This window comes from Bradyrhizobium sp. JHI2711 (assembly GCF_056156565.1).
In genome coordinates this window covers 555,394-670,036 of sequence record NZ_JBPZPT010000001.1, presented here as the reverse complement: position 1 = coordinate 670,036, position 114,643 = coordinate 555,394, and the positions used below count along the sequence as shown (strand labels likewise).

The window sequence follows — 114,643 nt, the reverse complement described above, 5'->3', positions numbered from 1 at the left end:
CGATATCATCGACATCAACATGGGCTGTCCCGCCCGACACGTCACCGGCGGCCAGTCCGGCTCGGCCTTGATGCGCGACCTCGACCATGCCGTCAGCCTGATCGAAGCGACGATCGCGGCGGTGAAGGTGCCGGTGACGCTGAAGATGCGCCTCGGTTGGGACGACCGCAGCCGCAACGCGCCGGAGCTGGCGCGACGTGCCGAGGCCGCCGGAATCAAGCTCGTCACCGTGCACGGCCGCACCCGCTGCCAGTTCTACAAGGGCGAGGCCGATTGGGATGCGATCCGCGCCGTGCGCGAGGCCACCTCCCTTCCGCTCGTCGTCAACGGCGACATCACCTCTTACGAAAAGGCGCTGGCGGCATTGGACGCCTCGGGCGCCGACGCCGTGATGATCGGCCGCGGCGCGCAGGGCCAGCCCTGGCTGCCGGGCCAGATCGGCCGCCGTCTGAACGGCGGGGCCGAGGAAGCCGTGCCCTCGCTCCAGACGCAGCTGCATTATGTCCGCACGCTCTATGACGGCGTTTGTGCGCTCTATGGCCTGCGCATCGGACTGAGGCACGCCCGCAAGCATCTGGGCTGGGCGCTCGACGTCGCAGCGCAGGCGAGCCGTGCGCCGGCCGAGAAGCTGAAATCCTGGCGGCAGAAGATCCTGGTCTCGGAGGATCCGCGCCTCGTTCACGATGCACTGCAAGACGCCTTCGACGACTTCGCATGGAGCGCTGCTGCATGAGTTCAGCCGCTGAACATCGTCGGCCGCTTCAGTCCGACAGCGACGCAATCCTGGATGCTTTGCCCAACCCCGTGCTCATGATCGGGCCCGACGGCAAGATCGTCGCCGCCAACATCGCCACCGAGGCCTTCTTCGAGATCTCCACGCAATTCCTGAAGCGGCAGTCGCTAAAGGAGCTGGTGCCGTTCGGCAGCCCGTTGCTGGCGCTGATCGACCAAGTGCGCTCCTCGAACGCGCCGGTCAACGAATACAAGGTCGATCTCGGCACGCCGCGCATGGGCGGCGACCGCCAGGTCGACCTGCACGTGGCTCCACTCACCGAGCGGCCCGGCCATATCGTCGTGATGCTGCAGGAGCGCACCATCGCCGACAAGATGGATCGGCAGCTCACCCATCGCAGCGCAGCGCGCTCGGTGATAGCGCTAGCAGCAATGCTCGCGCATGAAATCAAGAATCCGCTTTCGGGCATTCGCGGCGCAGCGCAGCTGCTCGAGCAGCAGGCCTCGTCCGAGGACCGCATGCTGACGCGGCTGATCTGCGACGAGGCCGACCGCATCGTGACGCTGGTCGACCGCATGGAGGTGTTCGGCGACGAGCGCCCCGTGGTGCGCGGCCCCGTCAACATCCATTCGGTGCTCGATCACGTCAAGCGGCTGGCGCAGTCGGGCTTTGCCCGCAACATCCGCTTCGTCGAGGATTACGATCCCTCGCTGCCGCCGGTGCTGGCGAACCAGGACCAGCTGATCCAGGTGTTCCTCAATCTCGTGAAGAACGCCGCCGAAGCGCTGATCGACGTGCCCGATGCCGAGATCCAGCTCACCACCGCGTTCCGACCCGGTGTGCGCCTGTCAGTCCCCGGTCAAAAATCGCGGGTATCCCTTCCGCTCGAATTCTGTGTGAAGGACAACGGACCCGGCGTGCCCGACGATCTTCTGCCCAACCTGTTCGATCCCTTCGTGACCACCAAGCAGACCGGCTCGGGTCTCGGCCTTGCGCTGGTCGCCAAGATCGTCGGCGATCACGGGGGCATCATCGAATGCGAATCTCAGCCGCGCAAGACCACCTTCCGCGTGCTGATGCCGATGTATTCCACATCGGTCAAACACGCCGATCAAAGCAGTCGCGACGGCTCTGCCGGGAAGTCGTCGCCTGCGTCACAGGGGGCAAAATGAGGATCAACGATGCCCGCAGGTAGCATTCTCGTAGCCGATGACGATACCGCCATCCGCACCGTTCTTAATCAGGCACTGTCCCGCGCCGGTTACGAAGTGCGGCTGACCGGCAATGCCGCAACGCTGTGGCGTTGGGTCAGCCAGGGCGAGGGCGATCTCGTCATCACCGATGTGGTGATGCCGGACGAAAACGCCTTCGACCTGTTGCCGCGGATCAAGAAGATGCGGCCGAACCTGCCCGTCATCGTCATGAGCGCGCAGAACACCTTCATGACGGCGATCCGCGCCTCCGAGCGCGGGGCTTACGAATATCTGCCAAAGCCCTTCGACCTGAAGGAACTGATCGCCATCGTCGGCCGCGCGCTCGCCGAGCCGAAGGAGCGGACCTCGTCGCCGGACGAGGACGCCGAGATGGAGGCGATCCCGCTGGTCGGCCGCTCGCCGGCGATGCAGGAAATCTACCGCGTGCTGGCGCGCCTGATGCAGACCGATCTCACCGTGATGATCACGGGTGAGTCCGGAACCGGCAAGGAACTGGTGGCGCGAGCGCTGCACGATTACGGCAAGCGCCGCAACGGCCCCTTTGTCGCGGTCAACATGGCGGCGATCCCGCGCGATCTCATCGAGTCCGAATTGTTCGGCCACGAGCGCGGTGCCTTTACCGGCGCCAACACCCGCGCCTCCGGCCGGTTCGAGCAGGCCGAGGGCGGCACGCTGTTCCTCGACGAGATCGGCGACATGCCGATGGAGGCGCAGACCCGCCTGCTGCGCGTGCTGCAGCAGGGCGAATACACCACCGTCGGCGGCCGTACCCCCATCAAGACCGACGTGCGCATCGTCGCGGCGTCCAACAAGGACCTGCGCGTGCTGATCCAGCAGGGCCTGTTCCGCGAAGACCTGTTCTTCCGCCTCAACGTCGTCCCGCTGCGGCTGCCGCCCTTGCGCGAGCGCATCGAGGACCTGCCGGATCTCGTGCGGCACTTCTTCACGCTGGCCGAGAAGGACGGTCTGCCGCCGAAGAAGCTCGACACGCTGGCGCTGGAGCGGCTGAAGCAGCACCGCTGGCCCGGCAACGTGCGCGAGTTGGAAAATCTCGCCCGGCGGCTCGCCGCGCTCTATCCCCAGGACGTGATCACGTCCTCCGTCATCGACGGCGAGCTCGCGCCGCCCTCGGTCAGCCCGGGGGCTGCGGTCCAGCAGGGGGTCGACAATCTCGGCGGCGCCGTGGAGGCGTATCTGTCCTCGCACTTCCAGGGCTTCCCGAACGGCGTGCCGCCGCCAGGCCTCTATCACCGCATCCTCAAGGAGATCGAGGTGCCGCTGCTCACGGCCGCGCTCGCCGCCACCCGTGGCAACCAGATCCGCGCTGCGGACCTGCTCGGCCTCAACCGCAACACGCTGCGGAAGAAGATCCGGGATCTCGACATCCAGGTGTATCGGAGCGGGGGCTGACTTTCTTGCGACGAACGCCAAACGCGCTAGCGCGGACCGGTGGCTCAGCTCCCCCTACCAAGGCAGAGCTGAGCCTGTCCGGATCGCGCTGGCCGTTGTGGCTGACGCGGTGAGCACAAGTCCTGACGGGACTCTAATGTTCCGCCCGCACATTCAAATTGGTCGTCGGCCGCAGCGCGGCCATTGCGCCTATCTGACCAGTCCGCCGGAGGCTGGCACCACGCTCGCGACATTCAGCGGCGGCTGCTGAAGGCCGAGGCCGTTGACCAGGAGGTCGGCGGCCACGATCAGCAGCAGAACGGCCGAAACCATCGTCGCGAGAAAGATCCTATCCATGCGGATTAAGCCGGGACGGCGGGAATCCGTTCCGCCCAGGCGGCATGTGCCTGTGGATTGCGCGGGTCCGCCAGGGAGAACACGCCGCGGAATTGTCGCAATTCGGCAACAATGTGGTACGAATACATCAGTATCCGCGCGTCCGCGGACCCGTTTTCAGCATCATTGCCGGAATGACCAGCGCAGATACCTCGGCCGCACACTTTGACACGGCCCCAGCGGAAGAGCCCCGGCGCTGGTCGGTGCGACGCTGGCTGGCGCCCTTTGCCGTCGCGCTGGCGCTGCTGTCGGCCTTCCTGACCTTCCTGGTCCTGACGGGTCTGAGCACGATCGAGCCGACGCCCGCGGTGGTCCGCACATTCTATCTGATCAATGCCGCCACGATCCTGCTGCTGGTCGGGATCATTGTCCGGGAACTCTGGCAGCTGATCCTGGCGCGGCGGCGGGGCAGGGCGGCGGCGCGTCTTCACGTCCAGATCGTCAGCCTGTTCTCGATCGTGGCGGTGCTGCCGGCGGTGCTGGTCGCCGTCGTCGCCAACGTCACCATCGAGCGCGGCCTCGACCGGCTGTTCTCCGGGCCGACCAAGGAGGTGATCCAGAACTCGCTGACGATCGCGCGGGCCTACATGCAGGACCATGCGCAGCTGATCCGCGGCGACATTCTCGGCATGGCCAACGACATCGCCCATGCCCGGCCGCTCTACGACCAGGACCGCCGCTCGTTCCGCGAGATGCTGACGGCGAGCGCCGCGTCGCGCAACCTGCCGGGCGCGATGATCATCGACAAGAACACCAACATCCTGGAATCCGCCGACACCGGCATGCGGCTCGCTTATTCGCCGCCCGCGCCGGACTTTCTCAGCAACGTCAACGAGAACGAGCCCGAGATCGCGGTCCTTCCCGATGCGAGCTTCGTTGCCGCGGTGATCCGCCTGCGCGCCTTCAACGACACCTTCCTCTATGTCGCCAGGCCGCTTGATCCGAATGTCGTCAATCAGCTCAAGCAGACCGAGGTCAGCGTCGCCGAATACGCCCAGATCGAATCGCGCAGGCTCGGCATCCAGGTCGCCTTCGCGCTGATGTTCGCGGTGATCGCGCTGACCATTCTCATGGCTTCGGTGCTGATCGGTCTCAACTTCGCCAACTCGCTGGTCTCGCCGATCCGGCGGCTGATGAACGCGGCACATACAGTTTCGACCGGCGACCTGCACGTCCAGGTGCCCGTGCACCAGTCGGAGGGCGATCTCGCCCAGCTGGGCGAGACCTTCAACAAGATGACGCAGGAATTGCGCAGCCAGCGCGACGAGCTGGTCAACGCCAGCGACCTCATCGACAGCCGCCGCCGCTTCATCGAGGCGGTGCTGTCATCCGCGAGCGCCGGCATCATCGGCGTCGACGCGTCCGGCAGCGTCGGCATCCTCAACCGCTCCGCAGAGAAACTGATCGGGCACTCCGAAGCCGAGACGCTCGGCCATCCGCTCTCCGACGTGCTGCCCGAGCTCGACGAGATGATGAAGACGGCGCGGGAAGGCACCCAGCGCCTGGTGCAGGGCCAGATCACGATCACCCGCGACGGCACCGAGCGCAACCTGTCGGTCCGCGTCAGCGCCGAGAAGAACCAGCCGCATGACAGCTACATCATCACGCTCGACGACATCACCGAGCTGGTCTCGGCGCAGCGTACCTCGGCCTGGGGCGACGTGGCGCGCCGCATCGCGCATGAGATCAAGAACCCGCTGACGCCGATCCAGCTCTCGGCCGAGCGCATCCGCCGCAAGTTCGGCAAGGACATCACCGAGACCAAGGACAAGCAGATCTTCGACCAGTGCACCGATACCATCGTCCGCCAGGTCGACGACATCAGGCGCATGGTCGACGAGTTCTCGCGCTTTGCGCGGATGCCGAAGCCCGTGATGGAAGGCGAGGACGTCGCCGACACGGTGCGCCAGGCCGTGTTCCTGATGAAGGTCGCCCATCCCGAAATCGACATCGAGGCCGAGTTCAGGCAGGATCCGCTGCGCGCCCAGTTCGATCGGCGCCTGATCTCGCAGGCGGTCACCAACATCGTCAAGAACGCCACCGAGGCGATCGAGCAGGTCCCGCCCGAGGAGCTCGGCAAGGGGCGTATCGACGTCGTGGTGTCGCGCGAGGGCGACGACGTGCTGATCGACGTCATCGACAACGGCATCGGCCTGCCCAAGGTCGCGCGCTCGCGCCTGCTCGAGCCCTACGTCACCACGCGCGCCAAGGGCACCGGGCTGGGCCTTGCCATCGTCGGCCGCGTGCTGGAAGACCATGGCGGGCGGATCGAGCTGAAGGACGCCTCCGACTTCCGTCCAGGCCAGCGCGGTGCCTGGATGCGCATGCGCTTTGCCGTGTCAGGACAACCCGCGAAATCCGCGACAACGGAGCAAGGGCCGGCGGTCAACGGTGCGAATGGGATAACCTCCAAGCCCGACATCACGCAAACGGCGACGGAATCCGTCGCGACCCAGGCAACAAAAGAGCCGGCCGCCGGAACCAAAGAGCCGGCTGAAAAGACCAATGATTCAACCAAAATCGAAGCCTCAACAGGCAGCTGACAAGACAGGCGCGATCCATGGCAAGTGAAATTCTGATTGTCGATGACGAAGCCGATATTCGCGATCTCGTTGCAGGCATTCTCGAAGACGAGGGGTTCGTCACCAGGACCGCGCGTGACAGCGACACGGCGCTCGCCGAGATTGCCAATCGTCGGCCGCATCTGGTGTTTCTCGACATCTGGCTGCAAGGCTCCAAGCTCGACGGCCTGCAGCTCCTGGAGCAGGTCAAGAAGGACAATGCCGACCTGCCCGTCGTGATGATCTCCGGCCACGGCAACATCGAGACCGCGGTCGCCGCGATCAAGCGCGGCGCCTACGACTTCATCGAGAAGCCGTTCAAGGCCGACCGCCTCATCCTGGTCGCGACCAGAGCGCTGGAGAACTCGCGGCTGAAGCGCGAGGTCAAGGAGCTGAAGCAGCTCGCCCCGAGCGCCAGCCAGCTCGTCGGCCGCTCGCCCAGCATGAACCAGCTGCGCCAGACCATCGAGCGGGCGGCCAAGGCCAACAGCCGCATCCTGATCGTCGGCCCCGCCGGCGCCGGCAAGGAGCTGACCGCGCGCACGCTGCATACCGCTTCGGGCCGCGCCGACGGTCCGTTCGTCGTCATCAACGCCGCCGCGATCACGCCCGAGCGAATGGAGCATGAGCTGTTTGGCGTCGAGCAGTCCAATGGCGAGCAGCCGCGCAAGCCCGGCGCGCTCGAAGAGGCGCATGGCGGCACGCTGTTCATCGACGAGATCGCGGACATGCCGCGCGAGACCCAGAACAAGATCCTGCGCGTGCTGGTGGAGCAGTCGTTCCAGCGCGTCGGCGGCACCGCCAAGGTGCAGGTCGACGTGCGCATCATCTCATCGACCGCCCGCAATCTCGAGGAGGAGATCGCGGCCGGCCGTTTCCGCGAGGACCTCTACCACCGGCTCTCGGTGGTGCCGATCCGCGTGCCCGCACTGTCGGAGCGGCGCGAGGACATTCCGGAACTGATCGATTATTTCATGGAGCAGATCTCGGCCGGCAGCGGCCTGCCCAAGCGCCAGATCGGTCAGGACGCAATGGCGGTGCTGCAATCGCATGTCTGGCCCGGCAATGTGCGCCAGCTCCGCAACAACGTTGAAAGAGTCATGATTCTGGCCGCCGGCGGGCCGGAAGTCATCATCACCGCCGACATGCTGCCGCAGGATGTCGGCTCGATGGTGCCGGCGATGCCGACCAGCAACAATGGCGAGCACATCATGGGCCTGCCGCTGCGCGAAGCACGCGAGGTGTTCGAGCGCGACTATTTGATTGCACAGATCAGCCGTTTCTCAGGAAATATTTCTCGAACGGCCGAGTTCGTTGGCATGGAACGCTCGGCCTTGCACCGGAAGTTGAAAGCGCTCGGCGTCGGCTAATGCTGCGACGCTGCGGCGGCATCTCGGGAATAGGCAAAGAAAATCATCGATTTCCGTAATTTTTCGGGGCAATAGGGCCACGCCTGCCGCTTCAAGCGGCTTGCCTAATACCCCGACCTGTCCTCTAATCGAACCGCTGTTCCTTCCGAGGGGGATCTCATGAGGGACGGCAACCGGAGGAGGCCCCGAACTCCACAAAGAGGGCCGCATTCGGCGCAATAAAAAGAAACTCAAAGCGAGAAAAAAACAATGGCGGCAGACCGCGCACAAAACCTACAGGACACCTTCCTTAATCACGTTCGCAAAACCAAGACGCCACTGACGATCTTTCTGGTCAACGGAGTGAAGCTCCAGGGCATCGTGACCTGGTTCGACAATTTCTGTTTGCTGCTTCGGCGCGACGGTCATTCGCAGCTGGTCTACAAGCATGCGATCTCGACCATCATGCCGGGCGCTCCGATTCAGTTGTTCGAAGGCGGCGAGGACCAGCCGGCTTGAGAGTGACCTGATTGGAACCCCGGAATTTCGACGGGGATGCCGACCGTCCGCGGTCGGCAGGGGCTACGCAGACGGGGCGAGTGCTTGTCATCGGCCCCTACTTGCGCGTGCGCGCGGGCAGCGCCGACGCGCAATCGGAGACTCATGCCTTGCGCGATACCGAGGCCCGGCTCGATGAAGCCGCGGGCCTCGCACGTGCGATCGATCTCGTCATTGCCGATGCCATCGTCGCGCCGGTCAGCCAGATCCGCCCCGCGACCTATATCGGCAAAGGCAAGGTCGAGGAGATCGCCGGGCTGATCAAGACCCTCGAGGTCGAGCTCGTGGTGATGGATTGCGCATTGTCGCCGATCCAGCAGCGCAATCTCGAAAAGGAATGGCATGCCAAGGTGCTCGACCGCACCGGGCTCATTCTCGAAATCTTCGGCCGCCGCGCCAAGACCCGGGAAGGCTCGCTGCAGGTCGAGCTTGCGCATCTCAACTACCAGCGTTCGCGCTTGGTGCGCTCCTGGACCCATCTCGAACGCCAGCGCGGTGGCTTCGGCTTCATGGGCGGCCCCGGCGAGACGCAGATCGAGGCTGACCGCCGCCTGATCCAGGAGCGCATCTCCAAGCTCGAGAGCGAGCTGAAGAAGGTGCAGGCGACGCGGCGCCTGCACCGTGCGGGACGTCAGCGCGTGCCGTATCGTGTCGTCGCGCTGGTCGGCTACACCAATGCCGGCAAGTCGACGCTGTTCAATCGCCTGACCCGCGCCGACGTGCAGGCGGCCGACATGCTGTTCGCGACGCTCGATCCCACCTTGCGGGCGCTCAACCTGCCGCATGGCGGCAAGGCGATGCTGTCGGACACCGTCGGCTTCATCTCCAACCTGCCGACGCAGCTCGTCGCCGCCTTCCGCGCCACGCTGGAGGAGGTGCTGGAGGCGGACGTCATCCTGCATATCCGCGACATCTCGCATGAGGACGCCGAGGCGCAGCAGAGCGACGTCGATGCGGTGCTGCGCCAGCTCGACATCAATCCGGACGATTCCGGCCGCATCATCGAGGTCTGGAACAAGATCGACCGTTTCGACCCCGAGCAACGCGAAGAGCTGCTCAACATCGCCGCGCGCAGGCCGGAGGATCATCCGGCGATGCTGGTCTCAGCCGTGTCGGGCGAGGGCGTCGACGCTCTGCTCGCCGCGATCGAGCAGCGGCTCGCGGCGAAACGGACCACGCTCGATCTCTCCATCGACGCCGCCGACGGCGCCGGCATCAGCTGGCTGCACCGCAATGCCGAGGTGCTGTCGAAGGAGCTGCACGAGGGCCGCTTCGACATGACCGTGCGGGTGGACGAGACCAAGCGGGATATCGTGGTGTCGAGGTTTGATGCGGTGCCGCGCGTGGCGTGACGGACGCAATGCTCGCGCGGAAATCTCAATGCATTCGATCTATCTGTAGTTGCGTTAGCCGCTAGAACCTCTACTCTGGGCGTTCCGTATCGGAGGCTTCCGATCTCGGTCTACCATCTTTTGCATCCCATAGATTTATTTGCGAGGTTTTCCATGGCCGCTCAGTTGAATCTCGGAGATCGTGTCCGTCTTCGTGGCGGCGGACCTTTGATGACCGTTCATTCGATCAATGGCGACAACATCGATTGCCAGTGGTTCACCGTTCAGGGTGAGCTTCAGGCCGCCACCTTTCCGCTCTACATGCTGACAATCATCGAGGGCGCTGCGGACGACGCGCAAGGGAAGGCCAAGGGAAAGAAGAGCGCTGTCGACTGAGACAACCGGCGTTGCCCTTGTTGTTGAGGCGCAGGCAAGGGGCGAGCATTATCGCTCGTCTCCGCGCCCCTCCTTGCGCTTCGCCGCATTCCATAGCGCGTCCATCTCCGCCAGCGACGCCTGCTCAAGCGTCCGACCCTGCGCCTCCAGTGCCCGCTCGATATAGGCAAAGCGCCGCTCGAATTTTGCATTCGTCGCGCGGAGCGCAGCCTCCGGATCGGCATCGACATGGCGGGCGAGGTTGACGAGGGCGAACATGAGGTCGCCGGTCTCCTCCGCAATCTCCTGCTTGTCGTTGCGGTCCAATGCCGCCTCGATCTCGTCGACCTCCTCGCGGATCTTGTGCAGCACCGCGCGCGGGTCGTTCCAGTCGAAGCCGACGGTGGAGGCCTTGCGCTGCAGCTCCATCGCGCGGGTCAAAGCGGGCTGGCCGGCCTTCACGCCCGAGAGCAGCGACTTGTGCGTCGGCGCCTCCTCCGGCGGCCGGCGCGCGGCGCGTTCGGCTTTCTCCTCCGCTTTGATGCGGTCCCAGACTTCCTTGACGTGGGAGGAGGCGAGATTGCCGTCCTTGTCGGCGAAGACGTGGGGATGGCGGCGGATCATCTTGCGGGTGATGGCCAGGACCACGTCACCGAAATCGAACGCGTTCTGCTCCGAGCCCATCTGGGCGTGGAACACGACCTGGAGCAGGAGATCGCCAAGCTCCTCTCTGAGATCGTCGAGATCGCCGCGGGTGATGGCGTCGACCACCTCATAGGCTTCCTCGATCGTGTAGGGCGCGATCGTCGAAAAATCCTGCTCGAGGTCCCAGGGGCAGCCGGTCACCGGCGTGCGCAGCGCCGCCATGATCTCGATCAGGCGGGAAATGTCGCGGGAAGGGGTCATTGCCGGGCAGTCTCCTGGGATACAGAGCCTTATGCCAAAAGCGGGCCCCCGATCCCAGCGCAAGGCGGCGGAACTGGCCGATTTCCACCGATTGGCGGGCAAGTCGTGCGATGCTAAAGCGCGGGCCATGAGTGATGCATTTTCCTCACAAATCGTGCTGGTGCTGTTCTCCGGCGGCCAGGATTCCACCACCTGCCTCGCCTGGGCGCTGAGCCGCTTCGCGCGTGTGGAGACGCTGGGGTTCGACTACGGCCAGCGCCACGCCATCGAGCTTGCCTGCCGCGACCGCCTGCTCGACGGCATCAAGGGCCTGCGCGCCGATTGGGCCGCAAGGCTCGGCGAGAGCCACACGCTGTCGATCCCGACGCTGGCGGCGGTGTCCGAGACGGCGCTGACCCGCGACGTCGCGATCGCGATGGGCGCGGACGGTCTGCCGAACACCTTCGTGCCGGGCCGCAACCTGGTGTTCCTGACCTTTGCGGCGGCGCTGGCCTACCGGCGCGGCATCAGCCACATCGTCGGCGGCATGTGCGAGACCGACTATTCCGGCTATCCCGATTGCCGCGACGAGACCATCCGCGCCATGCAGGCCGCGCTCTCGCTCGGCATGGCCAAGCAGTTCGAGCTGCACACGCCACTGATGTGGATCGACAAGGCCGCGACCTGGCGGCTCGCGCATGACCTCGGCGGCGACGGCCTCGTCGATCTCATCCGCGAGCACTCCCACACCTGCTATCTCGGCGAACGCGGCGCACGGCACGATTGGGGCTACGGCTGCGGCGAGTGCCCGGCCTGCAGTTTGCGGGCGAAGGGGTGGAACGAGTACGTGGCGGGACGGTAGGCTCGCTCTGTCGTCATTGCCAGCAGCCCTTGCGACGAAGCAATCGAGACTGCCACCGCGGAGGGATTCTGGATTGCTTCGCTGCGCTCGCAATGACGACGGAGCAATCAGCTAGCCAAAATCCTCTGGCCTGAGCTCGATCGGCTTGCCGTGTGGCGTGCGATCCGCGGCGTGGTCCCACGCATTCCGATAGCGGTGCAGCGTCTCCATCGACGCGACGCCCTTGCGGGCGACGAGGCCCTCCAGCGTGGCGAGCCAGTGCAGATAGTAGGTCTCGCCGGTATCAGGGTCGCCGGCGGCCTGGGCGCGCTTGATCTCGTCTGCGAGTGCTGCGGCCCATTCCGGCCAGGTGAATACGCCGCGTTCGTGCAGGCTCAAGGCCATCGCGAAGGCATGCGCCTCCCAGGGCGCTCGGAACACCGGGCCGTCGTCGTCGCACGGAATGCTCGGGATCGCCGCCGTCGCGGCGGCCGCAAGCGCGCCGCTCATCACGCCGGCTCCAGATAGGGCTCGAAAGCGTCGATCGAGACCTTCAGCGTGGGATCGCCGTCCTCACCCCAGAGGTCGCGGCCCTCGAACACCACGGTATAGAGCCATTGCGGGTTCTCGCCGCGCTCCATCGCCGCCGTGTCAGGAAACACGTGGCAGCCATGGTTCAGCTCGACCACGCCGACATGGCCACGGACATAGCGCGGCAGCCGCGTGTGCGTGGCTGGATGAATATTCCTGGCGCGGACGCGATCGCCGATGTTGAATTTCGCCGGAGCCGGGGCAGGGCGGCCGAACTTGCCGCGCACCATCACGCGCTCGACATTGGCGCGGTCGAACTTGCCGTGCTTGAGCGCCTTTGCAGGCTGCATCGCATGGCCGGCGGCGACCTCCTCGCGGGTGAGATAGCCTTTGTCGATCAGCATCTCCTCGAGCCCCAGAAACCACTTCTTGTAATAGGAGCTCGAGAGATAGACGTGCGGCGGCAAGGTCTCGCGATAGAAGCGCGAGGTGTCGATGTTGAAGGCGCCGGCCGCGCCCATCGCGCGCACCATGGCCAGCACGCGCGACTCCCATTCCTCGTGAAACATCGGCTCGTTCTGCTCAGGCTCGACCTTGCCGAACCCGTCCATGCCGCCCATGTCGTGCACGCCGTTCACGAGGGTGCTCCCGGCGTCCTTGGGAAACCGGTGCCGATCATGGAGTCGCGCGTCACGAGCTCGGCGAGCTGCTCCTCGCTCCAGCCTTCCGTGCCCGCGGGGCGCATCGGCAGCACCAGGAAGCGCGTCTCGGCGGTGGAATCCCACACCCGGATCTCGGTGTCCTTCGGCAGCGCGACGCCGAAATCGGCGAGCACGCCGCGCGGGTCCTTCACCGCACGCGAGCGGTAGGGCGCGGCCTTGTACCAGACCGGCGGCAGCCCGAGCATTTCCCAGGGGTAGCAGGAGCACAGTGTGCACACGACCATGTTGTGCCGCTCGGGCGTGTTCTCGACCACGACGAGATGATCGCCGACGCGGCTGACATGGCCGAGCGTGCCGATCGCCTTGGAGCCGTCCTGCAGCAGCGCCGTCTTGAACGCCGGATCGGTCCAGGCTTTGGCGACCACGCGCGCGCCATTGTGCGGGCCGATCTTGGTCTCATAGGCCTGGATGATAGCGTCGAGCGCAGCCGGCTCGACATAGCCTTTTTCGGTCAGGATCGTCTCGAGCGCGCGCACGCGCAGCTCGGTCTCGGACAGCTCGGAATGATCGTGATCGTGGTGATGATGGTCGTGATCTTGGCTCATGCCGCGGAAGATAGGCGCAATGGCTAGGGGCTGTCGAGGGCTCGTTGCAGCGCAGTCCTGGCACGTATGCGTGAGGGCATTTGTACGCTAGCATCCCGCAAACAGCGTGGAGATGATGGTGACCGATTACGTGAAGATCGAGAAGGGTCTCGGGCCGGAGGGGCGGATCGCGGTCGTGCGCTTCGACCGCGGCGACGGCATCAACGCGCTCTCGCCGGAGGCGCTGCGCCAACTCACGGCGGCCGCGCGCAGCTTCGAGGACGATGCAGCGACCTCGGTCGTCGTGCTGACCGGCAGCTCGGGCGCCTTCAGCGCCGGCTTCGATCTCAAGGACGCCGAGGGACGCTCGCGCAAGGAGATGGACCTCGGCGCGCTGCGGCGGCACCTCAAGCTCGGGCCGCGCCTCACCCAAGCCTGGCAGGACATGGAGCAGATCACCATCGCCGCGATCGAAGGCTTTTGCGTCGGCGGCGGTGTCGCGCTGGCCGTGGCGCTCGATTTCCGGGTGATGGGGCGCGATGCGCATCTGCGCGTGCCCGAGATCGGACTCGGCATGAATATGAGCTGGCAGAGCATTCCGCGCATGCTGCATCTGATCGGGCCGGCTCGTACCAAGCAGGCGGTGATCCTGGCCGACCAGCGCATCAGCGCGGACGAGGCCTATGAATGGGGGCTCATCGAGCAGGTGGCGGATCCCGGCCATGCGTTCGATACCGCAATGGAGCTGGCCCGCAAGATCGCCGCGCAACCGCCGCTGTCCGTCGCCATGACCAAGCTGACCGTCAACCGGCTCGCGCATGCACTGGACGATCTTGCAAGCCATATGGATGTCGACCAGTTCGCGCTCGCCAGCCTCAGCGAGGACCACAAGGAGGGCGTGGAGGCGTTCCTGACGCGCCGCAAGCCGCGGTTCCGGGGTCGGTGATCACAGCGCCGATAGTCGGCGGATAATCTTCTCCGCCAGGAGGCGATCGGGAAAACTTCCTCCAAGTCCTTCCAAATATCTGAGATTGCAAGGAAGACCAGAAAGAGCGAAGGTGCGTGCTGCGGTGCAGCGCGCTCGATCGAGCCCTCGTCGCCATTCTCACCCCGTCGCAGACGCGACCGGTTCCCATTTGCTCTGGGCATCTGGGTGACCAAGCTATCGTGCATGAAGGCCATCTCCATGAATGCCCGCCAATCGCTCGCGATCGGACGACCGATCGAAACGCTCGAAGCGATTTCACCCGCGCCCGCCGAGCCGGACGCGATGGTTCGTTTCGCCGGCATCTCCAAGACCTATCCGGCCTATCGCGGCAAGCCCGGCGTCAACGCGCTGCAAGACATCGACTTCGCCATTCCGCGCGGCTCCATCACCGGCGTGATCGGCCGCTCTGGCGCCGGCAAGTCGAGCCTGGTCCGGCTGATCAACGGCCTGGAGAAGCCGACCACGGGCCGCGTGATCGTCGACGGCCGCGATATCTCGGCCTTGGCCGGCCGCGAGCTGCGGCTGGCGCAGCGCTCGATCGGCATGATCTTTCAGCATTTCAACCTGCTGTCCTCGCGCACCGCGGCCGACAACATCGCGCTGCCGCTTGAGATCGCCGGTTGGACCAACGCCGACATCAAGGCCCGCGTCGCCGAGCTGCTCGCGCTGGTCGGCATCGCCGACAAGCACGACCGCTATCCTTCCGAACTGTCCGGCGGCCAGAAGCAGCGCGTCGGCATCGCCCGCGCGCTGGCGACGCGGCCGAGCGTGCTGCTGTCGGACGAGGCGACCTCGGCACTCGATCCGCAGACCACGCGCGCGATCCTCGATCTGCTTGCGAACATCAACCGCGAGCTCGGCGTGACCATCGTGCTGATCACGCATGAGATGTCCGTGGTGCGCCAGCTCGCCAAGGAGGTGGTGGTATTGGACGCCGGCCGCGTCGTCGAGAGTGGTCACGTCGCCGACATCTTCACGCAGCCAAGACATCCGATCACGCAGTCCTTCCTGGCCGAGGTGATCGGCGACAGCCTGCCGGTCTCGCTGGAGAGCCGAATCGTTTCGAAGCAGCCTGCCGGCGGGCAGGCCGTGATCCGGATCCAGGTGCGCGGGGCAGGGGCGGGCGACACCGTGGTGGCCCGGCTCGCGCGCGAGCTCGGGCTCGACGTCGCGCTGCTGTCTGCGCGCATCGACGAGATCGGCGGCCAGCACGTGGGCTCGCTCACGCTCGGCATTCCCGGCGGCGAGGACGCGGTGACGCGGACGCTCGCCTGGCTCTCTCAATATCAATTCTCGGCGGAGCGTCTCGGCTATGTCGCCTGAACTCATCAACCTGATCGTCCAGGCTACCTTCGAAAGCCTGTACATGGTCGGCATCGCGGCGCTGCTCGGCACCGCCTTCGGCCTGCCGCTCGGCGTCTTCCTGGCCACCAGCCGCAAAGGCGAGCTGTTCGCGGCGCCCATCGTCAATCGCGTGCTCGGCATCGTCGTCAATGCGACGCGCTCGACGCCCTTCATCATCCTCGTCGTCGCCATCATCCCGTTCACGCGCCTCGTTGCCGGCACCTCGATCGGCTCGACCGCCGCTATCGTGCCGCTGACCATCGCCTCGGCGCCGTTCATCGCGCGCCTCGTCGAGGCTGCGATCCGCGAGGTCGACGGCGGCCTGATCGAGACCGCGTCCTCGTTCGGCGCATCGCCGCTCCAGATCGTGCTCAAGGTCCTGATCCCGGAGGCGCTGCCCGGCCTGCTGCTGGCGCTGACGCTCGCGGTGGTCAGCCTGCTCGGCTATTCCGCGATGGTCGGCGCAGTCGGCGGCGGCGGCCTTGGCGATCTCGGCATCCGCTACGGCTATCAGCGCTTCATGCCGGAGATGATGCTGGCCGTCGTGGTCGTGCTGATCGCACTGGTGCAGATAGTCCAGAGCGCCGGCGATTACCTGGCGCGCCGGGTCAACCGCCGGCTGCGGCATCGCTGAATCCGATCAGGCGGCACACCTCGCGCGACGCAGCGTGTGCGAGGGCAGCTCGCCGAAGTGACGCTTGTAGTCGAGCGAGAACTGGCTGAAGTGCCAGAATCCGTGCAGCACCGCGACGTCGTAGACCGAGGTCTCGTTGCCGCCGGCGCCCTTGAGATCGCGCCGCACACGGTTCAGTCGCATCGCGCGCCAATAGTGCATCGGGCTCGTGCCCAAAACCTCCTGGAAGCAATAGCCGAGCTTGCGCGGGCTGGCGCCGACGGCCTTGCAGACCTCCAGCAGCGAGAGCGAGCGATCGCCCCTGCCATGCATCAGCTCGCGGGCACGATCCACGGTTCGCTTCCGAGCCGCCGCACTGCGGCCGGGATCGCTCGGACGTGCGGTCGGCAGCATGTCCATGATTTCAACGAGGAGGGCGTCTTCCAGGGCCTGCCTCGCCGCCGGATCGTTGAACGTTGCCGGAGCGGTCGTGATCGTCGCTTGAATGGCGGCCAGATGCGCCCGCAGCCGCGCGACCGGCGCTTCCGCCATTTCGATCACCTGCAGCCGGTGCCAGGCGGTGCGCGGCAGCTCGATGTCGAGCCGGGCGGCGAGCTCTGCGATCAACACCGTGCTGGCAACGACGCCGCGCAGCTCGAAGGCCTTCGGGGTACACATGTCGATCTCGGCGTCGATGCTGGCGAGGACGCGGGCGCCGCTGGCACCGGTCCCGTTGAAGCTGAGCTCGCCATCGCCGTGCCAGGGCAGGCCGATGCCAAAACTGTCGGCGCCAAGCTGGCCATATTGGCGGACCTGCTGGCTGGTGATCTCGCAGAACACCTCCAGCCGCGGCAAGGAGAGTTGCGTGAAACTGCCCCGGAACGCGCCGGCGCTGATCTGATCGTAGCTCAGCCGCCAGCGGCCGAGGCTTGCGCAATGCTCATCGACATCCGTGCTGTTCGCCTGGAGCAGGCCCGCAGCCGAGTCCTGAATCGGAAGATTTGCCGTTAAGGCCATGGCAGTACGTCGAAATCCTTGAGCCGAGCAGCGAGCAGGAACCACGCCAGACTGGCACGGCCAGAGACGCTGTCCAGCAAAATATTGCTGGATCTCGATAACGCCTGACAGCGCCGCGGTGCAGGCTTCCGTCCTGCCGTTCCGACATCGCTGCCGGGACGGCGCTTCGCGGAGGGATCGAGATGCGACCGACCGATGTCATGCGCGGCAGCCCGCCCGTACCCGAGGCTCAGGTGACGCGCGCCAATTGGCGCAGCTTTCCCGCGATCCGCTGGGGTTTTACCCACACCCGCGAAGTGCTGCCGACCGCAGAGATTCGCCGCTCCGCCCGGCCGACGCCAATGAGAAGCGCCCCGCGCGAACTGGCAAAGCTCGGCTTCACCGGGCCTGATGGCAAAGCGACCACGATCGAATGCGCGCTGCGCGAAACCTTTGCCGACACGCTCCTCGTGATGCATCAGGGCACGCTGATCCATGAATGGTACGGCGACGGCATGAGCGCGACCACGCCGCATCTGATCTGCTCGATCAGCAAGGCGATCGCTGGCACGCTCGGCGGCGTGCTGGCCGCGCGCGGCCTGGTCGATCCGGAGGCGAGGGTGCTGCGCTACGTGCCGGAGCTAGAGACATCGGTCTACGCCGGCTGCACCGTCCGCAACCTGCTCGACATGGCCGTCGCCATCAAGTTCGAGGAGGATTACGAGGACCCCGCCGGCGACCTCGCGCGCTATCGGTTCTCCTCGGGTTGGGACGTGCCGCCGCCGGACGTCGAGCCCAGCCATCAGCGCGCTTATCTGACGACGCTGCGCGGCAGCGGCAAACCGCACGGCAAGGTGTTCCACTACGTCTCGCCCAATACCGAGGTGCTCGGCTGGGTGTATGAACGCGCCTGCGGGATGCCCTACCATCTTATTCTCTCCGAGTTTCTCTGGCAGCCCCTGGGCGCGGAGGAGGACGGCTCTCTCACACTCGATAGCCACGGCATGGGCCGCATTGCCGGCGGCATCTCGGTCACCGCGCGCGATCTCGTCCGCTTCGGGGAGATGATCCGCTGCCGCGGCGTCGTCGAGGGCCGGCAGGTGGTGCCGGGCTGGTGGATCGACGATATCCGCGAGAACGGTGATCCCAAGGCGTGGGCCGATGGCGACCTCGCCGAGTTCTTCCCGGGCGCGCGCTACCGCAGCAAATGGTTCACCATCGATCCTTCGCGCAACGCGCTCACCGCGATCGGCATTCACGGCCAGCACCTCTATGTCGACCTCGACTCCGACACCGTCATCGTCAAGCTCGCAACACAGCCCAAGGCGATGGACGTGTCGATCGACCAGCGCTGGTTTGCTGCCTTCCGCGCCATCACCGCACATCTCGCCTGATATTTGGACGTCCTCATGCTTGAAACCGCCAAAGCCCAACCGCAAGCGCAGACCGCGACACCGCATCCGCTCGATCCGCTGACGGCCGACGAGATCACCGCGGCTTGCGCTTTGGTGCGGGCGGCGGCCGCCTCAGCGGCGAACTGCCGTTTCCCGACGGTGCGGCTGGAGGAGCCGACCAAGCAGGAGCTGGCTTCAGGCGAGGTGGGACGCCGTGCCTTCGCGTTGACGCTCGACGTCGCCACGGGCGAGGCGATCGAGCATATCGTCGACCTCGGCCGCGGCGAGATCGTCGGCCGCAAGGTCGTGCCGAATCGCGAGGCGCCCTATGGGCAGCCGCCGGTGATGCTGGAAGAGTTCTTCAAGTGCGATGCCGTGGTGAAGGCCGATCCCGCTTGGCGGGCGGCGATGGTTCGGCGCGGGCTGACCGACAAGGACATCGAGCTGGTTCAGGTCGACCCGTTCTCCTCCGGATTCTTCGACAAAGCGTTCGAGCGCGGCGTCCGCATCGTGCGGGCCGTCAGCTATTTTCGCGAGCACCTTCAGGACAACGGCTACGCCCATCCGATCGAGGGCGTTGTCGCTGTGGTCGACCTCATCGGGGGCAAGATCATCGAGCTCACGGATGAAGATCCGATCGTGCCGATTCCGCGCAAGAAACGGAACTACGGCGCGCATGAGGTGCCAAACCCGCGCACCGACATCAAGCCGCTGCATATCGAGCAGCCGGAAGGGCCGAGCTTCAAGGTCGACGGCTGGAAAGTCGACTGGCAAAAGTGGAGCTTCCGCGTGGGCTTCACGCCGCGCGAGGGCCTCGTGCTGCATCAGCTCGCCTACCAGGACGGCGGGCGAAATCGGTCGCTGATCCACCGCGCCAGCGTCACCGAGATGGTGGTGCCTTATGCCGATCCGACCGCGAACCATTTCTGGAAGTCGGCCTTCGATGCCGGCGAATACGGGCTCGGCATGCTCGCCAACGCGCTGGAGCTGGGCTGCGACTGCCTCGGCAACATCCACTATTTCGACGTGCCTGCCGCCGACAACAAGGGCGAGCCCTTCGTCATGCAGAACGCGATCTGCATGCATGAGGAGGATTACGGGATTGCCTGGAAGCACTACGAGTTTCGCAACGGCCTGTTCGAGGTGCGGAGATCCCGGCGGCTCGTGATCTCGTTCTTCGCCACCGTCGGCAATTACGATTACGGCTTCTACTGGTATCTCTATCAGGACGGCACGATTCAGCTGGAGACGAAACTCACCGGCATCATCCAGACCGCCGCGGTGCGGCCGGGCGAAAAGTACCGATGGGGCGGCATGGTCGACGATAATCTCGGCGGCCCCACGCACCAGCACTTCTTCAACGTCCGCCTGCATATGGATCTCGACGGCGGCGGTAACACGGTGACGGAGCACGAGTTCGTGCCGCGGCCCTGGGGCGACGACAATCCGCACGGCAACGTGTTCGACACCACCACGCGCGTGCTGTCGCGCGAGCGCGACGCCGCAGCGGTCGCCAATGGCGAGACCGGCCGGTTCTGGAAGATCAGTAATCCGAACGAGATCAACTCGGTCGGCGGTGCACCGGCCTACAAGTTCGTCGTCAATCCCAGCCCGCTGATGCTGGCCCAGGAGGGTAGTTACGTGCGCAAGCGCGGCGGCTTCGCCACCAAGCATGTCTGGGTAACTGCATTCGATCCGGCCGAGAAATATGCCAGCGGCGACTATCCCAACGTTCACGCCGGCGGCGACGGCCTGCCGCGCTATGCCGCGCAGAATCGCAATATCGAGAATGCCGACATCGTGGTGTGGCACTCCTTCGGCCACACCCATGTCTGCAAGCCCGAAGACTTTCCGATCATGCCGGTGGAATATGCCGGCTTCGTGTTGAAGCCAACCGGATTCTTTGCGGCGAATGCGGCTGGCGACCTTCCGCCGGACCGCAACAGCCGCAGCGTGCTGGCTGGCGAGAAGAGCACGACCTGTTGTCACGCGGACCGGACGTGACCTTCATCCGCTCGCACCCTTGGCTTTGGTCGCAACACTGATTGCGCGACGCGGCCGTGGCACGCGGTCGGGTCCTGACACACTGACAGAAACATTCTAGAAGCATTCCAATCCCAAAGAAGCAGCGCGCATGAGCGCATGCGTCGCACGTGCTGTGCACACGTCTGGAGAAATTCTAACGCCGTTCCTATCGCACTCCGAAACCGCCTGAGTTAGGGCGGGCCATCAAGATCGATACCGGCAAAGCCGGCAGTGCGTGGGGCTCAACAGACGTGACCGATTTCCAACCTTCTTCGCGTAAGAACACGCGCCGCCGACAAATCCAGATGCTCTTCCTCGGTGCGGCCAGCACACTCGCTCTCGCCGTGCCCTTCGGCTCTGCCCAAGCCCAGACGCAGATTCCCTCTGTCACCGTCGAAGCGCCGACGCAGCGCACCCGTCCAGCGGCGATTGCGTCGTCGCGACGGGCTGCGGCGGCGCGAACCGCACGCGCCAATCGTCGGGGCCCGGCGCAGCAGGCCGCGCCCACTCAGTCGGCAGCATCGAACGGTGCCACGAGCGAACGCGCCAACGGACCGGTACGCGGTTTCGTCGCGACGCGCAGCGGCACCGCCACCAAGACCGATACGCCCTTGATCGAAACGCCGCAGTCGGTGTCGGTCATCACCACCGACCAGATCAGAAACCAGGGCGCGGTCTCGATCGGCGAGGCCTTGCGCTACACCGCCGGCGTCAGCGGCGACGTCAATGGCGGCTCGGACACCCGCTTCGGCGGCCTCCAGATCCGCGGCTTCGACATGACGATGCCGGGCCTCTTCGTCGACGGCTTGCGGATTCCCTCCAGCAACTACGTGCACTTTAATGGCCTCGAGCCCTATGGGGCCGAGCGTATCGAGGTGCTCAAGGGTCCGTCCTCCGCGATGTATGGCGGCAGCGGCACAGGCGGCGTTCTCAACTACGTGACCAAGCTGCCGACGGCGCAGCAGTTCGGCGAGGTCTCGATCTCGGGTGGCAGCTTCAACCGCTATCAGGGCCAGTTCGACATGGGGGGCGCCGCCAACAAGGAAGGCACGGTGCTGTGGCGCCTGACCGGCGTCGTGCGCGACGGCGAGACCCAGGTCGATTTCAGCAAGGACAATCGCGTCTTCATCGCGCCCGCCGTCACCTTCAAGCCGAACGAGGACACCACCATCACCCTGCTCGCCAACTATCAGCGGGACCGGGCAGGGTGGGGCCTTCAGTTCCTGCCGGCCTCGGGCACGGTTTGGCCGAACAACGGCCGCACCATCCCGGTCTCGTTCTTCGCGGGCGTGCCGGGCTTCGACGCATTCAACACCGAGATCGCAACCGTCGGCTACCAGCTCGCGCACAATTTCACCGACAACGTCACGTTCCGGCAAAATCTGCGCTACGCCTATCAGCACAACGAGGAGAAGGTGTTTTATGGCGGCGGCTATACCAACGAAGCCGCAGGGCAGCTCGCGCGCTATGGCAGCTACAGCAACTCCTACATCAACTCGTTCGCCGTGGACAACCAGCTCCAGGGCAAGTTCACCACCGGCATTCTCAGCCACACCACGCTGGTTGGCGTCGACTATCGCAACACCTCCTTCCGCGACACCGCCTTCAGCGTCACGACCTCGTCCCCCGAGATCAACGTCTTCAACCCGAACTACAGCTACGACTACGCCATTGGCGCCATGTACGACAACACCGGCGTCAAGCAGTCCCAGGTCGGCGTCTATGCGCAGGATCAGATCAAGCTCGGCCGGCTCTCGTTCCAGCTCGGAGGCCGCCAGGATTTCGTGACCACGCAGGTCGATAACGGTATCGCCAATACCACGGCCGCGAAGGACGCCTCGGCCTTCACCGGCCGAGCCGCCGTGATGTACAATTTCGATAGCGGCATCGCGCCCTATTTCAGCTACTCGGAATCGTTCCTGCCGCTGCTCGCGACCGGGTTTGGCGGACAAATGCTCAATCCCGAGACCGGCGTCCAATACGAGGTCGGCGTCAAGTATCAGCCGATCGGCTGGAACGCGCTGTTCACCTTCGCCGCCTTCGACCTGACGCGCGATAACGTCGCTGTGTACGTGCCCGCGGCCACCTTTTACGAACAGATCGGGCAGGTGAAGTCGCGCGGCATCGAGCTCGAAGGCACGATGTCGCTCGCCGATGGCTGGAACCTGCGCGCCGCCTATGCCTATGTCGACGCCATGGTCACGCAGGATCCGGTGAATGTCGGCAAGGCGCCAACTACGGTGCCGCTCAACCGCGCTTCGCTGTGGAGCGACTATACGCTGCAGAACGGGCCGCTCGCCGGCCTGCAGTTCGGCGGCGGCATCCGCTATGTCGGCGCGACCTGGGGCGACGAGGCCAACACGTTCAAGGTGGGATCGTCGACCGTTCTCGACGCGCTGCTGGCCTACAACAGGGACAATTGGCGCCTGGCGCTGAACGTCACCAATCTCGCCGACACCCGCTATGTCGCCTCATGTTACAGCATGTCGGGCTGCTTCTACGCGGAAGGGCGGAAAGCCATCGCCAGGCTGACCTACCGCTGGTGAGCACAACGCGAGGACGGTCCGGCCTTGGAGGCCGGACCTGTTCCTTCCGCCCGATCAGAACGGATAGTGCCGGGGCCCGGTCTGCACGGTGACCCAGCGCAGCTCGGTGAACTCGTCGATGGCGGCCTTGCCACCGAAGCGGCCGTAGCCTGACGCCTTGGTGCCGCCGAACGGCATCTGAGGCTCGTCATGCACGGTCGGGGCGTTGACGTGGCAGATGCCCGCCTCGATCCGCCTGGCAACGCCGAGCGCACGGGCGATGTCGCGGCCGAACACGGCCGAGGAGAGGCCGTACTCGGTGTCATTGGCCACGCGCACGGCCTCGTCCACCCCGCTCACGCGCACCACGGTCACGACCGGACCAAAGCTCTCCTCGCCATAGATCCGCATCGCCGGCGTGACATGATCGACGATGGTGGCGGGCATGATGGTGCCGCTGCCGTGGCCGCCGGCAGCGAGCACGGCGCCCTTGGCGACGGCATCGTCGATCAGGCCCCGGACGCGCTCGCAGGCGGCGTCACTGACCAGCGAGCCGAGCACGACATTGCCCTTGCGTGGATCGCCGAAGGGAAGGCTCCTGGCCTTGGCGGCGAACTTGGCGATGAAGGCGTCCGCCACCTTGTCGTCGACGACGATCCGCTCGGTCGACATGCAGATCTGCCCCTGGTTCATGAAGGCGCCGAACGCTGCCGCATTCACGGCGGCGTCGAGGTCGGCATCGTCGAGGATGACGAGCGGGGCCTTGCCGCCAAGTTCCAGCAGCGCGCGCTTCAGGTGCTTTGCACATGCCAGTGCGATGAGGCGGCCGACGCGGGTCGAGCCGGTGAAGTTGACGCGGCGGATCGCGGGATGGGCGATCAACGCCTCGACCACCGCCTGCGCATCTTCTGGCGCGTTGGTCACGACATTGACGACGCCGTCGCCGAGGCCGGCCTCGGCCAGGCAGCTTCCGATCAGCCGATGCACGCCGGGGCTCATCTCGGACGCCTTCAGGACCACGGTGTTGCCGCAGGCGAGCGGCATCGCGACCGAGCGCACGCCGAGGATCACAGGCGCGTTCCACGGCGCGATGCCGAGCACGACGCCAACCGGCTGGCGAAACGCCATGGCGAGATTGTCGGGCTTGTCGGTCGGAATGACCTCGCCGGATATCTGCGTCGTCATGGCCGCGGCTTCGCGCAACATGCCTTCGGCCAGGTGCACGTTGAATCCGGCCCAGCCCGCGGTGGCGCCGGTTTCGGCGACCATCAGCGCGGTGAATTCCGCGGCCCGGCGTGCGAGGATGTCGGCGGCCGCATTGAGCCGCTTGCGGCGCTCGGACGGGCCAAGCTGCGACCAGGCCGGGAAGGCGGCGGCCGCAGCGTCCGCGGCCCGCATCGCGTCGTCGATCGAGGCCGCCGCCACGATCGTCGCGACGTCGCCGGAGATCGGGTTGTGGCGCTGGAAGGTACGCTGATGGCTGGCCGACTGGTCCTTGCCGCCGATGAGAAGGTCGATCGCGTTCATGATGCACTCCAAAGGTTGCAGGCGGGATTGAGCGATTATGGTGGGGACGGGGCCGCGCGGGCCTTGCCGAGATAGGCGCGCTGGACCTCCGGATCGTTCTTCATCGCACTGGCCGGCCCGCTGCCGGCGTTGCGGCCGGACTCGATCAGGTAGACACGGTCGGCGATGTCGAGGCTCGCCCGCGCATTCTGCTCGACCAGCAACACGCTGAGGCCGCTGCTACGGATCTCCGCCAGTGCACGGAACACTTCGCGGCTGAGCAGGGGCGACAGGCCGAGCGAAGGCTCATCGAGCAGGAGCAGCAGCGGGTTCGACATCAGCGCCCGGCCGATCGCCACCATCTGCTGCTCGCCGCCGCTCATGGTGCGAACGGCCTGGGCCATACGCTCGGCAAGGCGCGGGAACAGTCGCAGGATCCTCGCGAGCCGGTCTGCCTCGCCTGCGCGGGCGCGGGCGGGGTAGGCGCCGAGCTGCAGATTCTCGGCAACCGTCAAATCGCCGAATACGCCGCGGCCTTCGGGCACCAGCGCGATGCCGCGCTCCACGATCAGGTGGGCGGGCAGCTCGCCAATGTGATGTCCCTCGAACCGGATCGTTGCGCCGGGGGCAGGCTTGACCAGCCCGGCGATGCTCTTGAGCAAGGTGGACTTGCCGGCGCCGTTGGCGCCGAGGATCGCGACGATCTCGCCTTGCCCAATAGCGAGCGCAATGTCGGCGAGAGCCTGGTGCTTGCCATAGAAATGGGAGAGGGCGGCGACCTCAAGCATCGTCGCCTCCGAGATAGGCTGCAACGACTTTTGGATCGGACAACACGGCCTCCGGCGCGCCGCGCGCGATCACGCTGCCGGCATTCATGACGATGCAATGGCTGCACAGCGCTCGAATCGCATCCATGACATGCTCGACCATGATGATGGTGAGGCCGCGATCGCGCAATTTCGCGATCAGCGCGATGCCGGTCTCGAGCTCGCTCGGGTTGAGGCCCGCCAGCCATTCGTCGAGCAGCACGAGGCGCGGCTGCAGCGCCAGCGCGCGGGCAAGCTCGAGCCGCTTCTGGTCGATATAGGTCAGCTCGCTCGCGGGCGTTTCCTGCAGCTTGCCGAGCCCGACGAGGTCCAGCAGCTCGCTTGCCGTTGCGCCCGAGCCGTTCGTCGTCGAGAACAGCCGCGCCGCCGCAACGTTTTCGGCCACCGTCAGGTCCGGCATCACGCGCACCAGCTGGAACGTGCGCGCAAGGCCAAGGCGCGCGATCTGGTGCGCGCGCATACCGTTGAGGACGATGCCGCCCAGCCGGATCGTGCCCGAGGAGGGCCGCAGCGCCCCGGACAGCGTATTCAACAGCGTCGTCTTGCCGGATCCGTTCGGGCCGATGATGCCGATGATCTCGCCCGGCGTGACTGTGAAGCTGACACCGTCGACGGCGCGTAGTCCGCTGAACGATTTGCTGACGCCGTCGACCGCGAGCAGCGGTGCATCGCCCGCGCGGGCGGGCGCGGCGGCGGGACCGCCGGCCGGAACACGCCAGCGGCCCGCCCCGAACAGGCCGATCACGCCGTTCGGCAACACCATCACGATGAACACGAAGATGACGCCGAGCACGATGCTGAAATGGTTGGGCAGCGTCGCCGTCAGCACCTCGAACAGCAGGACCAGGGGAATGACGCCCAGCACGGGCCCGAACAGCGAGCCCGCGCCGCCCAGCAGGGCCATGATCACGACCTGGAACGAGATGGTCGGATTGAACGCAATGGCCGGATCGATATAGGTCCAGCGTGGCGCCATCACCGCGCCGGTCACCGCCATGAGGGTCGCGCTCAGAATGAAGACGCCGAGCTTGATCCGCGTGGCATCGATGCCGGAATGGCTCGCCGCGGTCTCGTCGGCGCCGATGGCGCGCAGGGCCAGCCCGTAGCGCGAGCGCCCGAGCATCCACCCCACCAGGAAGACGATCGTGGTCAAACCGAGGAGCTGCCAGTAGAGAACGTCCTGCGTCACCGCACTGAAGAGATAGCGGCCGACCGACTTGTGGATGTTGACCTCGTACCAGATCACGAGCTGCCGGATCAGCTCGGCCAGGCCGAAGGAGAAGATCACGAAATAGATTCCGGACAGCCGCAGCGTCGAAAGCCCGGTGATTGCGGCGGTGAGTGCGCCCACGCCGGCTGCGGCCAGCAGCACGACCGGCCAAGGCATGGTCTCGCCGAGCACCGCAGCCGTGTAAGCGCCGAGCCCGAAGAACGCGACCGTTGCAAGCGAGATGTAGCGCGTCGGGCCCGAGAACATCGCCCACGCGGTCGCCAGGATCGTGAAATAGAGCACGCTGATGCCGAGCGCGAGATAATAGCCGTTGGCATAGAGCGGATAGGTGACGAGGCATGCGGCGAGGGCGAGGCCGGCGCACCACAGCAGAATGCGGACGGGCCCCGTCATGACGCCGCCCTGCCGAACAGGCCGGTGGGCTTGATCACGAGCACGCCGAGAAACAGTGCGTAGGTCGCAGCCAGCGTCAGACCGGGATCGACCAGCCGCGCCACCGCGGTCTCGACCACACCAAGCAGCAGCCCGGCGACCAGCGCGCCGATGACGTTGCCGACACCGCCCATGATGACGACGACCAGCGCCTTCATCGTGAAGACCACGCCCATCGCGGCATTGAAGGTGAGGAACATGCTGATCAGCACACCGCCGACGGCGACGAGGCCGCCGCCGAAGGCAAACGCCAGCCCCGACAGGGCCGCGACGTCGATGCCGACGAGACGCGCGGCGTTGGCATCGACGGCGATGGCGCGTACCGCAGTGCCGATCCGGGTGCGGGTGAGGGCGAGATAGACGGCGCCGCCGACCAGCGCCGCGAACAGCAGCGCGACGAGCCGATTGACGGCAAGCGTCGAGCCCATGATCGTCAGCGGAATGGAGAGATAGCTGTAGCTGTAGTACTGGCCGCCAAAGGCGACCAGCATGGCGCCCTGGATCACGAACAGAACGCCGAAGGTGACGAGGATGCTGTCGATCTCCTGTGCGCCCCGGTCCTTGCCGCGCCGCATCAGCCGTTCCAGCAGGAAGCGATATAGCAGCCAGTTCAGCACCATCGCGACCGGGACCGCCAGCAGCAGCGCCGCGAGCGGGCTCAGCCCAAGGCCGCCGTAGAGCGAGAACGCGCCGAAGGCGGCCGCGACCAGCGACTCTCCATAGGAGAGGTTCATGATCCGCGCCACGCCATATTGCAGCGTCAGCCCGAGCGCGATCAGCGCGTACATGCCGCCGAGCACGAGGCCCGGCAGGATGATGTCGACGAGCAACATGAAGCGGCGTCCCCTTGAGCGGACGGCAGGCAGGCCTCGCCGACGCAAGGCCTGCCAACCAGCCTTACTGCCACTGCGGCTTGGGCACGACCGCGGCGCGCGCGCCCGTCAGCGAGGTTGGCGCGAGGGCGTAGAACTCGCCGTTCTGCCACTGTCCGACGCTCCAGACCTCCTGCAGCAGCCCGTCCTTCAGCTTGACCTTGCCAATGATGGTCTCGAATGTGCCCGCACGGATTTCCGCCGCGACAGCGGTGCGATCCAGCTTGCCGACCTTTTCGATCGCCTGCTGGAGCACCTGCAGGCTCGCATAGGTGATCGAGCTCGCCCAGCGATCGGGCTCCTTGCCGGTCGTGGCCTTGTGGCGCGCCAGATACTCCTTCAGCTGCGGAGACTCGGCATTCCAACCGCCGATGCCCATCACGCCGTCGCTGTTGGCGGCAAACTTGCCCTTGTAGAGCGGGAACGCGGTGCCGACGCCGACATAGAAAACCTTCGGGTTGAACTTCAACAGCTGCGCCTGCTCGGTCAGCGCGATCGTATCCGGCGGATAGCTGAAGGCGACGAACGCATCCGGGTTCGACGCGATCGCATCCTTCAACAGAGGCTGGAGATCCTGCGTGCCCATCGGATAGGTCTTGTCATAGCCGAGCTTGAAGCCGTGCTTCTTGAAGGCCTCGCGGCCCGCGGCGGACAGCTCGATGCCGAACTGGTCGGCGATGCTGACCATCGCGATGTTCGCCCCGATCTTGCCTTCGCTCTTCAGCTTGCCGAGCAGATCGGCGAGCCCCTCGGATATCTGGGCCGACGTCCCGAGCCAGAACGTCGCGTTCGACCAGCGCTTGGCAAGCTCCGGCGCCTTGTCGGTCACTGACGTGACCGCGAGGTGAGGGTAGCCCAGACGGTTCAGAGTCGGGCCGACCGCGAGATTGAGGCCCGTGCCCCACGGCGAAAGAATGAAATCGACCTTGTCCTGGTTGGCGAGGCGCTCGATCGCCTTGACGGCTTCTTCCGAGCTGCTGCGGTCGTCATATTCGACCACCTCGATCGGCAGCGTCTTATCGCCGAGCTTGATGCCGCCGGCGGCATTCACGTCCTTCACCCACAGCTCATAGTTGGGCAGGGTGGTGATGCCGGCGCCGCCGGCATAAGGACCGGTCTTGGAAATGGCGTAGCCGATCCGGATCTTCTCCTGCGCATCGGCCGAGGACGTCCCCAGCGTTCCGGCCAGAGCCGCAAGGCCAACGACGCGCAGCAACGTTCGACGGTTCGCTGAAAACATATCGTGTCTCCCTCCTGTTGCACTCAAGCGATGGTCGGCATCGCAGTGAGTGGTCGTTTCCTCTTGATCCCAACTTTCTCTAGGGCGGCATCATTGAGCCGGCCGCCACCGGGACTTGACCTAGCAAGCATCCCAAGCTTTGCTCGCACAATGGACAAATCCGGTGAAAGATTGGACGGTTCTGGTCTCGGTGGCCAAGTGCGTCGAGGCGTCGCGGGCCCAGATCCGGCACCGGCAACCGCCCCGAGTGGGGCTGTGCCTGTGGGCGCCGAGCTGATCGCGGCGCACTACGTCGCGCGGCGATGGACGCTGACCTCGAAAGCGGCCCGTCCGTTCATTCATCTGCTCTGCCTTCCCGGCGGCGGGACCGCTGAGATCGGTCAGGCCGGCAGGACCATGCGGACGGTCGGATCCGCGCTGGTCTGGCTCCCGGCGGGATCCGCCGACTATCTGGAGGTGTCGGCAGGCACGACGGCGCAGCTGCTGCAATTGCGCGCCGGTATCTGGCATCGCTATCTCCCGCCGTCGGCGGAGGCGGCCTATCTCGCGCTCGAGGGCGCAGGCGGCATCCTGGCGTTGCAGGTCGAGGCCGATCTCGCGGCCACGTTCGCGCGTTCGATCGCGGCGATCGCCGCCGAGATCGCCTCGCCCGCACGCAGTAGTGCAGCGTCGATCATGTCGGCGGAGCTGACGCTGTGCGTGCTGCGATTCTGGCGCCTGTTCGCTGGCGATGGGAACCGCAACGAGGAGAGCAGCAGCACCGAGATCCTGAGCCGGTTCCGCAGGCTGCTCGAGGAGCGCTATCAACAGCACTTGCGCGTCAGCGATTACGCCAGGCTACTCGGCACCACGCCGGATCGCCTGCACGCGCTGTGCAGCCGCGAGCTGAAGCGCTCGCCGAGCGAGCTGATTCAGCAGCGCCTCGTCAGGGAAGCGGCGACGCGGCTGGAGGCTGGAACCATCGCCGTCAAGCAGATCGCATTTGCGCTGGGCTTCACGGACACCGCCTATTTCAGCCGCTTTTTCCGCAAGCACACCGGCGAGGCACCGGGCGTATGGCGTCGGCGCGTTGCGGCACGCGCGAGAGCGGGGCGATCGAGACCGACGCTGAATTTTGCCGATTGGCCGTAACGCACGCGGCTGCGTCGACACCCGATCACGCATGGACGCTTTGTCGCGCAGCTTATTGGCCAGTCTCGATAAATTCTAATGTCGGACCTCTCGCACTGCAACTGTCCCTGCGTTAGGCCGAAGGCCCACCGGCTGAACTGCCGGCGGCGAGTCCAATCGAAAAGCGGTCCGGCAAATGAGGGGCCGGGCCCAGTGGGAATGAGATCTGAGCGATGAGAGCGATATTCGGCAAACTGCATCGCTGGGCGGGACTGCTGACGGCCGCCTTCCTGTTCTTCTCCGGCATCACCGGCGCGATCATCTCTTGGGATCACGAGCTCGACGACGTCCTGAACAGCCATCTGTTCGATGTCTCGACGAAGGGCCCGGCCATTCCCTCGCTCGAGCTTGCCAAGATGATCGAGCAGCGCGATCCCCGCGCGCGCGTCGTCTACCTCTTCATGACGCCGGAGCAGGGCCACTCGCTGTGGTTCTTCGTCATGCCGCGAATCGACCCCGCGACCGGCAAGCGTTACCCGCTCGACTACAACCAGGTCTTTCTTGATCCCAACACCGGTGCGGAGCTCGGCCGGCGCTATTGGGGCGCGGTCTGGCCCGTCACGCGGGAAAACTTCGTCTCGTTTCTGTACAAGCTGCACTACACGATGCACATCCCGGAATTCTGGGGCAGCGACCGCTGGGGCATGCGCGTGCTCGGCATCATCGCCATCATCTGGACCATCGATTGCTTCGTCGGGTTCTATCTGACGCTGCCCTCGCGCCGGCGCGCCAAGGCCGCGCGGGCGCCTGAGGTCACGCGCCAGCTCGAGCGCGGCTTCTGGGCGCGCTGGGCGCCGGCCTGGACCATCAAGACCTCGGGCAGCGCCTACCGGATCAATTTCGACATCCACCGCGCATTCAGCCTGTGGACGTGGGGCGTACTGTTCATCATCGCCTTCACCGCGTTTTCGCTGAACCTCTACTTCGAGGTGTTCTCGCCGCTGATGAAGATGGTGTCGAACTACACCCCGACACCCTATGAGCAGCGGCCCTATCGCGATCTCGATAATCCGATCGAGCCCAAGATGACCTTCGCCGAGATTGCTGCCCGCGCGGCCGCCGACGGCAAGGCGCGAGGCTGGACCACCCCGGTCGGCGCGCTCAGCTACGGCCCGGCCCATGGCGTCTACGCCGCCGCGTTCTTCCATCCCGGCGACGATCACGGTGCCGGCGGCGTCGGCCCGGCGCAGCTCTATTACGACAGCGAGGACGGCCGCCCCATTGGCGAGCGGCTGCCCTGGGTCGGCACCGCCGCCGACATCTTCGTGCAGGCGCAGTTTCCGCTGCATTCGGGGCGCATCGTCGGACTGTTCGGGCGTATCCTGATCTCGGTGATGGGCCTCGTGGTCGCCGCGCTCTCTGTCACCGGCGTCGTGATCTGGTGGCGCAAGCGCCGCGCCCGCGTTCGCGTGCGGGAGACGGCGGCCGTGCGGCTGAACCGGGAGCAACTGACGCCGGCAGAGTAGGGCACCCGCGTTCCGCCAATGGATGAACCTTGGCACGCGGCCTCGGCACAAAGATGGGAGATCGCTTTCCAGTCTTCCGGAATTGCAATGAGATTGCTTGCCTTGCTCTGCGTGCTCGTCCTGGCCGCGCCCGCCGGGGCGGCCGCGCCCGAGCAGCATTATCTCGACCTGCGTGACCGCTACATCGCAAAATTCTCGAATGCCAAGGAGAGCGACGAGATCTATAAGCAGCACGATGCGGCCCTGAAGGAGCTGGCCGGCGTGCTGCGCGGTCTGATCGGTCCGGTCGCGATCAAGGGAGTCCCGGCCGAGGGCAAGTCGAATGTCGATACGCTGTTCAAGGACGACATCGGCTTCGGCCATCTCGACGGGCTGAGCTTCGCATCCGAAGGCGACAAGATGCAGGCCGTGGTGACCACGACCGGGCTGCTCAAGCACTGGCTTGGCGAGCATCGCGAGGACGGCATGCCTCAGGACAGTGGCGCCGCGTTGAAATCCGACCGCTTCTATTATTACGCCATCCAAGACGCCGCCTTCGCGATCTACGCGGAGCTGCCGATCACCAAACCGGCAAGGGCGAGCGTCGCAGCCGCTGTGCTCGGCGTGCGCGGCAATGGCGGCCTCAAGGGCCCGCCGGACGAAATCGATGTCGTCGCGATCCAGGGCGACAAGGTCTATTTCCTCGCGGCAAGGGAGGCCGTGAAGACCGCCCCGATCGCGACCTGCGAGAAGGTCTGGAAGCAGAGGATGGCCAAGCCCATCGACAAGAAAGACCCGCGCGGCGAGATGGCCCGCGAGGACAAGGCAATGACCGCCTTCACGGCGTGCTTCGCCAAGGAAGCCCCGAGCCAGAGCTGGTATGCGGCCGCCGTCAAGAAGGCGCAGAGCCAGCTGGACCGGCTGCCGCTTCCCTAGGAATGCCAGCTCGATATTCTCCGCCGTGATCCTCCGGCTGTGAACCACCGGCTTTGAACCACGCCTTAGACGGCGCAGGCGAGGCGGCGCCGCGCCGTCGGCAAACGGAAGACATGAGGTTTTTGAATAGGTTAGGCCAATGCGGTCGTCCTGATCGTCATATTCGGCGGATGCAATCCCCGCGAGCTTCCACTTGCGGGTTGGGCGAGTTACTATGGCCTTTTGCGATACTTGCTGCATCCGGTCTGGCACCCGCTGGAGACCGTTCTTGCGGTTCGTCAACGAGTTGGCTGCGATTGACGATGATTACGCAGACCCGCGACCCCAGAGGCGAACGTCATCGATTGACGGTGCTGTTCTCCGACCTTGTCGGATCAACCGCCCTGGGCCGGGATGTCGAGTCCGAGCACCTTTCCGAACTCCTCAGCCAGTTGCGGCAGATCTGGCATCGCGCGGTGGCGAAGCACGGTGGTCGCATCATCCGAACGCAGGGAGACGGTGCGCTCGCCATTTTCGGCTATCCCCAATCCGGCGAAGATGACGGTCGTCGTGCTGCGGAAGCAGCACTCGATATTCACGAATGGGTCGGAGAGCTGCGCCACGATGGCGTATCGCCGGCGCTGATGCCGCTTCGAATGCATTCGGGTATCCATGCCGGCACCGTGCTCCTGACCCAAGGCGACATCGAGTCCGGCCGGTATGACCTGATCGGCGATGTCGTGAACACGGCAGCGCACCTGTCGCGCCACGCCGGTCCGGATCAGATCCTGGCCAGCCTCGATGCCCTTGGGCCGCATGCCAACTTCTTCGAGCTCGCCGCCCACCTCCCGGCGGCTTCGGGAATGCCGCAGGCGAGGCTGGTGTTGGGTCGAAGCACGGCGACCCGACGCTTCGAAGCAACCTCGCGCCGCGGCCTGACACCCTTCATCGGCCGCAACGAGATATTCGGCTTCCTGACACGCTTTCTGAGCGAAGCACCTGCGCAGGCGCAACGCTGCGCGGTGGTCGTCGGCGGGCCCGGACTCGGCAAGACGCGCCTTCTGGAAGAGGTGCTGGGGCACGTCGGCACCGAGCGCATCAGGCTGCTGCGAGGCAGTTGCGAGAGTTACGTCGGTGCCGAGGTTCTGCAACCATTCCTGCAAATGCTGCGCGCTGCGCTGGGAATTCGAGCGGACGCCTCCCTCGTCGAGGCAAAGGAGACGGCGCGCGCGGCTCTGGAGCCATGGGCGGCCCAGCTCGGTCCGAATGCAGAATCGATCCTGGCACTGGCGTCGGCCGGCGCCGATGCGCGTGGCGGCCGCATCACCGTCGATGGCGTCGTCGGCGATCTGCTCGGGTTCTTCACCGGACTGTCGGCACATGGCCCGCTGGTGCTGGTGATCGACGACTGGCAATGGTCTGATGACGCGAGCCGCCAATTGCTGCAGGCTTTGCTGGAATTGCCCAACGGACCTCGCGTCATCCTCGCCAGCCGGCCGCGCGAGGACGGCACCGAATGGATTTCCGGCGCGCCGCACCTGTTTCTCGAACCGTTTCAGGGGCCGGAAACCGACTTTGCCGTACGACGTTGGGTCCCGCAGGCCGATCCCTTCCTCGTAGCCCGCATCCATGCCTATGCGGGCGGGGTGCCGTTGTTCATCGAAGAGCTCTGCCATTCCATCGCCGCCAACGATCCGGCCTCGTTCGAAGCGCGCAGCAAACAGGGCTGGATCGCAACCCTGGTCGCTTCGCGCCTGGCACGCCTGCCGCCCGATGAGGCGAAGGTGGTGCGCGCCGCGGCCGTTATCGGCAACACCGTGCCGCACGGGTTGCTGGTTTCGGCCTGCGGCAGCGAACCCGACCCGGCCATCGTGCGGGCATTGGCGGATGCGGACTTTCTCTTTGCGGATCCAGCGGGCGGCGTCCTTCGCTTCAAGCACGGCATCACGCGCGATGCGGTCTACGACACCATTGGCCTGCACGAGCGTCAGGCATTGCACAAGCGGATCGAAGACACCCTGCTGGCGCGGTCCGAGCAGGCTGATCGCGAGGATGCGATGGAAGCTCTGGCCTACCATTCGCAAGGCGCAGGTCATTGGGAAAGCGCAGCCCATTATGCTGAACGTGCCGGCGACAAGGCCATGGCTGCATTTGCGCTCGATCGTGCCAGTGCGCAGTACCAGGTCGCGATGCAGGCGCTGGATCGCGTGCCCGATCGCTCGCGCGAACAATCGCTGCGCTGGTGCCTGCTGGCCAACAAGCTGGGTATGGCCAACATCTTCGACCCGCTGTCGCTGACCGACGATACCTCCGTGTTCGAACGCGCGGTCGCGATCGCGTCCTCCCTCGGCGAGACCGCCGCGATGGCCAGCGCCTATGAATGGCTCGGCTACATGTGTTACGGGTTCGGCCGCTTCCGGGAGGCCGTGACGCACACGCGGACGGCACTGGAATTGGCACGCAAGCTCGAAGATCGTCGCCTGATCGCCCAGATCGAAGCTACGCTCGGGCAGATTCTGGCTGCAAGCTGTCAGTACGACGAAGCGATCGCCTTGATCGACGCTGCCATTTCGACCAAGCAGCAACGCAGCCGGCGTCATGGTGCGATATCCTTCGGGGCGGCCTATGCGCTGTCGTGCAAGGGCGGTGTCTTGGCGGATCGCGGCGATTTCGAGGGCGCCCACGCCTGTTTCAGTGAAGCCATGGCTCTGGTCGAAGGCTCGACTCACCCAGTCGTCAATTCCGTCCGCAACTGGATTGCGGTCGCACTGATCTGGCAGGGCCGCTGGCAGGAGGCGGAGCAGCTCGCCGTGGAAGGGGCGCGCATCGCCGAGAACACGCGCAGCCTGCTGCTTCTGGCGGATTGCCGCGCCGCCTCCGGATTTGCCCGCTGGTCGGCGACCGGCGACGCCGACGGCTTGCTGCAGTTGCGGAATGCCGCGGAATGGATGGAGCGGCGCAATTTTCACTTCTACACGTCGGTTCAGTACAGCTGGCTCGTCGAGGCGGCGACCGCCGAAGGCGATGTCGAGACGGCGCGGCGGTATGCCGCCCATGTCCTGCGCCGTGCGCGCGAAGGCGAGCGACTGGGCGAGGCGGCGGCATGCCGCTCGCTGGCGAAGCTCGCAGCGCTGCGCCAGGATCGCGGCCTGAGCGAGCGCTGGTTGCGACGGGCTGAAACCTCCGCAGGCTGGCGCGGTTCGCTGCGCGATGCGGCTCTGAACCTCTCCCTGCGCGGCGAGCTTCTCGCAGGGCAGGGCCGGGGCGAGGCGGCCCGCCAGACCATGATGGAAGCCGCCGAGAAGCTGCGCGCGCTCGGCATGCACTGGCATGCGGAGGAGACGATCAGGCTCGTCATTGGCATACCCGTCGGCTACGCCAACGATCAGCTCGCTCGGCATTGTGCCGTCTAACCCCTGCGCACCTTTCCTTACACGGCTCTAGGGTGGAGATGGGCTCGGCGCGGGAACTCTTCCGTCCATCGTCAGGCTCATTGGAATGGGGCCGGTCCGCAAGGGCAGCTCCGTCTCCACCAGTGCGCTGAAGAAACCCAGCATCACCGCCAGTGCCGGGTCTGCTCCGGGACATGAATGCGTCGGATGCCCCGCGACCCTGCGGTTGCCGCCGAAGGCGTGATAGATGTCCTGGCGACCTTCGGCGAGACTTTGCTGGGTGGCGGAGACTGCGCCGGCGACGATGACGTCGCCAGGCCTCACCTCGACCCCTCCGATGCTTTGCGAAACGACGGCTGTCCGCCAGATCAATTCTGGCACCGCGCGAAGTTGCATCGCGGGGATGAAGTCGTCTCTTAGCCGGTTGAGGGCGTCCATGTAGTTCTTTGCCTTCGTGCCGGCATAGCGAGCGCGCAACGCCCATAGCGTTCCTTCGCGCAGCCATTCGTTCAGTATCCGCCGCAGGTTGCCGTCGACGGTCGGAATGAATCCCATCATGGCGCCGGCGACCGTGCGCGCCACGAACGGAATGTCGCCGTTGCCCCGCGGCGAGTTATAGACCGCCTTGGTCACTGGCCCGTTTGTCGGCCCGAACTGCGTCAGGAAACCTTCCATCGCACGGCGCGCAGCGTCGCCATGTGCCGCGCCGATCGCCTCCACTGTCGCGTTCGGGTGCGGCTGGAAGATGTAGCGCGAAGGCGACAGGAAATGCCCGGGATAGCCGGGCGGCTCGCCCGGCGTCCAATCCCAGCGATAGCCGACGCGGCGGAAATGACCCCCGTCCTCGCTCAACCCGAACCACGCTTCGCAGAAGGCGGCGAGCAGCGGATCCACCAATTCGTGCACGTCGACGGTCAGCTCCCAGCTCACTTCGCCGTCGCTGGCGGCATAGTCGATCGTCTGCTTGACCATGAAGCCCAGCACCTTCTGTGTGACCGCGCGCGCCAGCTCGAATGCGGCGGGTTGGTCAAGGGCCATGATCGCGGCGTTGCAGGCCTCGGATTCCTGCTCGTAGACCTGGTCTGGCTGCCCGGCGTCGCGGCCAAGATAGAGGATGCCGAACGACCGCAGCATGCGGGGAAGATAGCCGGTGATGGTCAGCTTGGTGTCGGAATCGGCGAACACCTTGTAGACCATGTCGCGGTCGGCCACCAAGACCCCGAAGGGCGTGCGAAGCGCGCCGCCGTGGCGCTCGCGGATCGCAGCCCAGACCGAGGCGTTGACGAAATGCGAGGCTGAATCCGGATCTTCGAGCGCTGTCTTCCACGCGGCCATCGCCGCGGCTTCGCCCTGCTGGCGCTCGATCAGGCGCAGACGCGCGATCTCCTTTTCCCCCTGATCCGCGGACCACGTCACGGCCGGTTTGTACCCCTGGCTCGCCGCCCATTGCTTTAGATCGGCAAGCGCCTTCTTCGATGGCGCAAAGAAATATGCTCCCCATTCCAGCCGAACGAACGGACGAGGTTCGTCGTGGAGCCGGTCCGAGCCGTCCAGCGCCACGCGAATGGTCTGGCCTTCATGCTCGAAACGGAAATGCCGGAGCCGGCCAGGCTCGGCGAGGCCGAGGAAAGGATCGCTGACCCCCGAGGACGAACCCGCGCTGTTGCCGCCAGAGAGCCAGCTCTGCACCACCTCGAACTGCTCGCCGAGGCTGGCATTGTAGGCCATGAAAACCAGGCCCCGCTCTGCTTGCTGGCCGGATTTGGCGGCTTGCGGGTCGACGGGCGGCCCGTAGGACATGCCGCGCCTGACGATCCGTGGGGGCCGGGCGCCGGCATCCGCCTTGGTGATCGACACGCGCGGATTGGCGCGCCGTATGTGCGCGTGAAACGGGCACGATTGGGCCTGCGGGTCGGCGTCGTAGTTGAAGTCGTTGTGGCCTTTGTCAGGGGGCGGAGTAGGGGTCAGGGGTTGCCCGGCCTGGGGATGGCCGGTCGGCCAGCGTCCCATCATCTTGGCCATCAGCGTCTCGCGCGTCAGGGCAGGTGCGTCCGGTCCGGCCATCTCGGCTGCCTGTCGCGTCGCGCGGGCAAGCACATCCTCGAGCTGCTCGACGTCCTGTCGCAGCTTGCGCAGCGCCATGAAGCTGCCGTCGCGGAGCATCGCGTGAGCACGATTGGTCGCGTTGCCGAACGGCGCCGCCTCGTCGGCGATGTTCGGATAGCCGCACAAGATTTCGCCGAGATGCACCCGATTGGAATAGTACGTGCCGGCCTCGCACTCACGCAGCACCGGGTTCGAACTGCCGTCGGCGAACCCGAAATGGTCCTGCATGTCGCGGGATCTCTTGTCGCGCTGCCGCTGCATCCATTGGATCGAAAGGGGCCTGATACCCGCATCGACCTCGACCAGGCGCTTCATTTCGGCCATCAACGCATGTCTCGCATCCGCCGTCGTCTGCGCGTCCTTGGGTAGCAACAGGCGGAGCTGGAGGACGGCATGGACCGAGCTCATGCTGATGCGCGGCGCCGGGTCGCCTTCGGGCAGGTCCGGCGCATCGGTCCCGAGCGCCCAATTGCTGGCGGGAAGGCGCCATCGCTGCGGATGATTCCAGCGCACGTCGCCGAGCAGGCCGGCGCGTCTTTCCATGCCCTGCACGAACTCTTCCGGCAGAGTGCGCACCTCTTCGTCGGACAGGCCGGCCTGACGCAGTCCCTCGACCGTGAATGCGATGTTGGTGACGATCTGCCCCGGCGTCAGAACGTCGGCTTCGGAAGTCACCTGCAAGACGCCAAGAAACGCGGCCAGTGCGGCCGGATTGGCGAATTGCAGCAGCAGCAGGCAGCCGTAGTCGGAATCGGGGTAGGCGGTGATGATCCCGCCTTGCACGTTACCGCGATCCTGCAACGGCAGTTCGGCCGGCGGGGCGAGGGGCAGGTTGCGCCGTACCGGCGCCACATCGGGCGGGGTCATCAACCAGCGCAGGGCCTCATCATAGCGCCGGCGAGCGCGCTTGACGCCTTCCGCGTAGGTCGGGTCGTTGATCATGGTGACGAATTCGGGCAGCAGCTCGTGGCCGGCCCGATGCAGAAGCACCCCGTCATGCGTCCCCGGCGGATAGAAGTCGGCCAGACGGTAGAGTCCCGCCAGTGCGCGGATGCCGTGGCGAAACGGAGGCCGGGCGGCGGCTTCGATGCTGAGCGGTTTGCTGAAGCCGGCATTGGTCGGATCGACGCCGACCTGGCCGTCGACCTCGAATATCGAGTGTCGCGCGATCTCTTCCGGCGAGGGAATCCTGATCCGCGTGACGATCTTGTCGGCGCCGGCGCCAGAGGCGCGCCGATAGACCCGCTCCTCCATCCGCAGGAAGCGCGTGTCATCCACGGTCAGGTCGGGGGTGGCATAGAGGAAATAGGCTTCGGTCTGCTTGCTCTTGAGCCAGATACCCCAGTTTTCGTACGTGTTCTCGTATCCGAGCACATAACCATCGGTATTGCAGAAGATGAGGTCGAGCAGCCGGGCGGCCTTCTGCCAGATGACGCGGACATAGGCTTCCCAGGAGCCGTCGAACGTGGCGGTCAGCAGCACATAGTCCACGCCGTCCACGGATTCGTCCTCGGGTTCGAGCACGGCGATGCCCACCGAGTGGATCCGCCCGACGCGGTCAACGGAATCGGTCAGCACGCGGGCGAGCTCGTATTCATACGCGTTGGCGCGTCCGCCATTCAGCGCCCGCAGCACGTATTTGACGCGGGTCTTGTACGTGGTCGCATCCAGGGACGGCACGAATCCCTTCTTGATCGGAGCCATCACCCTGAAATCGGACGTGCCGGCCATGCTGCCGGTCTTGATGGTCAAATCACGACGCATGTTTTTGGCTCCCCTGCTGCGAGCGTCTCTTCGCTGCGCGCTCCCAAAATGTGAAAATTACGGCTTCACTTCCTCAAACGTGCAATCTGGCTCGCAATGTTTCCAATGCGCTCATGGACTTAATGCAGGCATTTCGGTCGCGAAGTTGGTCGTTGCGGCAGCTCGAGCCAGAGCGGATCAACTCTGCGGCTGCGGCTCTCCAGCTTTTATGAACTGGCCCACAATTCCGAACTTTCTTCGCGGTCGCAAACCGGGAAGTCGCCGGAAGGAAACGAGCGTCGTCGTTGGGTATTATGCCAATAATTCGACCGACTTGCCGGCCGCGTCGATCACGTGCACGCGGTCGATATCGACACGCCGCAACAGCGATCGAATCTGGCCGTCCGGCATCAGGCTGAACGCCGTCGACAAGGCGTCCGCTGCAGTCGCGCTGCGGGAAACAGTGGTCACGCTGCGATAGCGGTGGGCGCAGCCGCCCGATCGGGGATCGAACAAATGGTTGAAGCGCGCCCCGGAATCGAACTGGCATCCGTAACCGCCTGAGGTGGAGACGGCGCGGTCGACGATCGGCAGCACCGTTTTGGTGTGGCCCGCGCTGTCCGGATCGGCGATACCGACGTCAAAGGGGCTTCCGTCCGGACGCGAGCCGATCGCCCGGGCCTCGCCCATGTCGACCAGGCTGTGCGAGATGCCGTGCGCGCGCAGCAGGTCGACCACCTTGTCCGTAACGTAGCCCTGCGCGATCCCGTTCAGGGTGACGGCCATGCCCTTGGGCATCACGATCCGGTCGCGGCTGACCGACAGCCGGCTGCTGTCGACGCGCGCCAGCGCAGCCTCGATCTCGGCTGGGCGAGGGCCGGCCGGATCGGCGTCAGCTCGCGCGAAATGGCGGGCATAGAGCTCCCACAGCGGCTGCACCGTGACGTCGAACAAACCGCCCGTCAGCGTGGCGTAGCGCTGCGAGGTTGAAAGCAGATCGACCATTTCGGCGGCCGGATCAACCAGGACACCCGTCCGGTTCAGCGCGACCAGGGCGGAATCGTCGAGATAGAGACTGAACAGCCGTTCGAGCCGGCGCGCCTCGGCGCAGGCCAGCGCGATCAGCCGCTCGGCCCGGCGGCGGTCTTCGTCGTGAATCTCCAGCGCTGCGACCGCGCCGAGCATCGTGCCGCGCCAGGTGACCGGCGCGGCCTCGGCACAAACGGGACGTCCGACGGACAGCGCGCCGAGCCCCGCGGCAGCGGCGCTGATCCGGATGAAGCGTCGGCGGGACAGCATTGGCGTCATGGCGTCCTCCTCGCTCCGTCACCCGGCGCCCCTTCGGACGCTTCGTCCGGCGCCGCGCCGCCGGCATTCGCGGAAGCGAGGACGTAGTCCCGCGGCACCTCGTCGAAGCCGACGATCCTGCCGCCGTTCTCACTTGCGAATCTCTCGGCGGCGGCCCGGTCCGAGAACGGCACGGCCTCGTCGCCGCCCATGCCGCTCTTGACTCGGCTCTCGATCACGAACAGCGCCTTGCGCGCCTCGATCCAATTGTCGGCGCTAGGCTTGTCCCAGTCGGGCGCCTTGCCCATGTCGGACACGTAGATCGCCAAAATGTCTTTGGGCTCATCCGGCAGCATGGTGAAGGCGATCGCATCGCGCACCGACGAGAACCAGACGGGCTGGATCAAGCTCGCGGCGAAGATGTGACCCTTGGGTCCGGGATGCTCGAGCACGTTCATGCCGCAGTAGTGGCCGATGTCCTCCGCGGTCATCCGATGCGGCGGCGGGATATTGGCAGCCTGCTTGTCGTTGCAGCCCGCGAGCGCGAGCGGCAGCAGCAGGGCGAGCAGCAGCGTTCGGCGCCTCATAGCTCCCTCCGCGAGAAGGCGAGCGCGGCCAGGCCCAGCGGCAGCAGCGTCCAGCCGAGCAGGGAGGTCAGCAGGACCGGCACCGTCAGCGACGTGGTTTGGGCGAGGCCGGCCATGCCGGCGAACGTGCTGACATTGGCGAAGCCGGTCAGATTGATCAGCCGGTAGGCGTCGGTCGGGTTCGCCAGCAGCATGACGTTGAGCGCGGCCGCAGAGATGCTGCGACCCTGGTCGAGCGCAAGTACGCCCAGCAGCGCCATGTCGTAGATGAGCACCAGCAGCAGCCACAATCCGATGCAAATGCCGGCAGCCGTTCCGCGATCACGCACGAGCGCGCTGACCAGATAGCCGATCGCCACAAACGCAGCTCCGAGCAGCACCGAGGAGCCGATCATGGCCACGAAGGCCACGAGACTGTCGCCATCGATACGGCCGCCCGTCGCCGCCAGCGCCGCCACGGCAAGTCCGTAGCCAAGGCAGGTCGCGAAGGCGAGAACGGCGAGATGGCCCAGGAACTTGCCGAACAGCACCTGCGACCTCGCCACCGGGTAGCTGAGCAACAACAGCATCGTCCCCCGCTCCATCTCGCCGACGATGGCGTCGTGGGACATCAGCAGCGCGATCAGCGGAACGAGAAAGATGGTCAGGCTCGACAGGCTGACGATGACAACGTCGAGCGTGCGCACGCCGACATTGCCGGTCGGCGCGCTGCCGAGAAACGTCAGCGACAGGGCAAGCCCGGCCAGCAGCAGCGTTGCCGCAAGCACCCAGCGATTGCGGATCGCCTGATGGATCTCCTTGGCTGCGATGATCAGGATATTCATGAGGCCTGCTCCGATCGTCGGAGAAAGTGAGCATAGAGCTCGTCGAGGCTCGGCGGGACCACGTCGACGTCCTCGACCGAATTGCCGGAGGCGGTGGCGCGATGCAGCAGCTCGATCTTCCGCTCCGGTGCGGCGTCGATCTCGACGAGGTGGCCGTTCAAGCGGCGGCAGGTCGTGTCGGTCGGCGCCCAGGCCGGCATCTCGTGCGGGGCCAGCCCGGAAACCTTGAGACGGATCCGGGTCGGCAGCCGGGCGAGGCGGCGCAGCTCGTCGATGGTGCCGTCCGCGACCTTGAGACCGCGGTTCATGATGATGACCCGCCCGGCGCGCTCCTCGAGCTCGGTGAGCGCGTGCGACGACAGCAGCACGGTCGCGCCCTCGGCTGCGAGCCGCGCGATGACATCGTAGAAGGTCTGGCGCAGTTCCGGATCAAGGCCGGTGGTCGGCTCGTCCAGCAGCAGCACGCGCGGTCGACCCAGCAGCGCCTGCGCGAGCCCGAGCCGCTGGCGCATGCCCTTCGAATAGGTGCCGACCCGCCGGCAGCTGGCGGCGCCCAGGCCGACGACATCGAGCAGCTCCATAGCCCTTGCGACCGGCTCCCGCTTCAGCCGTGCGTAGAAAGCCTGCATCTCGCGGCCGGTGAGGGCGGCGTCGAAGGAGACATTTTCAGGCAGATAGCCGAGCTGCTGACGTCCGGCGAACTCGCCAGCCGCGGGATTGTCCCCGAGAACCTCGATGGAGCCGCTGGTCGGCCGGATCAGCCCGAGCATGAGCTTCATGAGCGTGGTCTTGCCGGCGCCGTTGTGGCCGATCAGCGCCACGAGCTCGCCGTCGCCGAGCTCGAATGAGGCGCCGCGGACGGCTTTGACGCTGCCGTAGTCTTTGGTGACGTCGCAGAGGCGCACCGTCTTCATCGTCGCGCCTCCTCGGCGACGCGACGCCCGGGCGGAGATATCAGGGGATGACTGTCGACGACGCCGCCAGGCAGCAGCGCGGGAAATTGCGCCTGCGCCCAGCGGATCACCTGCACTGCGGGGCTGTTGATCAGGACCTTCGCGGCCGGCGCGGTCCACAGCACGCGATCGACGAGGTCGTTCGGCCGATACGCCGTATCGGCGATACCATCTCCGTTCAGGTCGAAAGCCGGATTGTCGCTCCAGTAATTGCCGCGCCCGCCGATCGACCAGTCGAGATGCCGGGTGCCGACATATTTCACCTGGTTGGCGTTGCTGACGAAGGAGTTGCCCGTGATCTCGTTGCCTTCGGAGCCGGCCGTGAAGTGCACGCCGATCGCGCAGCGCTCGAACCAGTTGTTGCGGAACTTGTTGTGGTTGGTGTTGTAGATGAACACGCACTTTTCCGGGCCGGTCTTGAGAGAGCTCTCCCGCTTCTGCTGCGGGAGCATGCCTCGCTCCTCGGCCGGCCCGTCCTCCGGCTTCTGCATCGTCGGGTTCAGCTGGCCGCCGGTGACCCGGTTGCCTTCGATCACGGCGTAGTTTGCGTAGTTGAAGAGAAGTCCATAGTCGCGATCGCGATCGGAGCTGTTGCCGCGGATCACCAGACGGTTCGAGTACATGATGGCGTAACCGACGTGGTTGCCGATCGACACGTTGCCGCTGACTTCGCTGTCGTTGGTGTACATGTAGTGGACCGCGAAGCGAACCTGCTCGAAGCGGTTGTCGATGAAGCGGTCCTTGCTGCTGGAGATCGAGAAGATGCCGTCGCGGCCATAGCGGAACGTATTGTTAGCGATGGTGACATCGGGCGCGTTCCACAGCGAGACTCCATTGCCGGCCTCGCTGAGACGCCCGCCGCGCAGTCCCTCGATCTCGTTGCGCGCCACCCGCGAGCCCCTGGCGCCATGCACATAGACACCGAACAGGTTTTCCACCAGCCGGTTGTCCTCGATCCTCGCGCGCTCGGCCGTCTTCTGCAGGAAGATCCCGGAATTCATCGCCTGCAAGTCGCGGCCGGACCCGCGAATGGTCAAGCCGCGAATGGTCACATCGGCCGCGCTGACGGTAATGACGTTGCCGGAACCATCGCCATCGAGCACAGCGTCCCGACTCCCGACCAGCTGCAAGGAGCGGTCGATCCGGATCGGACCATGATATTCGCCCGGCGCAAGCTCGACGACGTCGCCGGCGCGCGCATGATCCAGCACGACTTGCAGCGGCTGGCCGGGCGCAGCCGTCAAGGTCTTCGCTTCGGCGAAGCCCGACAATCCGGCGGCGGCCAGCGCCGCCGGAAACATGCGTAACAGAAGTCGCACGAAGTCACTCCGATCAGACCGATTTCGGTTCGACGAACATCCTGCCCTTCATCTCCATATGCATGGCGTGGCAGAACCAGGAGCAATAATACCAGTAGACGCCTGGCTTGTCGGCCGTGAAGGTCACCGACGCGGTGGCCATGGGCCCGATCTCCATGTTGATGCCGTAGTTGACGATGCAGAACCCGTGCGTCAGGTCTTCGACCGCGTCGATGTTGGTGACGAAGACGGTCACTTCGTCACCTTGCTTGACCTGGAACTGATCGAGTCCGTAGGCCGGCGCGGTCGAAGTCATATAGACCCGCACCTTGTTGCCGTCGCGGATCACCTTGGAATCCGCCTCGAGGTTGATGCCGTCGGCCTTGGCCTGCTTGACCGCATCCGCAAAGATCGGATCCGCGCGGTCATAGATCGAGACGGGGTTGATCTTGGAGCGGTGGACGATGGTCGCGTCATGCGGCTCGGCGAAGCTCGGGCCGTCATGCACGAGCTTCATCTGATCGCCCGAGATGTCGATCAGCTGATCGTTCTCCGGCTTGAGCGGGCCGACGTTCAGGAAGCGGTCCTTCGAGAACTTGTTCAGCGAGATGAGCCATTTTCCATCCGCCTCCTTGGTCTGGCCCATCGAGGTGTGGTTGTGGCCCGGCTGATAGTGCACGTCGAGCTTCTGGAGGATGGGGTTGACCTTCTCGCCCTTGAACGCGCGCTTGGCGAGGTCGATGTTCCACTTGCAGACCTGGCTGTCGAGGAAAAGGGTGGTGTAGGCGTTGCCCTTGCCGTCATAGGCCGTGTGCAGCGGGCCAAGGCCAAGCTCCGGTTCTGCAACGACAACGTCGCGCGGCTTGATCTTGTCATCGAACAGGTCGTCGAATTTGCGGACGTCCATCACAGTCACGGTGGGCGAGAGCTTTCCGGCCGCCACGATGTGGATGCCGTCCGGAGCGGTGTTCATGCCATGCGGATTGTTCGAGACCGGAACGTAGCGGGTGTAGGCCGAACCCTTGCGGCCGTCGATCACGGGCACGCCGTTCATCTCCTTGAAGTCGCCCTTCTTCACGGCCTCTTCGATCCGCTTGATGTTGAAGATGACGACCCAGTCCTGTTCGCTGGCGGTCATTTCCGCGAGAGTGACGCCTTCCTCACCGTTGTAGCAGGTCGCAAAGCAGTACTTGCCCTGGTAATCGGCATCGACATTGTCGAGGTTGCCGCTGACGATCACCTGCCAGGCTACCTTCATCGTGTCGCCGTCGATCGCACTGAAGATCGAGCGATACTGCTTGGGATCGTCCAGGATCTTGCCGTCATTGGGCAGCGGCACGCCATCCTCGCCGTTGGCGAAGACATAGCCCGTGCGCGGATATTTCTGCAGGCGGAGGCCGTGAACGGTGTGCTGGTTCGGCAGTTCGATGATCTTGTCGCACTTCATGATGTCGAGCCGCACCCGCGCGACGCGGCTATTGGCCTTGTCGTTCATGAAGGCATAGCGACCGTCATAGGTGCCGTCCGTGAACGAAATGTGCGGGTGGTGGAGGTCGCCGTTCAGGTAGGTGCCGCCGCGGTTCTTCAGGAACTCGCGGGTCGCAGGTTGCATCCCCTCGGTCAGAACCTTGATGCTTTCGTTGGTCTGCCCCCAGCCGGTCGCGCTGCAGCGATTAAAAACCGGAACGCGCATCAATTCGCGCATCGAGGGAAGGCCGACGACCCGCATCTCTCCGGACTGGCCGCTGGAGAAGAACACGTAATATTCGTCGAGCTCGCCGGGCGCGACCTCGGCCTTGTGAACGGCCGGCCGGGCTGCCGGTGCTTTCGGCGCGGCATTCTTGGTCTGCGCGTCCGCAGGCGCGACGAATCCGCCGTCCTTCAGCATCACTCCGCCGGCAAGGCCCACGCCCGCTGCGGCCGCCGTCGTTCCGAGCACGGTTCGTCGGCTGACGCCCTTGGTTTGTTCGTTTTCACTCATGATTGCCTCCTCGGCTTCGGGTTCAGTTTGGGGGTGGAGAGAGGACTGCCGATGCGGCAACGGGCTTGCCACCGGCGGTAATGACGGTCGCGGGACCCTTGCCGCCGGAGCGCATCGAGGGCGACGACATCGCCGCGAACTTCTCGCGCTTGAGCCGCACCTGGATCATGTGCGGGCAGCGGTGGTCGTCGTAATAGAGTTCCTGACAATGCATGCAGTAGATGCATTCGTTGACGTTGATGTGCCCCTCGGGATGGATCGACTGCACCGGGCATTCCTTGGCGCAGCGCTGACACGGCGAGCCGCATTCTTCCCAGCGGCGCAGCCATTCGAACGTCCGCATGCGCCCGGGAATCGCGAGCGCCGCGCCGAGCGGACAGAGGTAGCGACAGAAAAAGCGCTCGATGAAGAGGCCGATGACGAGCAGGGCGACTGCATAGGCCACGAACGGCCAGCTTCGTGAGAATTTCAGGATGATCGCGGTCTTGAACGGCTCGACCTCGGCAAATCGCTCGGCCATCTCGACGGAGTAGAGCGACAGCCCGAACAGTCCGAGAAAGATGATGTACTTGATCGGCCATAGCCGTTCATGCAGTCCCCACGGCACCGTTATTTGCGGCACCTTCAGCCATTTCGCAGCCGTGTTGGTGAGCTCCTGCAGTGCGCCAAAGGGACACAGCCAACCGCAGAACGGTCCGCGCCCCCAGAACAGGAGCCCGCCGGCCGTCGCCGCCCATAGAATGAAGATCAGCGGCGCGGCGAGGAAGAATTCCCAGTGGAAGCCGGTCACCAGCGCGTTGGTGAAGGTGACGACGTTGACGACGGAGAGCTGCGCGTTGGCGTACCAGCCGAGCCAGACCAGAACGAAGGCGAGATAGCCCCGCCGCACCCAGGTGTAGAGCACCGGGCGGCGCACCAAGAGGTTTTGGAAGAAGAAGACGCCGGTGAGGGCGGCCAGCATGAAGGCGGTGATGGCGATCGAGACCGTGCTCGATCGCCAGATCCGCATCCAGAGTGGCTCGTCCGCCTCCGCCGGCGGGGCGGCTGCGACGGCTGCCTGCGAGGGCGGAGGCGCTGCGCTCTCTGGCACGGTCACGGCCCGCTGCTCGCGGCGTATGTAGCTATCGGGCAGGGTGTAGTTGACGTCGAAGGTCAGGAATGCCTTGTCGCGACCGCCGAGGCTGCGCTGCACCAGGAGCTGAAGCTGCCACGGCTGCGTTGGATCCAGCGTGAACTCGGGAGGCGTGACGAACAGCGCGACTTCCCTGAACTCCGGCGCGCCGACCGTGTCCAGCGCACCAAGGCGGGTATGGTTCCGGTCGCGGAAGCGGGTGCTGTTGCCTTCCTGCAGGATTTCGATCCGATCGAAGATACCACCGCGCACATAGGCCGAGCCCTTGAAGGAGTAGGGGCCGTTGCCGGCGACGATGATCGCCTGCTGTCCGGGCTTAAGGCCCTCCTTCAAGCGTCGATAGCCATCCTCGCCAAGGAGGCTGCGGCCGATCGTGGGCGCACTCGCGAGGGCGACGTAAAGATCGATGAAGGTGTCGTTCGCGTCACCCGGTTCGGGATATTGAGTCGCCGCCGCGCTGCCGGATTTTGCAAAGGCGTCGTTGATGTCGCCGATCCCGAGATGAAGCCGGCGGATCGAACCGTCGCCGACGAGGCTCTCCCAGTCGCGGACTTCGCTGTGTTCGAGATCCATCGTCTTGATGGCGGGGGGCAGGGCAGCTGAAACCGCCGCGCCGTTGCCGCCGCCAACACGGCCGCTTCGGATCAGCTTGGACGCCGCACGAACGATGCTGTCGCCCATCACCAGCACGGTGACGGTTGCGCCGCTGACGATGTCGACCTGCGGTGGCCTCTCGGCACCACTTGCGACCGGCTTCATGTCCTTGCCGATCAGCGCGTTCACGGCAGCGATGATGCGCGCCTCGGGAATGCCGACCAGCACGATCGGCTCCTTGTGATCGACGAGCTTGATGCCGGTGATGACGCCGTTGGGGTCGATTCCAGCCAGCAAGTGAATCGGTTTGCCGGAGTAGCCGACGGTGTTGGCGAAGTCGGAGTTCAGGAACACGAAACCTTGGAGCTGGTCGCCACGATAGACGGGCACGATGGGCGGATCGCCCTGCGGAGGTCCGAACCGCTCGGCGCTTGGGAAGAAGTCAGCAGGCGATGTTTTGGAAAGATAACCGGCAAGATTCCCTGCGGCGCATGCGGGTTCGAGCCACAGCGTTGCACAAATCGCAAAGAGGACGGCGAGCAACGGGCCGCCGAGCCAATCGTTTGCGGTTGCGGAACAACTCCGGGCCATGAGCACCACAGGTGGAACAGCCGCCCCAAACGAGGACAGCTTTTCATTCGATTTTGAAAGTTTGACGTCCCGGGATCGCCGCTGAAGCCGGGTTGGCGGGCTCATTGCTGCCTGAGCCGAATTGACTCGCGTCAATACAGCCTTGTTAGTATCCGGACACGATGCCTCATTGCGCTGGATCAAACAGCGAAGGAATTCGGCAATGCCTCTGCTTCGAAAGGCTCTCCTGGGAGCCGAGCCGACCGGTACCTTGCAGTCGCTTGATGAGCTGTTCGCGCTCGCGCATGCCATGGAACAGGAGGCCGCGAACAGGTACAGCGGATTTGCCGATGAGATGCGTCGGCAGAACAAGAACGACTTGGCGGCGGTATTCACCCAACTCGCAGCCGCGGAACGCGAGCACGTCGACAGCGTCGCACGATGGTCGCAATCGCGCTGCGGCAAGGATCCGGATCCTGCGCTGGTGCGCTGGGAAGCGCCCGAGACCTTCGATGCAGAGACCGCCGCTGAGGTGAACACCTCGCGGCTTTTGACGCCGTACCGCGCGTTAGCGATGGCAGTGCGCAATGAGGAACGGGCCTTCGCGTTCTGGTCCTACCTGGCAGCCTATTCCCGGGATCCTGAAGTCAAGAAGGCGTCCGAGGCCATGGCAAGGGAGGAACTCGGCCATGTCGCCGCGCTGCGGAAGGAGAGGCGGCGCGCATATCGCCACGAACACGAACGGAGCCGTGCCGAGACGTCGGCGGAGCCTCGACCGCCGCATATCGACGCGCAGCGGCTCGAGCTCCGCCTGGCCGCGCAACTTGCCGAGATGGAACCACGCCTGAGCGGGCCAGCGGCGGTCCGGATAAGGGGCATTCGCCAACAGGCAATCGAGATGGCCGACGCCGCCGTGGGTGCGGGAAGCTTTCCGGCGCCCATGGAACGCAAAGGCCCATTGGAGGTCGCCGAAGCGCTCGTCGACGGCTACCTCGAAGGCGCCGAACGGGCGACCGATGCGGCCCACCTCGAACGCCTGCAGCGACTGGCAGAGCAAGCGATCTCGAGATTGGCTTGGCTCCGATCGCTGTCGGCGGCGTAACGCGCTTGCGGCAATCGTGGCTATGGGTGCCGTCGATCGCATGGCGGCTTGTCCGAAGGACAGTGGCCGGCAGGCCGTCGAAAGCGTCCCAGACGGAATCTCAGGGTGGGCCTCGGTGCGATGCGAGCGGTCGGATGCCGTCGCCAGAGCAAAATCCACAATTCGCATAAGGTATATTATGGAATATATTTATGTACAATCAGATCAGTTATTTGGGCGGAATTGCTGACATCCGACCTTCGCCAAAGCCCGTATCTCCGTCTGCGCGTCGGCCGTCGTCTTAGCTCTTGACGTCTACTGTGCATGGGGTTGTTTTTCAGGTTTTGAAACGGGTCGAGGTCTGCGAAAGCCGATATTGCCGTGACCTTGTCCGGCTGCAATAAGCGAGGCATCCGCGAGATCGCAGATGACCCTAAGGCCGACCGCCCGTATAGGTTTGCATCTCAGAACAACAACAAACCTTCCGAGGAAGCAGACCCATGGTCCTTTCCACGCGCTATTCCCGACGCACGCTTCTCAAGGCTTCCGCCGCGACCGCGGTCCTCGGCGGCCTCGGTGCGCCCCATGTGGCCCGCGCCCAGAGCGCCGAGTTCACCTACAAGTACGCCAATAACCTGCCAGACACCCATCCGCTCAACGTCCGTGCCAAGGAGATGGCGGCGGCGATCAAGACCGAGACAGGCGGCAAGTTCGACCTGCAGATCTTCCCGAACAACCAGCTCGGCTCCGACACCGACATGCTGAGCCAGATCCGCTCCGGCGGCGTCGAGTTCTTCACGCTGTCCGGCCTGATCCTGTCGACCCTGGTGCCGGCGGCGTCCATCAACGGCATCGGCTTCGCGTTCCCGGACTACGACACGGTCTGGAAGGCCATGGACGGCGATCTCGGCGCCCATGTCCGCGGCGAGATCAAGAAGGCCGGCCTCGAGGTCATGGACAAGATCTGGGACAACGGCTTCCGCCAGACCACGTCGTCGACCAGGCCGATCGCCGGGCCTGACGATCTCAAGGGCTTCAAGATCCGCGTGCCGGTGTCGCCGCTGTGGACCTCGATGTTCAAGGCGTTCGATGCCGCGCCCGCCTCGATCAATTTCAGCGAGGTTTATTCCGCACTCCAGACCAAGATCGTCGAGGGCCAGGAGAACCCGCTGGCCATCATCTCGACCGGCAAGCTCTACGAGGTGCAGAAGTACTGCTCGCTGACCAACCACATGTGGGACGGCTTCTGGTTCCTGGCCAACCGCAGAGCCTGGGAAAAGCTGCCGCAGGACGTGCGCACCATCGTCGCCAGGAACATCAATGCCGCCGCCGTTAGGGAGCGTGAGGATACCGCCAAGCTGAACGCCAACCTGCAGCAGGAGCTCGCGGGCAAGGGCCTGGCCTTCAACCAGCCGCCTATCGCGCCGTTCCGCGACAAGCTGCGCTCCGCCGGCTTCTATGCCGAATGGAAGGGCAAATATGGCGATCAGGCTTGGGAGCTTCTGGAGAAGGCCGTCGGCAAGCTGTCGTAGCGCGTTGGGGCCGTCGAGGTCGGTATCAGGATGGCTCATGTCGAGATCGAGATGACCGAAGCTGTGGGCGAGGTGACGTTGCAGTCCCCTCGCCGACCTTCGCTGCTGGCCTCAGTTGAGCGCGTGCTCGGCCTCGTCGTCGAAATCCCGACGGCGATCCTGGTGGTCGCCGAGATCGTGATCCTGTTTGCCGGCGTGGTCGCACGCTACGGCCTGCACCGGCCGCTGATCTGGTCGGACGAGCTCGCCTCGATCCTGTTCCTGTGGCTCGCCATGCTGGGAGCGGCGGTCGCGTTCCGCCGCTCCGAGCACATGCGCATGACGGCGGTCCTCGCCAGCGCCAGGCCGGCGATGCGGGCCTATCTCGATCTGGTCGCGACCTCCGCGGCCCTGGCGTTCCTGATCCTGATTGTGTGGCCGGCCTGCGACTACGCCTATGAAGAAAGCTACATCACGACGCCGGCGCTGCAGATCTCCAACATGTGGCGCGCCGCTGCGCTGCCGGCCGGCATCGGCCTGATGGCGGCCTTCGCCTTGCTGCGGCTCGTGCGCGCGGCCGACCACCGAATGGTTGCGGCCGCCGTGCTGTCGGTTGCGGTCGTGATCGGCCTGTTCTGGCTGGCCGAGCCATTGCTGCGGCCGCTCGGCAATCTCAACCTCGTCATCTTCTTCGTCGGCGTCGCCGGCTTCTGCGTCTTTGCCGGGGTTCCCATTGCGTTCGGCTTTGGTCTTGCGATCTACGGCTATCTCGCGCTGACCACGCGCACGCCGGTCATGGTGCTGGTCGGGCGGATGGACGAGGGCATGAGCCACCTCATCCTGCTTTCCGTGCCGCTGTTCGTGTTCTTGGGGTTGCTGATCGAGATGACCGGCATGGCGCGGGCCATGGTGGCGTTCCTGGCAAGCCTGCTCGGCCATATCAGGGGCGGCCTGCATTACGTGCTGGTCGGCGCGATGTACCTCGTCTCCGGCATCTCTGGCGCCAAGGCGGCCGACATGGCGGCAGTCGCGCCCGTGCTGTTCCCGGAGATGAAAGAGCGCGGCGCCAAGCCCGGCGATCTCGTCGCGCTGCTGGCGGCCACCGGCGCCCAGACCGAGACCATCCCGCCCAGCCTCGTGCTGATCACGATCGGCTCGGTCACGGGCGTCTCGATCGCCGCCCTCTTCACCGGCGGCCTCCTGCCCGGCGTCGTGCTCGCCGTCACGCTCTGCATGCTGGTGTGGTGGCGCTACCGCCACGAGGACATGAGCCACGTCCGCCGCGCGACGGCATCCGAGATCGGCAAGACCTTCGTCGTCGCCCTGCCCGCGCTCGCGCTGCCCTTCGTGATCCGCTATGCCGTGGTCGAGGGCATCGCGACCGCGACCGAAGTCTCCACCATCGGCATCGTCTATGGCGCCCTCGTCGGCCTTCTGATCTACCGCCGCTTCGACTGGCGGCGGCTGTTTCCGATGCTCGTCGAGACCGCCGCGCTGTCGGGTGCGATCCTCCTGATCATCGGCACGGCGACCGGCATGGCCTGGGGCCTGACCCAATCCGGCTTCTCGCGCTCGCTGGCTGCAGCCATGACGGGATTGCCGGGCGGGGCTGCGACCTTCATCGCCGTGTCGATCCTGGCCTTCACCATCCTCGGCAGCGTGCTGGAGGGCATCCCGGCGATCGTGCTGTTCGGACCGCTGCTGTTTCCGATCGCCCGCGCCGTCGGCGTGCACGAGGTGCACTACGCCATGGTGATCATTCTCGCCATGGGTATCGGGCTATTCGCCCCGCCCTTCGGCGTCGGCTATTATGCCGCCTGCGCCATCGGGCGCGTCGATCCGGCCGAAGGCATCAGGCCGATCTGGGGCTATCTGCTGGCGCTGCTGGTGGGATTGATCATCGTCGCGATCTTCCCGTGGATCTCGATCGGATTTCTTTGATGCGGTTTAAGGAGGGTGTCGATGAGCGAGCGACAGAATCCGTACAATATCGGCCTCGACAAGACGCAAGCCAACTATGTGCCGCTGAGCCCGCTGAGCTTCCTCGCGCGCAGCGCCGCGGTCTATCCCGATCACGTCAGCACGGTCTATGAAGGCCGCAGCTTCACCTGGGCTCAGACCTATGAGCGCTGCCGGCGGTTCGCCTCGTGGCTTTCGAGCAAGGGCATCGGCGTCGGCGACACCGTCGCGGCGATGCTGCCGAACATTCCCGCGATGAACGAGGCGCACTTCGCGGTGCCCATGACCGGCGCCGTGCTCAACGCGCTCAACATCCGCCTCGATGCGCCTTCGATCGCGTTCCAGCTCGATCATGGCGGCGCGAAAATCATCCTGGTCGATCCAGAGTTTTCAGGCGTCATCACTGCGGCCCTGGCGCAGATGACCGGCCCCAAGCCGCTGGTGGTCGACGTCGACGATGCATCGTTCAAGGGCGGCACCCGCATCGGCGAGATCGAATACGAGGCAGCCGTCGCCGAAGGCGATCCAGGCTTCGCGCCGATCACGCCGAGCGATGAATGGGACGCGATTGCGCTGAGCTACACCTCGGGCACGACGGGCAATCCCAAGGGCGTCGTCACCCATCATCGCGGCGCCTATCTGAACGCCGTCAGCAACATCCTCGCCGGCAATCTCGGCCAGCATCCGGTCTATCTCTGGACGCTGCCGATGTTCCACTGCAACGGCTGGTGCTTTCCCTGGACCATTGCGGCGGCCGCCGGCATCAATGTCTGCCTGCGCAAGGTGGAGCCGACCAGGATCTTCGAGCTGATCAAGCAACACGGCGTCACCCATATGTGCGGCGCGCCGATCGTCTACAACACGCTGATCAACGCGCCCGATGCACCAAAGGGCGATGCGGCCCGCCGCGTCGTCGGCCTGATCGCGGGCGCAGCGCCGCCGGTCGCGGTGCTGGAAGGCGCCGAAAGCATCGGCATCAAGCTGACGCATGTTTACGGCCTGACCGAGGTCTACGGCCCCGCCTCCGTCTGCGCCGAGCAGCCGGGCTGGGATGACCTGCCCGCCGCCGAGCGCGCGCGCATGAAGCGCCGGCAGGGCGTGCCCTACCCGCTGCAGGAAAGCGTCACCGTGATCAACCCGCAAACGATGCAGCACGTGCCGCGCGACGGCGAGACCATCGGCGAGGTCATGTTCCGCGGCAACATCGTGATGAAGGGCTACCTGAAGAACGAGAAGGCGACGAAGGAAGCTTTCGAAGGCGGCTGGTTCCACACCGGCGATCTCGGCGTGCTCGACGAGCACGGCTACGTCATCATCAAGGATCGCTCCAAGGACATCATCATCTCCGGCGGCGAGAACATTTCCTCGGTCGAGGTCGAGGACATCCTCTACAAGCACCCGGCCGTGCTGTTCGCGGCCGTGGTGGCAAAGCCCGATCCGAAATGGGGTGAAGTGCCCTGCGCCTTCGTCGAACTGAAAGAGGGCGCCAGTGCCAGCGAGGCGGATATCATCGCCTTCTGCCGCAGCCAGATGTCCGGCTTCAAGACGCCGAAGGCGGTCGTGTTCGGGCCGATCCCGAAGACGTCCACGGGCAAGATCCAAAAGTTCCTGCTGCGCAACGAAGTCGGCTCGGTGAAGGCGATCTCGGCCTGACCAGCGGCCAAAGAAGCTTCCGCCCGCCTGCGGCGGGCGGAAGCTCTCTCATCCTCACATCTTCTTGTAGGCGTCGAGCACCGCCTGACCGTCGGCCCCTGCCTTCTTAAGCCAGTCGGCCGTGAGCTGGTCGCCGATCTTCTGGAAGCCGGCCTTCAGTGCCGGGCTCGGCGGCTCGACAGTCATGCCTTTGGCCTTGAGCTGACCGAGGTACCAATTGGCCTTCTCTTCCCAAGCCTTCCAGCCGCGCGTCTCCGCGGTGGCGGCGGCCTTCAGGATGGCCTCCTGGGTCGGCTTGTCGAGCGCCTCGAACGCAGCCTTGTTGACGAAAGTGTAGTTCTTCGGAATCCAGGCCTGGACGTCATAGAAGTATTTGAGCGACTCCCACGCCTTCGAATCGTAGCCGGTGCCGCCCGACGACATGAAGGAGTTCACCACGCCGGTCGCCAACGCCTGTGGCAGTTCCGCAGCCTGGATCGTGACCGATTGCGCGCCGACCAGTTCGCCGATCCGCGCGGTCCCGACATTGTAGGCGCGCCACTTCAGACCCTTCATGTCCTCGATCGTGGCCAGCGGCTTGTTGACGTAGACGCCCTGCGGTGCCCACGGCACCACGAACAGCAGCTTGAGACCTTGCGCGTCGAGCTTCTTGGCGATCGCAGGCTTGGAGGCCTGATACAGCTTCGTCGCCTCGGGGAAGCTGGTCGCGAGGAACGGCACGACGTCGACGCCGAAGATCGGGTCTTCGTTCTCGTGGATCGACAGCAGCACCTCACCCATCTGCGCCTGCCCGGTCACCACGGCGCGCTTGATGTCGGGCGCCTTGAACAGCGAGGCGCCCGGATGAACCGTGATCTGGAGCTTGCCCGAGGTGGCGGCTTCGACGTCCTTGGCGAACGCGACCAGGTTCTCGGAGTGCGGGTTGTCCGCAGGATACGCTGCCGGCAGATTCCATTTGGTCTGAGCCAAGGCAGGTGTCGCGGCCAGCACAGCGCCGGCAATCAAGGATGCGTGGAATAAACGAGACATCATCGGACTTCTCCTCACAGTCGATCTAGAGAACGGGTACGCTCAGTCTGGGAAAGCGAGCTTCGGCAGGAACGTCACGATCTGCGGATACTCCGTGATGATGAAGACCGCAGCGAGCAATAGCACGAAGAACGGGAAGGCCGCCCGCGCGACCGTGAACGTGTCGCGGCCGCTCATGTTCTGGAGCACGAACAGGTTGAACCCCACCGGCGGCGTGATCTGCGCCATTTCGACGTGGATGATCAGATAGACGCCGAACCAGACCAGGTCGAGGCCGGCCTGCCTGACCATGGGCAGCACGATGACGGCGGTCAGAACGATCATCGAGATGCCGTCGATCAGACAACCTAGGATGATGTACATGATGCTCAGATACAGCGCCAGCATGCTCGGCGTGAGGTGCTGGCCCTGGACCCAGGTGGCGAGCGCGGCCGGAATGCCCGTATAGGCCATCGCAGCCGTGGTGTAGGCCGCGCCTGCCAGGATCAGCATGATCATGCAGGTCAGGCGCGTCGCACTCATGATGCTCTCGAGGAAGTTCTTGCGCGTGAGCGTGCCGCTCCACCACGCCAGCAGCAGCGCGCCGGAAACACCCCAGGCCGCGCATTCCGTCGCTGTCGCAAAGCCGAGAACGAGCGACAGGAACACCGCCAGGATCAGCAGCAGGCAGGGCGCGAGCTTGGCGGATTCGCGCAGCTTCTGCCGGAACGGCATCGGCGGATCGCGCGGCGGAACCTTCTCCGGGTTGAGCAGCGACCAGATGATGATGTAGCCGGAATAGAGCGCGATCACGAGCAATCCCGGCAGGAAGCCGCCGAGAAATACTTGAAGCACGGAGACGTTCGCCGTGACGGCATAGACCACCATCGGAATCGACGGCGGGATCAGAAGGCCGAGCGTGCCCGAGCCCGCCAGCGATCCGAGGCTCAGGCCCTTGTCATAGCCGCGCTTGTCGAGCTCCGGCAGCGCGATCTTGCCGATCGTCGCGCAGGTCGCCGCCGACGAACCCGACACCGCCGCGAAGATGCCGCAGCCGATCACGTTCACATGTGTCAGCCGTCCCGGCAGCCACTGCACCCAGGGCGACAGGCCGCGGAACATTTCCTCCGACAATTTGGTGCGGAAGAGAATCTCTCCCATCCAGATGAACAACGGCAGGGCCGCCAGCGTCCAGGATGAGCTCGCGCTCCAGGTGGTGGTCGCAAGCACGGTGCCGAGCGGCAGGCTCGTGGTGAGCGCCATCGCCACGAAGCCGACCAGCCCGAGCGAGACCGCGATCCAGACGCCGCTTCCCAGCAGCAGGATCATGACGCCGAGCAGGACGAACGACAGCTCGATCATGCCGAGACTGGCCATGGTCAGCCCCCACCGCCCTGCGAGATGCGTTCGACGAACTCTTCCGGAGTTTCGTCGGGCGAGCCCTTCTCGTAGCTCGGACGGTTGCCGCCGATGACGTTGACCATCTCGTCGATCAGCGCGATCGAGAGGATCACGAGGCCGCCGGCGAAGCCGAGCTGGGGAATCCAGAGCGGAAGCGCGACCACGCCCTGCGCCACGTCGTTGAAGCGCCAGGAATCGTAGGTCATCTGCACAGCATGACGGGTGAAGTAGAGAATGAAGGCAGCGGCAATGCCGAGCGCCACGACCTCCGCGATCTGCTTGGTCCGCCCGTGCAAGCGCTCCAGCAACAGGCCGACGCGGATCATCTCTCCGCGCTTGAAGGTGTGAGCGAGGCCGAGGAACGCCATCGCCGCCATGCACCAGGACGCAAAATCATCGCCGGCGGGAATGTTGAGCGCAAACTGGCGCCCGACCGACATCACCATCATGATTGCGAAGATCGCGACCAGGAAGACGCCCGCGGCATAGCCCGCGCCGAGATAGAGGAGGTCCAGCGCGCGTCGTACCGGTCCCTGAGTCGCTACATCGTCCTCTGCCAACGCGATCCCCATCCTCACACGATGCGACTCGACGGACCGATAGCATCCGACTGCCGGTCCTGTTTGAATATCGCCCTGCCCAACGCCTGTCTTTCAGACGTTAGATCAACATGATGGGGCCGGTGCAAGCAAGGTCTATGCCGGCTGGCAGGAGAATTTCCACCGCGGGTTTAGTGCGTCTCGAGCCGCAGCCCGTCATAGGCCGGCACCACGCCAGGGGGCAGCGACTGCCGGATAACCTCATAATCGACGTCGGCGGTCATGTTGGTGATGACCGCGCGCTTCGGCTTGAAGCGCTCGATCCAGGACAGCGCGTCGTTGATGCTGAAATGACTGACATGGCTGGTGTAGCGCAGGCCGTCGACGATCCAGAGATCGAGATCTTCCAGCGCCCCCCAGCTCTCGCGCGGGATGTCGTTGAGGTCTGGCGTATAGGCCGCATCCCCGATGCGGTAGCCGAGCGCGGGGATGTTGCCGTGCTGCACCAGAAAGGCGGTCATCGTCACCGCGCCGCCCTTCCCCAGAATGGTCTGGCTTTCTCCCGCCTCGATCGAATGCCGCGTCAGGATCGGCGGATAATCGCTGCCCTCGGGCGAGATGAAGCAATAGGAGAACCGCGACAGGATGTCCTTGGCGGTCGACTGGTTGAAATAGGTTGGAATGCGCCGGCGCATGTGCATGACGACCGAGCGCAGATCATCCATGCCGTGGGTCTGGTCGGCATGTTCGTGCGTCAGGAACACCGCGTCGATGTGGTCGACATTGGTCGAGAGCAATTGTTCGCGCAGGTCCGGCGAGGTGTCGATCACGATGCGTGTCGTGCCATGCTCGGACGTCCGTTCGACCAGCAGCGAGCAGCGGCGACGGCGGTTCTTGGGATTGTTGGGATCACAGGCGCCCCAGCCGAGCGCCGGGCGCGGCACGCCGGCGGAGGAGCCGCAGCCCAGGATCGTCAGCGTCAGCGTCATGTGGCTCCCAGTCTCAAGCTTTCACCTTCGAGAACAGGCGGAAGAAGTTTTCGCTGGTCTGGCGCGAGATCTCGTCGAGCGACACGCCGCGCGTCTCGGCGAGCACCTTTGCGACCTCGACCACGTAGGCCGGCTCGTTGCGCTTGCCCCGAAATTTGCCGGGCGCAAGATAGGGCGAGTCTGTTTCGACCAGGATACGATCGGGCGGCAGTTCGGCTGCGATCGCGCGTAAGGTCTCCGATTTCTTGAAGGTCAGGATTCCCGTGAAGCCGATATAGAGCCCGAGCGACACCGCCTTCAGTGCCAGCTCGCGCCCGCCCGTGTAACAATGCAGGACGGCGCGAAACGATCCCTTTGCGGCCTCCTCTTCCAGGATGCGCGCGCAGTCCTCGTCGGCCTCGCGGGTATGGATCACCAGCGGCAGTCCGGTGGTGCGGGCGGCGGCGATGTGGGCGCGAAAGCCCCTCGCCTGCGCCTCCGGCGAGCCGTTGTCGTAGAAATAATCGAGCCCGGCCTCGCCGAGCGCGACGACCTTGGGATGCTGGGTCAGCGCAATCAGCTCATCCGGCGCGATGCCGTCCTCCTCGTCCGCATGATGCGGATGGGTGCCGACCGAGCAATAGACGTCGTCATAGCGCTCCGCGATGGCGAGCAGGTCCTGCAGCCGCCGGACCCGCGTCGAGATCGTGACCATGCGGGCGATCCCGGCGGCTCGCGCCCGCGACACGATACCGTCGAGATCTTCCGCAAAGTCCGGAAAATCCAGATGGCAATGACTGTCGACCAGCATCGTGCGAACGCCTTCAGGCCGCCGGCTCGACGTAGCGCGGGAACGCCGGCATCGGCGCCGGCAGCGTCGAACCGGGCGCGATGCGCTTGGCGCCGCCGAGCATGTCAAAATTGCGCTCGGCTTCGGGGATGCCGAGGCTGTCGAGCAGCTTGCCGGAGGCGGTCGGCATCGCGGGCTGAGCCAGGATCGCAATCTGACGCACGACTTCGGCGGTGACGTAGAGCACCGTCTTCTGCCTGGCCGGATCCGTCTTGGCGAGCGCCCACGGCGCTTCACCCGCAAAATAGCGGTTGGCCTCCGCGACCACGGCCCAGACGGCGTTGAGCCATTGATGAATCTGCTGCGTCGCCATGGCTTCACGCGAGGCAGCGATCATGCCGTCGGCCATCGCCAGGATCGCCTTGTCGTTGTCGCTGAACTCGCCGGGCTCGGGCAGCACGCCGCCGAGCTGTTTTGCGATCATCGACAGCGAGCGCTGCGCGAGATTGCCGAGATCGTTGGCGAGATCGGCGTTGATGCGCGCGACAATCGCCTCGTGATTGTAGTTGCCGTCCTGGCCGAACGGCACCTCGCGCAAGAAGAAGTAGCGCAACTGGTCGACGCCGTACTGGTCGGCGAGGTTGAAGGGATCGACAGTGTTGCCGACCGACTTCGACATCTTCTCGCCCCTGTTGAACAGGAAGCCGTGGGCATAGACCCGTTTCGGCAGCGGGATGCCCGCCGACAAAAGGAAGGCCGGCCAATACACCGCATGGAAGCGGATGATGTCCTTGCCGATGACGTGCACGTCGGCCGGCCAATAGCGCCAGTTCTTGTCGCTCTCATCGGGGAAACCGACGCCGGTGATGTAGTTGGTCAACGCATCGACCCAGACATACATCACGTGCTCTTCGTCGCCGGGCACCTTCACGCCCCAATCGAACGTGGTGCGCGAGATCGAGAGATCGCGCAGGCCGCCCTTGACGAAGCTCACCACCTCGTTCTTGCGCGAGTCCGGCCCGACGAAGTCGGGCTGATCCGCATAGAGCTTGAGCAGCTTGTCCTGGTACTCCGACAAGCGGAAGAAATAGCTCTTCTCCTCCACCCATTCCACCGGCGTGCCCTGCGGCCCCAAGCGCACGCCATCGTCGTTCACACGCGTCTCGTCCTCGGCGTAATAGGCCTCGTCACGGACCGAGTACCAGCCCGAATAGGTGTCAGCGTAGATGTCGCCGTTCGCTTCCATGCGGCGCCAGATCTCCTGGCTAGAGCGGTGATGCTGCTCCTCGGTGGTGCGGATGAAGCGGTCGAACGACACGTCCAGGCGCTCGTCCATCTCTCTGAAGCGGCCGGCATTGCGCGTCGCGAGCGCGGCGGTGGACATGCCTTCGTTCGCCGCCGTCTGAATCATCTTCTGACCGTGCTCGTCGGTGCCGGTCAAAAAGAACACATCCTTGCCGTCGAGCCGCGCAAAGCGCGCCAGGGCGTCGGTCGCGATCGCCTCATAGGCATGACCGATATGCGGGCTACCGTTGGGATAGGCGATCGCGGTGGTGATGTAGAAGATGTTGTCGCGCGCGGCGGCAACCGCAGGCGCGGCAACGTGCGCAGAAGCGACGGGCTTCGGCGAACGAGGAGCCTTTGGCTTCGGCGCCTTTGGCTTCTCAGGCGTCACGACGGGAGTCGGTGCGGCGGTCACGGCAGGCGCAGCCGCATTTTTCGCGACCTTCTTCGCCGGAGCCTTGGCCGGCTTTTTGGCAGCTTTCTTCACCGCCTTCTTGGCGACGACCTGCTTCTTCGCGGCCTTCTTTGCGGCGCCCTTCTTCACGCTCTTCTTGACGGCAGCCTTCTTGGTCTTCTTGACCTTCTTGGCAGCTTTGGCCGCGCGCGCCTTGGCCTTTTTCGCGGCTTTCTTGACGGCCTTCTTCGCAGCCTTCTTGCCGCTCTTGCGTTTGACGGATTTCTTAGCTCGCGTTGCCACCACGAATTCCTTTACCGGCTTCTCGAATTTTGGAAACGGCTCGGCGTTCCGTTATTGTTTTGCGCATGATCTTTCGGAAAACCGCTGCGCACTTTTCCGGATCATGCTTTAGCGCGTTGCGTCCGCCAGCCAGCCGAACACCGAGAAAACCAAGGGCTTTCGCTCCAGATTGTAGGTTTCGGTGTCGCGCGCGGCGCGGACGATCTTTTCCCATACCTCAGCTAGCCGCGCAAGGCGCGGCAGGTTCTGGTTGGCATTGGCCTCATCCGCATGCAGGCGCTCCGCAATCCAGCGGTCGATGCCGTCGATGAAGGCCGCAAGCGCCACGCGGTCGCTGGTGCCGAGCGAATCGCCGAGCGTGTGCAATTCGCGCGGATCGACCTGCGGCAGGCGCGCGAGCAGCGCTGCCGTGCGCTGCTGAAGCTTCAGGGCCTCGCCACCGAGCAACGTCAGCGTCCGTGCGACGCTGCCCTCGGAGGCCTCGGCCGCCTCGCGCAGCGCGGCATCGTTCGGATCGAGCTCAGCCGCCGAAGCGGCGGCGCCGATCACATCGTTCGTGGTGAGCGGCCGCAGGCGCAGCTTGCGGCAGCGCGACTGGATCGTGGCGAGCACCCGCGCGGGCGCGTGGCTCACCAGCAGGAACAGCGATTGCTGCGGCGGCTCCTCCAAGATCTTCAGAAGCGCGTTGGCCGCGTTCGGATTGAGCTCGTCGACGGTGTCGACGATGCAGACGCGCCAGCCTTCGGCCGCGGCGGTCGAGCCGAAGAAACCGATCGTCTCGCGCGTCTCGTCCACGGTGATCACGGTGCGCATCACGCCGCGCTCGTTGGCGGTGCGCTCGAGCGTCAGCAGGCCGCCATGCGAGCCGGCCGCCACCTGCCGCGCCACGGCGTCGTCGTGATCGATCGCAAGGCTTTCGGCGCGCTGCACGGCCGGCGCCAGCGGCTGCGCATGGGTGAGCACGAAGCGCGCCATGCGATAGGCCAGCGTCGCCTTGCCGATCCCCTGTGGCCCGCCGATCAGCCAGGCATGCGGAATGCGTCCGCTGCGATAGGCATCAAGCAGCGCGGCCTCCGCCTCGCGATGGCCGAACAGCTGCGACGTCTCGCGCGGATGCGGTATGGCGGTTTCGCGCTCGGCCTGACGCGGGCTCATACCGACACCACTGACGCAGGCGTTGGCAGCAGGCGCTCGCGCAGCGCCGTCCAGACGCGCGCGGCGACCGTGTCCGGATCGGAATTGGCGTCGATCAGCACGCAGCGCGCGGGATCCTCCGCCGCGATCTTGCGATAGGCTTCGCGGAGGCCCTGGTGAAAGCTGAGCTTCTCAGCCTCAAACCTGTCGGGCGTGCCGCTGCCGCGGCGCGCGGCGGCACGTTGCAGGCCGATCTCGACCGGCAAATCGAGGATGATGGTGAGGTCCGGCTTGAGGTCGCCGATCGTCACCCTTTGCATCGCGTTGATCAGGCCATCGGGCACCTGGCCGAGGCTGCCCTGATACGCCCGCGTCGAATCCGCGAAGCGGTCGCACAGCACCCAGACGCCCTGGCTCAGCGCCGGCTGGATCACGGTGCGGACATGGTCATCGCGCGCGGCGGCAAACAGCAGCGTCTCGGCCTCGGGGCCGAGCAGCTTGCCCATGCCCGACAGCACCAGATGACGCATGATTTCAGCGCCCGGCGAGCCGCCCGGCTCCCGCGTCACGCGGATGCGCAGCTTTGCCGCCTTCAGGCGGTCGGCGAGCTTCTTGATCTGGGTCGACTTGCCCGTGCCCTCGCCGCCTTCAAAAGTGATGAAGCGTCCCCGTCCGGACGGCCGCTGTGCAGCGCTCTCACTCATGATCAGAGCTTCTCGGCGCCTGCGCGGAACATGCCGATCACGAGCTCGCTGGCGCCGTCGATCGCGCGGCGCATGGTTGAGCCGGTGCCGATCGCCTCCGCGGCGTAGACCGGCGTCTCGACCGCGATGTTGCCGCTGCGCCAGACCCTGACCACGCCGACCCGCTGGCCGGCCTCGATCGGCGCGCGCACCGGGCCACTATAGACGATGCGCGCAATCAGCTTGTCGCTGCCGTTCTTGTGCACCATCACCTTCACAGGGGTCTTGGCGATGAGCTTGACCGACCGGCTCTCGCCGCCGAACACCTTGGCGTAGCCGACCGGCTGCTCGGCTGCGATCAGGGTGCGGGTCTCGAAATTGCGAAAACCCCATTCCAGCATCTTCTTGGCTTCCGTGGCGCGGTCCTCGGGATCGTCAAGTCCGTTGACGACGACGATCAGCCGCGTGCCGTTCTGCACGGCGGAGCCGACCATGCCGTAGCCGCCTTCCTTGGTGTAGCCGGTCTTCAGGCCGTCAGCGCCTTCCATCGAATTGAGCAGCGGATTGCGGTTTTGCTGGCGGATCTTGTTCCAGGTGAACTCCTTCTCGCCGAACAGTTTGTAGAATTCGGGGAAGTCCAGGATGATGTGCCGGGCAAGCATGCCGAGCTCGCGCACCGTCATCTTGTTGCCGGGATCGGGCAGACCGCTGGAATTGGCGAAGGTCGACCTGGTCATGCCAAGCTCGCGGGCGCGCTTGGTCATGAAGTCCGCGGCAAAGATGCGCTCATTGCCCGCCATGGCTTCGGCCAGCGCGATGCAGGCGTCGTTGCCGCTCTGGATGATCGCGCCGCGCAGGAGATCGTCGACAGAGACCTTGCTGTTGATGGCGGCGAACATGGTCGAGCCGCCCGAGGGGGCCCCGCCTCTGCGCCAGGCATTCTCGCTGATCCGATACTCGTCGTTCAGCTTGATGTCGCCCTTCTTGATGGCATTGAAGACGACCTCCGCGGTCATCAGCTTCATCATGCTCGAGGGCGCGCGCAGCTCGTCGGCGTTCTTCTCGAACAGCACGCTGCCCGAGGAGGCTTCGATCAGGATCGCGGTCGGGGCATCGCCGTCGAAGCCGGCATCTTCCGCTTTCTTGCCGCCCTGGACGCTCTGGTTGGCCGCATGGAGCGCCCCGCCCCAGCCGATGGCCGCCGCCAAAACCGTCGCGATCAGCCCGCGCGCCAGCGTTCCGGCGGTGAGCCGGTTGCGACGAAGCAAAGGAAGACGAAGTGCCATGGCGAAGCCCTGAGAGAGGCGTTCTAACAGCTGGAACAGATGCGAACAACACGCGGTTGGACGCTTGTCGCCGAGATTGCACGATTCTCGCTGCGCCCCTATCGTGACGCCTCATGTTTTTCGACCAAACCCCTGAAACAAGGCGGAAAAGCGAATGCCCTCAACCCGCATGATCAAGGCCAACGGGGTCGAGCTGTTCGTCCGCGAAGCCGGCCAGGGACCGCTTGTGGTCCTGTGCCATGGCTGGCCGGAACTGTCCTATTCCTGGCGCCACCAGATCCCGGCAGTCGCCGAAGCCGGGTTTCACGTCGTCGCCCCCGACATGCGCGGCTATGGTCAGAGCGCGGCGCCACTCGATATGAACGCCTACTCGATCTTCGACACGGTCGGCGACGTGGTGGGCCTCGTCCAGGCGTTCGGTGAGACAAAGGCGATGGTGGTCGGCCACGATTGGGGTGCACCGGTCGCCTGGCACGCGGCGCTGTTCCGGCCGGACATCTTCACGGCGGTCGCGGGCCTGAGCGTGCCGCCGCCGTTCCGGGGCCGCGGCAAGCCGCTCGACCTGCTGCGCCAGGGCGGCGTCACCAACTTCTACTGGCAGTATTTCCAGACGCCCGGCGTCGCCGAGGCCGAGCTCGAGCGTGACGTCGCGCGCACCATGCGCATCGTCCTCGGCGGGCGGGGCCTCGCCGATCCCACCGCGGCCATGTTCGTGCAGGAGGGCAAGGGCTTTCTCGGCCACGCGGGCGCCGACGAGCCGCTGCCTGGCTGGCTCAGCGAGGCAGACCTGGCCTATTTCACCGAGGCCTTCCGCAAGTCCGGCTTCCGCGGCGGGCTCAACTGGTATCGCAACATCGACCGCAATTGGGAGCTGACCGCGCCCTGGCAGGACGCGCAGATTCACCAGCCTTCCCTCTTCATCGCAGGCTCGAAGGACGCCGTCATCACCGGCCTGATCGGGGCCAAGCGGGTCAACGAGCTCGAGCGCGTGCTGCCCAATCTGAAGCGCAAGCTGATCATCGAGGGCGCCGGCCATTGGGTGCAGCAGGAGCGGCCCGAAGAGGTGAATGCGGCGCTCGTCACGTTCTTGAAGGAGAGCGCGGCTCAGTAGAGGCCGCGGCCGCTCAGGATGCTGCGGGCCTCGGCGGCGCCGTCGGTCGAGGCGGCCGCGCTGTCGGCCGCGTAGCGACCGTCCTCGCCATAGGACACCGCGCGGGCGTTCTGGAGCGCCTGGCCCCGGCTGCGGCTCGAGGCCGACATTTCCGAGGTAGCATTGAGCGAAGCCATATCGGCCGAGGTACTGCCGAGATTGTACGGCCGCCCCTCCGGCATCGGGACCTCGCCGCGAATGGCACCGCGGGTCGAGGACGGCAGCTCCGGCACAAACGGCTTAGCCGAGGCGACCCGGACCATCGAGGGCGACGGCGCCGGAACGCCGGTGCGCAGGGTCGCCAGAAGCTGGCGGTCGTCGGAGCCTTCTAGCGGCGCGCGGCCGACATATTCGACGCGGACCTTGGCGACGCCGTTCCCTTTGAATTCAAGGAGTTCGGCGGCTTTGTTGGAGACGTCGATGAGGCGGTTGCCGTGGTAGGGCCCGCGGTCATTGACGCGGACGATCAGCGACTTGCCGTTCGAGACGTTGGTCACCCGCGCATAAGACGGCATCGGCAGGGTCGGATGCGCCGCGGTCAGCGAGGTCATGTCGAACACTTCGCCATTGGCGGTCAGGCGGCCGTGGAAACTGTCGCCGTACCAGGAGGCCATGCCCTCAGCTCGGTAGTTGACGTCCTCCTCCGGCACGTAAGTCCGGCCCGCCACGACATAGGGCTTGCCGACGCGGTAGGTGCCGCCACCCTTCGGGACCGGATCGCCGAAGGCGACCACCCGCGGGCTCGAGGACACGCCGTATTTCGGGTCGACGCGGCTGGCGAACTTGTTTGAGGAGGCGCAGTTGGCGAGCGCAAGGCAGGTCGCGACCGCCGCAACACCGCGCGCGGCTCGCAAAACCGAATCTGACCGATGGATCCCCATGCGCCCCAAATACCACTTCGCCGGAGGCGTACCCAACCCGCTTTGGCTACGGGAGCGCTGTCCGGTCATCTCATCCGAGGCGGCCCACCACCGTCTCGGAAGCGGTAACGATAACGCAACCCGAACGCGGCGGAAATGGGGAGCCCACGGCGATCACGCCGGGATGGTAAACGAGACGTTCGCATTTTTCCGTTGTTCTACGGGGCGATGGCCCCCGCACTGTGCCAGTGCCGGACAGTCTGTTGCGCCAAATCCTCACTCCACCCCCATTGTCGCGCCGCTCACCGAAATTCTTTTGACTGTGCAAGGCCGCCCGCGTTCTCTCGGATGCGAGGGCGGGATTTGGAATTTAACGATGATCGAGACGGTTTCGGCACTGATGGGTCTGGTAAGCGCGGGGATCTTCCTGGCCCATGCGTTCGAGGGTTACCGCACGAGGGCCTGAAGGCACTCGCGCGGACGGCAAGCATCACCTCTTTCAAAGCGGCGCGTTCGGACGGTCTTGGTCGATCCACTCGCGCATCGAACACGAGAGCGGCAGGTGTCCCATGCGTAATCATGACCTCGTATCCGATGGCTTCCTGGCCTTGACCGCCGGCGGCTTGGTGCTGCTCTGCTCGAGCCTCGTCGCGCTGGCGTTTGCCTGAACCGCACGTCCGCCTGTCCAACACGGGTTCTCTCCATTGCGGCGCAGCAGGCGCGGCTGTCCCCGCTCCCATTCAGTTGATTGAATTATTGCGTTCGGCGCCTCGACCAATTGCAAGAGGCCATCACCAACGAGGGTGACGCAAATGCTTGCCGAGAAGTTCTTCCTGGTCTTGGAATCCCTGATCCGCGGCAACCGCACCTATCCGGATGGAAGTCCCCGGGTCATCAGCACCTCCCCGCATGTGCCGGTCAGGCTGCCGTCAGCGAAATAACCGGCGCGTCCGCCAGCCGCCGAAATCCGCCGCTCAGCGCAGGCCCAACAGCGAGCGGCGGTAGAAGCCGCCGCGGGCCTCGTTCTGGCAGACGAAGCTGCCGTCGAAGCCCTGGCCGTAGCGCTTCTGCCCCTTGCGGTAATAGACGCCCTTGCCGAAGTCGAGCCAAACCACCTTGTCGCGCGGGCAATGACGCTGGGCCTGCGCCTCGTATCGAAACGGCGTCAGCGGCGTCGCCGAGACCTCGGCGCCACCTGCAGCGACCAGCATGGCGCCGGCGCATGCGATTGCGCCGGACCATTTGCCAAAGCTGCCCCGTGACATGCCCCCACCTCCCGCTCGCCGCCGTCTCCGGCGGCTGGCACGGTAGCACGAAACGGCACAGCCCGCGGAAGGCGGCAAGCGCGCCGAATGAACGCGGCAGCGGGTGTCATTGCCGGTCCGCTTCGAGCTGCGCCAGCGCCTGGTGCAGACATTCTTGAAGCCTCTGCGCGACCTGCTCGCGCGCGATCCCCTTGCCTGCGAGATCGCCCGCCACCTTGCCGACCACGTGGTCCATCGTCCGGCTCTCCAGATGGTCCGTCACCAGCGCAGCCGCGTAGCCTGCAGCGGCATCGCCACTGAGCCCGAGCTGGCCTGCGGCCCAAAGCCCGAGCAGCTTGTTGGACCGCGCCGTGGCCTTGAACATCAATTCCTCGTCGTGGGCGAATTTGGCTTCAAAGCCCCGCTCGCGCTTGTCGAACGTGGTCATGGTCAGCTCCATTCTGCGTCGCTGATGAGGATCGGACTTGCTGGGAGCGAACGTCTCCATGGTTCAGGTCAGTTTTGGATCATCAGAAGCTTCCTCCCGGAAGCGAAGCGCCGTCAAGCCTGCCGATGGGAAGCAGACACCCAAGCGGCATTGGCGGCCGACAATCAAATGCAGGCCGCCAGCAGATGCGATTTTTTGAAATTGCGCGGCTAAGCGCGTTCGCTCAGCCCTTCGCCGCCGCCGCTTCGCGCGCCAGCCGCTCGGCCTTCAGCCGTTCCTTGTTGGCATAGAACGCCTTCTGCGCCGCTTCGTGGTCGCGCATGGCCTTCTCGGCCTCGATCCGCCGAGCCGCATCGCGAGCGTGGCGCTGTTCGGGGGTCAGGGGTTTGCGTCGGAAGGAAAGGTCTTCAGTCATGCTGAATGAACGTGGCCGTGAGGAAAAAGTTCCGCATGGTCCTTTTCGAGACTGTCGGCCGCAGGCATAAAGTTGTCTGAAAACAACCCCATGCACAGTAGCTAAGTTCCTCTAGCACAACGCTTTTCTCAATGAGGGCCAGAGATCCGCACTCCGGTCGCTGGAACCGTTAGATCGCGATGTCCGCGATCACGGGCAAATGGTCGGAATAGGCGCGCGCCGCATGGTCGGTCCAGACTTTCTCGATCCGGCTGTCACGCGTTGCGTAGATCCGGTCGAGCCGCATGAGGGGCAAGCGCGATGGGAAAGTCCGCAACCGCGTCCGGTTCGGGCAGGCCTGCGCGAGCACGCGCCGCACCGATTTCACCCAAAACCAGTCGTTGAAATCGCCGAGGACGACGGTCCTTTCCGGCCTCACCAGGCTCACCACGGCCTGAGCCTGCGCATAACGCTCGTGGATGCTGAGGCCGAGATGAGTGGCGACCACGCGGACGTCGCCGAAAGGCGTCAGCAACCCCGTCGCGATCGCCCTGCGCGGCTCCCGCTCTCGATACGACACGTCGACGATCTCGGGCACGCTGGAGAACGGAAAGCGGCTCATGAGCATCTGGCCGTAGTCACCGTCCTCCGTGACGATCGACTTGGCATGAACGCGATGATCGCCGACGACGCGCGCCAGCTTCGCGAACGGATCGTCCGACCGCGATCGGGAATCCACCTCCTGAAGCGCGACGACATCCGGCGACCATTTGCGCAGGATGGAGCAAACACCCTCCAGATCGAATTTCGGATTGAGATTGAACGTGCCGTGCACATTCCACGTCATGAAGCGCACGGGCACCATCAGCGCCTCCCGGCGAGCCATGTCGTCACGAATTGCGCGCCGACGCAGACCCCGAGCCAGCCGAGGAATGCCAGTATCAGAAGCACTATGTTGCTCCAGGACGCATTTCTGGCGAGCTCTGCAATCTGCGAGCCGAGAACCGCCATGGCCAGGATTCCGGGCGTGCTGCCCAGCAGAGTTCCAACCATGAAGTCACGAAGAGGCAGCGTGCTTGCGCCTGCCACGACGTTTACCAGTGAGAACGGTGCTATGGGAAGCATCCGGATGACGACAACCGCCAGGATCCCCTTCCCGACCACGCGTTCCTGGATGCGCGCCGCACGGCGTCCCAGCAAGCGCTGAAGGCGCTCTCGGCCCAGGAACCGTCCGATCGCAAAAAGGAGGAGCGCGCTGAGCAAGACGCCCGCCATTGCGGTGACGAAACCCAGCCAGGGCCCCAGGGCGGCGGCCGTTGCCGCAATGAGCACGAGAACCGGAAAGACGACGAGCCCGCCAAGGACGAAGGCTGCGATCGCCAATGGCGGCCCCCAGATGGACTGCGAATAGGCAGACAGAAGCGCCGAAAGATGACCTGCATCGGCGACATCGCTCAAGGACGTGTAAGACCAGGCCAGCGCCAGCCCAAAAAGAGCCACGGCTATCGCAACGATCCCGATGATGGTTTTCGTCGTCCACATGCGAGATGCCGTGCGCTCCAGATGAAGTGGCAGCTCAGGGTCCGCCACAGGCTGAACCAAGCTGGCCAGCGTGCTGGTTAGAACCGAAGACTGGACTTTCCGCAACGTCTTGGCGCCATGAGATGTGGAGACGTCGTCTAGCAGAGCGAAGAGCCGATGCTCGTTTCTTGCGATGGCCTGCTCGTCGAGACCGCAGAAATGAGCGATGAGACGACGGCGGACGGAGGCGATGAAATCCCGATGCTGCTCGGATTCAGCTTCAAAGATGAGGTCGCATTCGCTGTCGGCGCCCATGGAACGATTGTTCAGATTGGCGGAGCCGATCCGCAAGATCCGGTCGTCGACCACCATGAGCTTGCTGTGCACCATCACGGCGGCTTCCTTATTGCCGCTGCGGGAGACCGGATGGACGAAGCGGATGCGATCGGCCACGCCAGCCGCGCTGAAGCAGTTGATGAAGGCGCCACGGCCGTTCTGCATGGCCTGGGACTCAAACCACGAGGAATGCAGTTTCGGAGCGACCACCAGAACCCGAAGCGACGGCACGCGGCACATCTGCTCCGCCAATTCGTGCGCCATCCGGGTCGCGCTGGTGAATTGATTTTCGATGTACACGAAGCTCGTTGCCGACCGGATCGCCGCAATGAAGGAGCGTTCGACCTCCTTGATGGTCGAGCCTGCAGGACAGACCACCTCGGTCCTGGCGATCCCGACCGGCACGTGCTCGGCCTCCACAGGCACGTTCGCCGGCCAGCGACCGTTCCTCGGTGCGCACCATTCATCGGACTGTTGGCCTGCCGCACGCCAGCGTTGCTCCGCGAGGGCGAACAGCTGCTCCGCAGCATCGCCGTCGACCAGGCACTGAACATCGTGAAACGGCGGATACGGCTTGCGCTGAGGGTCGCAGCGCATGGCATTGTCGGCGCGGTGGTCACTCGTGTCCCAGCGCCTGATCGTCAGATCGAGGCCGCCGACGAACGCCAATGAACCGTCGACACAGACGATCTTCTGGTGTTGCGCCGAACCGAACGGAAGCGTGGCGTCCAGATGAAACCGGACGCGGCCATCGGTGTCGGCGGTAAATTTCGCCGCGGAATTCCACTCTCTCTCGGAAGCGTAAAAAGAGACGAAGTCCCAGACGAGAATGTTGATGCGCAAGGCGGGCCTGCGCTGCACCAGCGCGCGCAGGAAGGGACCCAGCTCCTCAGGCAGGCCATCATCCGCACGTCCGGAGGCTCCGACCAGGCGTGTCCTGCTATGGATGTCCCATCCGATGATGTAGACGAAATCCTGCGCCTCCAGCAGGGCCTCCCGCAGGGCTGCGAAATAGGCGGCGGCATCGTTCAGAACCGCCACGCGCCGCGCCCTGCACCGCCGCCAGACGGTGTCGCCGGGAGTGAGTGTCGATGCGCTCTGAAGCAGGTGAACCTCGCAATTCGCGTTTGCGTCTAAACGCGCTGGAGGCTCAAGGGGTTCCACGCGGTCAACGGCTGCGGTTCGATGCGAATGCCGAATGTCCCGCGCCCTCTGGGCCCGTCGCACAAGTCGTCATTTGGTGCGGACAAACTTCGCGCCGGCGCTCCTCAACACATCGACAATTTTCTCAGGGGCATCGCCGTGAAAATCGACGGAAACCTCGATCAGGCCTTCCAGCTTCTGCCGCCCCTCCGGTGTGGGCGCTGTCTTGACGTCAGGACCTGCCGCGCGTGTTCCCACGGTGTTCGCAGCGCCGGCAGGCTGGACGAAGACGTCGCCTCGCGGCACGCCGCATTCCTGCACGACATGCTCAACCGCAAGCTCGGCGCCGCGGCGCGTGTCGAATTCTCCAATGATGGTGCTTTCCAAGGCTGCTCTCCGTGTGCTCGAGACTGCGAACAACAGGCGAGCCGAGGCCAAGTTCCTGAGGGAGCATGCAAGAGGATGACGGTCGGATCCCAGGCGCTGATGATCAGAACCGAATGAGTCCAAACAGGAAGAGCAGCGCCACCGTGACCAGGCCGGAGATCAGCAGCGAGCCGAGACATCCCAGCCGGTTCGAGAAAAAGAAGAACATGCGTTGGCCGCTGTGAAGCTTGCTGCGGGCTAATCTCTCTAAGTCAGTAGCGTTCCTGCGCAGTTTCGCGTGTCCGTGGCTCTAGCACGCAACGCTTCCTTCCACTGCATTTCAACCAGTCCCGATCCTCCTCTTGAAGACTGGAGATCCAAACGCAACATGGGTCTACGGCACCGCCGCAATCCGTCTCTCCAACATCGCGGGCCGGACTTGAGCGAGGAAGATTGAACAGATCCGTCGGGCTGCGGTGTTAGGAATGGCTCTGGGCCAAATGACCCGAGCGGCACCGGGGCGCCGCCAATCCAGACCTTGGAGTGACGCGCCGAGGCGCCCCAGTCTTTCCAGCGCAGGCTAGTGCAACACGCGAGCGGCTTCGGCGAGCCGGACCCTTTCTCTCAGCTCCTCGAGCTCCTCGATCGCGTCCAGCAATCTCACCAGCTCGCGGGCAATATGTGTCAAACCGGACTTGGATTGCTTTAAGATACGAACTCGCTGTGCCATCGGTGCACGCCTCCATGGTCGGGCACGTCCAATTGGCAAGGAGCGTGCCAGCCCACGAGGGGAACTTATGGCGATTTCTGGCGGAAGGGGTGGGATTCGAACCCACGGTACCCTTGCGGGCACGCCGGTTTTCAAGACCGGTGCCTTAAACCACTCGGCCACCCTTCCAGTCCCGGGAATGGGTGTCGCTTAACGTAGTCGACCGCGCAAGGCAACGCCAAGTTGGCGCAAGTGCTCAAACCTTTGCCGGCCGGAGCGCGGCGCGTTCCTTTTCCTGCACAACCTGTCTAGCTCTTCGGGCAATCAACCAGGACGGCACTCCGGATGTACTTGGTCCTCTGCCGGTCGCCGACGTTGCGCCCGAATTGAGGGCTGTAGTTCAGGTCGTAGCGGCACCCTGCCTGCATTGCCTTGTAGATCGCGCCCCGTTCGATCACGTAACTCCCTTGTGGGAGCGTCTTGAGGCGGACCTGTGTGATGGTCTGCTCCTGGCCGTGGTCCGGGCCGAGATAGGTAACGCGATCGGTCGAGCCGACCGACCAGACCACCGCAACTGCGCACATCAGTGAAACGGCGAAAGCAGCGACCAGCCCGAGTTGCGGTCGCTCGACGGAGTCCAGAAACGAGCTCATGCCGTTTCGTGTCGTTCCGGGCCTTGCGGTTCAAAGGCTCCCTCACCTTTGCGTCGCGCAACAGAAAGCGCGGCGCCCCGCGAAGAGCGCCGTCCTGAAATTCTTTGTTGTTTGCGTCTAGCTCAGTAGCCGCAGGACGCGCAGTTCATCTGCACCGGGGCGTAATAGGAATAACCCGGCGAGACCATCTCGACGCGCTGCCGGGTGGCGTATTGCGGCGGGATGCGCTCGTACTGGACGCTGGGCGGCGCGACCATTACGGTCTGCGGCACCATCACGGTGCGGTACTGCGCCGGCGTGCGGTGCGCGACCACGGAGCCGGGCGAGACCATCACGGTCTCGTCGACGGTGCGGTATTGCGGCGGCACATATTGTTGCTGGTAGCAGGTCGTGCACGGCGGCGGCGTGTAGCAATTGTAGCAGCCGGCGGAGGCCGCACCCGTCATGGAAATGGCGGCGACGGCCGTTGAGAAAACGACAGCGAGAGTACGAGACATTGCGGTGGTGCCCCAGTTGCCCGAAACGGATCTGCGAAGGTCGCGGGAGTATACGGCGCAAAACCTTGCCTTGCCGAACTTCGTCGAGGCATCCTTAATGCGAACGATCGATCGCGGCGGAGCGGTAAGAACTCATTGACCACGCGCATTAACGCGCGGGATGTTTGCGCGGCGGTGCGCATGACAGCGAGTCCGCGATCGGACATCGCCGCGGCACTCGTTCGAGCATAATTTGCAGTTCATCCTCGTTCCATGTTCGAGCTTTCAACGCCTCGCTGCTCTTTCCAGAAACTCCAACAGCGAGGGATCGGTCTCCTCGAGTTCGACGAAGCGACGGCGCAGCTCATCGGCGATTTCAGCGGTGGCATCGCGCGACCATCCCTCCGCGGTATTGAAGGCCACGATACGTGCGGGATGGAGATATTGCCCTTCGGCGAGATGTCTGAGCAGGGTCGCGCGATTGGCGTCCTCCTCGGCCGTCTCGCACCAAGCCCGGCCCAGGCGGCGGCCGAAATCATCGAGCACAAGATAGACGTCCCGGTCTGTCGTGATTTGCGGCACGAGTGATGGAGAATGAATCATGGCTAACTCCGCTATTGGCAATCCGAACCTTTGCGGACGAACCTCGATACGGCGACCGCCTCGGCTGGATTCGGAAAAAATGGATTTCGACGATTTTTCTTAGGATGGCACGATTAAATAAAAATAAAAACAAAATTAATAAAAATTAAATAGCAAAATGTGGACAATGGACTAAGTTGATGATGCCTGGCGGGCGAGCCCGCACGTCGGGTGCCCACTGAGCAAACGGCTCCCGCTCCCACCCCAACCAGCCCCACGCCCTAGGGAGGCGGGGGCCGTTCTTTCCCGATCTCCGTTCCGGCTACTTCCTGCAACGGCGCATCCGGGTGGTCGCACGGAGCCGCGAGGCGTTCCGAAGATCGCCGATCCAGGCCAGTGGCGCCGATGCCGCCTACTTCGGACGCCGCTTGACCTCGCGCACCGCTCCGCGCGCGGCACTCGTGGTGAGCGCGGCGTAAGCCTGCAGCGCGGTCGAGACGTTGCGCTTGCGGCCTTGCGCCTGCCAGGCAGCATCGCCCTTCGCCTCCTCCGCGGCGCGGCGCTTGGCGAGCTCCTCGTCGGAGACCTCGAGGCTGATGCTGCGGTTCGGGATGTCGATGGCGATGATGTCGCCGGTCCGCACCAGGCCGATATTGCCGCCTTCGGCGGCCTCCGGCGAGAGATGGCCGATCGACAGGCCGGAGGAGCCGCCGGAGAAGCGGCCGTCGGTGACGAGCGCACAGGCTTTGCCGAGGCCCATCGATTTCAGATAGCTGGTCGGATACAGCATCTCCTGCATGCCGGGGCCGCCGCGAGGGCCTTCATAGATGATGACCACGACCTCGCCGGCGACGACCTTGCCGCCCAAGATGCCGTCGACGGCCGCGTCTTGGCTCTCGAACACGCGCGCGGGGCCGGAGAATTTCAGGATCGAGGCATCGACACCGGCGGTCTTCACGATGCAGCCGTCCTGCGCGAGGTTGCCGTAGAGCACGGCGAGGCCGCCGTCCTTGCTGAAGGCGTGCGCGAGATCGCGCACCACGCCCTTCTCGCGGTCGGCGTCGAGCTCGTCGTAGCGGCGCTCCTGGCTGAAGGCGACTTGCGTCGGGATGCCGCCGGGCGAAGCGCGATAGAAGGTGCGGACCGTCTCGCTCTTGGTGCGCTTGATGTCCCAGCGCTCCAGCGCCTCGTTCATGGTCGGCGCGTGCACGGTCGAGACCGAAGTGTCGATCAGCCCGGCGCGGTCGAGCTCGCCGAGGATGCCCATGATGCCGCCGGCACGGTGCACGTCCTCGACATGCACGTCGGCGACGGACGGCGCGACCTTGCAGAGCACGGGCACGCGGCGCGACAGACGGTCGATGTCCTTCATAGTGAAGGCGACCTGCCCCTCATGGGCGGCGGCCAAGAGATGCAGCACGGTGTTGGTCGAGCCGCCCATCGCGATGTCGAGCGTCATCGCGTTTTCGAACGCCTTGAAATTCGCGATGTTGCGCGGCAGCACGGAGGCGTCGTCCTGCTCGTAATAGCGGCGGACCAGGTCGACGATGGTGTGGCCGGCCTCGACGAACAGGCGCTTGCGGTCGGCATGGGTTGCGACCACCGAGCCGTTGCCGGGCAGCGCGAGGCCGAGCGCCTCGGTGAGGCAGTTCATCGAATTGGCGGTGAACATGCCCGAGCAGGAGCCGCAGGTCGGGCACGCCGACCGCTCGATCACCTTGACGTCCTCGTCGCTGACCTTGCTATCGGCCGCGGCCACCATGGCGTCGATGAGGTCGACGGCCTTGGTCTTGCCGGCCAGCTTGACCTTGCCGGCCTCCATCGGCCCGCCCGAGACGAACACGGCGGGGATGTTGAGCCTGAGCACGGCCATCAGCATGCCGGGCGTGATCTTGTCGCAATTGGAGATGCAGACGAGGCCGTCGGCGCAATGCGCGTTGGCCATGTACTCGACGCTGTCTGCGATCAACTCGCGCGACGGCAGGCTGTAGAGCATGCCGTCATGGCCCATGGCGATGCCGTCGTCGACCGCGATGGTGTTGAATTCCTTGGCGACGCCGCCGGCCTGCTCGATCTCGCGTGCCACGAGCTGGCCGAGGTCCTTCAGATGCACGTGGCCCGGCACGAACTGGGTGAAGGAGTTGACCACCGCGATGATCGGCTTGCCGAAATCGGCGTCCTTCATGCCCGTCGCGCGCCAGAGGCCGCGGGCGCCCGCCATGTTGCGGCCGTGGGTGGTGGTGCGGGAGCGATAGGCTGGCATGGCGGTTTCCGTCCTCGGGGTTTGCGTCGGCCGGGGCGGGAAAATGTGGAGCCACCTCAGGCCTTTCCGGCCGGATAGCGCACGGACCCGGCGGGCGCAACGGGAACTTGGGTCGGACAGGGCTCCCCTGCTCCCGGCGCGGGGGGCTCGTCGCTCACTCTCTGTCATTCCGGGGCGATGCGCAGCATCGAACCCGGAATCCATCGAGCGGCAGCACCCGCGGGACAATGGATTCCGGGTTCGCGCCTTTCGGCGCGCCCCGGAATGACGGCGGGGGGCGTCGGAGCCCCTATTACAGCGTCGGATCGAGCCGATCGCGCAGCCAGTCGCCGATCACAGAGACCGCCAGGGTGGTGACCACGATGGTCGTCGCCGGCGCCAGCATGATCCAGGGGGCGCGGGTCAGATATTCCCGGCCGTAGCCGACCATGTTGCCGAGGCTGGTCATCGGCGGCTGCACGCCGAGGCCGAGGAAGGACAGGCCTGACTCCATCAGGATCACCTCGGGGAACACGAGCGTGGTCGAGACGATCAGGGTCGAGGCGATGTTGGGCAGGATGTGCCGGAGGTAGATCCGCGACGGCGTCGCCCCTAATTGGCGGACGGCGGCGGCGTAGCCCTGCGCATTGGCGGAGATGGCAAGGCCCCGCGCGATGCGGGCGTAGCGCTCCCAGCCGAACAGGCCCATCAGCCCGACCAAGAGCGGCAACGAGTTGCCGAAGAAGGCGAGCACGGCCAGCGCCATGATCAGGAAGGGCATGCTGGCCTGGAAGTCGGTCAGCATCAGCACGAGCTGCTCGACGAACCCACGAAAATGCGCGGCGAGGAAGCCGAGGGTGGTCCCGACCACGGCCGAGATTGCGGTCGCGCCGAACGCGATCAGGAGCGAGATGCGGATCGAGACGAGCAGCCGCGACAGCACGTCCCGGCCAAGCTCGTCGGTGCCAAGCCAGTGCGCGGCATTGCCGGGCGCAGCAAGCCGGTTGCGCAGGTCGAGCTGCGTGAAGCCGTAAGGCGCGATCTTCTCCGCAAAGGCCGCGATCAGCAGCATCGCGACGATCCAACTGATTGCCAGCGCGACCGAGACCGGAATGGCCGGCAGGCTGATGCGGCGTGAAAACGCCTTGGTCTCCTTCAGCGTCGCGTCGGTCATGCGTGCGCTCCTTTGCTGCGCAGGCGCGGGTCGAGGAAGCCGTAGAGGAAGTCGACGATCAGATTGGACGTCACCATGGTCATCGCAACCAGCAGCAGGATGCATTGCACGACCGCGAGATCGCGGTTGGCAACCGCAACGACGAGAAGCCGCCCTACTCCCGGCCAGGCGAACACGCTCTCGACCACGACCGCGCCTGCGATCAGCGTGCCGACCATGAAGCCAAGGATGGTCACGGTCGGGATCGCCGCGTTCGGCAGCGCATGCGAGGTCACCACCTTGCGCCACGGCACGCCTTTTGCGGATGCGGTGCGGATATAGGGCTGGCCCAGCACCTCCAGCATGGCGCTGCGGGTGAAGCGCGCCAGCACCGCCGCGCCGCCGAGGCTGAGCGTTGCGATCGGCAGGATGGCGTGGCGCCAGCTGTCCTGCCCGCCCGAAGGGAGCCAGCCAAGCTGCACGGCGAAGATCAGCACCAGCAGCAGCGCCAGCACGAAGCTCGGGACGGTAAAGCCGGCGACCGCCGTCATCATCACGGCGCGGTCGATTCCCGAGCCGCGATGCAGCGCGGCGTAGATGCCGGCGGGAATGCCGAGCGCCACCTTGAAGAAGAACGCCGGCAGGGTCAGCGCCAGCGTTGCCGGGATGCGTTCCAGCACCAGCTCGATCGCGGGCCGGCCGTCGCGCATGGAGCGGCCGAGCTCGCCCTTGGCGATGGCGCCGAAATAATCGAAGTATTGAGCCCAGATCGGGTCATCGAGGCCCCACGCCTTGCGGAATGCCGCGAGCACCTCCGGCGGCGCCTCCGGTCCCAGGATCATCAGCGCGGGATCGCCTGACAGCCGCAACACGACGAAGGCGAAGGTGACGACGAGCACGATCGTGAGCGCGGCGCGTCCGATCCGAATGGCGAGATAGCGTCCCATCACGCGGCGTCCCGTGACGCAGCGCCGGTGACGAGATGGCAGGCCACCTGCCTGTCGCCGCCGACGGCGGACAGCGCCGGCACCTCGCGCGCGCAGCGCGCAATGGCGCGCGGGCAGCGCGGATGGAAGGCGCAGCCCGTGGGGCGCGCGGCCGGGTTCGGCGGGTCGCCTGCTAGCACGATGCGGCCCGCGCTGCGGCGGCCCGGCGCGGGCGAGGCCGAGACCAGCGCCTGGGTATAGGGATGCTCGGGCCGCGCGAACAGATCGTCCGCGCTGCCGATCTCGACGATGCGGCCGAGATACATTACGGCAACGACATTGCTGATCTGCCTGACGACGCGCAAATCGTGGCTGATGAAGAGCAGCGTCAGCGACAGTTGCGCCTGGAGATCGCAGAGCAGATTCACCACCTGCGCCTGGATCGAGACGTCGAGCGCGCTGACCGGCTCGTCGCAGACCAGGAAATCCGGCTTGGTGGCCAGCGCCCGCGCCAGCACGATGCGCTGACGCTGCCCGCCGGAGAGCGCGCCGGGATAGCGTGCGCCATGCGCCGGCGTGAGCTCGACGGCGCGCAGCAGCTCGCGGACGCGCTCGTCGCGCTCCGCCGGCGTACCGAGTCCGTGAATGTCGAGCGGCTCGCGGATCTGCGTTGCAACCGGCAGCCGGCGGTCGAGCGCGCCGAGCGGATCCTGGAAGATCATCTGCATCCGCGCGCGCTGCGCACGCCACGCCGTCGTCCCCGGCGCGGCCATCGGCTTCCCGTCGAACCGCACTTCGCCGCTGTCAGGCGGCTCGAGGCCGAGCACGATGCGGCCCGTCGTGGACTTGCCCGAACCGGATTCGCCGACGAGACCGAGCGTCTGGCCCCTTGGAATCGTCAGCGACACGCCGTCGACGGCATGCACGGCCGCAGCTCTCCCGAACATTCCGGAGCGCATCGCATAGGTGCGCGAGATCGCGGAGACCTCGACGAGCGGCGGACTCATTCGGCGGCCATCCCGAGCAGCGCGCGGCGCGATGTCTCGGCACGGACGCAGGCGACGCTGCGATCATCGGCGATCGGCGCGAGGGGCGGCGCCGCAAGGCCGCATGCTTCCGCGACAAGCGCGCAGCGCGGCGCGAAGGCGCAGCCGCCGGGCATGTGCGCAGGATCAGGCACCGTGCCGGGAATGGCGGTGAGGCGCCGCCGCGGACCATCGAGCGGCGGCAGCGCGCCGATCAATCCTTGCGCGTAGGGATGCACGGGATCGGCGAACAGCTGGTTGCTCGGGGCCTGCTCGACGATGCGGCCGGCATACATCACCGCGACGCGGTCGCAATTCTCCGCGACGACGCCGAGGTCGTGGCTGATCAGCACCATGGCCATGCCGAGCTCGCGGCGGACCGTGGCGAGCAGCTCCAGGATCTGCGCCTGAATGGTGGCATCGAGCGCAGTGGTCGGCTCGTCCGCGATCAAGAGATCGGGATTCCCGGCCAGCGCCATCGCGATCATGATGCGCTGGACCTGGCCGCCGGAGAATTCGTGCGGATAGGCCTCGAGCCGGCGGCCAGCGTCGGGAATGCCGACGAGATCGAGCAGCCGCCGCGCCTCCGCCTTCACGGCGTTGCCTTGGAGATCGCGATGCAGCGCCAGCGCTTCGCAAAGCTGCCTGCGGATGGTCAGCACCGGGTTGAGCGCGCTCGCCGGATCCTGGAAGATCATGGCGATACGCCCGCCCCTGACCTGATCGAGCTCGGCGGCCGGTGCGCCGAGAATCTGGCGCCCGTCGAGCCGCACCGAGCCAGAGACTTGCGCATGGCGCGGCAACAGGCCGAGCGCGGCGAGCCACGTCACCGATTTGCCGGAGCCGGACTCGCCGACGAGGCCGATGGCCTCGCCCTTCTGCAAGGCAATGTCGACGCCGCGCAGGACCGGCACGCCGTTGAAGGCGACGCGCAAGTCCTCGATGCTGACCAGCGGCTTCACCTTTAGACCTCGAAATTGCCGGCGCGGAAATCCATCGCGAAGGCGGGCGCTGCCTTCCACTTGATCGATTTCGGCTTGGCCGTGAAGGTCGCGTTCTGGTGCAGCACCGTGTAGGCGGGATCTTCGCGCTCGGCGATCTCGAGCATGCGGCGGAACGCCTTCTTGCGCGCGGCCCGGTCGGTCGAGGTCTCCAGGAATTCGGAGAGCGTGTTCAGCTCGGCATTGGTCCATTCGCCGATCTGCTGCTGCTGGCCGTTCGGCCCGTGCTGGGCGACCAGCGACGACACCGGATCGTTGAAGGCGGCCGAGTTCGACCAGTCGCGCACGGCGCGTGCCGGCCCGCGCTCCATGATCTGCGACCAGTTCTCCTTGGTCTCGATCTGCACGTTGAGCCCGACCGATTTCCACATCTCGACCAGTATCTGCGCGGTCGCGACCTGGTTGGTGTAGTAGTTGTTGAGCAGGCGGTACGGGATCGGGTCGCCCTTATAATTGGCCTGCTTGAGCAGATCCTGCGCCAGCTTCGGATCATAGGCCGGCACGTTCCAGTCGGCGTTGAACATGTCGCCGTAGAATTCCCATTGCAGACCCTTCGGCACACGGGTGCGGCCGGCCCACAGGCTGTCGACGATCGCCTGGCGATCGATCGCGTGAGTGAAGGCGCGCCGCACCAGCGGATTGGCGAGCACGGCGTGGTTCTTGTCGAACACGGTAAGGCGATGATTCTGAATCGTGCCGCCCTGCACTTCGAAGGCGGAATTCTTCTCGATGCCGGCAATCTGGTCCGGCGGGATGTCGCAGGCGAACTGGTATTCGCCCGAGAGCAGTCCGTTGATGCGGCTGGCGACCTCAGGCACTTCGAGGAAGCGGATGCGCTTGAGCGGCGGCCGGCCGCCCCAATATTCGTCGTGGGCTTCCAGCGTCAGCGAGACGTCGGGCTTGAGCTCGACGACCCTGTAGGGGCCGGTCGTCACCGGCTTGCGGGCCCAGTCGAGATAGCTCGCCGCCTCTTCCCAGGCGCGGCGGTTCATGATGTCGGAGCCGTAGCGCGACAGCCGGCCTTCGATCGTGACGTCGGGTGTCGCGTTGTAGAAGCGCACCGTGTACTTGTCGACGGCATCGACGCGCACCAGGTCCGGCCAGATGCGGCGGGCGACCGCGGGGACGTCCGGCGGCAGCTCCTTGCCCGGGCGCGGCGTCGGGATCTTCTCGAACGCCTTGATGGTGGAGCGGTTCTTGGCCTCGGTCTCGCCGAACATGCGTTCGCGGCTGAAGGTGAAGACGACGTCTTCCGCCGTCAGCTCGTCGCCATTGTGGAACTTGACGCCCTGGCGCAGCTTCACCTCGACGGTCTGGTCGTCGATGCGGCGCCATTCGGTGGCAAGGCCCGGCACAGCTTCGAGCTTGCCGCGCCAGTTCTTGGAGATCAGGCCTTCCCAGATCGAGGAGAAGAACACGCGCTCGCCGACATTGGACTGCTCACGCAGCACGTCGAGCACGTTCGCATTCGTGACCTTCTGCACGGCGACCGTCACCGACGGACGGTTGTCGGCTTGCGCGATGGCAAAACGCGGCAGCAGCAAGGTGCTTGCGGCGGCGCCGCCGGATTTCAGGATGGTGCGACGGGTGAGCTTGCTCATGATGTGACCCTGCCCTTTGTGATTGCGGTTATTCGGCGAGACCGAGCGCGGCGAGATGCGCCGCGCCCTTGCGGACATCGTCGTGGTTGCGGAGTTCGAGGATCAGCCGCGGATTCGACGTCAGCCGTCCTAGCGCGCGGAATACGGCGACCCAGGGAATGTTGCCCTCGCCCGGCGCCCAGTGCCGGTCGGCAAAGCCGTCGGTGTCCTGCAGGTGCACATGCGTCAGCATGTCGCCGGCGGTCTCGACGTAATAGTCGACCGGCGGCGCGCCGGTGGAGATGTGCGCATAATTGGCGTGCCCGGTGTCGAGCGAGACGCGGACCTTGCTGCTTTCCAACGCCTTGGCGAGGCGCACGCGGTCGCGCGGATCCTTGTCCTCGATGTTCTCGATGACGATCTCGCAGCCGATCGTCTCGGCACGCGCAATCACCTCGGCGAGCGTCGCCTTGACGCGCTCGACGATATTGGCGCGATTGTCGGGATAGAGATCGAGATTGTTGTGGTCCCAGGTCGTGAAGGGCGAGTGGATTACCATCTGCGTCGCGCCGAGGAACTCGGCGGCCTCAAGGCCCTGCAGCAGGCGCTTAGTCACCGCCTGGCGGATCATCGGATCGTGGCTGTCGATCTTGAAGCCCCAGAACGGACCGTGGATGCCGAGCCGGCCGGTGTGCCCGGTGAGCATCTGCTTGATCTCGCTAGCGGTTGCGCGCCAGTCGCTATCGAGCAGATCGGCGCGGAAGAAGTCCTGGATTTCCAGATCGCGCTGCTTTTCGAGAAGCCAGTCACGATGCGCGGGGATCGATTTGATGGACAATGCGGCGCCCAGCACCGGCTTCGACATGGCATGCTCCTTCGTCGTCAGCGATGACGGGAGCAGCGCTAGACCAGTTCAATGACAGGCCCGTGAAATGCGCATTCCGCAGCGTGGACGAGATGTGGACATCCTGCCCGCGCGTGCTGCGGTTCAAGCAAAAGCGATCGCTCCGAGCGATGCCGAATGGGCACATGGCAAGCGCCATCGTGTCCGTAGTGATCCGGAATGGAATCCTAGCCGTCCTTCGCGTACATCGCGGGACATCGATCGGCGGCCACTTCCACGGGCATCATCCTCTGATCGCGCTACATGGGGTTGGGGGACCACATGGGGCGGGGGATTGAAGGCTGGGGCAAGGTGACGAGGTCCGGACTCCTAGGCACTCCGGACCTCGAAACTTTTTAGATTGAACGCAGCAACGCGCCGTCCGGTGGGGCATCCGGGCGGCGCGTTGTCGTTTCAGAGCCTCTTTGTTTCGGCGCTTAGCGTGTCTGCGGCTCCAGCGTCACCGTGCAATCGCCCTGCCCTTGCGTCGCGACCACGATGTTGCCCGCGGGAGCGCCGAGAGCGATCGGCGTGGACGAGCCGCCGCCAGGCATCTGGACGATCACGCTGAGGGAATCGGTGCGCGCAGTCGAGCCCACGGTGGTCGGCTCCGCCTGGGCGACGTTGCCGGAAGCATCACGTCGCATGATCTGGCAGTTCACCATGGTGTTTCCGCCGGCCGCCGCCATGCCTGACGACGAGGAGGTGCTGCCACCCATTTGGGCCCGGGCCCGCGACGGATCGCGGGGTACCTGGCTGACGATGCGATGCGAGCGCGGCTCCACGATAATGACCTCGTCTTCCGTCGTGAAATATTCGTAGCCGCGATATGCAGGCTCGATCGAGACGATCTCGGGCGGCAGCCGATGCAGACGCACGCGCGAGGGAATCGTCTCGCCGACCCGGATCGAGATGTTCAGATTGCGCTCCGGCTGCGCCAGGCGTGCGCGGCTCACCGTTTCGGAGATCCGCACCTGCCTCTCGGTCGTCACCTGGGCCTGCTGGTTGACCTGCGTGTTGGTCTGCGTGGTCTGATTGGCCTGGTTGGTCTGCGTGCCCGTGGAGCCGGGCGCGGTCTGTGCGTTGTTGGTCGGTGCCGCGCGGCTGGTATCCGTCGCAGTGGCCGGCTGGTTGCTCTGTTGCTGCTCGGCGGCACTGCGCGGCGGCTGGGCCTGGTTGCGCTCGTTCTGGTTGGCTGTAGCTCCGGTGCGCTCGTTCTGCTGGCCAGCCGGACCAGTCGTCGGGCCAGTCTTGGATCTCTCGGATTCGGCGGTTGATTTCTGCGGCGCAGCCTTGTCCTGCGCAGCCTTGTCCTGCTTGGTTTCCGCACCGCTCTTGCCCGCATCGCGTCCGGGCTTGGTGCTCTCGGCCTCCCGGTTGCGATCGCGCGAAGGCTCACGAGAGTCTTGTGCCTGGTCCCTCGCCTTCGGTTGATTGCGCTCCGAGGCCGTCGCCGGCTGGCGCTTGTCGTCACTTGCCTCGCTCTTGGCAGCGCCGCCTCGATCCTCGCGGCCTGCGCCCTGAAGCCGCTCTTGGGCGCCTTGCGCGCGCTCTTGAACGCGTTCTTGAGCCGCACCACCGCGCTGCGGAGAAGCGCCCTTGGCCGGCTCCTCGGTCCGTTTCGGCTCGTCCCTGCGCTCACCGGGCGCCTGGGCATAGGCAAGGCCGGATGCGAGCATGAGCCCGACGGCCGCAGTCGATAACATCAAATGTTGACGCATGGTCCCTCTCCTCGACAATTCGCAACAATAAACGCGAACGTTCTGTTCGTACGAAGGTTCCTGAGCAGGAACGCAGTCGTGGAGGTGAGCCAATCAAGTCGCCATTACATCGCATCCTTCAGCGTCAGTCGCGCCGTGAACGTCACGCTGGTCTTGCCGACCAGCGCCATGCCTTCGACTTCCGCACCGCCGGGGAAATAGTCGCCGGAAAAGCCGCAGGTGACCTCCCTGCCGCCGAATGCAAGCGTCCTGCCGACCGCCTCGGTGTGCTGATTGACGATCATGTCGCCCCGCCACTTGCCGTTCCGGAAGGTGTAGCTGCCGGTGTAGTAGAAGTAGCTGTCGCCGCCCATGATGCGGCCGTCGCTGAGCACGACCACGCCCCTGGCCTGCCCACGCTTGCCGTCCCGCATCTCGATGTCGAAGATGTAGAGGCCGTTGACGACCCTGGCCTCCTCACCCGCTTCCGCTTTATCGCCAGCTGACATCCGATCATCCCCCACCGATCCGTTGTCCCGATCAGTTCGGCACGTTCCGCTCGAGATCCTCGAGCCATGCCGCTGCACTCGAATCCGAGGGCGCGCGCCAATCGCCGCGCGGCGACAATGAACCGCCGGCCGAGACCTTCGGCCCGTTCGGCATGGCCGAGCGCTTGAACTGGCTGAAGGCGAAGAAGCGGCGCAGGAACACCTCGAGCCAGCGGCGGATATCCGGCAGGTCATAGGCCCGGCGCCGATCGCTCGGGAAGGCCGGTGGCCATTCGCCCTTGGCAACGTCCTTCCATGCCTGAAGCGCCATGAAGGCGATCTTGGACGGCCGCATGCCGAAGCGCAGCGTATAGAACAGGTTGAAGTCCTGCAGCTCGTAAGGTCCGACGGACGCTTCCGTGCTCTGCGGCTTCTGGCCGGCCTCGACGGGCACAAGTTCCGGCGAGATCTCGGCCACAAGGATCGAGCCAAGCGTCCGGTTGACGTCGTCGCTGAACTGCTTGGAGGAGATCACCCAGCGGATCAGATGCTGGATCAGCGTCTTCGGCACGCCGGCGTTGACGTTATAATGCGCCATCTGGTCGCCGACACCATAGGTGCACCAGCCGAGCGCGAGCTCGGAGAGATCGCCGGTTCCGATCACGATGCCGCCGTGATGGTTGGCGAGCCGAAACAAATAATCCGTGCGCAGGCCAGCCTGCACGTTCTCGAAGGTGACGTCGTAGACCTTCTCGCCCTTGCCGAAGGGATGGCCGATATCCTTCAGCATCTGCGTCGCCGTGGTGCGGATGTCGAGCTCCTGCCAGCTCGTCTGCAACGCCTTCATCAGCGCGAGCGCGTTGGTCTTGCTCTCGCTGCCGGTGGCAAAGCCCGGCATGGTGTAGGCCAGGATGTTCTCGCGCGGCAGGCCGAGCAGGTCGACCGCCTTGGCGGCGACGATCAGGGCGTGGGTGGAATCGAGGCCGCCCGACACGCCGATCACCACGCGCTTGGTACCGGTGGCGCGCATGCGCTGCACCAGCCCGGCGACCTGGATGTTGTAGGCCTCGTAGCAGTCCTGCTCGAGCAGGCTCTCATCGCTCGGCACGAATGGAAAGCGCTCGACCTTGCGCAGGAAGCCGATATCGGCGGCCGGCGGCTTCAGGGCAAATGTCACCTTGCGGAAAAACGCCTCGCGCTGCCGCCGGTTGTCGTCGAACGTTCCCATCAGCGCGCGCTCCTGCCGGAGCAGGTCGAGGTCGACGTCAGCCAGCGTGATCTGGCCGCCCTGGCGGAACCGCTCACCCTCGGCCAGCAGCACGCCGTTCTCGTAGATCGAGGTCTGACCGTCCCAAGCGAGATCGGTGGTGGATTCTCCGGCCCCGGCCGCGGAATAAACGTAAGCCGCGAGGCAGCGCGCCGAGGTCGATTGGCACAGCAACGCGCGCGAGCGCGCCCGGCCGATCGTGATCGGGCTGCCCGAGAGGTTGATCAGCACGCTCGCGCCCGCAAGCGCGAGCTCCGAGGCCGGCGTCACCGGGATCCACATGTCCTCGCAGATCTCGACGCCAATGGTGAGGCCCGGAACGTCCTCGGCCGCGAACAGGAGATCAACGCCGAACGGCGCATGCAGGCCGCCAAAGGCGATGGTCTCACCGGCGATGCCGGCGCCGGAGGCGAAATGCCGTCCCTCGTAGAACTCGCGATAGGTCGGCAAGTAAGATTTCGGCACGACGCCGAGGACGTTGCCGCGATGAATGACGACGGCGCAGTTGTAGATGCGATTGCCGAAGCGCAGCGGCGCCCCGACGATCAGGACCGTCATCAGCCCCGCCGAGGCCGCAACGACGCTTGCAAGCCCGCGCTCGACCGCATCAAGCAGCGGATCCTGCTTTACCAGGTCCTCGATCGCATAACCGGACAGGCACAGCTCGGGAAACACCGCGACCGCGACCGACTGCTCATGGCAGGCATTGGCCGCCGCCAACACGGCCTTCACGTTGGCGCTGGGATCGGCGACGTGGGAGGTGGTCACGCAGGCTGCCACGCGCGCAAATCCGTGGGCGTAAATCGAGTGGAAAGTCATCGAGCGCAGTACCCTCAAATCTCTCGCCGGCGGCCACCGCCGTCAGCTCCGGTCATATTTAGCCCATCGATCTGGCCCCGTGCAGGCCATCCGCCGTCATGCATAACGGATTTGCGCCCCATCCGGTCCAGTGCCGGCGAGGTCAGGCGCTGCGGGCCAGCACGCCGGGCAGATCGCCGCGCAGCCACCCGGCGATCCGGGGCCAGGCATGCGCATGGGTGCGCGCGCCCATGAACAGGCCGAGGTGGTTGCTGGGCTCGGATGCCGCTGCAACGAAGGCAGGTGGCGTACCGACGAGCCCCGCGGTGGCCAGCGCTTGCGTCGCTGGCACTACATCGTCGTCGAGGCCGGCGAGCAGGAAGATCGGCGCCTTGACGTCCTTCAGATCGATCGGGCGCCCGAGCGCGACGAAACGGCCCTCGGCGATGCGGTTCTCCCGGAAGATCGCGTTGACGATCTCGAGATAATAAGTGCCCGGCAGGTTGAGCGTCTCGGTGTTCCAGCGGTCGAACCGCGCCAGCAGCTCGGAGCCCTGCTCGTCCGAGAGATCCCGCTGCAATGCCGTCCTGATATCGTCGTTGTCAGGGGTTTTGGACCAGAAGCGCAGCATCTCCTCGCCGCTGACATTGCCGCCGCCGCGCGCGACGAGCTGGTCATAGACCAGCTCGGGCGCGTTGCGGGCGAGCCGGGCCAGCGAGGACTCGATCGACAGGTCCACGGGAGCACCGACCAGAACCACCCGCCGCACCTTGCCTGGAAAGCGCGCGGCATAGAGCAGCGACAGCCACCCGCCCTGGCACAGCCCGACGAGATCGACCGGCGCGCCGATCTCGTCGATGGCGACGTTGAGATCGCCGAGATAGCTGTCGATCGAGAGATAGCGCATGTCCGGCGTCGCTGACCGCCAGTCGGTGAGATAGATCCGGTCGATGCCGCCGTTTTGCAGCGACTGCACCACGCTGTGGCCTGGGGCGAAATCGGCGATCAGGGCCCGGTGCAGCGCATAGGGCGCGCAGACTAGCGCCGGCTGGCCCGACCGGGTCTGCGAGCAATCGCGCAAGCGCATCGTTGCGAGCTCCAGCGCAATGCGGCTCGGAGTCGTCCATGGCAGGCTGCTGTCACCCTGTTGCTCGGGTGCCCGCTCCAGCCACCACAAGCAGGCGTCCATGGCGAGCTGCGCTGCGGCAAACGGCCAGAGCCGCGGATCATCAGGAGCCTGCGCTGGCCCACGTGGCGGTTTGGCGGTTTTGTCCACCATGGCTACCTCGACATCCTCACAGAAACGCCTCGAGGCTCACGACGGCAATGCCGAGGTCCCGAAAACTCCGATGGGTCGCCGCGACCGAGCCGTCGAGATCGATGCCGCGACAGGCATCCTCGATGACGGCCACCTCCAACCCTGCCTTGCGCGCATCTTCCGCCGAGAAGCGGACGCAGAAGTCCAGCGCCAGACCTGCGACAAAGACGGTCTTCAGCTCGCGTTCGCGCAAATAACCAAGCAATCCGGTCGGTGTCCGATGGTCGTTCTCGAACAACGCCGAATAGGAATCGATGCCGCGGCGAAAGCCCTTGCGCACCACGAGGCTTGCCCGTGTCACGTGGAGATCGCGATGAAATTCCGCGCCGGCCGTGCCTTGCACGCAATGCGTCGGCCACAGCACCTGCCGGCCATAGTCGAGCTCGATGGTCTCGAACGGCTGCTTGCCGGCATGGTTCGGCGCGAACGAGACGTGGTCGCTCGGATGCCAGTCCTGGGTCAGCACCAGATTGGCGAATTTTTGGGCGATCCTGTTGATGGCGGGCACGACCTTCTCGCCCCCTGGTACCGCCAGCGCCCCGCCGGTGCAGAAGTCGTTCTGCACGTCGATCACCAGCAACACGTCGCGGTCGGAAATCTTCATCGCCGTCCCATTTCGATCTGCCGGGCGCGACGGCGCCGGGCGACCACCTCAGTGTCGGCCTTCCCGCGCGGCTTCGCAACCACTGGCACGCGCGGCAGCTGCGCGAATTGGTCACCCTGGCCGCCACGATGCAACGGTTTGACCTCGTCCGTGTTGACTAGGCGCACCCAAGCGCAGATTCTCGCACCGCCCGCGCCAGGCGGATCGGGTCGAAGCAGCGGAGGACAGGGCTGCCAGGGCCTGAAGGTCGTGGCGGCGATGAGGCCATGAATATCGGCAAGACCGGAAAAATTCTTCTCGCCGATATCGGCGGCACCAATGCGCGCTTCGCGCTGAGCCCGAGCGGTCAGACCGGACCGATCGACTATGTCAAGGTCGCCGACTTCCCGACCGTGCGTGAAGCCATCGCGGACGTTTTGGCGCGCCGGTCCAACGGCGAGCAGCCCCATCGGGCGGTGCTGGCCGTGGCTGGTCCCGTCACCAACAATCGCTGCGTCATGACCAACAGTCCCTGGGTCATCGACGGCAACGAGCTGCAGCCCGCGCTTGGCTTCGACAGCGTCCATGTGCTGAACGATTTCGAGGTCGTGGCCTGGTCCCTGCCCGCCTTGGAGCCTTCAGACCTGGTCCCACTCGGCGGCGGCGACGGCTTGGCCGGCGAGCCGTTGCTGGTCGTGGGGCCTGGAACCGGATTTGGTGTGTCCTGCCTGGTCGACCGCCATGGTTCGCGACTGGCCGTCGTCACCGAGGCTGGACATGCGACCCTGCCGGCGGAGAACGAGCGCGAGGAGCGCGTGATCGCCTGCTTGCGGCAGCGCCTCGGCCATGTCTCGATCGAGCGCGGTGCCCTCTCGGGCTCGGGGCTGCAAAACCTGTATGAAGCGTTGGCTGAGATCGACGGCGTTCAGGTGCCGCATCGCGATGCCGCCGGGATCACCAAGGCGGCCCTGGAGAACAGCTGTCCGGTCAGCCGCGCGACGCTCGAAATGTTTTGCGCCATCCTCGGCTCGGTCGCCGGCAATCTCGCGGTGACCTTCGGCGCCCGCGGCGGCGTCTATGTCGCCGGCGGAATCGTGCCGCGCTTCCGCGAGTTCCTCGCCGCCTCTGCGTTCCGGGCACGCTTCGAAGCCAAGGGACGGTTCCAGGATTATTTGCGCAACATCCCGACCAGGCTCGTGATCAAGCCCGATGCGAGCTTCCTCGGCCTGACGACGTTTGCCGAGCACAATTCCGGCTGAGTAGCGGTCTCAGGCGGCGAGTTCCCGTCATGCACAGCTGATTTGCGGCGCACCTGCGGTTCCACGCAGGTTCTGCTTGCCTGTGTGTTCCCGATGAGAAACAATCTACCCGTGTGTGGCGTAGTTGCGGGGGCGTGACATGCGTAAGCAGGATTCGGGTTTCGACTATCACCGCTATCACCGCCTGTTGCGCGAAGCGGACAGCGAAGACAAGCGGCTGGCGCTCATCGAGCTCCTGATCGAGGAAAAGGCCCGCGACCAGCTGGCTGCCCAGCGCGCTTCGGACCGCGCGGCCATGACGGCTCATACCATTGCAAGGGTGCTGAGGAACGGCCGCAGCCCTGGCGGTTGAGTTCTTCCCGCCAGGCGGCAAAAGCGCGATCGGTCAGCTCGGGATAGTGGCTGACGGCTCGGGAAACATCGAATCGATCATCGCCTTGAGCTGATCCATCGCGATCGGCTTGCGCAGGATCGGCCTGCGCCGGAGCAAGGACGGCAGCAGTTCCGGACCGTAGCCTGTGGCGAACAGAAACGGTTTTCCACGACGTTCGATCAAATCGGCGACGGGGTCGACATAGACGCCCATCAGATTGATGTCGAGGATGGCCAGATCATACTGCGCGGTCATGGCAAAGGCGCTGGCGTCGCGCACATTGTCTGCCTCCGCAACGACGTGGTGGCCGAGTTCCTCCACCATGTCGGCGATCATCATCCGGATCAACGCCTCGTCTTCGACCAGGAAAACGGAGAGTCCGTCCGCCATATCAACCCCGCAATCAGCCGTGCGAAGCTAAGCATAACCGAATTGCGCTGTAGATACACGAATTCGTGGCGGGCGCCGTTAATTCACACGCGCCCGAACCGATTCAACTTGATCAATCCAGTCCGCGCTCGTGGCTGAGCCGCACCATCGCCTGGATGAACACCTGCTTCTGCTTGTCGTCGAGGCTCGAAAAGAGCGGCTCGGCGGCATCGGCGACGTTGCGCTGATCGCCGGCGCGATCGATCAGGAACTGGGCCTCGTTGCGCATCTGCTCGATGATGTCGTCGGGCGGATCGCGCTTGGCGCGCGCAATCCTCAGGTTGAGCCGCTCTGCGCCATTATGCCCGAGGTAGTGCATCGCGCTCGAGAATCCGTACCAGTGCTTCTCCTGATCCGGCGTGAGATTCAGCTCGCTCTTGATCCGTTCGATGTAGGAATCGCTGTTCGCGACGATCTGCTCGGCAGTCAGCTGCGGCGCACCGGGCTGGGTCAGAACCGTGACTTCCTTGTTGTCTTTACCCTTGTTGTCCTGCGGCGCGTTCTTCGCCTCCTTGGTCGCCTTGGCGCTCTTGCCCTTGGCGCTCTTGGCATCCTTGTCCTTGGCCCCGCCCTGCTGCTTGGAATCCTTAGCCGCGTCCTTGCCGGTCTCCTTGGGCGGCGGCGCCTGATTGCCGGTGTTGGTGTTGCCGACACCGAGCACGCCGGTGAAAACGCCGACCACGCCGCCGATGGCGCCACCGAGCACACCACCGACCGGACCTGCCGCCTTGTTGCCGGCCGCGGCGCCTTCCTGAACGCCCTTGACCAGACCTTGAGCATTCGCCACCGCGCCGGCCCCGAGCAACAGCGCGAGCATAGACCCCAGCGCCAGGCATCGCCGCAGATGAAGCCGCGCTGGTGCCGCCGGTTTGATCATTCTCGTCTCCATCATCGATCTGGCCTGTCAGCGAGGATCAGCCGCTAGGCGCAACTCTATCGTTTCCGCCACTTCGAGGTCCAGACGCGGCCGATTGCTGTCCACGCCCGAAAGGTCTTTCAAGCGAAGCGGTTATCCAGCCTCTTGCGAAACTGAGGCGCAATTGCGCACGGCAGCGTTCGAGGCCGTTTGGCGCGAAGTGTGCGTCGCAAAAAAAACACCGTGCGCTGCGCCTGCGGCCCTATCGCCTTGCCAGACGTTGCGACCTTTCCGGGCACAACATGAGTTTTGGACGCGGAGCCGTTCGGCTTTCTCGACAGACGCGATCAATCATGATCTGATCGCGCTACCAATTTGCTGCGACAGGCGTGAATTGCCCACGCGGGCCGACGGCACCAACAAGAAAATCGACAACAAGAACTCAAGAAAGAAGTCTCAGAGGAAACTCCAACAACAACACCCAAGCGAGGAAACGAGATGTCACGCAAGACACTGACGCGACGTCAATTTGTGGCTGCCACTGCAATGTCCTCCGCGGCGCTGATCTCGGCGCCCTATGTCCGGGGCGCTTACGCCGCCGGCAAGCTCTCGATCGGCTTCTGGGACCATTGGGTGCCGGGCGCCAACAAGGCCTCGACCGAGCTCGTCAACGAATGGGCGGCGAAGGAGAAGGTCGAGATTTCAATCGACTACATCACAAGCCAGGGCAAGAAGATCGAGCTCACCATCGCGGCCGAGGCGGCGGCGAAATCAGGTCACGATGTCCTGGCAATGCCGACATGGTGGCCGCACGCCCATGCCGAACTGCTCGAGCCGGTCAATGACATCATGGAGCCGATCATCAAGCAGAACGGCGACGTGAACGGCACCGTCAAATATCTGGGACGGGCCGGCAACAAATGGCTTGCGGTGCCCGCAACAATCGGAAGCCAGATCAAGGGGCCCTGCTCCCGCATCGATCTCCTGAAGAAGTTCGCCAATATCGATATCCAGGAAATATATCCGGCGGGCAGCCAGCCCAAGGCCGACAACTGGAACATGGAGACATTCCTGAAGGCGGCCGAGGCCTGCCAAAAAGGCGGCGTGCCCTTCGGCATCGGCCTGGGCGAGACCACCGACAGCACCGACACTGCCGGCGCCATCTTCCAGTCGTTCGGCGCTGAGCTGGTCAATGCCAAGGGCGATCTCACGGTGAAGACGGACGCGGTTCGCCAGGCGCTCGAATTCTACAAGAAGCTTATCGCGGTCCTGCCGCCCGACGTCGCCGCCTGGGATGACGCCTCCAACAATAAGTGGCTGATCTCCGGCAAAGGCGCGCTGATCATGAATCCTCCGAGCGCGTGGGCGGTCGCCAAGCGCGACGCGCCGCAGGTCGCAGAGCAGTGCTGGACCCACGGCATGCCGTCCGGTCCGAAAGGCCGTTATGCGCCCTACCTGCCTTATTTCTGGGGGACCTGGAGCTTCTCCAAGAACAAGGAAGCGGCGAAGAGCCTGCTCACGCATCTGTCGCAGCCGTCATCGATCGAGAAGTTCGTGGCCGCGAGCGGCGGTTACGACCTGCCGGCCTACGCGAACATGACGACGCTGAAGACCTGGCAGGAGGAAGGGCCGCCGAAGGGCACCCTTTATCACTACCCCAATCCCCACAATCACCAGACGCTGTCGATTGCGGCCTCTCCTGCTCCGCCCAAGATCGCCCAGCAGATCTACGCGCAGGCCACGCTGACCAAGATGTGCCTCCGCTACGCGCAGGGCGAGAAGATGGAGGCGACGCTCGCTTGGGCGGAAGGCGAGTGCGAAGGCTTCATGCGAAGCTGAGACAGAGACGGGCGGCTCACGCTGGACGTGAGCCGCCCGGTCTAGCTGCCGCCACAAGCATCAATTTCTGAAGCCGGTTCCGCCGGCTTCCGTGCGAACGATCCTGCGAGGAAGATCCATCATGGCTGATGCCGTAGTTCGGCAACCCGGCGTCGCCCGGCCTGCGAGCGCCCACAAACGTGCAAGCCTGCACAACGCCCTGAGGCGGAAATCGACCGTGGCGTTCCTGATGACGCTGCCGCTGATCCTGCTGATCACGCTGCTCGTGGTCTATCCGGCCTTCTATTCGCTGCATCTGGCAACGCTGAACAAGTCGATGCAGAAGTTTGTAGGCTTCGGCAATTTCGAGTTCCTGTTCAGGCGCGACACATTCTGGCTGGTGGTCAAGCAATCCTGCATCTTCGCCATCACGGCCGTGGTCTTCAAGGCCCTGATCGGATTCGTCGTCGCGCATTTCGTTCACAACATTCCGGCCAAGGGCCAGCGCAAATGGCGCGGCATGCTGCTCGTGCCCTGGGTGATCCCGCCCGCGATGAGCACGCTTGCCTGGCTCTGGCTGTTCGACCCGTCCTATAGCGCCTTCAATTACACACTTGCATTTTTCGGTATCGGGCCCATCCCGTGGACCGGCGACGCCGCCTGGGCGCGTTTCGCCGTGATCCTGGTCAACGTCTGGTATGGCGCGCCCTTCTTCATGATCATGTATCTGGCCGCCCTAAAATCGGTGCCCGATCAGCTCTACGAGGCCGCCGCCATCGACGGCGCCAATTGGTGGCAGCGCATCTGGTATGTGACGCTGCCGATGATGCGCAACATCATCGCGATCACCACGCTGTTCTCCCTCATCGTCACCTTCGCCAATTTCGACATCGTGCGCATCCTGACCGCGGGAGGCCCGCTGGATCACACCCATATCTTTGCGACATGGGCGTTCCGGGTCGGCATCGAGGGCAGCGACATTCCGCTCGGCGCCAGCGTCTCGCTGTTCATGGTGCCGATCCTGGCGGTCGCCGCAATCTTCATCCTTCGCGACGTCAACAAACGCGGGAACGAGGCCTGATGAGCATCATGACAATCGACAAGGCCGGACCGCGCCGCAACGTCAAATACGGCAGCATGAGCCGCGACCGCGCCTGGGCGCTGCGCTGGTCCTACTTCTTCCTGGTGCTGTTTGCGATCTTCTCGCTGACGCCGCCACTCTACATGCTGATCACCTCGCTGAAGAGCAGCGCCGAGATTTCGGCGGCGACCAACCCTTGGTGGGTGTTCCATCCGACGCTGGACAACTATGCCGAGCTGCTGACGTCCAACCAGTTCCTGCGCTTCTTCTGGAATTCGGCGTGGGTCTCGATCATCGTGGTGACCCTCACCATGCTGATCAGCGTGCCGGCCGCGTTCGCGCTGGCACGCATGAAGTTCTGGGGCTCGGCGACACTCGCCACCGGCGTGTTCCTCACCTACCTCGTCCCCGACAGCCTGCTGTTCATTCCGCTATTCAAGATGTTCGCGCTGATCGGCGACTGGACGGGAGTCCAGCTGATCAACAGATGGTACGTGCTGCTCTTCATCTATCCGACGCTGACGGTCCCGTTCTGCACCTGGATCATGATCGGCTACTTCGCCTCGATCCCCAAAGAGCTCGACGAGGCCGCCATCATCGATGGAGCGTCCTGGTTTCAGACACTGACGCGGATCTTCATTCCGGTCGCGCTGCCCGGGCTGATTGCCGCGACCATCTTCGCCTTCACCGTATCCTGGGCGCAATTCCTCTATCCACTCGTGTTCACGACCTCAACGGACCAGCTCGTTCTGCCGGTCGGCATCATCACCACGCTGATCAAGGGCGACGTCTTCAATTGGGGACAGATCATGACCGGCGCGCTGCTCGGAGCCGCGCCGCCGCTCATCATCTACGCCTTCCTGATGGACTACTACATTGCCGGCCTTACCGCCGGTGCGACAAAGGGTTGAAAGCGGAGGGTTGAACTGAAATGGCCGACGTTTCCTTGCGGAAGGTAGTCAAGCGTTACGACGATGTCGAAGCCGTGCGCGGCATCGACCTCGACATCGCCGACCATGAGTTCATTGTGCTGGTCGGCCCCTCCGGCTGCGGCAAGTCGACCACGCTGCGCATGATCGCAGGCCTCGAGGACATCAGCGACGGCGACATCATGATCGGCGGCGATATCGTGAACGATGTGCCGCCGAAGGACCGCGACATCGCCATGGTGTTCCAGAACTACGCGCTCTACCCGCATATGACGGTCGCGGAGAACATGTCGTTCGGGCTGCGGCTGAAGCACTATCCCAAGGCCGAGATCAAGGCGCGGGTGACCGAAGCCGCCCGCCTCCTCGACATCACCGATCTGATCGACCGCAAGCCGAAGCAGCTCTCCGGCGGCCAGCGCCAGCGCGTCGCCATGGGCCGGGCCATCGTGCGCAATCCCAAGGTCTTCCTGTTCGACGAGCCGCTGTCCAATCTCGACGCGAAGCTCCGCGTGCAGATGCGGATCGAGATCAAGAAGGTGCACCAGAAGGTGCGCACCACGACGGTCTACGTCACCCACGACCAGGTCGAGGCGATGACGCTGGCCGACCGTGTCGTTGTCATGAACAAGGGCAAGATCGAGCAGATCGGCACGCCGAACGAGCTCTACCACAAGCCGGCGACGCGCTTCGTTGCCGGCTTCATCGGCTCGCCCGCGATGAACTTCATCCCGTGCCGGCTCGAGGATGTCGGCGGCACGCTTCAGATTCGCCTCACCGACCGCCTCGCCTTCGCGCTGCCGCCGGCCCGCGCCGCGCGCTACAACGCGCTGCCACGCACCGACAAGCTGCTGCTCGGCCTCCGTCCCGAGCATCTCACCGAGTGGCATGCGCATCTGGCGCCCGGGGTCGAGACCTTCGACACCGTGCTCGACGTCACCGAACCGATGGGCATGGAGACGCTGGTCTATTTCGGGCTCGAGGGCACGCCGGTCTGCGGCCGCGTCGATCCCAATGCCGGCGCCAAGGACGGGGCACCCATGCGCCTGGCGATGGACCTCAACAACATGCACCTGCTAAATGAGGAGACCGGCGTCGTGTTGTGACGCCGCGATCCAAGAAAAGCGAGCAGGTAGGGGAGCGATGGCGACCAACAAGAAGAAGATTTTCGTTACGCAGACTTTGTCGCAAGGGGCTCGCGCCCTCCTCACCCAGCGGGACGATATCGAGCTCGTCGAGTTTCCGAACCTGATCTCGGCGAAGGATTTCGAGGCCTTGTTGAAGAGCCATGCGCCGGTCCATGGCGTGGCGCTGGGCGCCACCGCCTTCGGCGAGACCGAGCTCGAGGCCGCGCGTGACATGAAGGTGGTAACCCGCATCGGCGTCGGCTACGACGCCGTCGACGTGCCCGCCCTCTCCCGCCGCAAGGTGCCGCTGATGGTCGCCGGCAGCGCCAATTCGCCCTCGGTTGCGGAGGCGGCGCTGTTCATGATGCTGACGCTGGCTAAGCGCGCGCAGGAGCTGCATTCCTGCGTCAAGGAGGGCACCTGGGCCGACCGGCTCGGCATGCTGCCGTTCGACCTCTACGGCAAGACCGTGCTGATCATCGGCTTCGGCCGCATCGGCAGCCGCACAGCGAAGCGCTGCCTGGCGTTCGAGATGAAGGTGCAGGTCTACGATCCCTACAAGGACGCCGCCGACATTAGGGCGGCCGGATGCGAGCCGGTCACCGACCTCGATGCCGCGCTGCCTCACGCCGACTTCGTCACCATCCACTGCCCGAAGACGCCGGAGACCGTCGGCCTGTTCGATGCCGACAGGATCGGCCGCATGAAGGATAGATCCTACCTCATCAATACCGCGCGCGGCGGCATCGTGAAGGAAGCGGCGCTCTATGACGCACTGACGTCCGGAAAGCTCGCCGGCGCCGGCATCGACGTGTTCGAGGTGGAGCCGCCGCCGGTCAGCAACGCGCTGTTCGCGCTGCCCAACGTCATCATGGCCCCGCACGTGGCCGGCGTCACGGTCGAGGCGGTGAGCCGCATGAGCGAGCAGACCGCGCGCAATATTTTGAGCGTGCTGGACGGCGATCCCATCAGGCAGAACGTCATCAACCAGGACGTGCTGGGCTGAGATTATGAAGGTCGGCGCGCGCTCGCCCGCCTTCGGAAGGCCAGAAAGCGTCCCATTTTGGTGCAGATCGGGCCCCAACTCAGCCTTAATCAAACGCGCGTAATGGGCTTGAAACGCGGCGGCGGTGGGACAGACTGGCCGGCGCGGCGAGCTGGAGGATGGACCCTTGTCAGAGATCGACCCGACCGACCACGCGCTGGCGACCATCGCCAGCATCCTGGAGCACCCCGAGCCCGTTCTCGTCATTCGCCAGACCGAGACCGAAATCGTGGTCGCCGGAGAGCGTGAGCACATCGCGTCGGACGAGCCGCCGATCGTGGACGAGCATCCGGTGATCGACGAGCATCCCGTGGTCGAGGAGCAGCCGCTGGCGCCGGAGCACACCGATGCCGATGGCTACAGCAAGGTTGGTCCCGGACCCATGGTCGCGATCCGTCTGAAATGGACGGTTCATCGCGGCGATGACGGCCAGTACTATGTCCACGAGACCATCGGCGAGCAATCCGCGCCCGTGGTCAGCGGTCCCATGACGAGCGAGGCCGCGGTGCGCTTCGTCGACACCCAGCAAGACGAGGCGCAGCGGCGCTTCGAGCTGCTGCGCAGCGAGATCGCCGGCCGCAGCTCGCTCGCCGATTACGAACGCAAGGGCGAAGCGTAAGACCTCACTTCCTGCCGAGATAATCCTTCTTCACCAGCTCGACGCCGGCGTGCCGGAGCAGGTCGTAGGCCGTGGTGACGTGAAAGAAGAATTGCGGGACGCTGAACGTCAGCAGCAGCGTCCGCCCGGTGAAGGGCAGCTCGGTGCCGTTCTTCAATCTGAAGAAGACATTCCGATCCGCCGCCACATCGATCTCCGCGCGCGGCAGGCTCTCGATGAACTCGATCGACGTTGCGATGCGCGCCTGCAGCCCGGCCATGTCATGCTCCAGCGCCGGCAGCGTCACCGGCTCGCACTGCGCCAGCAGGGCCGGCGCGACCGTGGCATGGCGGCAGGCCTCGCCGACCTGCTGGGCGAGGTCATACATGTTCGGCGCAAGGCGCATGCCGAGCAAAATCGCCGGATCAAACTTCCGGGCCTCGGCATACGCGACGCCCTTGTCGAGCAGCGCCGACAGGTTACGCAAATAGGGCACGAACAGGCCGACCGAGGCCTCGTAGATCGAGATCGTCACTTCAAGGATTCCCTTCGATTTCTGCCTTCCGAGTTGTCCGCTTTTCGGTCGACCAGTGGCTGCACATTGCCATGGAAGACGGCGCCTGCAAGAAGATCTACCCGGCCTGGTTCGATAAGGCCGTGTCCTTCCGTCGCTTTGCCTCGCCAAACTTTGGACCGGCTCCGGGCCTATTGAACCCGGAACCGCCGGGAGACGACTCACAGCAACGACAGTGATCTAGATCACTTTTTGCAAGCGAGCCGGCGCGTAAGCGTCGGTGCGGGGACCACCTGTTCAGGAGACGGAAATGAGGAAGCTGTTGGCCACGGCCGCATTCCTTTTGGCGAGCACTGCCGCGCAGGCGCAGTACACGTTTGAATATGGCGGGCGCACCATCCGCATCGATCCGGACCGCGGCACGGTGCAGATCCCCGGCGTCTACGACAACACAGGCCAGAATAAGCCCAAGAAGGCCAAGAAGAACGAGACGGCGCCGCAGCAGGCCACGGTCGACCCGCAGGCGCCGGCTGCTCCGGCCCCAGCTCCCGCTCCTGCTGCGCCGCCCGCAGCCGTGCAGGCACCTGCGGCTGCCGCCGTCGCGCCGCCGCCTGCGCCTCCCCCGCCGGCTCCCCCGGCGGCAACGACCGCGACCAATATGCCGGCCCAAACGGCTGTGGCGCCACCACCTGCGCCGCCGCCGGCCCCTGCGCCGGTCGAGCAGCAAGCCGCGCCCGCCATGGCCCCGCCGCCCGCCCCGGCCGTGGCTGCGGCTCCGCCAGCCCCGCCACCGCCACCTGCGCCTGCTCCCGCTCGCGTTCAGGCGGCCGCAGTGCCGCCTGCACCTGCAACTGCGCCGACGCGCGACCTCAATTCGCCGGTCGGCGTCTGGCTCACCGAGGAGAAGGAAGGCAAGGTCCGCATCGAGCAATGCGGCACCAACCTCTGCGGCTATTCGGTCGACAGCAAGTCGAACCAGAACGGCGAGCAGGTGCTGATCAACATGAAGGCGGGCAAGGACCAGAAATGGTCGGGCCGCATCCTCGATCCCAACTCGGGCTCGACCTACGATTCGACGATCGCCATGAAGGGCACCGACCGGCTGCGGGTGCAGGGCTGCGCCTTCGGCGGCATGTTCTGCGGCGGCCAGACCTGGACGCGGGTGAACTGAGATCCACCTGATCGTTCTTACGCAGACAAGGGGCCCGCGATGCGGGTCCTTTGCTTTTGCGCCCTGGCGTGCCGGCGTGCGCAGGCTCACACAGCCTTCTGCGCACGTGACAGCCCTCACATCGCCGGTTCCGCACGCGTGTCACGGTCCCCCGCATGGTCAACCACAGGGGCGTGTCATGAACGTGTTTCGCAAGGCTCTATTCTCCACCGCCGTCGTCATCGCTGTCCCGCTCGCGCAGGCCGACGCTGCGACAAGCACGTTCGATGGCGCGTGGAACGTCCGCATTGCTTCATCAAGCCAGGCCTGCGGCAACGGCGCGACGGTCTCCATCGGCATCAATAATGGCCAGATCGCCTCGAGCAGCGCCGCAGTGACGGCGTCGGGGCGCGTCGCCGATGCCGGCAACATCAAGGTCACCCTGAGCACCGGCATCAAGCGTGCCGTTGGCTTCGGCCGGCTCAGCGGCGCGTCCGGCTCCGGCACCTGGCGCGGCGCCATGTGCACGGGCACGTGGACCGCGGAGAAGATTTAGGTGCCGTGTCCCGGACAAGCGGCAGCGCGAAGCGTTGCCGCGCAGAGCCGGGACCCAGTGCTCTCAGTGGGTCGAAGATCTGGGTCCCGGATCGGCGACGCATCGCCTTGGACGATGCGTCTTGTCCGGGACACGAGAGTCAGCCCACCGCCGCGCCATACTCCGCGTCGGTGACCGGCTCCAGCCAGGTCGAGTAGACGCCGTCGAGCGCTTCCTGCATGGCGATGTGGCACATGCCGTTGGTCGGCGATGCGCCGTGCCAGTGCACTTCACCCGGCGGAATCCAGACGGTGTCGCCGGGACGGATTTCCTGGACCGGGCCGCCCTTGGTCTGAACGCGGCCGACGCCCGAGATCACGTAGAGCGTCTGCCCGAGCGGATGGTGGTGCCAGTTGGTGCGCGCGCCCGGCTCGAATGCGACGCGCGAGACGTTCAGCCGTGCAGGCGCCGGCGCCATGTTGATGGGGTCCTGCCACACGGTGCCGGTGAAGTGTTCCTTCGGCGCGCGGCGGGTCGGCCGCGTGCCGGCGAGCGTGATGTCCATGAGGGTCCTCGTTCCGTTGTCCGTTACTTCTTGCTGGCGGCGTAGCGCGCCTTGGTTTCGGCGTTCATGGGATAGAGGCCCGGCAGCACCGCGCCGTTGTTCACCTCGTTGACGATCCAGGCTTCCATCCGCTCCTGCTCGACGCCCTCATTGAGGACGTGGTCGAGCATCGCCTGCGGGATCAGCACGCAGCCGTCCTGGTCGGCGACCACGATGTCGTTCGGGAAGACGGCAACGCCGCCGCAGCCGATCGGTTCGCCCCAGCCGACGAAAGTGAGGCCTGCAACCGACGGCGGCGCGGCATAGCCGTCGCACCAAACCGGCAAATTGGTGCCAAGCACGCCCTCGACGTCACGCACCACGCCGTCGGTGACAAGCGCGGTGACGCCGCGCTTGACCATGCGCGCGCAAAGGATGTCGCCGAAGATGCCGGCATCGGTGATGCCCATGGCATCGACCACGGCGATGCAGCCCTCCGGCATCGCCTCGATCGCGGTGCGGGTCGAGATCGGCGACGACCAGGATTCCGGCGTCGCCAGATCCTCGCGCGCCGGCACGAAGCGCAGCGTGAAGGCCGGTCCCACCAGCCGCGGCAGGCCCGGCCGCAACGGACGCGCGCCGCGCATCCACACATTGCGCAGGCCCTTCTTCAGCAGGACCGTGGTGATGGTGGCGGTGGTGATGCCGGCGAGGGTCTTGCGGGCTTCGGGGGACAGCGACATGGACGAGAACGAGCTCCAAGGTGCGGGACAGAACGCGCGCATCTTGCGAGCCGCGAGCTTTGCGTCAAGGGCCAAGAGGCTAGCAATTACGCAGGGCCGCAGCGCCGTTATGCGATGCGATAACAAGGCTTTATCGCTTCCCCTTGCATTAATTTATTGGACTTGCGGGCACATTTACGCGAAGCAGGGACAAGCGGAACTCAAGGTCGAGCCCGCATTCCCGAGAAGCCCGATTACGACAGCGCTCTGACAGCTCAATGGCCGCGACGCTTCCCCCGCCCCGCCTTCTGCCCAGCGGCGACAGTGCCGTCACGGTCGAGTTCAGCCGCACCATCGACGACGATGCCAACCAGCGCGTGTTGGCGCTCGACAAGGCGCTGCTAGCTGCGCCCATCGACGGCATCACCGAGACCGTGCCGACCTATCGCTCGCTGCTGGTCCATTACGATCCCGGCGAGATCGGCTTTGAGGCGCTCGGCGAAAAGATCCTCCCGATCGCCACCCGGCCGCTGCCGCCGGTCACCAAAGCGCGCCGCTGGCGCGTTCCGGTCGCCTATGGCGGCGAGCACGGCATCGACCTCGAGGACGTCGCCAAGACGTTGGGCACCACGCCGGATGACATCGTCATCAGGCATTCGGGCGGCGACTATAAAGTCGCCATGATCGGCTTCACGCCGGGCTGGTCCTATCTCAGCGGTCTCGACAAATTCCTGCACATGTCGCGGCGGCAATCGCCACGGCTGCTGACGCCATCAGGCACGATCTCGATCGGCGGCGTTCAGGCCGGCATCCAGTGCCTGGCCGCCCCGAGCGGCTGGCACCTGCTCGGCCGCACCCCGGTGCGAACCTATCAGCTCCACCGCAATCCGACCTTCCTCACCGAGCCCGGTGACCGCGTCACGTTCTACCCGATCGACCACAAGACATTCGAGGACATGGACCGCGCTGCGGAAGCCGGCGAGATCGTCGCCGAGCAGGTGGACGCATGAGCCGGCTCGTCGTTGCCAGCATCGGCCCTGCCAGCTCGGTCCAGGACGGCGGCCGCCACGGCGCGCAGCGCTACGGCTTGACCGTGAGCGGAGCGATGGACCGGCTGTCGCTTGCGGCGGCGAACACGCTGGTCGGCAACGAGCCGTTCGCGGCCGCCATCGAGATCGGCCCGTTCGGTGCCTCCTTCACCGCCCGCGACGGCGCCGTGCGCGTGGCGATATCGGGCGCGCCGCGCAATGCGGACATCGCCGGCAGCCCGGTCGCGATGGACACCTCGGTGACGCTCAAGGATGGCGAGACGCTGACGCTCGGCTTTGCCCGCGGCGGCGCCTTCACCTATCTCGCGATCGAAGGCGCCATCAAGGGCGAGACGGTGTTCGGCAGTCTTGCCGTGAACGCCCGCGCCGGCCTCGGCAGCCCCTACCCGCGCCCGCTCCAGGCCGGTGACGAGTTCACTGTGGATGCCGCCAGCGGCGCACCGGAGCTGCGCATCGAGCTGCCGAAGCCGGCGAGCGGCCCGATCCGCGTGCTGCTGGGTCCTCAGGACGACGAGTTCGACGACGCCAACAAGGCGCTGTTCTTGGACAGCGAATGGAAGATCTCGGCGACCTCCGACCGCATGGGCTACCGCCTCGAGGGCCCCGCGATCAAGCATCTGCACGGCCACAACATCGTCTCCGACGGCACGGTCAACGGCAGCATCCAGGTGCCCGGCAACGGCGCGCCGATCGCGCTGATGATGGATCGCGGCACCTCCGGCGGCTATCCGAAGATCGCAACCGTGATCACGGCCGACATCGGCCGCCTCGCCCAGACCTCGGCAGGAACCGCGTTCCGCTTCCAGGCGGTCAGCATGGCCGAAGCGCAGGACGAGGCGCGCAAGTTCGCGCAAGCGATCCGCAGCCTGCCCGATCGCCTGCGCTCCTCCGACATCGTCGCCCTCAACATCGAGGCGCTCAGCGATGCTAACGTGGCGGGCTATGCGGTCAGCGCGGTCGATGCCGGGACGTGGCAGGTCACGGCGGAGCCGTAAGCGACAACAAGACCAGAGGCGGAGAGCAACCCATGAAGACAGTCGATCTGAATTGCGACCTCGGCGAAGGTTTTGGCGCGTGGGAGATGGGCAACGACGCCGCGATGATCGAGCTGGCAAGCTCGGTCAACGTCGCCTGCGGCTTCCATGCCGGCGACCCCGACATCATGCGCCGGACGGTGGAGCTTGCGAAGGCGCGCGGCGTCTCGGTCGGCGCGCATCCCGGCTATCGCGACCTGCACGGCTTCGGCCGGCATCCGATCGCAGGGCTCAAGGCCTCCGAGATCGAGAACCTCGTCGCCTATCAGATCGGCGCGTTGCAGGCGATCGCGACTGCGGCCGGCTACAAGGTCACCCATGTGAAGGCGCACGGCGCGCTCTCCAACGTCGCCTGCGAGGACGACATGACGGCGAAGGCGATCGCCGCCGGCATCAAGGCGGTGGATCCCAGCCTGATCTTCGTCGTGCTCGCCAATTCGAAGCTGGTGAAGGCCGGCGAAGACGCCAACCTGCCGATGGTGCACGAGGTGTTCGCCGACCGCGCCTATGAGGATGACGGCAACCTCGTCTCGCGCAAGAAGCCCGGCGCGGTGCTGCACGACGCCAAGGCGATCGCCGAGCGCGTGGTACGCATGGTGCAGGACGGCGCGGTGGTGTCGGTCACGGGCAAGGTCATCAAGATGCGCACGGATACAGTGTGCATCCACGGCGACACGCCCGGCGCGGTCGAGATCGCGCGGACGTTGCGGCAGGCGTTGAAGGCTGCGGGGATCGAGGTGGCGCCGTTCAAGCGCGGAGTGTAACAAACGCTCGGTAACGTAGGGTGGATTAGCGAAGCGTAATCCACCTCTTCTGCTGCAGCCATACAAGTGGTGGGTTACGCCTTCGGCTAACCCACCCTACGCAGACACATCAAAACGGATGCACCGACAGCGTCCCGAACACGATCGCCGCGATCACCGCAAACGCGCTGTACATCGCAACGTGGTGCATGCTCGCCCCGGTCCGGCGCGAGAGCGAGCGCGCGTAGAAGTGCAGCCTGGCTTCCGCCGATAGTTCGCGCATGGTCGATCTCCAACGCCCCATTTGCGGGAGTATGAAGGAACAACCAGGGCGGGAGGCAAGACGGTGGCGTAAAAAGCGATGAGGGTTCTCTGGAGGCCCCCCATCGCAGATGCAAATTCTCTTCACCAGCAGGTTCCGAGAATCTTATTCGTTAGAATCCAAGCCAGTTGGAACCGGGACGGATGACAATCGGATGACGCCCAACCCCGAGAGGAGTCGTCCGACTAGTACACGTCAGCCTGGAAGCGGCCGGTCTTCTTGAGCTCGGCGACGAAGCTGACGGCTTCATCGGTCGAACGTGCCCCGAACTGCGCGACGATGTCGACCAGCGCGCGCTCGACGTCCTTGGCCATGCGCTTGGCATCGCCGCAGATGTAGAGATGCGCGCCCTCGGCGAGCCAGGTCCACAATTCGCGGCCGACCTCGCGCATGCGGTCCTGCACGTAAAACTTCTTCTCGCCGTCGCGCGACCAGGCCAGCGACAGGCGCGTCAGAAGCCCTGAGGTCTTCATGGCGTTGAGCTCGTCCTGATAGAAGAAATCGCAATCGCTGCGCTGATGGCCGAAGAACAGCCAGTTCTTGCCGGGCGCGCCGGTCGCCTTACGGTCGAACAGGAAGGCGCGGAACGGCGCGATGCCGGTGCCGGGACCGACCATGATAATCGGCGTCTTCGGATCTTGCGGCAGGCCGAAATTGTGCGCCTTCTGCACATAGACCTTGAGCTTCTCGCCTTCGTTGATCCGCTCGCCGAGGAAGGTCGAGGCGACGCCGAGCCGCCTGCGCTTGCCGATGACGTAGCGCACCGAGTCCACCGTCAGTGACAGCTTTCCCGGCGTCGCATTGTGCGAGGACGAGATCGAGTAGAGCCGCGGCTGCAGCGGCTCCAGCGCCTCGACGAAGGCCTCGGGATGCGGCCGCGTGCCGGAAAACTTCTGCAGTGCCGCCATCACGTCGAGCGTCGCGGCATCGCCATCGGGATCCTCTCCCTGCGCCAGCGCCCGCGCCTTCTCGCGCTGCGCGCCGCCGGTGATGAAGGAGATCAGCTCGAACAGAGTGTCGGGCGCCGGCGACAGCGAGACGTCGTCGATCAGCACCTCGCGCAGCGTCTTGCCGTTGACTTTGGTCGTGTGGGAGGCGCCGAGCAGCGCGATGATCTGGTCGACGAGGCCGACGTCGTTGCGCGGGAAGACGCCAAAACTGTCACCAACGACATAGTCGAGCTTGCCCTCGGAGAGATCGAACTCGATGTGATAGGTCTCCTTCTCCGACTTGCCCTTGTTGAGAAGACGGCGCGACAGGAAGGTCGCCTGGATCGGATTGTCGCGCGAGCGGCCGGGCTCTGCGATCGTCACGGTCACAGCCGGTGCCGGAGCGCCGGCCTTGTCAGTGCTCTTGTCGGTGGTCTTGGCCGCGGGCGCCTTGTCGAGCTCCTCGTACAGCGACTTCAGCATCCGCGCGGTTTCCTTGCCGCCGGGGACGCACAGATTGAGCCGCGCTTCGCTGCGGCTCGCGATCGCTTCCGAATAATCGTGGCAATTGTAGCCGCACTGGCCGCAATCCTGCTGTGCCATCGCCGCCATCATCTTGCGGCGCAAGGGACGGCCTTCGGCAAGCTTCATTCGCTCGGCGATCGGCATGGTCTGGTCGTGCCACGGCGCTTCGCCGTCGTCGCCGTCACCGGCCTGCATGACGGCGGCGCCCTGCTCTGCCGACAGCGGCGTTGCGACATCAGGCGAGAGCAGTCCGGCAAAGAAGCCGTTCAGCCAGGAGCGTTGCGCGTCGGAGAATGGCGCGCTGGCGGGGATGATATCGAGTTTCGGCGGAGGCGTGATCTGGTTCATGCGGACACCTGTGCATCGGCAAGCTTGCGCAGCGTTTCGCCGTCATGGCGGCGCGCGAACGAGAGGAAGGTTTCGTCGGGCGAGGCGCGATTGGCGAGATAGGCCTTGAGCAGCGCCTCGACCGTCTTCGGTGCGTCCTCGGCCTTGAGGTCGTGATAGACCTCCTGCCCGACATCGGCGTCGGGGCCGAACCCGCCGCCGGTGAAGAGGTGATAGCCCTCGACGGTGTCCTCCTCATCGATCGGCACGCGCGCGCCGATCAGTCCGATGTCGCTGATGTAGTGCTGCGCGCAGGAATGATGGCAGCCGGTCAGGTGGATGTTCACCGGCTTGTCCATGGCGACGCGCGGCTCACACCAGTCACCGATCTCGGCGGCATTGCGCTTGGTATTGGACGCCGCGAAGCGGCAGCCGGCATTGCCGGTGCAGGCGATCAGGCCGGCGCGGATGTGCGAGGCCTCGACCGCGAGCCCGATCTGCTTGATCGCAGCAATGGCGAGCTCGACATTCGCGTCGCGCACGCCCGAGATCAACAGGTTCTGCCAGACCGTGAGCCGGATCTCGCCGTCACCGAGATCTTGCGCCACCTTGGCGAGGCCCCGCATCTGATCGGAGGTGAGCTTGCCGAGTGTCAGCGATACGCCGATCCAGTTGAGGCCGTCCTGCTTCTGCTTGTGCACGCCGATATGCGCCATGCGGTCCGCCGCGGCCCGGGGCGCGAACGCCTCTTCCGGCACGCGCGTGAACGGCGTCTTCAACCGCTCCTCGACCAGCTTGAGGAAGCCGTCATGGCCCATTGCGTCGAGCACGTATTTAAGCCGTGCCTTGTTGCGGTTGGTGCGGTCGCCATGCTCGATGAACACGCGCACGATGGCGTCGGCGACGGCGGTCGCCTGCTCCGGCTTGACGATGATGCCGGAATATTTCGCGAAATCCTTGTGGCCGGTGATACCGCCGAGGCCGAGCCGGAACCAGACGCCGGGTTCGACGCCGAAACCGTCCTTCACCTCATAGGCCGTGAAGGCGATGTCGTTGGTCTCTTCAAGCACCGCGATCTGGCCGGCGCCGTCGAAGGCGACGTTAAACTTGCGCGGCAAACCGTAGAGCGAGCGGTCGTTGAGGATGTGGTAGTGCCACTCGCGGGCATAGGGCCGCGTGTCGATGATTTCCTGCGGATCGATGCCAGCGGTCGGCGTTCCCGTCACGTTGCGGATGTTGTCGGCGCCGGAGCCGCGCGAGCACAGGCCGAGCTCCTGGATGCCCTCGATCATTCTGATCGCGTGCTTCGGCGGGATCTCGCGCAGCTGGAGATTGGCGCGCGTCGTCACGTGGCTGTAGGGGCCGCAGAGCTCGTCGGCGAGATCGGCAAGGCCCGACAGCTGCCAATGCTTCATGATGCCGTTCGGGATGCGCAGGCGGCACATGTAGGAGTCCTGCGTCGGCGCGACATAGAAGATGCCGTAATAGCGCCAGCGGAAATTGTCCGCCGGGCTCGGCGGGGTGTTGTCGAGCGCCTGCTGGCGCAGCCGCGGGTAGGCGTCGAAGGGGTGCTCGTCGCGCTTGAACTTCTCCTGATCGGCGAGCTTCTTGCCCGACGCGATCACCTTGTCCTGCGCCTTGATGTGCACGGCATCGGGACCCACAGGCTCGGCATTCGCCTTGCCGCTGCCGCCACCACCAAGGCCGCGGCCGACGCGGCTGATCTGCAGGCCGGTCGTGAAGCCTTCGAGATAGCGTTTCTGCTCGTCGGTAAAGTCGACTGAGACCGTATCGATTTTCATGGTGTGTAACGAAGCTCCTGCGGCCACCTTCGGTGGCTTCGACGGATTGCGCGACCCGCGAGGAACGTCAGGCTGGCTCAGGAGCCGGCTTCGTCACTCACGGTCCGATCAGCTTCGTTGCTGCGGGACTTGGCTCAGCAGGCACCTATGACAAGCTGGCCGCAGCGCAACATTCAAGTTGCGTGCCAGCTTGGTCGAAATAAAAACCAATGAAGTTTCAGATAATTAGGACGTGACCCGGAAACTGCTGGCTTGGGAACTCTCCTGAAATACGAGCAGCCAGCTCAAACATTAGCCAAGGATCTTAGATGCTCAAAAGCGAAGCAACCGCGAATCAGGCCTTCCAGCGCCCGACACCGAAGGCCTCGAGATGCCCGCGGATATCGGCGGGGTCGAAGGCCGGACCGGCAAAGGCGCCGAACGCTGCGGGAGCCTCAGGCGGCGCCCTGTTGCCGAGCGCCGCGTCGTAGAGATCGGGCCTGAACACCGCCATCGCCGTCTTGACCCCGTCAGGGGTGAGCGCCGTCTGGCCCCAGCGCACCATTTGGGCATAGAGCCAGGCGGCCTGGACCGGATCGGGACGCCCTGCCCCTTCGCGTCCGACCAGCAGGTAGCGGCCGCTTTCGCGGAAGGTGCCATCGGGCGAGATCTTCAGGCGCCCCGTCAGGGTGCGTTGGATGACCTCGGCGTCGACGCCGATCCGTTCGGGTTGGGCCAGGATCTGCGCCGCCTCGGTCCGGTTCTCGGGATGCTCGATGAACTCGGCGGCCTTCACGGCTGCCCGCACCAGGGCTGCGACCACGTCCGGGTTCTTGTCGGCAAAGGTCTGGCGGACCGCCAGCACCTTCTCCGCCGCACGCACCAAAATGTCGGCGACGAAATGCAGGATATGGCCGATGCCGAGATCGACCGCGACCGAGTTCCAGGGCGCGCCGACGCAGAACGCATCGACATGGCCGTTCTTGAGACTGTCGACCATATAGGGCGGCGGCAGCACCACGAGGCGCACGTCCTCGTCGGGATCGACGCCCGCCGCCGCCATCCAGAACCGCAATTGATAATTGTGGGTGGAGAACGGGAAGGTCATGCCGAAGGTGAGCGGCTCGGCCCCTGCCGTGCGGCGCTTGGCAACCACCTTCGCCAGCGCTTTCGCCGTCGCCATCGGGTCGAAGCGATCGCCGTCGATCTCCTCCATCAGCGCGGCATGGAGCGCCGGCGACACCGTGATGGCATTGCCGTTGATGCCGAGATTGAAGGCCGCGGCGATCGGCACCTTGACGTGGCCGAGGCCGAGCGAGGACGCGATCGCCACCGGCGCGAGCAGATGCGCGGCATCGAACAGGCCGATATTGAGCTTGTCGCGGACGTTGGACCAGGAGACCTCGCGCACCAGCTCGACCTCGAGCCCCTCGGCGGCGGCAAAGCCCTTGTCGACCGCGACGATCAGCGCGGCGGCATCGACCAGCGGAATGAACCCGATGCGGAGGGGGACGGTCATTTCAGCATCTCCGACGCGGTGATGATCGACTGCGCGATCTCGCCGATTTTCTTCTTCTCGCGCATCGCGGTGGAGCGCAGCAGCACATAGGCCTCGTCCTCGGTCAGGCCCTTCACCTTCATCAGAATGCCCTTGGCGCGCTCGATGATCTTGCGGTCCTCGAGCTGCGACTTGGTGCGCTCCAGTTCCTCCTGGAGCTTGGCGAAGGCGTTGAAACGGGACACGCAAAGGTCGAGGATCGGCTTGATGCGCTCCTTCTTCAGCCCGTCGACGATATAGGCCGACACCCCCGCCTCGACCGAGGCCTGGATCGAGGCTGAATCGCTCTGGTCGACGAACATGGCGACCGGCCGCTTCACCGCGCGGCTGACCTGGAACATCGCCTCCAGCACGTCGCGGCTGGGGTTTTCGAGATCGATCACGATGATGTCGGGGTCCGCCGCATAAATACGGGCCAGCAGGCTCTGCATCTCGCTGATATGGACGACTTGGGTAAACCCGGCCTCGCGCAATCCCTCCTCCAGGATCGCGGCCCGGATCGGGCTTTCGTCGACGATCACGATTTTGGGCGACTGTTCGGCGCTCATGGCTCACTCACGGCAGCTGATTCATCCATAGCACGCCGGATCGCCCTGCAAAGGGTTGTAATTATGGGCAATTGGGACTAGCTCAGGCCGGTCAATCAGGCAGATTAGATATGGATCAGACGGCTGCGCCCAAGGTCAGCTTCGGGTCGCTCGGGTGTCCCTGACACGACGAATGTAAACTCTCCGTGCCGCCCTCCCGCAAGAAAACGCTCGCGCAGCCTTCAGCTGCGAAGCAGAACTCATGCTCTCACGGAATCTTCGCGCCAACGATCATCTTGTCGAGAAGTGGCACCGCGGCCAGCACCGCCGCCTCAGTGCGGCCGGAGACTGCTAGCCGCACGACGTAGGAATTGCCGTCCTTGTCGAGATCAGCGTAATGCGCGATCACTTCAACCGGCTGGTCCTTCAGGGATGGATTGTCGTAGCGGTTGATGACGACCTTGGGGTTGACCGAGGGAAGCGTAGTGATCTTGGCATTCTTGCCGGATGTCGTCGCCCAATCGCTATCGCTCGTTGCGATCCATTGAACCAGTTCGGTGCGGTCCTCGTTATAGCGGCCTTCGGCATAGATGATTGCTTCTGCTTTACCGAATGTCTTCCCTTTGGGAACGAACATCGATGCGCCGTATTTGAGACTCGCGGCCTCATCCCTCGTCCACCCGTCGGGTGCCTTCACGCGAGGCCTGAATTCCGGACACAATCGTTCCTGCCGATCGCAGACATGGATGATCTTGTCGACTTCAGCGCGGGCCGGAAACATGGCGCCATAGGAAACGGTGACGAAAGCCAAGCCGAAGATGAAGCGGCGCATAGTGGTTAAGCTCCGTGAAATCAAGCAAGAAACCGAATAACAACCAAAACGGGCGTGTTCGAGCAATTCACCTCGGATCCTCCACTCGCTCGATCCGAAGAGCTTCCAGACCAGGAACCGTCAGTCAGTAATACCGTCGCTGGTGACTGGCCGATCACGCCAACTACGCGCGCGTACTGCTTTAGCCGCGCGCCGCATACGTTAGTTGTTGAATTTCGCCATCGGTTCAATTACTTGGATCGCAAATCCAGACAATTCAGATAGGCTCCAGGCGATTACATGGACAGAGCGCCGCGCATTTCATTCACGTCACTCGGGTGTCCCAAGGCCTTAGTGGATTCCGAGCGCATCATCACGCGGCTGCGCGCGGAGGGCTATGAGCTCGCCCGCAAGCATGACGGGGCGGACATCGTCATCGTCAACACCTGTGGCTTCCTCGACAGCGCCAAGCAGGAATCGCTCTCGGCGATCGGCGAGGCCATGGCCGAGAACGGCAAGGTGATCGTGACCGGCTGCATGGGCGCGGAACCGGAAGCGATCGAGCAGGCCTATCCGGGCGTGCTGTCCATCACCGGCCCGCAGCAATATGAGAGCGTGCTGGACGCCGTGCACCGCGCGCTGCCGCCGGCGCACAATCCGCATTTCGACCTGGTGCCGCCGCAGGGCATCAAGCTGACCCCGCGCCACTACGCCTATCTGAAGATTTCAGAGGGCTGCAACAACCGCTGCACCTTCTGCATCATTCCGAAGCTGCGCGGCGACCTCGTCTCGCGCCCCGCCGATGACGTGCTGCGCGAGGCCGAGCGCCTCGTCGGCGCCGGCGTCAAAGAGCTCCTGGTGATCTCGCAGGACACCTCAGCCTACGGCGTCGATCTCAAATATGCCGAGAGCCCGTGGAAGGACCGCCAGGTCCGCGCCAAATTCCTCGACCTCGCGCGCGAGCTCGGCGAGTTGGGAGCCTGGGTCCGGCTGCAATATGTCTACCCCTACCCGCATGTCGACGAGGTCATCGCGCTGATGACGCAAGGCAAGGTGCTGCCCTATCTCGACATTCCGTTCCAGCATGCGAGCCCCGAGGTCCTGAAGGCGATGAAACGCCCGGCGGCGCAGGACAAGACGCTGGCGCGGATCAAGCGCTGGCGTGAGGAATGTCCCGATCTCGCCTTGCGCTCGACCTTCATCGTCGGCTTCCCCGGCGAAACCGATTCCGATTTCGCCTATCTGCTCGACTGGCTGGACGAGGCCGAGATCGACCGCGTCGGCTGCTTCAAATACGAGCCGGTCGCCGGCGCCACCTCGAACGCGATCGAGAACCCCGTGCCGGAAGAGGTCAAGCAGGAGCGCTACAATGCGCTGATGGCCCGGCAGCAGAAGATCTCTGCGCGCCGGCTGAAGCGCAAGGTCGGCACGCGCCAGCAGGTCATCATCGACGAGGTCGGCCCGACGGTGGCCAAGGGCCGCTCCAAGGCCGATGCGCCCGAGATCGACGGCGCAGTCTATCTCTCCAGCCGCCGTCCCTTGCGTGTCGGCGAGATCGTCACGGCGAAGATCGAGCGCGCCGACGCATACGATCTGCACGGCAGCGTCGCGGGGTTCTGACCGCGTTCCGTCATTGCGAGCGTAGCGAAGCAATCCAGAATCCCTCCGCGGGAACAGTCTGGATTGCTTCGCTACGCTCGCAATGACAGTGTGGAGACAATCACGCCAGCCATTTCGGCACCCAGCGCTCCGGCCTTGGTGCACGGGCGAGATCGGCTTTCGCCTCGGAGAGCAATGCCGGTTCGCCGTCGATGGTCGGGC

Annotated in this window: 101 protein-coding genes and 1 tRNA gene (2 of these 102 running past the window's edge); 39 read left to right on the top strand and 63 right to left on the bottom strand. The window is 65.1% G+C overall.

Annotated elements, in window-relative coordinates:
- The 3 genes in view from dusB to ntrC are tightly spaced (at most 9 nt apart) and all read left to right on the top strand, a layout consistent with a single transcriptional unit that may run on beyond the window.
- Positions 1-733, top strand: the 3' portion of a protein-coding gene (gene dusB / locus ACTEK7_RS03180) for a tRNA dihydrouridine synthase DusB (RefSeq protein ID WP_085968735.1). 269 nt of this gene lie to the left of the window's left edge; only the last 733 of its 1,002 coding nucleotides appear in the window; its start codon lies off the left edge, out of view; its stop codon occupies positions 731-733.
- A complete protein-coding gene (locus ACTEK7_RS03175; protein WP_035999469.1) occupies positions 730-1,905 on the top strand; it encodes a two-component system sensor histidine kinase NtrB in 1,176 nt (391 codons plus the stop codon). The genes dusB and ACTEK7_RS03175 overlap by 4 nt, the downstream gene beginning before the upstream one ends.
- Before the next feature lie 9 nt (positions 1,906-1,914).
- The gene (ntrC, locus tag ACTEK7_RS03170; protein ID WP_035999368.1) at positions 1,915-3,357 is read left to right on the top strand and encodes a nitrogen regulation protein NR(I); all 1,443 of its coding nucleotides are present in this window, start codon (positions 1,915-1,917) and stop codon (positions 3,355-3,357) included.
- A 189-nt stretch (positions 3,358-3,546) separates the two neighbouring features.
- Here ntrC and ACTEK7_RS03165 read toward each other — a convergent pair whose 3' ends face one another.
- Positions 3,547-3,693, bottom strand: coding sequence for a hypothetical protein (locus ACTEK7_RS03165; protein WP_167361662.1), 147 nt, complete (start codon positions 3,691-3,693; stop codon positions 3,547-3,549).
- A 173-nt stretch (positions 3,694-3,866) separates the two neighbouring features.
- Between ACTEK7_RS03165 and ACTEK7_RS03160 the strand changes: the two genes are divergently transcribed.
- The 5 genes from ACTEK7_RS03160 (at position 3,867) to ACTEK7_RS03140 (ending at position 9,927) form a co-directional block, all read left to right on the top strand.
- Positions 3,867-6,275 carry a sensor histidine kinase gene (locus ACTEK7_RS03160; protein ID WP_225147954.1) on the top strand — a complete coding sequence of 803 codons (2,409 nt, stop codon included), beginning with the start codon at positions 3,867-3,869 and terminating at the stop codon, positions 6,273-6,275.
- 17 nt (positions 6,276-6,292) lie between these two features.
- Complete coding sequence (ntrX, locus tag ACTEK7_RS03155) at positions 6,293-7,663, top strand: nitrogen assimilation response regulator NtrX (protein WP_036039494.1); 1,371 nt, start codon at positions 6,293-6,295, stop codon at positions 7,661-7,663.
- 249 nt (positions 7,664-7,912) lie between these two features.
- Entirely contained in the window at positions 7,913-8,161 is a 249-nt protein-coding gene (gene hfq / locus ACTEK7_RS03150; RefSeq protein WP_007591126.1) for an RNA chaperone Hfq, read from the top strand.
- A gap of 11 nt (positions 8,162-8,172) precedes the next feature.
- Complete coding sequence (gene hflX, locus ACTEK7_RS03145) at positions 8,173-9,552, top strand: GTPase HflX (RefSeq protein WP_225147955.1); 1,380 nt, start codon at positions 8,173-8,175, stop codon at positions 9,550-9,552.
- A 153-nt stretch (positions 9,553-9,705) separates the two neighbouring features.
- The gene (locus ACTEK7_RS03140) at positions 9,706-9,927 is read left to right on the top strand and encodes a YodC family protein (RefSeq protein ID WP_128261685.1); all 222 of its coding nucleotides are present in this window, start codon (positions 9,706-9,708) and stop codon (positions 9,925-9,927) included.
- 48 nt (positions 9,928-9,975) lie between these two features.
- Here the strand turns inward: ACTEK7_RS03140 and mazG are convergent, their stop codons facing one another.
- Positions 9,976-10,812, bottom strand: a complete 837-nt coding sequence (gene mazG, locus ACTEK7_RS03135; RefSeq protein ID WP_057029181.1) for a nucleoside triphosphate pyrophosphohydrolase — start codon at positions 10,810-10,812, stop codon at positions 9,976-9,978.
- A 127-nt stretch (positions 10,813-10,939) separates the two neighbouring features.
- Here mazG and queC point away from each other — a divergent pair, with 127 nt between their 5' ends.
- Positions 10,940-11,653, top strand: a complete 714-nt coding sequence (queC, locus tag ACTEK7_RS03130) for a 7-cyano-7-deazaguanine synthase QueC (protein ID WP_225147956.1) — start codon at positions 10,940-10,942, stop codon at positions 11,651-11,653.
- Between the two features lie 111 nt (positions 11,654-11,764).
- On the opposite strand, the gene ACTEK7_RS03125 is transcribed toward queC, so the two are convergent.
- The 3 genes from ACTEK7_RS03125 to nthA are packed head-to-tail and all read right to left on the bottom strand — an operon-like array spanning position 11,765 to position 13,430.
- Positions 11,765-12,142, bottom strand: coding sequence for a nitrile hydratase accessory protein (locus tag ACTEK7_RS03125; protein ID WP_225147957.1), 378 nt, complete (start codon positions 12,140-12,142; stop codon positions 11,765-11,767).
- Complete coding sequence (nthB, locus tag ACTEK7_RS03120; RefSeq protein ID WP_225147958.1) at positions 12,142-12,801, bottom strand: nitrile hydratase subunit beta; 660 nt, start codon at positions 12,799-12,801, stop codon at positions 12,142-12,144. The genes ACTEK7_RS03125 and nthB overlap by 1 nt, the downstream gene beginning before the upstream one ends.
- Complete coding sequence (gene nthA / locus ACTEK7_RS03115; protein ID WP_225112872.1) at positions 12,798-13,430, bottom strand: nitrile hydratase subunit alpha; 633 nt, start codon at positions 13,428-13,430, stop codon at positions 12,798-12,800. The genes nthB and nthA overlap by 4 nt, the downstream gene beginning before the upstream one ends.
- A 118-nt stretch (positions 13,431-13,548) precedes the next feature.
- On the opposite strand from nthA, the gene ACTEK7_RS03110 reads away from it, so the two are divergent.
- The 3 genes from ACTEK7_RS03110 (at position 13,549) to ACTEK7_RS03100 (ending at position 16,375) form a co-directional block, all read left to right on the top strand.
- The gene (locus ACTEK7_RS03110; protein WP_036028039.1) at positions 13,549-14,355 is read left to right on the top strand and encodes an enoyl-CoA hydratase/isomerase family protein; all 807 of its coding nucleotides are present in this window, start codon (positions 13,549-13,551) and stop codon (positions 14,353-14,355) included.
- Positions 14,356-14,580: 225 nt separating this feature from the next.
- On the top strand, positions 14,581-15,720 hold the full coding sequence (locus ACTEK7_RS03105) for a methionine ABC transporter ATP-binding protein (RefSeq protein WP_225147959.1): 1,140 nt from the start codon (positions 14,581-14,583) through the stop codon (positions 15,718-15,720).
- Complete coding sequence (locus ACTEK7_RS03100) at positions 15,710-16,375, top strand: methionine ABC transporter permease (RefSeq protein WP_225147960.1); 666 nt, start codon at positions 15,710-15,712, stop codon at positions 16,373-16,375. Before ACTEK7_RS03105 ends, ACTEK7_RS03100 begins: the two co-directional genes overlap by 11 nt.
- 6 nt (positions 16,376-16,381) lie before the next feature.
- Here the strand turns inward: ACTEK7_RS03100 and ACTEK7_RS03095 are convergent, their stop codons facing one another.
- Positions 16,382-17,371, bottom strand: coding sequence for a helix-turn-helix domain-containing protein (locus ACTEK7_RS03095; RefSeq protein WP_225147961.1), 990 nt, complete (start codon positions 17,369-17,371; stop codon positions 16,382-16,384).
- 182 nt (positions 17,372-17,553) lie between these two features.
- Here ACTEK7_RS03095 and ACTEK7_RS03090 point away from each other — a divergent pair, with 182 nt between their 5' ends.
- The 3 genes from ACTEK7_RS03090 (at position 17,554) to ACTEK7_RS03080 (ending at position 23,315) form a co-directional block, all read left to right on the top strand.
- Positions 17,554-18,744, top strand: coding sequence for a serine hydrolase domain-containing protein (locus ACTEK7_RS03090; RefSeq protein ID WP_225140860.1), 1,191 nt, complete (start codon positions 17,554-17,556; stop codon positions 18,742-18,744).
- Between the two features lie 15 nt (positions 18,745-18,759).
- Positions 18,760-20,748 carry a primary-amine oxidase gene (locus ACTEK7_RS03085; protein WP_225147962.1) on the top strand — a complete coding sequence of 663 codons (1,989 nt, stop codon included), beginning with the start codon at positions 18,760-18,762 and terminating at the stop codon, positions 20,746-20,748.
- Positions 20,749-21,074: 326 nt separating this feature from the next.
- A complete protein-coding gene (locus ACTEK7_RS03080; protein ID WP_225147963.1) occupies positions 21,075-23,315 on the top strand; it encodes a TonB-dependent siderophore receptor in 2,241 nt (746 codons plus the stop codon).
- Positions 23,316-23,369: 54 nt separating this feature from the next.
- Here ACTEK7_RS03080 and ACTEK7_RS03075 read toward each other — a convergent pair whose 3' ends face one another.
- The 5 genes from ACTEK7_RS03075 to ACTEK7_RS03055 all read right to left on the bottom strand — a co-directional run bounded on the left by ACTEK7_RS03075 (position 23,370) and on the right by ACTEK7_RS03055 (position 29,402).
- Positions 23,370-24,821 (bottom strand): aldehyde dehydrogenase, encoded by a 1,452-nt coding sequence (locus ACTEK7_RS03075; protein ID WP_225112878.1) that lies wholly within the window; start codon positions 24,819-24,821, stop codon positions 23,370-23,372.
- 35 nt (positions 24,822-24,856) lie between these two features.
- Positions 24,857-25,588 (bottom strand): ABC transporter ATP-binding protein, encoded by a 732-nt coding sequence (locus ACTEK7_RS03070; RefSeq protein ID WP_036028046.1) that lies wholly within the window; start codon positions 25,586-25,588, stop codon positions 24,857-24,859.
- Complete coding sequence (locus ACTEK7_RS03065; protein ID WP_225147964.1) at positions 25,581-27,251, bottom strand: branched-chain amino acid ABC transporter ATP-binding protein/permease; 1,671 nt, start codon at positions 27,249-27,251, stop codon at positions 25,581-25,583. The genes ACTEK7_RS03070 and ACTEK7_RS03065 overlap by 8 nt, the downstream gene beginning before the upstream one ends.
- Entirely contained in the window at positions 27,248-28,123 is an 876-nt protein-coding gene (locus tag ACTEK7_RS03060) for a branched-chain amino acid ABC transporter permease (RefSeq protein WP_109143775.1), read from the bottom strand. The genes ACTEK7_RS03065 and ACTEK7_RS03060 overlap by 4 nt, the downstream gene beginning before the upstream one ends.
- A 64-nt stretch (positions 28,124-28,187) precedes the next feature.
- Positions 28,188-29,402 carry an amino acid ABC transporter substrate-binding protein gene (locus tag ACTEK7_RS03055; RefSeq protein WP_225112880.1) on the bottom strand — a complete coding sequence of 405 codons (1,215 nt, stop codon included), beginning with the start codon at positions 29,400-29,402 and terminating at the stop codon, positions 28,188-28,190.
- A gap of 255 nt (positions 29,403-29,657) precedes the next feature.
- On the opposite strand from ACTEK7_RS03055, the gene ACTEK7_RS03050 reads away from it, so the two are divergent.
- From ACTEK7_RS03050 to ACTEK7_RS03035, 4 genes are all read left to right on the top strand, one after another.
- Positions 29,658-30,533, top strand: coding sequence for a helix-turn-helix domain-containing protein (locus ACTEK7_RS03050; protein WP_225112881.1), 876 nt, complete (start codon positions 29,658-29,660; stop codon positions 30,531-30,533).
- 212 nt (positions 30,534-30,745) lie between these two features.
- Positions 30,746-32,038 carry a siderophore utilization protein FsrB gene (fsrB, locus tag ACTEK7_RS03045; RefSeq protein WP_036039542.1) on the top strand — a complete coding sequence of 431 codons (1,293 nt, stop codon included), beginning with the start codon at positions 30,746-30,748 and terminating at the stop codon, positions 32,036-32,038.
- Between the two features lie 87 nt (positions 32,039-32,125).
- Positions 32,126-32,953, top strand: coding sequence for a hypothetical protein (locus tag ACTEK7_RS03040; RefSeq protein ID WP_225112882.1), 828 nt, complete (start codon positions 32,126-32,128; stop codon positions 32,951-32,953).
- A gap of 302 nt (positions 32,954-33,255) precedes the next feature.
- Positions 33,256-36,345, top strand: a complete 3,090-nt coding sequence (locus ACTEK7_RS03035) for an ATP-binding protein (protein ID WP_225112883.1) — start codon at positions 33,256-33,258, stop codon at positions 36,343-36,345.
- Positions 36,346-36,372: 27 nt separating this feature from the next.
- On the opposite strand, the gene ACTEK7_RS03030 is transcribed toward ACTEK7_RS03035, so the two are convergent.
- From ACTEK7_RS03030 to ACTEK7_RS02995, 8 genes are all read right to left on the bottom strand, one after another.
- Positions 36,373-40,194: a Dyp-type peroxidase gene (locus ACTEK7_RS03030; protein ID WP_225147965.1), complete on the bottom strand. Its 3,822-nt coding sequence runs from the start codon at positions 40,192-40,194 to the stop codon at positions 36,373-36,375.
- 291 nt (positions 40,195-40,485) lie between these two features.
- On the bottom strand, positions 40,486-41,481 hold the full coding sequence (locus ACTEK7_RS03025; RefSeq protein WP_225147966.1) for an FAD:protein FMN transferase: 996 nt from the start codon (positions 41,479-41,481) through the stop codon (positions 40,486-40,488).
- The gene (locus tag ACTEK7_RS03020; protein ID WP_036039555.1) at positions 41,478-42,047 is read right to left on the bottom strand and encodes a nitrous oxide reductase accessory protein NosL; all 570 of its coding nucleotides are present in this window, start codon (positions 42,045-42,047) and stop codon (positions 41,478-41,480) included. Before ACTEK7_RS03020 ends, ACTEK7_RS03025 begins: the two co-directional genes overlap by 4 nt.
- A complete protein-coding gene (locus ACTEK7_RS03015) occupies positions 42,044-42,871 on the bottom strand; it encodes an ABC transporter permease subunit (RefSeq protein ID WP_225140876.1) in 828 nt (275 codons plus the stop codon). The genes ACTEK7_RS03020 and ACTEK7_RS03015 overlap by 4 nt, the downstream gene beginning before the upstream one ends.
- Entirely contained in the window at positions 42,868-43,785 is a 918-nt protein-coding gene (locus ACTEK7_RS03010; RefSeq protein WP_225147967.1) for an ABC transporter ATP-binding protein, read from the bottom strand. Before ACTEK7_RS03010 ends, ACTEK7_RS03015 begins: the two co-directional genes overlap by 4 nt.
- Positions 43,782-45,143: a nitrous oxide reductase family maturation protein NosD gene (locus ACTEK7_RS03005; protein ID WP_225137294.1), complete on the bottom strand. Its 1,362-nt coding sequence runs from the start codon at positions 45,141-45,143 to the stop codon at positions 43,782-43,784. Before ACTEK7_RS03005 ends, ACTEK7_RS03010 begins: the two co-directional genes overlap by 4 nt.
- A 13-nt stretch (positions 45,144-45,156) precedes the next feature.
- Positions 45,157-47,103: a TAT-dependent nitrous-oxide reductase gene (nosZ, locus tag ACTEK7_RS03000; RefSeq protein ID WP_225147968.1), complete on the bottom strand. Its 1,947-nt coding sequence runs from the start codon at positions 47,101-47,103 to the stop codon at positions 45,157-45,159.
- Between the two features lie 22 nt (positions 47,104-47,125).
- Positions 47,126-49,420, bottom strand: coding sequence for a NosR/NirI family protein (locus ACTEK7_RS02995; protein WP_225147969.1), 2,295 nt, complete (start codon positions 49,418-49,420; stop codon positions 47,126-47,128).
- Positions 49,421-49,622: 202 nt separating this feature from the next.
- Here ACTEK7_RS02995 and ACTEK7_RS02990 point away from each other — a divergent pair, with 202 nt between their 5' ends.
- From ACTEK7_RS02990 to ACTEK7_RS02975, 4 genes are all read left to right on the top strand, one after another.
- Positions 49,623-50,501, top strand: coding sequence for a ferritin family protein (locus ACTEK7_RS02990; protein WP_109143764.1), 879 nt, complete (start codon positions 49,623-49,625; stop codon positions 50,499-50,501).
- Positions 50,502-50,980: 479 nt separating this feature from the next.
- Positions 50,981-52,012, top strand: coding sequence for a TRAP transporter substrate-binding protein (locus ACTEK7_RS02985; RefSeq protein ID WP_225147970.1), 1,032 nt, complete (start codon positions 50,981-50,983; stop codon positions 52,010-52,012).
- Between the two features lie 30 nt (positions 52,013-52,042).
- Positions 52,043-53,932, top strand: a complete 1,890-nt coding sequence (locus ACTEK7_RS02980; RefSeq protein ID WP_225147971.1) for a TRAP transporter large permease — start codon at positions 52,043-52,045, stop codon at positions 53,930-53,932.
- Between the two features lie 21 nt (positions 53,933-53,953).
- Positions 53,954-55,603 (top strand): acyl-CoA synthetase, encoded by a 1,650-nt coding sequence (locus ACTEK7_RS02975; protein ID WP_225137302.1) that lies wholly within the window; start codon positions 53,954-53,956, stop codon positions 55,601-55,603.
- Between the two features lie 54 nt (positions 55,604-55,657).
- Here the strand turns inward: ACTEK7_RS02975 and ACTEK7_RS02970 are convergent, their stop codons facing one another.
- The 9 genes from ACTEK7_RS02970 to ACTEK7_RS02930 form a co-directional block, all read right to left on the bottom strand.
- Positions 55,658-56,635 (bottom strand): TRAP transporter substrate-binding protein, encoded by a 978-nt coding sequence (locus ACTEK7_RS02970; protein WP_225137304.1) that lies wholly within the window; start codon positions 56,633-56,635, stop codon positions 55,658-55,660.
- A 39-nt stretch (positions 56,636-56,674) separates the two neighbouring features.
- On the bottom strand, positions 56,675-57,988 hold the full coding sequence (locus ACTEK7_RS02965; RefSeq protein WP_225137306.1) for a TRAP transporter large permease: 1,314 nt from the start codon (positions 57,986-57,988) through the stop codon (positions 56,675-56,677).
- Positions 57,989-57,990: 2 nt separating this feature from the next.
- The gene (locus ACTEK7_RS02960; protein WP_035999231.1) at positions 57,991-58,584 is read right to left on the bottom strand and encodes a TRAP transporter small permease; all 594 of its coding nucleotides are present in this window, start codon (positions 58,582-58,584) and stop codon (positions 57,991-57,993) included.
- A gap of 158 nt (positions 58,585-58,742) precedes the next feature.
- Positions 58,743-59,540, bottom strand: coding sequence for an MBL fold metallo-hydrolase (locus tag ACTEK7_RS02955; RefSeq protein WP_225137308.1), 798 nt, complete (start codon positions 59,538-59,540; stop codon positions 58,743-58,745).
- A gap of 13 nt (positions 59,541-59,553) precedes the next feature.
- Entirely contained in the window at positions 59,554-60,330 is a 777-nt protein-coding gene (locus ACTEK7_RS02950; RefSeq protein ID WP_036039597.1) for a TatD family hydrolase, read from the bottom strand.
- Positions 60,331-60,343: 13 nt separating this feature from the next.
- Complete coding sequence (metG, locus tag ACTEK7_RS02945) at positions 60,344-62,290, bottom strand: methionine--tRNA ligase (RefSeq protein WP_074448020.1); 1,947 nt, start codon at positions 62,288-62,290, stop codon at positions 60,344-60,346.
- Positions 62,291-62,398: 108 nt separating this feature from the next.
- Positions 62,399-63,445 (bottom strand): DNA polymerase III subunit delta', encoded by a 1,047-nt coding sequence (locus tag ACTEK7_RS02940; RefSeq protein WP_225140893.1) that lies wholly within the window; start codon positions 63,443-63,445, stop codon positions 62,399-62,401.
- On the bottom strand, positions 63,442-64,128 hold the full coding sequence (tmk, locus tag ACTEK7_RS02935; RefSeq protein WP_225112893.1) for a dTMP kinase: 687 nt from the start codon (positions 64,126-64,128) through the stop codon (positions 63,442-63,444). Before tmk ends, ACTEK7_RS02940 begins: the two co-directional genes overlap by 4 nt.
- A 2-nt stretch (positions 64,129-64,130) precedes the next feature.
- Positions 64,131-65,393, bottom strand: coding sequence for a D-alanyl-D-alanine carboxypeptidase family protein (locus ACTEK7_RS02930; protein ID WP_225112894.1), 1,263 nt, complete (start codon positions 65,391-65,393; stop codon positions 64,131-64,133).
- 154 nt (positions 65,394-65,547) lie between these two features.
- On the opposite strand from ACTEK7_RS02930, the gene ACTEK7_RS02925 reads away from it, so the two are divergent.
- The gene (locus tag ACTEK7_RS02925; RefSeq protein ID WP_225129931.1) at positions 65,548-66,504 is read left to right on the top strand and encodes an alpha/beta fold hydrolase; all 957 of its coding nucleotides are present in this window, start codon (positions 65,548-65,550) and stop codon (positions 66,502-66,504) included.
- Here ACTEK7_RS02925 and ACTEK7_RS02920 read toward each other — a convergent pair.
- Entirely contained in the window at positions 66,498-67,424 is a 927-nt protein-coding gene (locus ACTEK7_RS02920; RefSeq protein WP_057029204.1) for a septal ring lytic transglycosylase RlpA family protein, read from the bottom strand. The two genes, ACTEK7_RS02925 and ACTEK7_RS02920, sit on opposite strands and share 7 nt — an antisense overlap.
- 791 nt (positions 67,425-68,215) lie before the next feature.
- Between ACTEK7_RS02920 and ACTEK7_RS02915 the strand changes: the two genes are divergently transcribed.
- Positions 68,216-68,344, top strand: a complete 129-nt coding sequence (locus ACTEK7_RS02915; protein ID WP_260347296.1) for a hypothetical protein — start codon at positions 68,216-68,218, stop codon at positions 68,342-68,344.
- Between the two features lie 33 nt (positions 68,345-68,377).
- Here the strand turns inward: ACTEK7_RS02915 and ACTEK7_RS02910 are convergent, their stop codons facing one another.
- The 22 genes from ACTEK7_RS02910 to pncA all read right to left on the bottom strand — a co-directional run bounded on the left by ACTEK7_RS02910 (position 68,378) and on the right by pncA (position 90,260).
- Positions 68,378-68,668: a hypothetical protein gene (locus tag ACTEK7_RS02910; protein ID WP_036031443.1), complete on the bottom strand. Its 291-nt coding sequence runs from the start codon at positions 68,666-68,668 to the stop codon at positions 68,378-68,380.
- Positions 68,669-68,774: 106 nt separating this feature from the next.
- Positions 68,775-69,095, bottom strand: a complete 321-nt coding sequence (locus ACTEK7_RS02905; protein WP_225125373.1) for a DUF1476 domain-containing protein — start codon at positions 69,093-69,095, stop codon at positions 68,775-68,777.
- 223 nt (positions 69,096-69,318) lie between these two features.
- A complete protein-coding gene (locus tag ACTEK7_RS02900; RefSeq protein ID WP_035999201.1) occupies positions 69,319-69,510 on the bottom strand; it encodes a hypothetical protein in 192 nt (63 codons plus the stop codon).
- A gap of 169 nt (positions 69,511-69,679) precedes the next feature.
- The gene (locus ACTEK7_RS02895; RefSeq protein ID WP_225147972.1) at positions 69,680-70,354 is read right to left on the bottom strand and encodes an endonuclease/exonuclease/phosphatase family protein; all 675 of its coding nucleotides are present in this window, start codon (positions 70,352-70,354) and stop codon (positions 69,680-69,682) included.
- Entirely contained in the window at positions 70,354-72,387 is a 2,034-nt protein-coding gene (locus ACTEK7_RS02890; RefSeq protein WP_225147973.1) for a VTT domain-containing protein, read from the bottom strand. Before ACTEK7_RS02890 ends, ACTEK7_RS02895 begins: the two co-directional genes overlap by 1 nt.
- Before the next feature lie 192 nt (positions 72,388-72,579).
- The gene (locus ACTEK7_RS02885; RefSeq protein ID WP_035999192.1) at positions 72,580-72,876 is read right to left on the bottom strand and encodes a hypothetical protein; all 297 of its coding nucleotides are present in this window, start codon (positions 72,874-72,876) and stop codon (positions 72,580-72,582) included.
- A gap of 787 nt (positions 72,877-73,663) precedes the next feature.
- Positions 73,664-73,753: transfer RNA gene (locus tag ACTEK7_RS02880), tRNA-Ser, on the bottom strand.
- Between the two features lie 119 nt (positions 73,754-73,872).
- The gene (locus ACTEK7_RS02875) at positions 73,873-74,217 is read right to left on the bottom strand and encodes a hypothetical protein (RefSeq protein WP_225147974.1); all 345 of its coding nucleotides are present in this window, start codon (positions 74,215-74,217) and stop codon (positions 73,873-73,875) included.
- Positions 74,218-74,339: 122 nt separating this feature from the next.
- Positions 74,340-74,663: a hypothetical protein gene (locus tag ACTEK7_RS02870; RefSeq protein WP_036028057.1), complete on the bottom strand. Its 324-nt coding sequence runs from the start codon at positions 74,661-74,663 to the stop codon at positions 74,340-74,342.
- A gap of 315 nt (positions 74,664-74,978) precedes the next feature.
- Positions 74,979-75,239 (bottom strand): hypothetical protein, encoded by a 261-nt coding sequence (locus tag ACTEK7_RS02865; protein ID WP_225137321.1) that lies wholly within the window; start codon positions 75,237-75,239, stop codon positions 74,979-74,981.
- A 448-nt stretch (positions 75,240-75,687) separates the two neighbouring features.
- Positions 75,688-77,538 (bottom strand): dihydroxy-acid dehydratase, encoded by a 1,851-nt coding sequence (gene ilvD / locus ACTEK7_RS02860; protein ID WP_225147975.1) that lies wholly within the window; start codon positions 77,536-77,538, stop codon positions 75,688-75,690.
- A 292-nt stretch (positions 77,539-77,830) separates the two neighbouring features.
- Positions 77,831-78,691 carry an ABC transporter permease gene (locus ACTEK7_RS02855; RefSeq protein ID WP_036012321.1) on the bottom strand — a complete coding sequence of 287 codons (861 nt, stop codon included), beginning with the start codon at positions 78,689-78,691 and terminating at the stop codon, positions 77,831-77,833.
- On the bottom strand, positions 78,688-79,617 hold the full coding sequence (locus ACTEK7_RS02850) for an ABC transporter permease (protein ID WP_225142009.1): 930 nt from the start codon (positions 79,615-79,617) through the stop codon (positions 78,688-78,690). The genes ACTEK7_RS02855 and ACTEK7_RS02850 overlap by 4 nt, the downstream gene beginning before the upstream one ends.
- Positions 79,617-80,603 (bottom strand): ABC transporter ATP-binding protein, encoded by a 987-nt coding sequence (locus ACTEK7_RS02845; RefSeq protein WP_225147976.1) that lies wholly within the window; start codon positions 80,601-80,603, stop codon positions 79,617-79,619. Before ACTEK7_RS02845 ends, ACTEK7_RS02850 begins: the two co-directional genes overlap by 1 nt.
- The gene (locus tag ACTEK7_RS02840; protein ID WP_225147977.1) at positions 80,600-81,583 is read right to left on the bottom strand and encodes an ABC transporter ATP-binding protein; all 984 of its coding nucleotides are present in this window, start codon (positions 81,581-81,583) and stop codon (positions 80,600-80,602) included. The genes ACTEK7_RS02845 and ACTEK7_RS02840 overlap by 4 nt, the downstream gene beginning before the upstream one ends.
- Positions 81,584-81,585: 2 nt before the next feature.
- Positions 81,586-83,223: an ABC transporter substrate-binding protein gene (locus tag ACTEK7_RS02835; RefSeq protein ID WP_036012375.1), complete on the bottom strand. Its 1,638-nt coding sequence runs from the start codon at positions 83,221-83,223 to the stop codon at positions 81,586-81,588.
- A gap of 28 nt (positions 83,224-83,251) precedes the next feature.
- Positions 83,252-84,067 carry a sugar phosphate isomerase/epimerase family protein gene (locus tag ACTEK7_RS02830; RefSeq protein WP_036012362.1) on the bottom strand — a complete coding sequence of 272 codons (816 nt, stop codon included), beginning with the start codon at positions 84,065-84,067 and terminating at the stop codon, positions 83,252-83,254.
- 455 nt (positions 84,068-84,522) lie between these two features.
- The gene (locus ACTEK7_RS02825; protein WP_225148767.1) at positions 84,523-85,806 is read right to left on the bottom strand and encodes a DUF1236 domain-containing protein; all 1,284 of its coding nucleotides are present in this window, start codon (positions 85,804-85,806) and stop codon (positions 84,523-84,525) included.
- A gap of 104 nt (positions 85,807-85,910) precedes the next feature.
- Complete coding sequence (locus ACTEK7_RS02820; RefSeq protein WP_225148766.1) at positions 85,911-86,294, bottom strand: GrlR family regulatory protein; 384 nt, start codon at positions 86,292-86,294, stop codon at positions 85,911-85,913.
- 31 nt (positions 86,295-86,325) lie between these two features.
- The gene (locus ACTEK7_RS02815; RefSeq protein ID WP_225143747.1) at positions 86,326-88,359 is read right to left on the bottom strand and encodes an NAD(+) synthase; all 2,034 of its coding nucleotides are present in this window, start codon (positions 88,357-88,359) and stop codon (positions 86,326-86,328) included.
- Positions 88,360-88,501: 142 nt separating this feature from the next.
- On the bottom strand, positions 88,502-89,617 hold the full coding sequence (locus ACTEK7_RS02810) for an alpha/beta fold hydrolase (RefSeq protein ID WP_225148765.1): 1,116 nt from the start codon (positions 89,615-89,617) through the stop codon (positions 88,502-88,504).
- A gap of 16 nt (positions 89,618-89,633) precedes the next feature.
- Complete coding sequence (gene pncA, locus ACTEK7_RS02805) at positions 89,634-90,260, bottom strand: bifunctional nicotinamidase/pyrazinamidase (protein WP_036028076.1); 627 nt, start codon at positions 90,258-90,260, stop codon at positions 89,634-89,636.
- A 266-nt stretch (positions 90,261-90,526) separates the two neighbouring features.
- On the opposite strand from pncA, the gene glk reads away from it, so the two are divergent.
- Both glk and ACTEK7_RS02795 read left to right on the top strand, forming a co-directional pair.
- Positions 90,527-91,498, top strand: a complete 972-nt coding sequence (gene glk, locus ACTEK7_RS02800; RefSeq protein ID WP_225148764.1) for a glucokinase — start codon at positions 90,527-90,529, stop codon at positions 91,496-91,498.
- A gap of 139 nt (positions 91,499-91,637) precedes the next feature.
- Complete coding sequence (locus tag ACTEK7_RS02795) at positions 91,638-91,850, top strand: hypothetical protein (protein WP_036012396.1); 213 nt, start codon at positions 91,638-91,640, stop codon at positions 91,848-91,850.
- A gap of 33 nt (positions 91,851-91,883) precedes the next feature.
- On the opposite strand, the gene ACTEK7_RS02790 is transcribed toward ACTEK7_RS02795, so the two are convergent.
- Positions 91,884-92,261 carry a response regulator gene (locus tag ACTEK7_RS02790; RefSeq protein WP_036012398.1) on the bottom strand — a complete coding sequence of 126 codons (378 nt, stop codon included), beginning with the start codon at positions 92,259-92,261 and terminating at the stop codon, positions 91,884-91,886.
- 112 nt (positions 92,262-92,373) lie between these two features.
- Positions 92,374-93,177 (bottom strand): Spy/CpxP family protein refolding chaperone, encoded by an 804-nt coding sequence (locus tag ACTEK7_RS02785; protein WP_225148763.1) that lies wholly within the window; start codon positions 93,175-93,177, stop codon positions 92,374-92,376.
- A gap of 477 nt (positions 93,178-93,654) precedes the next feature.
- On the opposite strand from ACTEK7_RS02785, the gene ACTEK7_RS02780 reads away from it, so the two are divergent.
- From ACTEK7_RS02780 to ACTEK7_RS02755, 6 genes are all read left to right on the top strand, one after another.
- Positions 93,655-94,995, top strand: a complete 1,341-nt coding sequence (locus ACTEK7_RS02780) for an ABC transporter substrate-binding protein (RefSeq protein WP_036012401.1) — start codon at positions 93,655-93,657, stop codon at positions 94,993-94,995.
- 121 nt (positions 94,996-95,116) lie between these two features.
- Entirely contained in the window at positions 95,117-96,055 is a 939-nt protein-coding gene (locus tag ACTEK7_RS02775) for a carbohydrate ABC transporter permease (protein ID WP_057029220.1), read from the top strand.
- Entirely contained in the window at positions 96,055-96,966 is a 912-nt protein-coding gene (locus tag ACTEK7_RS02770; RefSeq protein ID WP_225148762.1) for a carbohydrate ABC transporter permease, read from the top strand. Before ACTEK7_RS02775 ends, ACTEK7_RS02770 begins: the two co-directional genes overlap by 1 nt.
- Before the next feature lie 20 nt (positions 96,967-96,986).
- Positions 96,987-98,087 (top strand): ABC transporter ATP-binding protein, encoded by a 1,101-nt coding sequence (locus ACTEK7_RS02765; RefSeq protein ID WP_225148761.1) that lies wholly within the window; start codon positions 96,987-96,989, stop codon positions 98,085-98,087.
- Between the two features lie 37 nt (positions 98,088-98,124).
- A complete protein-coding gene (locus tag ACTEK7_RS02760; RefSeq protein ID WP_225138492.1) occupies positions 98,125-99,114 on the top strand; it encodes a hydroxyacid dehydrogenase in 990 nt (329 codons plus the stop codon).
- A gap of 166 nt (positions 99,115-99,280) precedes the next feature.
- Positions 99,281-99,772, top strand: coding sequence for a hypothetical protein (locus tag ACTEK7_RS02755; protein ID WP_036028083.1), 492 nt, complete (start codon positions 99,281-99,283; stop codon positions 99,770-99,772).
- Between the two features lie 4 nt (positions 99,773-99,776).
- On the opposite strand, the gene ACTEK7_RS02750 is transcribed toward ACTEK7_RS02755, so the two are convergent.
- Positions 99,777-100,274, bottom strand: a complete 498-nt coding sequence (locus ACTEK7_RS02750; RefSeq protein ID WP_225143752.1) for a DUF1993 domain-containing protein — start codon at positions 100,272-100,274, stop codon at positions 99,777-99,779.
- A 301-nt stretch (positions 100,275-100,575) separates the two neighbouring features.
- On the opposite strand from ACTEK7_RS02750, the gene ACTEK7_RS02745 reads away from it, so the two are divergent.
- The gene (locus ACTEK7_RS02745; RefSeq protein WP_474807376.1) at positions 100,576-101,436 is read left to right on the top strand and encodes a DUF2147 domain-containing protein; all 861 of its coding nucleotides are present in this window, start codon (positions 100,576-100,578) and stop codon (positions 101,434-101,436) included.
- Positions 101,437-101,614: 178 nt separating this feature from the next.
- The gene (locus ACTEK7_RS02740; RefSeq protein ID WP_225115000.1) at positions 101,615-101,971 is read left to right on the top strand and encodes a hypothetical protein; all 357 of its coding nucleotides are present in this window, start codon (positions 101,615-101,617) and stop codon (positions 101,969-101,971) included.
- A 139-nt stretch (positions 101,972-102,110) separates the two neighbouring features.
- Here ACTEK7_RS02740 and ACTEK7_RS02735 read toward each other — a convergent pair whose 3' ends face one another.
- Both ACTEK7_RS02735 and ACTEK7_RS02730 read right to left on the bottom strand, forming a co-directional pair.
- Positions 102,111-102,515 carry a (R)-mandelonitrile lyase gene (locus ACTEK7_RS02735; RefSeq protein WP_036012436.1) on the bottom strand — a complete coding sequence of 135 codons (405 nt, stop codon included), beginning with the start codon at positions 102,513-102,515 and terminating at the stop codon, positions 102,111-102,113.
- Positions 102,516-102,538: 23 nt separating this feature from the next.
- Entirely contained in the window at positions 102,539-103,237 is a 699-nt protein-coding gene (locus ACTEK7_RS02730) for a ribonuclease activity regulator RraA (protein ID WP_036012452.1), read from the bottom strand.
- A gap of 257 nt (positions 103,238-103,494) precedes the next feature.
- Here ACTEK7_RS02730 and ACTEK7_RS02725 point away from each other — a divergent pair, with 257 nt between their 5' ends.
- From ACTEK7_RS02725 to ACTEK7_RS02715, 3 genes are read left to right on the top strand one after another with little or no spacing between them, the layout of a single operon-like run.
- Positions 103,495-104,226 (top strand): 5-oxoprolinase subunit B family protein, encoded by a 732-nt coding sequence (locus tag ACTEK7_RS02725; protein WP_225148735.1) that lies wholly within the window; start codon positions 103,495-103,497, stop codon positions 104,224-104,226.
- The gene (locus tag ACTEK7_RS02720; protein WP_225148734.1) at positions 104,223-105,260 is read left to right on the top strand and encodes a 5-oxoprolinase subunit C family protein; all 1,038 of its coding nucleotides are present in this window, start codon (positions 104,223-104,225) and stop codon (positions 105,258-105,260) included. The genes ACTEK7_RS02725 and ACTEK7_RS02720 overlap by 4 nt, the downstream gene beginning before the upstream one ends.
- Positions 105,261-105,292: 32 nt before the next feature.
- Positions 105,293-106,063 (top strand): LamB/YcsF family protein, encoded by a 771-nt coding sequence (locus ACTEK7_RS02715; protein WP_225148733.1) that lies wholly within the window; start codon positions 105,293-105,295, stop codon positions 106,061-106,063.
- 109 nt (positions 106,064-106,172) lie between these two features.
- On the opposite strand, the gene ACTEK7_RS02710 is transcribed toward ACTEK7_RS02715, so the two are convergent.
- The 6 genes from ACTEK7_RS02710 to ACTEK7_RS02685 form a co-directional block, all read right to left on the bottom strand.
- Positions 106,173-106,325 carry a hypothetical protein gene (locus ACTEK7_RS02710; protein WP_036028094.1) on the bottom strand — a complete coding sequence of 51 codons (153 nt, stop codon included), beginning with the start codon at positions 106,323-106,325 and terminating at the stop codon, positions 106,173-106,175.
- Positions 106,326-106,549: 224 nt separating this feature from the next.
- A complete protein-coding gene (locus ACTEK7_RS02705) occupies positions 106,550-108,166 on the bottom strand; it encodes a sulfite reductase subunit alpha (protein WP_036012449.1) in 1,617 nt (538 codons plus the stop codon).
- Positions 108,163-109,947 carry a NirA family protein gene (locus tag ACTEK7_RS02700; protein ID WP_225148732.1) on the bottom strand — a complete coding sequence of 595 codons (1,785 nt, stop codon included), beginning with the start codon at positions 109,945-109,947 and terminating at the stop codon, positions 108,163-108,165. The genes ACTEK7_RS02705 and ACTEK7_RS02700 overlap by 4 nt, the downstream gene beginning before the upstream one ends.
- 334 nt (positions 109,948-110,281) lie before the next feature.
- Entirely contained in the window at positions 110,282-111,445 is a 1,164-nt protein-coding gene (locus ACTEK7_RS02695; RefSeq protein ID WP_225148731.1) for a CmpA/NrtA family ABC transporter substrate-binding protein, read from the bottom strand.
- The gene (locus ACTEK7_RS02690) at positions 111,442-112,032 is read right to left on the bottom strand and encodes an ANTAR domain-containing response regulator (RefSeq protein WP_036012463.1); all 591 of its coding nucleotides are present in this window, start codon (positions 112,030-112,032) and stop codon (positions 111,442-111,444) included. The genes ACTEK7_RS02695 and ACTEK7_RS02690 overlap by 4 nt, the downstream gene beginning before the upstream one ends.
- A gap of 247 nt (positions 112,033-112,279) precedes the next feature.
- Positions 112,280-112,843 carry a hypothetical protein gene (locus ACTEK7_RS02685; RefSeq protein WP_036028100.1) on the bottom strand — a complete coding sequence of 188 codons (564 nt, stop codon included), beginning with the start codon at positions 112,841-112,843 and terminating at the stop codon, positions 112,280-112,282.
- Positions 112,844-113,122: 279 nt separating this feature from the next.
- On the opposite strand from ACTEK7_RS02685, the gene rimO reads away from it, so the two are divergent.
- On the top strand, positions 113,123-114,442 hold the full coding sequence (gene rimO / locus ACTEK7_RS02680) for a 30S ribosomal protein S12 methylthiotransferase RimO (protein WP_225148730.1): 1,320 nt from the start codon (positions 113,123-113,125) through the stop codon (positions 114,440-114,442).
- A 100-nt stretch (positions 114,443-114,542) separates the two neighbouring features.
- Here the strand turns inward: rimO and ACTEK7_RS02675 are convergent, their stop codons facing one another.
- A protein-coding gene (locus tag ACTEK7_RS02675) for a hypothetical protein (protein ID WP_225148729.1) crosses the window boundary here: on the bottom strand, positions 114,543-114,643 show its final stretch. 841 nt of this gene lie beyond the right edge of the window; 101 of the gene's 942 nt are visible here — the last part of the coding sequence; the start codon falls outside the window, past its right edge — the gene reads right to left on this strand; it ends in the stop codon at positions 114,543-114,545.

Coding starts and splice junctions, on each gene's coding strand:
- ACTEK7_RS03175 (WP_035999469.1), top strand. CDS start 730: ATGAGTTCAGCCGCTGAACATCGTCGGCCGCTTCAGTCCGACAGCGAC.
- ntrC (WP_035999368.1), top strand. CDS start 1,915: ATGCCCGCAGGTAGCATTCTCGTAGCCGATGACGATACCGCCATCCGC.
- ACTEK7_RS03165 (WP_167361662.1), bottom strand. CDS start 3,693: ATGGATAGGATCTTTCTCGCGACGATGGTTTCGGCCGTTCTGCTGCTG.
- ACTEK7_RS03160 (WP_225147954.1), top strand. CDS start 3,867: ATGACCAGCGCAGATACCTCGGCCGCACACTTTGACACGGCCCCAGCG.
- ntrX (WP_036039494.1), top strand. CDS start 6,293: ATGGCAAGTGAAATTCTGATTGTCGATGACGAAGCCGATATTCGCGAT.
- hfq (WP_007591126.1), top strand. CDS start 7,913: ATGGCGGCAGACCGCGCACAAAACCTACAGGACACCTTCCTTAATCAC.
- ACTEK7_RS03140 (WP_128261685.1), top strand. CDS start 9,706: ATGGCCGCTCAGTTGAATCTCGGAGATCGTGTCCGTCTTCGTGGCGGC.
- mazG (WP_057029181.1), bottom strand. CDS start 10,812: ATGACCCCTTCCCGCGACATTTCCCGCCTGATCGAGATCATGGCGGCG.
- queC (WP_225147956.1), top strand. CDS start 10,940: ATGAGTGATGCATTTTCCTCACAAATCGTGCTGGTGCTGTTCTCCGGC.
- ACTEK7_RS03125 (WP_225147957.1), bottom strand. CDS start 12,142: ATGAGCGGCGCGCTTGCGGCCGCCGCGACGGCGGCGATCCCGAGCATT.
- nthA (WP_225112872.1), bottom strand. CDS start 13,430: ATGAGCCAAGATCACGACCATCATCACCACGATCACGATCATTCCGAG.
- ACTEK7_RS03105 (WP_225147959.1), top strand. CDS start 14,581: ATGAAGGCCATCTCCATGAATGCCCGCCAATCGCTCGCGATCGGACGA.
- ACTEK7_RS03100 (WP_225147960.1), top strand. CDS start 15,710: ATGTCGCCTGAACTCATCAACCTGATCGTCCAGGCTACCTTCGAAAGC.
- ACTEK7_RS03095 (WP_225147961.1), bottom strand. CDS start 17,371: ATGGCCTTAACGGCAAATCTTCCGATTCAGGACTCGGCTGCGGGCCTG.
- ACTEK7_RS03090 (WP_225140860.1), top strand. CDS start 17,554: ATGCGACCGACCGATGTCATGCGCGGCAGCCCGCCCGTACCCGAGGCT.
- ACTEK7_RS03085 (WP_225147962.1), top strand. CDS start 18,760: ATGCTTGAAACCGCCAAAGCCCAACCGCAAGCGCAGACCGCGACACCG.
- ACTEK7_RS03080 (WP_225147963.1), top strand. CDS start 21,075: ATGCTCTTCCTCGGTGCGGCCAGCACACTCGCTCTCGCCGTGCCCTTC.
- ACTEK7_RS03075 (WP_225112878.1), bottom strand. CDS start 24,821: ATGAACGCGATCGACCTTCTCATCGGCGGCAAGGACCAGTCGGCCAGC.
- ACTEK7_RS03070 (WP_036028046.1), bottom strand. CDS start 25,588: ATGCTTGAGGTCGCCGCCCTCTCCCATTTCTATGGCAAGCACCAGGCT.
- ACTEK7_RS03065 (WP_225147964.1), bottom strand. CDS start 27,251: ATGACGGGGCCCGTCCGCATTCTGCTGTGGTGCGCCGGCCTCGCCCTC.
- ACTEK7_RS03060 (WP_109143775.1), bottom strand. CDS start 28,123: ATGTTGCTCGTCGACATCATCCTGCCGGGCCTCGTGCTCGGCGGCATG.
- ACTEK7_RS03055 (WP_225112880.1), bottom strand. CDS start 29,402: ATGTTTTCAGCGAACCGTCGAACGTTGCTGCGCGTCGTTGGCCTTGCG.
- fsrB (WP_036039542.1), top strand. CDS start 30,746: ATGAGAGCGATATTCGGCAAACTGCATCGCTGGGCGGGACTGCTGACG.
- ACTEK7_RS03040 (WP_225112882.1), top strand. CDS start 32,126: ATGAGATTGCTTGCCTTGCTCTGCGTGCTCGTCCTGGCCGCGCCCGCC.
- ACTEK7_RS03035 (WP_225112883.1), top strand. CDS start 33,256: ATGATTACGCAGACCCGCGACCCCAGAGGCGAACGTCATCGATTGACG.
- ACTEK7_RS03030 (WP_225147965.1), bottom strand. CDS start 40,194: ATGCGTCGTGATTTGACCATCAAGACCGGCAGCATGGCCGGCACGTCC.
- ACTEK7_RS03025 (WP_225147966.1), bottom strand. CDS start 41,481: ATGACGCCAATGCTGTCCCGCCGACGCTTCATCCGGATCAGCGCCGCT.
- ACTEK7_RS03020 (WP_036039555.1), bottom strand. CDS start 42,047: ATGAGGCGCCGAACGCTGCTGCTCGCCCTGCTGCTGCCGCTCGCGCTC.
- ACTEK7_RS03015 (WP_225140876.1), bottom strand. CDS start 42,871: ATGAATATCCTGATCATCGCAGCCAAGGAGATCCATCAGGCGATCCGC.
- ACTEK7_RS03010 (WP_225147967.1), bottom strand. CDS start 43,785: ATGAAGACGGTGCGCCTCTGCGACGTCACCAAAGACTACGGCAGCGTC.
- nosZ (WP_225147968.1), bottom strand. CDS start 47,103: ATGAGTGAAAACGAACAAACCAAGGGCGTCAGCCGACGAACCGTGCTC.
- ACTEK7_RS02995 (WP_225147969.1), bottom strand. CDS start 49,420: ATGGCCCGGAGTTGTTCCGCAACCGCAAACGATTGGCTCGGCGGCCCG.
- ACTEK7_RS02990 (WP_109143764.1), top strand. CDS start 49,623: ATGCCTCTGCTTCGAAAGGCTCTCCTGGGAGCCGAGCCGACCGGTACC.
- ACTEK7_RS02985 (WP_225147970.1), top strand. CDS start 50,981: ATGGTCCTTTCCACGCGCTATTCCCGACGCACGCTTCTCAAGGCTTCC.
- ACTEK7_RS02980 (WP_225147971.1), top strand. CDS start 52,043: ATGGCTCATGTCGAGATCGAGATGACCGAAGCTGTGGGCGAGGTGACG.
- ACTEK7_RS02975 (WP_225137302.1), top strand. CDS start 53,954: ATGAGCGAGCGACAGAATCCGTACAATATCGGCCTCGACAAGACGCAA.
- ACTEK7_RS02970 (WP_225137304.1), bottom strand. CDS start 56,635: ATGATGTCTCGTTTATTCCACGCATCCTTGATTGCCGGCGCTGTGCTG.
- ACTEK7_RS02965 (WP_225137306.1), bottom strand. CDS start 57,988: ATGGCCAGTCTCGGCATGATCGAGCTGTCGTTCGTCCTGCTCGGCGTC.
- ACTEK7_RS02960 (WP_035999231.1), bottom strand. CDS start 58,584: ATGGGGATCGCGTTGGCAGAGGACGATGTAGCGACTCAGGGACCGGTA.
- ACTEK7_RS02955 (WP_225137308.1), bottom strand. CDS start 59,540: ATGACGCTGACGCTGACGATCCTGGGCTGCGGCTCCTCCGCCGGCGTG.
- ACTEK7_RS02950 (WP_036039597.1), bottom strand. CDS start 60,330: ATGCTGGTCGACAGTCATTGCCATCTGGATTTTCCGGACTTTGCGGAA.
- ACTEK7_RS02940 (WP_225140893.1), bottom strand. CDS start 63,445: ATGAGCCCGCGTCAGGCCGAGCGCGAAACCGCCATACCGCATCCGCGC.
- tmk (WP_225112893.1), bottom strand. CDS start 64,128: ATGAGTGAGAGCGCTGCACAGCGGCCGTCCGGACGGGGACGCTTCATC.
- ACTEK7_RS02930 (WP_225112894.1), bottom strand. CDS start 65,393: ATGGCACTTCGTCTTCCTTTGCTTCGTCGCAACCGGCTCACCGCCGGA.
- ACTEK7_RS02925 (WP_225129931.1), top strand. CDS start 65,548: ATGCCCTCAACCCGCATGATCAAGGCCAACGGGGTCGAGCTGTTCGTC.
- ACTEK7_RS02920 (WP_057029204.1), bottom strand. CDS start 67,424: ATGGGGATCCATCGGTCAGATTCGGTTTTGCGAGCCGCGCGCGGTGTT.
- ACTEK7_RS02915 (WP_260347296.1), top strand. CDS start 68,216: ATGCTTGCCGAGAAGTTCTTCCTGGTCTTGGAATCCCTGATCCGCGGC.
- ACTEK7_RS02910 (WP_036031443.1), bottom strand. CDS start 68,668: ATGTCACGGGGCAGCTTTGGCAAATGGTCCGGCGCAATCGCATGCGCC.
- ACTEK7_RS02905 (WP_225125373.1), bottom strand. CDS start 69,095: ATGACCACGTTCGACAAGCGCGAGCGGGGCTTTGAAGCCAAATTCGCC.
- ACTEK7_RS02900 (WP_035999201.1), bottom strand. CDS start 69,510: ATGACTGAAGACCTTTCCTTCCGACGCAAACCCCTGACCCCCGAACAG.
- ACTEK7_RS02895 (WP_225147972.1), bottom strand. CDS start 70,354: ATGGTGCCCGTGCGCTTCATGACGTGGAATGTGCACGGCACGTTCAAT.
- ACTEK7_RS02875 (WP_225147974.1), bottom strand. CDS start 74,217: ATGAGCTCGTTTCTGGACTCCGTCGAGCGACCGCAACTCGGGCTGGTC.
- ACTEK7_RS02870 (WP_036028057.1), bottom strand. CDS start 74,663: ATGACGGGTGCGGCCTCCGCCGGCTGCTACAATTGCTACACGCCGCCG.
- ilvD (WP_225147975.1), bottom strand. CDS start 77,538: ATGCCAGCCTATCGCTCCCGCACCACCACCCACGGCCGCAACATGGCG.
- ACTEK7_RS02855 (WP_036012321.1), bottom strand. CDS start 78,691: ATGACCGACGCGACGCTGAAGGAGACCAAGGCGTTTTCACGCCGCATC.
- ACTEK7_RS02850 (WP_225142009.1), bottom strand. CDS start 79,617: ATGGGACGCTATCTCGCCATTCGGATCGGACGCGCCGCGCTCACGATC.
- ACTEK7_RS02845 (WP_225147976.1), bottom strand. CDS start 80,603: ATGAGTCCGCCGCTCGTCGAGGTCTCCGCGATCTCGCGCACCTATGCG.
- ACTEK7_RS02835 (WP_036012375.1), bottom strand. CDS start 83,223: ATGAGCAAGCTCACCCGTCGCACCATCCTGAAATCCGGCGGCGCCGCC.
- ACTEK7_RS02830 (WP_036012362.1), bottom strand. CDS start 84,067: ATGTCGAAGCCGGTGCTGGGCGCCGCATTGTCCATCAAATCGATCCCC.
- ACTEK7_RS02825 (WP_225148767.1), bottom strand. CDS start 85,806: ATGCGTCAACATTTGATGTTATCGACTGCGGCCGTCGGGCTCATGCTC.
- ACTEK7_RS02820 (WP_225148766.1), bottom strand. CDS start 86,294: ATGTCAGCTGGCGATAAAGCGGAAGCGGGTGAGGAGGCCAGGGTCGTC.
- ACTEK7_RS02815 (WP_225143747.1), bottom strand. CDS start 88,359: ATGACTTTCCACTCGATTTACGCCCACGGATTTGCGCGCGTGGCAGCC.
- ACTEK7_RS02810 (WP_225148765.1), bottom strand. CDS start 89,617: ATGGTGGACAAAACCGCCAAACCGCCACGTGGGCCAGCGCAGGCTCCT.
- pncA (WP_036028076.1), bottom strand. CDS start 90,260: ATGAAGATTTCCGACCGCGACGTGTTGCTGGTGATCGACGTGCAGAAC.
- glk (WP_225148764.1), top strand. CDS start 90,527: ATGAATATCGGCAAGACCGGAAAAATTCTTCTCGCCGATATCGGCGGC.
- ACTEK7_RS02795 (WP_036012396.1), top strand. CDS start 91,638: ATGCGTAAGCAGGATTCGGGTTTCGACTATCACCGCTATCACCGCCTG.
- ACTEK7_RS02790 (WP_036012398.1), bottom strand. CDS start 92,261: ATGGCGGACGGACTCTCCGTTTTCCTGGTCGAAGACGAGGCGTTGATC.
- ACTEK7_RS02785 (WP_225148763.1), bottom strand. CDS start 93,177: ATGATCAAACCGGCGGCACCAGCGCGGCTTCATCTGCGGCGATGCCTG.
- ACTEK7_RS02780 (WP_036012401.1), top strand. CDS start 93,655: ATGTCACGCAAGACACTGACGCGACGTCAATTTGTGGCTGCCACTGCA.
- ACTEK7_RS02775 (WP_057029220.1), top strand. CDS start 95,117: ATGGCTGATGCCGTAGTTCGGCAACCCGGCGTCGCCCGGCCTGCGAGC.
- ACTEK7_RS02770 (WP_225148762.1), top strand. CDS start 96,055: ATGAGCATCATGACAATCGACAAGGCCGGACCGCGCCGCAACGTCAAA.
- ACTEK7_RS02765 (WP_225148761.1), top strand. CDS start 96,987: ATGGCCGACGTTTCCTTGCGGAAGGTAGTCAAGCGTTACGACGATGTC.
- ACTEK7_RS02760 (WP_225138492.1), top strand. CDS start 98,125: ATGGCGACCAACAAGAAGAAGATTTTCGTTACGCAGACTTTGTCGCAA.
- ACTEK7_RS02745 (WP_474807376.1), top strand. CDS start 100,576: ATGAGGAAGCTGTTGGCCACGGCCGCATTCCTTTTGGCGAGCACTGCC.
- ACTEK7_RS02740 (WP_225115000.1), top strand. CDS start 101,615: ATGAACGTGTTTCGCAAGGCTCTATTCTCCACCGCCGTCGTCATCGCT.
- ACTEK7_RS02735 (WP_036012436.1), bottom strand. CDS start 102,515: ATGGACATCACGCTCGCCGGCACGCGGCCGACCCGCCGCGCGCCGAAG.
- ACTEK7_RS02730 (WP_036012452.1), bottom strand. CDS start 103,237: ATGTCGCTGTCCCCCGAAGCCCGCAAGACCCTCGCCGGCATCACCACC.
- ACTEK7_RS02725 (WP_225148735.1), top strand. CDS start 103,495: ATGGCCGCGACGCTTCCCCCGCCCCGCCTTCTGCCCAGCGGCGACAGT.
- ACTEK7_RS02720 (WP_225148734.1), top strand. CDS start 104,223: ATGAGCCGGCTCGTCGTTGCCAGCATCGGCCCTGCCAGCTCGGTCCAG.
- ACTEK7_RS02715 (WP_225148733.1), top strand. CDS start 105,293: ATGAAGACAGTCGATCTGAATTGCGACCTCGGCGAAGGTTTTGGCGCG.
- ACTEK7_RS02710 (WP_036028094.1), bottom strand. CDS start 106,325: ATGCGCGAACTATCGGCGGAAGCCAGGCTGCACTTCTACGCGCGCTCG.
- ACTEK7_RS02705 (WP_036012449.1), bottom strand. CDS start 108,166: ATGAACCAGATCACGCCTCCGCCGAAACTCGATATCATCCCCGCCAGC.
- ACTEK7_RS02700 (WP_225148732.1), bottom strand. CDS start 109,947: ATGAAAATCGATACGGTCTCAGTCGACTTTACCGACGAGCAGAAACGC.
- ACTEK7_RS02695 (WP_225148731.1), bottom strand. CDS start 111,445: ATGACCGTCCCCCTCCGCATCGGGTTCATTCCGCTGGTCGATGCCGCC.
- ACTEK7_RS02690 (WP_036012463.1), bottom strand. CDS start 112,032: ATGAGCGCCGAACAGTCGCCCAAAATCGTGATCGTCGACGAAAGCCCG.
- ACTEK7_RS02685 (WP_036028100.1), bottom strand. CDS start 112,843: ATGCGCCGCTTCATCTTCGGCTTGGCTTTCGTCACCGTTTCCTATGGC.
- rimO (WP_225148730.1), top strand. CDS start 113,123: ATGGACAGAGCGCCGCGCATTTCATTCACGTCACTCGGGTGTCCCAAG.